Origin of the sequence: Neisseria sp. 20925_1_37, from assembly GCF_041433255.1 — a bacterium.
Taxonomy (GTDB): Bacteria; Pseudomonadota; Gammaproteobacteria; order Burkholderiales; family Neisseriaceae; genus Neisseria; species Neisseria flavescens_D.
Genome location: NZ_JAPWBC010000002.1, coordinates 1 through 115,343, shown reverse-complemented (window position 1 = coordinate 115,343; position 115,343 = coordinate 1). Strand labels below are relative to the sequence as shown.

The 115,343-nt window shown below is 48.6% G+C and carries 112 protein-coding genes, 5 tRNA genes and 1 pseudogene (1 of these 118 running past the window's edge); 40 read left to right on the top strand and 78 right to left on the bottom strand.

What is annotated here, in order from left to right; translation table 11 throughout:
• On the bottom strand, positions 1-590 hold the 5' portion of the coding sequence (locus O3661_RS02045; RefSeq protein ID WP_371492219.1) for a sulfate ABC transporter substrate-binding protein. 460 nt of this gene lie to the left of the window's left edge; 590 of the gene's 1,050 nt are visible here — the first part of the coding sequence; the start codon lies at positions 588-590; its stop codon lies beyond the left edge, outside the window.
• 386 nt (positions 591-976) lie between these two features.
• Between O3661_RS02045 and O3661_RS02040 the strand changes: the two genes are divergently transcribed.
• A complete protein-coding gene (locus tag O3661_RS02040) occupies positions 977-1,813 on the top strand; it encodes a DUF4198 domain-containing protein (protein WP_371492133.1) in 837 nt (278 codons plus the stop codon).
• 43 nt (positions 1,814-1,856) lie between these two features.
• On the opposite strand, the gene O3661_RS02035 is transcribed toward O3661_RS02040, so the two are convergent.
• From O3661_RS02035 to O3661_RS02005, 7 genes are all read right to left on the bottom strand, one after another.
• Entirely contained in the window at positions 1,857-2,708 is an 852-nt protein-coding gene (locus O3661_RS02035) for a DUF5672 family protein (protein WP_371492132.1), read from the bottom strand.
• 37 nt (positions 2,709-2,745) lie between these two features.
• A complete protein-coding gene (gene mutS, locus O3661_RS02030; RefSeq protein ID WP_371492131.1) occupies positions 2,746-5,346 on the bottom strand; it encodes a DNA mismatch repair protein MutS in 2,601 nt (866 codons plus the stop codon).
• Between the two features lie 97 nt (positions 5,347-5,443).
• Positions 5,444-6,394: a DUF4424 family protein gene (locus O3661_RS02025; protein WP_371492130.1), complete on the bottom strand. Its 951-nt coding sequence runs from the start codon at positions 6,392-6,394 to the stop codon at positions 5,444-5,446.
• A gap of 68 nt (positions 6,395-6,462) precedes the next feature.
• Positions 6,463-7,299, bottom strand: a complete 837-nt coding sequence (panC, locus tag O3661_RS02020) for a pantoate--beta-alanine ligase (protein ID WP_371492129.1) — start codon at positions 7,297-7,299, stop codon at positions 6,463-6,465.
• Between the two features lie 119 nt (positions 7,300-7,418).
• Positions 7,419-8,210 carry a 3-methyl-2-oxobutanoate hydroxymethyltransferase gene (panB, locus tag O3661_RS02015; RefSeq protein ID WP_049333454.1) on the bottom strand — a complete coding sequence of 264 codons (792 nt, stop codon included), beginning with the start codon at positions 8,208-8,210 and terminating at the stop codon, positions 7,419-7,421.
• A gap of 128 nt (positions 8,211-8,338) precedes the next feature.
• Positions 8,339-8,414: transfer RNA gene (locus O3661_RS02010), tRNA-Thr, on the bottom strand.
• Between the two features lie 36 nt (positions 8,415-8,450).
• A tRNA-Thr gene (locus O3661_RS02005) sits at positions 8,451-8,526 on the bottom strand.
• Between the two features lie 216 nt (positions 8,527-8,742).
• On the opposite strand from O3661_RS02005, the gene O3661_RS02000 reads away from it, so the two are divergent.
• Complete coding sequence (locus O3661_RS02000) at positions 8,743-9,537, top strand: polyamine aminopropyltransferase (RefSeq protein ID WP_371492128.1); 795 nt, start codon at positions 8,743-8,745, stop codon at positions 9,535-9,537.
• A 39-nt stretch (positions 9,538-9,576) separates the two neighbouring features.
• Positions 9,577-10,215: an alpha/beta hydrolase gene (locus O3661_RS01995; protein WP_371492127.1), complete on the top strand. Its 639-nt coding sequence runs from the start codon at positions 9,577-9,579 to the stop codon at positions 10,213-10,215.
• Positions 10,216-10,343: 128 nt separating this feature from the next.
• On the opposite strand, the gene O3661_RS01990 is transcribed toward O3661_RS01995, so the two are convergent.
• The 3 genes from O3661_RS01990 to folB form a co-directional block, all read right to left on the bottom strand.
• Complete coding sequence (locus tag O3661_RS01990; RefSeq protein WP_070646807.1) at positions 10,344-10,880, bottom strand: NUDIX hydrolase; 537 nt, start codon at positions 10,878-10,880, stop codon at positions 10,344-10,346.
• Positions 10,881-10,965: 85 nt separating this feature from the next.
• Complete coding sequence (locus O3661_RS01985; RefSeq protein ID WP_314513268.1) at positions 10,966-11,613, bottom strand: nuclease-related domain-containing protein; 648 nt, start codon at positions 11,611-11,613, stop codon at positions 10,966-10,968.
• A gap of 45 nt (positions 11,614-11,658) precedes the next feature.
• Entirely contained in the window at positions 11,659-12,009 is a 351-nt protein-coding gene (folB, locus tag O3661_RS01980) for a dihydroneopterin aldolase (RefSeq protein ID WP_371492126.1), read from the bottom strand.
• 57 nt (positions 12,010-12,066) lie between these two features.
• On the opposite strand from folB, the gene plsY reads away from it, so the two are divergent.
• Positions 12,067-12,678: a glycerol-3-phosphate 1-O-acyltransferase PlsY gene (plsY, locus tag O3661_RS01975; protein WP_070459903.1), complete on the top strand. Its 612-nt coding sequence runs from the start codon at positions 12,067-12,069 to the stop codon at positions 12,676-12,678.
• A 79-nt stretch (positions 12,679-12,757) separates the two neighbouring features.
• Here the strand turns inward: plsY and greB are convergent, their stop codons facing one another.
• The 12 genes from greB to O3661_RS01915 all read right to left on the bottom strand — a co-directional run bounded on the left by greB (position 12,758) and on the right by O3661_RS01915 (position 21,988).
• A complete protein-coding gene (gene greB / locus O3661_RS01970) occupies positions 12,758-13,249 on the bottom strand; it encodes a transcription elongation factor GreB (RefSeq protein ID WP_371492125.1) in 492 nt (163 codons plus the stop codon).
• A gap of 74 nt (positions 13,250-13,323) precedes the next feature.
• A complete protein-coding gene (purF, locus tag O3661_RS01965) occupies positions 13,324-14,868 on the bottom strand; it encodes an amidophosphoribosyltransferase (RefSeq protein WP_371492124.1) in 1,545 nt (514 codons plus the stop codon).
• Positions 14,869-15,020: 152 nt separating this feature from the next.
• A complete protein-coding gene (locus O3661_RS01960; protein ID WP_371492123.1) occupies positions 15,021-15,554 on the bottom strand; it encodes a CvpA family protein in 534 nt (177 codons plus the stop codon).
• Positions 15,547-16,692, bottom strand: coding sequence for a cell division protein FtsN (gene ftsN, locus O3661_RS01955; RefSeq protein WP_371492122.1), 1,146 nt, complete (start codon positions 16,690-16,692; stop codon positions 15,547-15,549). Before ftsN ends, O3661_RS01960 begins: the two co-directional genes overlap by 8 nt.
• Positions 16,693-16,705: 13 nt before the next feature.
• Positions 16,706-17,989 carry a bifunctional tetrahydrofolate synthase/dihydrofolate synthase gene (folC, locus tag O3661_RS01950; RefSeq protein WP_371492121.1) on the bottom strand — a complete coding sequence of 428 codons (1,284 nt, stop codon included), beginning with the start codon at positions 17,987-17,989 and terminating at the stop codon, positions 16,706-16,708.
• 38 nt (positions 17,990-18,027) lie between these two features.
• On the bottom strand, positions 18,028-18,480 hold the full coding sequence (locus O3661_RS01945; protein ID WP_371492120.1) for a protein YgfX: 453 nt from the start codon (positions 18,478-18,480) through the stop codon (positions 18,028-18,030).
• A gap of 4 nt (positions 18,481-18,484) precedes the next feature.
• Positions 18,485-18,844 carry a hypothetical protein gene (locus tag O3661_RS01940; RefSeq protein ID WP_003747228.1) on the bottom strand — a complete coding sequence of 120 codons (360 nt, stop codon included), beginning with the start codon at positions 18,842-18,844 and terminating at the stop codon, positions 18,485-18,487.
• Positions 18,845-18,907: 63 nt separating this feature from the next.
• Positions 18,908-19,636, bottom strand: coding sequence for an amino acid ABC transporter ATP-binding protein (locus O3661_RS01935; protein WP_003747231.1), 729 nt, complete (start codon positions 19,634-19,636; stop codon positions 18,908-18,910).
• Entirely contained in the window at positions 19,636-19,959 is a 324-nt protein-coding gene (locus O3661_RS01930) for a hypothetical protein (RefSeq protein WP_371492119.1), read from the bottom strand. Before O3661_RS01930 ends, O3661_RS01935 begins: the two co-directional genes overlap by 1 nt.
• A 7-nt stretch (positions 19,960-19,966) precedes the next feature.
• The gene (rsmA, locus tag O3661_RS01925) at positions 19,967-20,746 is read right to left on the bottom strand and encodes a 16S rRNA (adenine(1518)-N(6)/adenine(1519)-N(6))-dimethyltransferase RsmA (RefSeq protein WP_371492118.1); all 780 of its coding nucleotides are present in this window, start codon (positions 20,744-20,746) and stop codon (positions 19,967-19,969) included.
• A gap of 88 nt (positions 20,747-20,834) precedes the next feature.
• Positions 20,835-21,434, bottom strand: coding sequence for a nucleoside triphosphate pyrophosphatase (locus O3661_RS01920; protein WP_371492117.1), 600 nt, complete (start codon positions 21,432-21,434; stop codon positions 20,835-20,837).
• Between the two features lie 14 nt (positions 21,435-21,448).
• Positions 21,449-21,988, bottom strand: coding sequence for a gamma carbonic anhydrase family protein (locus O3661_RS01915; RefSeq protein ID WP_254323060.1), 540 nt, complete (start codon positions 21,986-21,988; stop codon positions 21,449-21,451).
• Positions 21,989-22,226: 238 nt separating this feature from the next.
• Here O3661_RS01915 and O3661_RS01910 point away from each other — a divergent pair, with 238 nt between their 5' ends.
• Complete coding sequence (locus O3661_RS01910) at positions 22,227-23,105, top strand: DMT family transporter (protein WP_371492116.1); 879 nt, start codon at positions 22,227-22,229, stop codon at positions 23,103-23,105.
• A gap of 53 nt (positions 23,106-23,158) precedes the next feature.
• On the opposite strand, the gene lepB is transcribed toward O3661_RS01910, so the two are convergent.
• From lepB to O3661_RS01895, 3 genes are all read right to left on the bottom strand, one after another.
• Positions 23,159-24,178 (bottom strand): signal peptidase I, encoded by a 1,020-nt coding sequence (gene lepB / locus O3661_RS01905; RefSeq protein ID WP_371492115.1) that lies wholly within the window; start codon positions 24,176-24,178, stop codon positions 23,159-23,161.
• Entirely contained in the window at positions 24,178-25,971 is a 1,794-nt protein-coding gene (gene lepA, locus O3661_RS01900) for a translation elongation factor 4 (RefSeq protein WP_070504767.1), read from the bottom strand. Before lepA ends, lepB begins: the two co-directional genes overlap by 1 nt.
• Before the next feature lie 132 nt (positions 25,972-26,103).
• Positions 26,104-26,805 carry a 5'-methylthioadenosine/adenosylhomocysteine nucleosidase gene (locus tag O3661_RS01895; protein ID WP_371492114.1) on the bottom strand — a complete coding sequence of 234 codons (702 nt, stop codon included), beginning with the start codon at positions 26,803-26,805 and terminating at the stop codon, positions 26,104-26,106.
• Between the two features lie 204 nt (positions 26,806-27,009).
• On the opposite strand from O3661_RS01895, the gene O3661_RS01890 reads away from it, so the two are divergent.
• On the top strand, positions 27,010-28,140 hold the full coding sequence (locus O3661_RS01890) for a PilT/PilU family type 4a pilus ATPase (protein WP_004520139.1): 1,131 nt from the start codon (positions 27,010-27,012) through the stop codon (positions 28,138-28,140).
• Between the two features lie 79 nt (positions 28,141-28,219).
• On the opposite strand, the gene O3661_RS01885 is transcribed toward O3661_RS01890, so the two are convergent.
• From O3661_RS01885 to O3661_RS01865, 5 genes are all read right to left on the bottom strand, one after another.
• Positions 28,220-29,626 (bottom strand): dihydrolipoyl dehydrogenase, encoded by a 1,407-nt coding sequence (locus tag O3661_RS01885; protein ID WP_371492113.1) that lies wholly within the window; start codon positions 29,624-29,626, stop codon positions 28,220-28,222.
• Between the two features lie 252 nt (positions 29,627-29,878).
• Positions 29,879-30,616 carry a redoxin family protein gene (locus O3661_RS01880; RefSeq protein ID WP_371492112.1) on the bottom strand — a complete coding sequence of 246 codons (738 nt, stop codon included), beginning with the start codon at positions 30,614-30,616 and terminating at the stop codon, positions 29,879-29,881.
• A gap of 188 nt (positions 30,617-30,804) precedes the next feature.
• Entirely contained in the window at positions 30,805-31,590 is a 786-nt protein-coding gene (locus tag O3661_RS01875) for a 1-acylglycerol-3-phosphate O-acyltransferase (protein WP_371492111.1), read from the bottom strand.
• A 64-nt stretch (positions 31,591-31,654) separates the two neighbouring features.
• Positions 31,655-32,482, bottom strand: coding sequence for a DNA-formamidopyrimidine glycosylase (gene mutM / locus O3661_RS01870; protein WP_371492110.1), 828 nt, complete (start codon positions 32,480-32,482; stop codon positions 31,655-31,657).
• Positions 32,483-32,526: 44 nt separating this feature from the next.
• Positions 32,527-33,186, bottom strand: a complete 660-nt coding sequence (locus O3661_RS01865; protein ID WP_371492109.1) for a class I SAM-dependent methyltransferase — start codon at positions 33,184-33,186, stop codon at positions 32,527-32,529.
• 156 nt (positions 33,187-33,342) lie between these two features.
• On the opposite strand from O3661_RS01865, the gene O3661_RS01860 reads away from it, so the two are divergent.
• Complete coding sequence (locus O3661_RS01860) at positions 33,343-35,451, top strand: LysM peptidoglycan-binding domain-containing protein (protein WP_371492108.1); 2,109 nt, start codon at positions 33,343-33,345, stop codon at positions 35,449-35,451.
• Positions 35,452-35,687: 236 nt separating this feature from the next.
• On the opposite strand, the gene O3661_RS01855 is transcribed toward O3661_RS01860, so the two are convergent.
• From O3661_RS01855 to gatC, 6 genes are all read right to left on the bottom strand, one after another.
• The gene (locus O3661_RS01855; protein WP_371492107.1) at positions 35,688-36,692 is read right to left on the bottom strand and encodes an FAD-binding oxidoreductase; all 1,005 of its coding nucleotides are present in this window, start codon (positions 36,690-36,692) and stop codon (positions 35,688-35,690) included.
• 79 nt (positions 36,693-36,771) lie between these two features.
• Positions 36,772-38,202, bottom strand: a complete 1,431-nt coding sequence (gene gatB, locus O3661_RS01850; RefSeq protein ID WP_371492106.1) for an Asp-tRNA(Asn)/Glu-tRNA(Gln) amidotransferase subunit GatB — start codon at positions 38,200-38,202, stop codon at positions 36,772-36,774.
• Positions 38,203-38,302: 100 nt separating this feature from the next.
• Positions 38,303-38,923 (bottom strand): trimeric intracellular cation channel family protein, encoded by a 621-nt coding sequence (locus O3661_RS01845; RefSeq protein ID WP_128581776.1) that lies wholly within the window; start codon positions 38,921-38,923, stop codon positions 38,303-38,305.
• Between the two features lie 28 nt (positions 38,924-38,951).
• Positions 38,952-39,827, bottom strand: coding sequence for a VirK/YbjX family protein (locus tag O3661_RS01840; protein WP_371492105.1), 876 nt, complete (start codon positions 39,825-39,827; stop codon positions 38,952-38,954).
• Positions 39,828-39,842: 15 nt separating this feature from the next.
• Complete coding sequence (gene gatA / locus O3661_RS01835) at positions 39,843-41,291, bottom strand: Asp-tRNA(Asn)/Glu-tRNA(Gln) amidotransferase subunit GatA (RefSeq protein WP_371492104.1); 1,449 nt, start codon at positions 41,289-41,291, stop codon at positions 39,843-39,845.
• A gap of 150 nt (positions 41,292-41,441) precedes the next feature.
• Positions 41,442-41,732: an Asp-tRNA(Asn)/Glu-tRNA(Gln) amidotransferase subunit GatC gene (gene gatC, locus O3661_RS01830; RefSeq protein ID WP_003685110.1), complete on the bottom strand. Its 291-nt coding sequence runs from the start codon at positions 41,730-41,732 to the stop codon at positions 41,442-41,444.
• Positions 41,733-41,956: 224 nt separating this feature from the next.
• On the opposite strand from gatC, the gene O3661_RS01825 reads away from it, so the two are divergent.
• From O3661_RS01825 to O3661_RS01795, 7 genes are all read left to right on the top strand, one after another.
• Entirely contained in the window at positions 41,957-42,994 is a 1,038-nt protein-coding gene (locus tag O3661_RS01825; RefSeq protein ID WP_039862245.1) for a rod shape-determining protein, read from the top strand.
• A gap of 11 nt (positions 42,995-43,005) precedes the next feature.
• Complete coding sequence (gene mreC / locus O3661_RS01820; RefSeq protein WP_371492103.1) at positions 43,006-43,848, top strand: rod shape-determining protein MreC; 843 nt, start codon at positions 43,006-43,008, stop codon at positions 43,846-43,848.
• Positions 43,849-43,852: 4 nt separating this feature from the next.
• Positions 43,853-44,353: a rod shape-determining protein MreD gene (gene mreD, locus O3661_RS01815; RefSeq protein ID WP_371492102.1), complete on the top strand. Its 501-nt coding sequence runs from the start codon at positions 43,853-43,855 to the stop codon at positions 44,351-44,353.
• 4 nt (positions 44,354-44,357) lie between these two features.
• Entirely contained in the window at positions 44,358-46,406 is a 2,049-nt protein-coding gene (gene mrdA / locus O3661_RS01810; protein ID WP_371492101.1) for a penicillin-binding protein 2, read from the top strand.
• Positions 46,399-47,550, top strand: a complete 1,152-nt coding sequence (gene rodA / locus O3661_RS01805) for a rod shape-determining protein RodA (protein ID WP_371492100.1) — start codon at positions 46,399-46,401, stop codon at positions 47,548-47,550. The genes mrdA and rodA overlap by 8 nt, the downstream gene beginning before the upstream one ends.
• Position 47,551: 1 nt before the next feature.
• Positions 47,552-48,211: a MarC family protein gene (locus O3661_RS01800; RefSeq protein ID WP_063068826.1), complete on the top strand. Its 660-nt coding sequence runs from the start codon at positions 47,552-47,554 to the stop codon at positions 48,209-48,211.
• 79 nt (positions 48,212-48,290) lie between these two features.
• Positions 48,291-49,634, top strand: coding sequence for an aldehyde dehydrogenase family protein (locus tag O3661_RS01795; RefSeq protein WP_371492099.1), 1,344 nt, complete (start codon positions 48,291-48,293; stop codon positions 49,632-49,634).
• 301 nt (positions 49,635-49,935) lie between these two features.
• On the opposite strand, the gene O3661_RS01790 is transcribed toward O3661_RS01795, so the two are convergent.
• From O3661_RS01790 to mltG, 3 genes are all read right to left on the bottom strand, one after another.
• Positions 49,936-51,216 (bottom strand): malic enzyme-like NAD(P)-binding protein, encoded by a 1,281-nt coding sequence (locus O3661_RS01790; RefSeq protein ID WP_004520118.1) that lies wholly within the window; start codon positions 51,214-51,216, stop codon positions 49,936-49,938.
• Positions 51,217-51,479: 263 nt separating this feature from the next.
• Positions 51,480-52,106, bottom strand: a complete 627-nt coding sequence (tmk, locus tag O3661_RS01785; protein ID WP_371492098.1) for a dTMP kinase — start codon at positions 52,104-52,106, stop codon at positions 51,480-51,482.
• 67 nt (positions 52,107-52,173) lie between these two features.
• Positions 52,174-53,169 carry an endolytic transglycosylase MltG gene (gene mltG / locus O3661_RS01780; protein ID WP_049336479.1) on the bottom strand — a complete coding sequence of 332 codons (996 nt, stop codon included), beginning with the start codon at positions 53,167-53,169 and terminating at the stop codon, positions 52,174-52,176.
• A gap of 115 nt (positions 53,170-53,284) precedes the next feature.
• On the opposite strand from mltG, the gene ampD reads away from it, so the two are divergent.
• From ampD to galU, 4 genes are all read left to right on the top strand, one after another.
• The gene (ampD, locus tag O3661_RS01775; RefSeq protein WP_371492097.1) at positions 53,285-53,851 is read left to right on the top strand and encodes a 1,6-anhydro-N-acetylmuramyl-L-alanine amidase AmpD; all 567 of its coding nucleotides are present in this window, start codon (positions 53,285-53,287) and stop codon (positions 53,849-53,851) included.
• Positions 53,852-54,026: 175 nt separating this feature from the next.
• A complete protein-coding gene (locus O3661_RS01770; protein ID WP_371492096.1) occupies positions 54,027-55,295 on the top strand; it encodes a cell division protein ZipA C-terminal FtsZ-binding domain-containing protein in 1,269 nt (422 codons plus the stop codon).
• A 141-nt stretch (positions 55,296-55,436) separates the two neighbouring features.
• Positions 55,437-57,917: an NAD-dependent DNA ligase LigA gene (gene ligA, locus O3661_RS01765; RefSeq protein WP_371492095.1), complete on the top strand. Its 2,481-nt coding sequence runs from the start codon at positions 55,437-55,439 to the stop codon at positions 57,915-57,917.
• Positions 57,918-58,044: 127 nt separating this feature from the next.
• On the top strand, positions 58,045-58,908 hold the full coding sequence (gene galU / locus O3661_RS01760) for a UTP--glucose-1-phosphate uridylyltransferase GalU (RefSeq protein WP_150537882.1): 864 nt from the start codon (positions 58,045-58,047) through the stop codon (positions 58,906-58,908).
• A gap of 54 nt (positions 58,909-58,962) precedes the next feature.
• Here the strand turns inward: galU and O3661_RS01755 are convergent, their stop codons facing one another.
• Positions 58,963-60,459 carry a TrkH family potassium uptake protein gene (locus O3661_RS01755; protein ID WP_371492094.1) on the bottom strand — a complete coding sequence of 499 codons (1,497 nt, stop codon included), beginning with the start codon at positions 60,457-60,459 and terminating at the stop codon, positions 58,963-58,965.
• Positions 60,460-60,630: 171 nt separating this feature from the next.
• Here O3661_RS01755 and O3661_RS01750 point away from each other — a divergent pair, with 171 nt between their 5' ends.
• From O3661_RS01750 to O3661_RS01740, 3 genes are all read left to right on the top strand, one after another.
• Positions 60,631-60,906 (top strand): type B 50S ribosomal protein L31, encoded by a 276-nt coding sequence (locus O3661_RS01750; protein ID WP_371492093.1) that lies wholly within the window; start codon positions 60,631-60,633, stop codon positions 60,904-60,906.
• The gene (gene ykgO, locus O3661_RS01745; RefSeq protein WP_003685279.1) at positions 60,906-61,031 is read left to right on the top strand and encodes a type B 50S ribosomal protein L36; all 126 of its coding nucleotides are present in this window, start codon (positions 60,906-60,908) and stop codon (positions 61,029-61,031) included. The genes O3661_RS01750 and ykgO overlap by 1 nt, the downstream gene beginning before the upstream one ends.
• A 240-nt stretch (positions 61,032-61,271) precedes the next feature.
• Positions 61,272-61,664, top strand: a complete 393-nt coding sequence (locus O3661_RS01740; protein ID WP_049348337.1) for an MliC family protein — start codon at positions 61,272-61,274, stop codon at positions 61,662-61,664.
• A 374-nt stretch (positions 61,665-62,038) separates the two neighbouring features.
• Here O3661_RS01740 and ileS read toward each other — a convergent pair whose 3' ends face one another.
• The 3 genes from ileS to O3661_RS01725 all read right to left on the bottom strand — a co-directional run bounded on the left by ileS (position 62,039) and on the right by O3661_RS01725 (position 66,408).
• Positions 62,039-64,831: an isoleucine--tRNA ligase gene (ileS, locus tag O3661_RS01735; protein WP_371492092.1), complete on the bottom strand. Its 2,793-nt coding sequence runs from the start codon at positions 64,829-64,831 to the stop codon at positions 62,039-62,041.
• A gap of 137 nt (positions 64,832-64,968) precedes the next feature.
• Positions 64,969-65,895: a bifunctional riboflavin kinase/FAD synthetase gene (ribF, locus tag O3661_RS01730; RefSeq protein ID WP_371492091.1), complete on the bottom strand. Its 927-nt coding sequence runs from the start codon at positions 65,893-65,895 to the stop codon at positions 64,969-64,971.
• A gap of 123 nt (positions 65,896-66,018) precedes the next feature.
• A complete protein-coding gene (locus tag O3661_RS01725) occupies positions 66,019-66,408 on the bottom strand; it encodes a hypothetical protein (protein ID WP_070590784.1) in 390 nt (129 codons plus the stop codon).
• 160 nt (positions 66,409-66,568) lie between these two features.
• Here O3661_RS01725 and O3661_RS01720 point away from each other — a divergent pair, with 160 nt between their 5' ends.
• The 4 genes from O3661_RS01720 to dapC all read left to right on the top strand — a co-directional run bounded on the left by O3661_RS01720 (position 66,569) and on the right by dapC (position 71,161).
• Positions 66,569-67,444 carry a YoaK family protein gene (locus tag O3661_RS01720; protein WP_371492090.1) on the top strand — a complete coding sequence of 292 codons (876 nt, stop codon included), beginning with the start codon at positions 66,569-66,571 and terminating at the stop codon, positions 67,442-67,444.
• Positions 67,445-67,658: 214 nt separating this feature from the next.
• Complete coding sequence (locus tag O3661_RS01715; RefSeq protein ID WP_049328625.1) at positions 67,659-68,339, top strand: OmpA family protein; 681 nt, start codon at positions 67,659-67,661, stop codon at positions 68,337-68,339.
• A gap of 340 nt (positions 68,340-68,679) precedes the next feature.
• A complete protein-coding gene (locus O3661_RS01710; protein ID WP_004520097.1) occupies positions 68,680-69,852 on the top strand; it encodes a nitronate monooxygenase family protein in 1,173 nt (390 codons plus the stop codon).
• Positions 69,853-69,973: 121 nt separating this feature from the next.
• Positions 69,974-71,161, top strand: a complete 1,188-nt coding sequence (dapC, locus tag O3661_RS01705; protein ID WP_371492089.1) for a succinyldiaminopimelate transaminase — start codon at positions 69,974-69,976, stop codon at positions 71,159-71,161.
• Positions 71,162-71,224: 63 nt separating this feature from the next.
• On the opposite strand, the gene O3661_RS01700 is transcribed toward dapC, so the two are convergent.
• From O3661_RS01700 to O3661_RS01670, 7 genes are all read right to left on the bottom strand, one after another.
• On the bottom strand, positions 71,225-71,395 hold the full coding sequence (locus O3661_RS01700) for a rubredoxin (RefSeq protein ID WP_063068841.1): 171 nt from the start codon (positions 71,393-71,395) through the stop codon (positions 71,225-71,227).
• An 84-nt stretch (positions 71,396-71,479) separates the two neighbouring features.
• Complete coding sequence (locus O3661_RS01695) at positions 71,480-72,571, bottom strand: acyl-CoA dehydrogenase family protein (RefSeq protein WP_371492088.1); 1,092 nt, start codon at positions 72,569-72,571, stop codon at positions 71,480-71,482.
• An 80-nt stretch (positions 72,572-72,651) separates the two neighbouring features.
• Positions 72,652-73,200: a carboxymuconolactone decarboxylase family protein gene (locus tag O3661_RS01690; RefSeq protein ID WP_063068843.1), complete on the bottom strand. Its 549-nt coding sequence runs from the start codon at positions 73,198-73,200 to the stop codon at positions 72,652-72,654.
• 149 nt (positions 73,201-73,349) lie between these two features.
• Entirely contained in the window at positions 73,350-73,772 is a 423-nt protein-coding gene (locus O3661_RS01685) for a YidB family protein (protein WP_003747321.1), read from the bottom strand.
• Positions 73,773-73,935: 163 nt separating this feature from the next.
• Complete coding sequence (gene ruvX, locus O3661_RS01680) at positions 73,936-74,391, bottom strand: Holliday junction resolvase RuvX (protein WP_371492087.1); 456 nt, start codon at positions 74,389-74,391, stop codon at positions 73,936-73,938.
• A complete protein-coding gene (locus O3661_RS01675) occupies positions 74,384-74,932 on the bottom strand; it encodes a YqgE/AlgH family protein (protein ID WP_049322876.1) in 549 nt (182 codons plus the stop codon). Before O3661_RS01675 ends, ruvX begins: the two co-directional genes overlap by 8 nt.
• Before the next feature lie 30 nt (positions 74,933-74,962).
• Positions 74,963-75,508: a CreA family protein gene (locus tag O3661_RS01670; RefSeq protein ID WP_049328632.1), complete on the bottom strand. Its 546-nt coding sequence runs from the start codon at positions 75,506-75,508 to the stop codon at positions 74,963-74,965.
• Positions 75,509-75,681: 173 nt separating this feature from the next.
• Here O3661_RS01670 and O3661_RS01665 point away from each other — a divergent pair, with 173 nt between their 5' ends.
• Together O3661_RS01665 and O3661_RS01660 are read left to right on the top strand one after the other, a co-directional pair.
• Complete coding sequence (locus O3661_RS01665; protein ID WP_371492086.1) at positions 75,682-77,562, top strand: peptidoglycan DD-metalloendopeptidase family protein; 1,881 nt, start codon at positions 75,682-75,684, stop codon at positions 77,560-77,562.
• A gap of 215 nt (positions 77,563-77,777) precedes the next feature.
• The gene (locus tag O3661_RS01660; RefSeq protein WP_049331415.1) at positions 77,778-79,250 is read left to right on the top strand and encodes a S41 family peptidase; all 1,473 of its coding nucleotides are present in this window, start codon (positions 77,778-77,780) and stop codon (positions 79,248-79,250) included.
• 69 nt (positions 79,251-79,319) lie between these two features.
• Here O3661_RS01660 and O3661_RS01655 read toward each other — a convergent pair whose 3' ends face one another.
• From O3661_RS01655 to O3661_RS01640, 4 genes are read right to left on the bottom strand one after another with little or no spacing between them, the layout of a single operon-like run.
• Complete coding sequence (locus tag O3661_RS01655; RefSeq protein WP_049332404.1) at positions 79,320-81,209, bottom strand: Z1 domain-containing protein; 1,890 nt, start codon at positions 81,207-81,209, stop codon at positions 79,320-79,322.
• Complete coding sequence (locus O3661_RS01650) at positions 81,210-82,247, bottom strand: restriction endonuclease PLD domain-containing protein (RefSeq protein WP_049332406.1); 1,038 nt, start codon at positions 82,245-82,247, stop codon at positions 81,210-81,212. It abuts the gene before it with no gap.
• Positions 82,244-83,368, bottom strand: a complete 1,125-nt coding sequence (locus O3661_RS01645) for a DNA cytosine methyltransferase (RefSeq protein ID WP_049332408.1) — start codon at positions 83,366-83,368, stop codon at positions 82,244-82,246. The genes O3661_RS01650 and O3661_RS01645 overlap by 4 nt, the downstream gene beginning before the upstream one ends.
• Positions 83,369-83,416: 48 nt before the next feature.
• A complete protein-coding gene (locus tag O3661_RS01640; protein WP_371492085.1) occupies positions 83,417-83,674 on the bottom strand; it encodes a hypothetical protein in 258 nt (85 codons plus the stop codon).
• Between the two features lie 80 nt (positions 83,675-83,754).
• On the opposite strand from O3661_RS01640, the gene radA reads away from it, so the two are divergent.
• Positions 83,755-85,131 carry a DNA repair protein RadA gene (gene radA / locus O3661_RS01635; RefSeq protein ID WP_371492084.1) on the top strand — a complete coding sequence of 459 codons (1,377 nt, stop codon included), beginning with the start codon at positions 83,755-83,757 and terminating at the stop codon, positions 85,129-85,131.
• Positions 85,132-85,281: 150 nt separating this feature from the next.
• Positions 85,282-86,088 (top strand): DUF4198 domain-containing protein, encoded by an 807-nt coding sequence (locus tag O3661_RS01630; protein ID WP_371492083.1) that lies wholly within the window; start codon positions 85,282-85,284, stop codon positions 86,086-86,088.
• A gap of 55 nt (positions 86,089-86,143) precedes the next feature.
• Here the strand turns inward: O3661_RS01630 and O3661_RS01625 are convergent, their stop codons facing one another.
• Together O3661_RS01625 and O3661_RS01620 are read right to left on the bottom strand one after the other, a co-directional pair.
• Positions 86,144-86,704, bottom strand: a complete 561-nt coding sequence (locus O3661_RS01625) for a pseudouridine synthase (protein WP_049332414.1) — start codon at positions 86,702-86,704, stop codon at positions 86,144-86,146.
• A gap of 80 nt (positions 86,705-86,784) precedes the next feature.
• Positions 86,785-86,877 (bottom strand) — tRNA-Ser (locus tag O3661_RS01620).
• A 238-nt stretch (positions 86,878-87,115) separates the two neighbouring features.
• Here O3661_RS01620 and O3661_RS01615 point away from each other — a divergent pair.
• From O3661_RS01615 to O3661_RS01590, 6 genes and pseudogenes are all read left to right on the top strand, one after another.
• Entirely contained in the window at positions 87,116-87,238 is a 123-nt protein-coding gene (locus tag O3661_RS01615) for a hypothetical protein (RefSeq protein WP_371492225.1), read from the top strand.
• A 52-nt stretch (positions 87,239-87,290) separates the two neighbouring features.
• Positions 87,291-87,908, top strand: coding sequence for a 4'-phosphopantetheinyl transferase superfamily protein (locus O3661_RS01610; protein ID WP_371492082.1), 618 nt, complete (start codon positions 87,291-87,293; stop codon positions 87,906-87,908).
• 93 nt (positions 87,909-88,001) lie between these two features.
• Complete coding sequence (locus O3661_RS01605) at positions 88,002-90,320, top strand: MMPL family transporter (protein WP_371492081.1); 2,319 nt, start codon at positions 88,002-88,004, stop codon at positions 90,318-90,320.
• Between the two features lie 22 nt (positions 90,321-90,342).
• Positions 90,343-90,552 (top strand): annotated as a pseudogene (locus O3661_RS01600) (beta-ketoacyl-[acyl-carrier-protein] synthase II); the annotation flags it as partial.
• Between the two features lie 172 nt (positions 90,553-90,724).
• On the top strand, positions 90,725-92,947 hold the full coding sequence (locus tag O3661_RS01595; protein WP_371492080.1) for an NADP-dependent isocitrate dehydrogenase: 2,223 nt from the start codon (positions 90,725-90,727) through the stop codon (positions 92,945-92,947).
• A gap of 58 nt (positions 92,948-93,005) precedes the next feature.
• Entirely contained in the window at positions 93,006-93,599 is a 594-nt protein-coding gene (locus O3661_RS01590; RefSeq protein WP_004520070.1) for an outer membrane lipoprotein carrier protein LolA, read from the top strand.
• A gap of 55 nt (positions 93,600-93,654) precedes the next feature.
• Here the strand turns inward: O3661_RS01590 and ylqF are convergent, their stop codons facing one another.
• From ylqF to O3661_RS01505, 17 genes are all read right to left on the bottom strand, one after another.
• The gene (ylqF, locus tag O3661_RS01585; protein ID WP_250580477.1) at positions 93,655-94,596 is read right to left on the bottom strand and encodes a ribosome biogenesis GTPase YlqF; all 942 of its coding nucleotides are present in this window, start codon (positions 94,594-94,596) and stop codon (positions 93,655-93,657) included.
• 93 nt (positions 94,597-94,689) lie between these two features.
• Positions 94,690-94,926 (bottom strand): lipoprotein, encoded by a 237-nt coding sequence (locus tag O3661_RS01580; RefSeq protein ID WP_003684875.1) that lies wholly within the window; start codon positions 94,924-94,926, stop codon positions 94,690-94,692.
• Positions 94,927-94,960: 34 nt separating this feature from the next.
• Positions 94,961-95,815, bottom strand: coding sequence for an RNase adapter RapZ (gene rapZ / locus O3661_RS01575; protein WP_101755048.1), 855 nt, complete (start codon positions 95,813-95,815; stop codon positions 94,961-94,963).
• On the bottom strand, positions 95,796-96,758 hold the full coding sequence (hprK, locus tag O3661_RS01570) for an HPr(Ser) kinase/phosphatase (protein WP_004520066.1): 963 nt from the start codon (positions 96,756-96,758) through the stop codon (positions 95,796-95,798). Before hprK ends, rapZ begins: the two co-directional genes overlap by 20 nt.
• Before the next feature lie 3 nt (positions 96,759-96,761).
• Positions 96,762-97,211: a PTS IIA-like nitrogen regulatory protein PtsN gene (gene ptsN, locus O3661_RS01565; protein WP_039862228.1), complete on the bottom strand. Its 450-nt coding sequence runs from the start codon at positions 97,209-97,211 to the stop codon at positions 96,762-96,764.
• Positions 97,212-97,480: 269 nt separating this feature from the next.
• The gene (ubiA, locus tag O3661_RS01560; protein ID WP_371492218.1) at positions 97,481-98,347 is read right to left on the bottom strand and encodes a 4-hydroxybenzoate octaprenyltransferase; all 867 of its coding nucleotides are present in this window, start codon (positions 98,345-98,347) and stop codon (positions 97,481-97,483) included.
• 227 nt (positions 98,348-98,574) lie between these two features.
• The gene (locus O3661_RS01555; RefSeq protein ID WP_371492079.1) at positions 98,575-99,069 is read right to left on the bottom strand and encodes a chorismate--pyruvate lyase; all 495 of its coding nucleotides are present in this window, start codon (positions 99,067-99,069) and stop codon (positions 98,575-98,577) included.
• A complete protein-coding gene (gene bioD, locus O3661_RS01550) occupies positions 99,059-99,715 on the bottom strand; it encodes a dethiobiotin synthase (RefSeq protein ID WP_371492078.1) in 657 nt (218 codons plus the stop codon). The genes O3661_RS01555 and bioD overlap by 11 nt, the downstream gene beginning before the upstream one ends.
• Positions 99,712-101,001, bottom strand: a complete 1,290-nt coding sequence (gene bioA / locus O3661_RS01545; RefSeq protein ID WP_371492077.1) for an adenosylmethionine--8-amino-7-oxononanoate transaminase — start codon at positions 100,999-101,001, stop codon at positions 99,712-99,714. Before bioA ends, bioD begins: the two co-directional genes overlap by 4 nt.
• Positions 101,002-101,053: 52 nt before the next feature.
• Positions 101,054-101,959 (bottom strand): DMT family transporter, encoded by a 906-nt coding sequence (locus O3661_RS01540; protein WP_371492076.1) that lies wholly within the window; start codon positions 101,957-101,959, stop codon positions 101,054-101,056.
• Between the two features lie 193 nt (positions 101,960-102,152).
• Positions 102,153-103,355 carry a tryptophan synthase subunit beta gene (gene trpB / locus O3661_RS01535; RefSeq protein ID WP_049322854.1) on the bottom strand — a complete coding sequence of 401 codons (1,203 nt, stop codon included), beginning with the start codon at positions 103,353-103,355 and terminating at the stop codon, positions 102,153-102,155.
• A 112-nt stretch (positions 103,356-103,467) separates the two neighbouring features.
• Positions 103,468-103,878, bottom strand: coding sequence for a hypothetical protein (locus O3661_RS01530; RefSeq protein WP_371492075.1), 411 nt, complete (start codon positions 103,876-103,878; stop codon positions 103,468-103,470).
• 4 nt (positions 103,879-103,882) lie between these two features.
• Positions 103,883-104,485: a DNA glycosylase gene (locus O3661_RS01525; RefSeq protein WP_371492074.1), complete on the bottom strand. Its 603-nt coding sequence runs from the start codon at positions 104,483-104,485 to the stop codon at positions 103,883-103,885.
• A gap of 36 nt (positions 104,486-104,521) precedes the next feature.
• Positions 104,522-105,142, bottom strand: coding sequence for a phosphoribosylanthranilate isomerase (locus O3661_RS01520; protein WP_371492073.1), 621 nt, complete (start codon positions 105,140-105,142; stop codon positions 104,522-104,524).
• A gap of 304 nt (positions 105,143-105,446) precedes the next feature.
• Positions 105,447-107,672 (bottom strand): DNA internalization-related competence protein ComEC/Rec2, encoded by a 2,226-nt coding sequence (locus O3661_RS01515; protein ID WP_371492072.1) that lies wholly within the window; start codon positions 107,670-107,672, stop codon positions 105,447-105,449.
• Between the two features lie 169 nt (positions 107,673-107,841).
• Positions 107,842-107,916, bottom strand: a tRNA-Glu gene (locus O3661_RS01510).
• A gap of 12 nt (positions 107,917-107,928) precedes the next feature.
• Positions 107,929-108,005 (bottom strand) — tRNA-Arg (locus tag O3661_RS01505).
• A 115-nt stretch (positions 108,006-108,120) separates the two neighbouring features.
• On the opposite strand from O3661_RS01505, the gene O3661_RS01500 reads away from it, so the two are divergent.
• On the top strand, positions 108,121-109,512 hold the full coding sequence (locus O3661_RS01500; protein ID WP_371492071.1) for an exonuclease domain-containing protein: 1,392 nt from the start codon (positions 108,121-108,123) through the stop codon (positions 109,510-109,512).
• Positions 109,513-109,710: 198 nt separating this feature from the next.
• The gene (locus tag O3661_RS01495) at positions 109,711-110,502 is read left to right on the top strand and encodes a Cof-type HAD-IIB family hydrolase (protein WP_371492070.1); all 792 of its coding nucleotides are present in this window, start codon (positions 109,711-109,713) and stop codon (positions 110,500-110,502) included.
• Positions 110,503-110,569: 67 nt separating this feature from the next.
• Here O3661_RS01495 and O3661_RS01490 read toward each other — a convergent pair whose 3' ends face one another.
• The 4 genes from O3661_RS01490 to O3661_RS01475 all read right to left on the bottom strand — a co-directional run bounded on the left by O3661_RS01490 (position 110,570) and on the right by O3661_RS01475 (position 113,661).
• Positions 110,570-110,776 (bottom strand): DUF2788 domain-containing protein, encoded by a 207-nt coding sequence (locus O3661_RS01490; protein WP_003747401.1) that lies wholly within the window; start codon positions 110,774-110,776, stop codon positions 110,570-110,572.
• 89 nt (positions 110,777-110,865) lie between these two features.
• Positions 110,866-112,035: an O-succinylhomoserine sulfhydrylase gene (gene metZ / locus O3661_RS01485; RefSeq protein ID WP_371492069.1), complete on the bottom strand. Its 1,170-nt coding sequence runs from the start codon at positions 112,033-112,035 to the stop codon at positions 110,866-110,868.
• A gap of 143 nt (positions 112,036-112,178) precedes the next feature.
• Entirely contained in the window at positions 112,179-112,739 is a 561-nt protein-coding gene (locus tag O3661_RS01480) for a DUF3465 domain-containing protein (protein ID WP_371492068.1), read from the bottom strand.
• Positions 112,740-112,860: 121 nt separating this feature from the next.
• Positions 112,861-113,661: a hypothetical protein gene (locus O3661_RS01475; protein WP_371492067.1), complete on the bottom strand. Its 801-nt coding sequence runs from the start codon at positions 113,659-113,661 to the stop codon at positions 112,861-112,863.
• Between the two features lie 162 nt (positions 113,662-113,823).
• Between O3661_RS01475 and O3661_RS01470 the strand changes: the two genes are divergently transcribed.
• The 3 genes from O3661_RS01470 to O3661_RS01460 all read left to right on the top strand — a co-directional run bounded on the left by O3661_RS01470 (position 113,824) and on the right by O3661_RS01460 (position 115,323).
• Positions 113,824-114,075 carry a hypothetical protein gene (locus O3661_RS01470; RefSeq protein ID WP_003680526.1) on the top strand — a complete coding sequence of 84 codons (252 nt, stop codon included), beginning with the start codon at positions 113,824-113,826 and terminating at the stop codon, positions 114,073-114,075.
• A gap of 76 nt (positions 114,076-114,151) precedes the next feature.
• Complete coding sequence (locus O3661_RS01465; RefSeq protein ID WP_371492066.1) at positions 114,152-114,955, top strand: transporter substrate-binding domain-containing protein; 804 nt, start codon at positions 114,152-114,154, stop codon at positions 114,953-114,955.
• Positions 114,956-115,083: 128 nt separating this feature from the next.
• Positions 115,084-115,323: a DUF333 domain-containing protein gene (locus O3661_RS01460; RefSeq protein ID WP_070588140.1), complete on the top strand. Its 240-nt coding sequence runs from the start codon at positions 115,084-115,086 to the stop codon at positions 115,321-115,323.
• Positions 115,324-115,343 lie beyond the last annotated feature (20 nt).

Genomic DNA, 115,343 nt, shown 5'->3' with positions numbered 1-115,343 from the left:
ACAAAATCTTTGGTTTTGCCCTCATCTCCGTTATTGACTTTCAAACCATAACCGTACGCGCCCAAAAAGGCGTAACGGCCGTTGCCGGTGGTTTTCGGGTTGGCCAAAACGATTTGCACACCGTCTTTGGCCAAATCGCCCCAGTCTTGGATGTGTTTCGGATTACCTTTGCGTACCAAGAAAACGACGTTGCTGGTATAAGGCACTGCATTGTCCGGCAGGCGCGTGTTCCAATCGGCTTTGACCAAACCTTTTTTCACCAAAAGCTCGATATCGGAAGTCTGGTTCATGGTCACCACATCTGCAGCCAAACCATTGGCGACAGCCAAAGCCTGCTTGCTGGAGCCGCCGTGCGACTGTTGGACCTCAACCGACTGTCCGCCGTTTTTTGCGGAAAACTCTTTGACAAATAAAGGATTGTATTCTTTATAAAAATCGCGGGCGACATCGTAGGAGACATTCAGCAATTTGACTTCGCCCCCCTTACCTCCGGCAGCTTGAGAAGCATTATCGGCGGATTGTTCGGCTTTTGGCGAGCACGCGCTCAAAGCCAGCGCGGCGGTCAAAGCGGCAAAAGAAAGCGTACGGATATTCATGGTCGGCTCCTGTTGAAAATATGGGAGCACTTTATCGGGATTGGATGCAAACTGGAAATAATGTTTGCTTTCGCGTTTATCAGTTTTGGTTATATACAATCCGGGCTGAAGTCGGGAAAAAATGCCCACTCAGATAAACATCACAATAAATTGTATATAAATTAATTAGATAAAGATTAAAGCCACTATTTATACAGGATAAACATACGTTGCAAACTGCATTACCCAATACGTCAGGCCGTCTGAAACCCAATATAAATAATCATTTATAATTAAAAAAATATAATCCTTATTATTTACAAAAAATGCAAATAAGAGTAATGTTTCTACTCGCCAAAATACAAGGCCTTTCATTCAACAAAAAATGGAGTGTAGAAACTATGAAACAATGGATGCTTTTAGGATTGCTGGGATTGGGCGCAGTGGCGCAGGCGCACGATGTTTGGGTGGCCGCACCGACACATCAGCCTGCCGGCCAAATCCTGCATGCGGATTTGGGTTACAGCCATGACTTCCCCAATGTCGAAAAAATCGCCGACGACCGCGTGCATATTTTCAAACCGCTGCAATTGACCGGCAGCTCAAAGAAAACTGTTGATTTGGTGAATAAGGGCGAAAACTATCAATACATTTCCAAAGCCGCCCTGCCCGCAGGCTCCTACTGGGTCAGCGCGACCTACCAACCGACTTTCTGGTCGAAAAACCAAGACGGCTGGAAACAGCAAACCTTAAAACAGCTGGCCGGCGCAACCTATTGCGAACAATCGCAAATGTTCGGCAAGAGTTTCGTTCACGTGGGCAACGGCGCAGTCGATGAAGCGGTATTGACCCGCCCTATCGGCCAAGAGCTGGAACTGGTTCCGCTGAAAAATCCGAACGAAGTCAAAGCCGGCGGTATTTTGCCGGTCAAAGTCCTGTACAAAGGCGAGCCTTTGGTTAAAGCTACCGTTACCGCCAGCTCGGACACTTTGGCCGAAATGGACTTGGAATCGACCCATGACCACCGCGAGCCTCAAGGCTTCTCCGGCAAAACCGATAAAAACGGCGTGGTCAATGTGATTACGCTGATTGACGGCTTGTGGAAAATCAAAGTGGTGAACGAGACCGATTACAGCGATAAAAGCGTATGCCAACAAGACAAAGCTTACGCAACGCTGATTGTGCCTGTCGGTACCAAACGCGCGGCTGCACGCCATGCCCACCATCATCAACATTAACAGCCATTAAAAAAGGCCGTCTGAACTTTCAGACGGCCTTACTTTATTCCCATTCATAACCCAAATTTCTAAAAAAACGGGAGTATGTTTCCAATTTATCCTCATTCAATTGGGCAAACCGGACACGGTTGCAGCCGGTCAAGACCACATTGCCCATCCAGTGCGCCCCGAAGACGCGCTCTAAAGGGACATTCCTCATTTGATTGATAAAAGGTACTTCTGAAGAGAATTGCGTGGCAATATCCGGAGGCGCGAATTTCAAACCCAAGTCCTGCAATCTATAACGGTGTTGCGCCGTCAAAAACATATCTTCGTGGTGCAGCCGTATCAGCCATTCCATATCGGCAATTTTTTCGTCTTTCGGCGGCAAAGGCGGTCGGATTTCTACATTTAAGCCCAGTTGTCGCGGCATGGCTAAAAGCCGTCTGCTGCGCAGGCTGAAACCACCGTTCTGCGGCTCGTCCAAATTCGGAGAAGTCTGAATCAGATGTTGTTTGGCCAAATATTGGTCGGTTCCCTTCAGGAAAAACTGCCCATCTGCTTCGGTTTCCAACAAAATCGGCAAAGGTGAGCCGATATAATCATATTCCCGATAGGCATCCTGCCAGTTTTGACCGTTCAACACCCAGCCGTCATTTTGAACAATCAAACAATAATCAGTATCGATGTAATACATCAGTTGGTACAAAACAAACAGATTGTATTCGAGATAACCGAATGGCCGGCAAGGCTGATGTCGGATATTTTCCGGCAAACCTTGAGGACAGCTCGGGCTGATCAGCAATCCACGGCTGCCGGGCAATTCGGCACAGCTGCGGATAATGGCATACATCGTGCCCTCGGTATAAGAATCTGCGCCGGTAATACCAACCACGGTAATGTCACTAAAACTCATTATATGTTTCTCCTGTTTCAGACGGCCCTTGCATTATTTACGACGCCTTGTTGCAGATATCTTTCAAACGATACAAGGCATCCAAGGCTTCGCGCGGCGTGAGGTTGTCGGGCTGAATTTGCGCCAACGCTTCAGCCAATTCATTGGTCTGCAAATTATCAACAGGTTCAATTTCTTGTGTTTTCCCTTCCTCATCTGCCCCATTTTCAGACGGCATGGCGCTGAAAATATCCAACTGCGGACGGTTGGCGGCGGCTTGGTTTTCCAAATCGTTTAAATGCTTTTGAGCCGCCTTCAAAGCGCGGTTGGGCAGGCCGGCGAGTTTGGCAACGGCGATACCGTAGCTTTTGCTGGCGGGGCCGGGTTCGATGTGGTGGAGGAAGACGATGTCCTGTCCTTGCTCAAGCGCGGAGAGGTGCATGTTGACTGCGGTTGCGTGGGCTTCGGGCAGCTTGGTCAACTCGAAATAGTGAGTAGCAAAGAGACTGAAGGATTTGTTCTTTTGCAGCAGGTGTTCGGCAATAGCTTGTGCAAGGGCGAGGCCATCAAAAGTCGAAGTGCCGCGACCGACTTCGTCCATAAGGACGAGGGATTGCTCGGTGGCGTGGTGGAGGATGTAGGCGGTTTCGCTCATTTCGACCATGAAAGTGGAGCGGTTGGAAGCTAAGTCGTCCGATGCGCCGATACGGGTGAATATTTGGTCGATGGGGCCGATTTGGGCTGAATCGGCAGGTACGAAGCTGCCGGTGTGTGCCATGAGAACGATGTGGGCAACTTGGCGCATGTAGGTGGATTTGCCGCCCATATTGGGGCCGGTCAGGAGCGTGAGGCGGTGTTTGTGGTCGAGGCGGGTGTGGTTGGCGGTAAAGTGGCGCACTTGTTGCTCGACGACAGGATGGCGGCCGTTTTCGATATGGATGATGGGGTAGTCGGCGAACTCAGGACAAACGAAACCGCGTTCGGCGGCAATGGCGGCAAACGTAGAAAGTACGTCGAGGGCGGCGGTGGCTTTGGCGGCTTTTTGAAGCTGGGGAAGGGTCGTCTGAATGTCTTTGAGGAGGGCTTCAAACAGGCGTTTTTCCAATGCCAATGCTTGCTCTTGTGCGGTCAGGACTTTGTCTTCGAAGGTTTTGAGCTCGGGAGTGATGAAGCGTTCGGCGTTTTTCAGGGTCTGGCGGCGTTGGTAGTCGGCGGGGGCTTGTTCGGCTTGGACTTTGGATAGCTCGATGTAGAAGCCGTGGACGCGGTTGAACTCGACTTTGAGGGTGGAGAGGCCGGTGCGTTCGCGTTCGCGCGCTTCGAGGTCGAGCAGGAATTCGTCGCCGTGGTTTTGGATGTGGCGCAACTCGTCGAGTTCTGCGCAATAGCCTTGGTTGATGACGCCGCCGTCTTTGAGCCAGACGGCGGGTTCGGGCATTACGGCGGCTTTGAGGGTTTCGGCAACGGGCAGTGTTTCGGGGAAAACGGCTTTGAGGGTTTCTAAGAGACTGCTGCCCTCAGCGGACAGTTCGATTTCATTCAGGGCAAACAGGCTGTCGCGCAGGGCGGCGAGGTCGCGCGGGCGGGCGTTGCCGACGGCGATGCGGGCGGCGATGCGTTCGATGTCCGCGATGTTTTTCAGACGGCCTTGCAGGGTTTCGTATTGCGAACCCAACGCGGCAACGGCTTCTTGGCGGGCGCGGATGTGGGCGCGGCTGCGTAAGGGGTGGTGCAGCCAGAGTGCCAAGAGGCGGCTGCCCATGTGGGTGGCGCAGCCGTCGAGTATGGAAAACAGGGTCGGCGATTTTTTGCCGGAGAGGGTTTGCGTAATTTCGAGATTGCGACGCGTGGCGGCGTCCATGCCGATATATTGGCTGTCGGTTTCGAGCAAAATGCCGTCTAAGTGTTGCGGCATCAGGTTTTGCGTCAGGCGGATGTAGTTCAGCAGCGCGCCCGCCGCGCCGACGGCGGCTTCGTGTTCCTTGCCGTCCAAACCGAAGCCGTGCAGGTCTTGGCAGCCGAAGTATTCGGTCAACAATTTCGCGCCCGCATCGGCGGCAAACTGCCATGAGTTCAGGCGCGTGATGTTGGCAGAAGTTGCATGAAAACCGTCAGGCAGGCTTTTGCCTTCGGGCAACAGGATTTCCGCCGCCTGCAAACGCGCCAGCTCGTCGGCGAGTTTGTCCGCCGTCGTCAGCTTGGTTTTGAATTCGCCGCTTTGCAAAGAAGCCCACGCTATGGCAACGTTTTTCTTGTCTGCGTTCACCGCCACAATGCGGTTGGTTTCCTTGTCTTCCAAAAACGCCGCGTCGGTCAGCGTGCCGGGCGTCACAATGCGCACGACTTTGCGTTCTACCGGCCCTTTACTTGCGCCGACTTCGCCCACCTGCTCGCACACCGCCACGCTTTTGCCCATCTTAACCAGTCGCGCAAGATACTGCTCCGCCGCATGAAACGGCACACCCGCCATCTTAATCGGCACGCCGTCCATCTGCCCGCGCGTGGTCAGGGTAATGTCCAACAGCTTTGCCGCCTCCACTGCGTCATCCAAAAACAACTCGTAAAAATCGCCCATGCGGTAAAACACCAGCTTGTCGGCGTGTTGCGATTTGATGGCGAGATACTGCTGCATCATCGGGGAAACGGTGGGTTTGGACATGGAAAAACCTTAGAAACACAAAAGCGTTATTGTAACAAAAGGCCGTCTGAAAACCTAAATAAGCTTTCAGACGACCTTTTATATATACCGAATAAGATTAGTCATAAACGAAAATAATGTCTAAGTCTTTCTTCGGCAGGAAATTTTCTTTGACTGCTTGGAAGCGGTTCGGCCCTACTTTGCGCAAGGATTTGTCCCAGCAGAGTGACAACACAGTATTGGGCTCGCGGTCTATGGTCAAAGTGAATTTACCGATAGGTTTTGCCCAGTTGGCACCTGTGGTCAGGACATAGCCCAAATGGTGATAGACCTTCGTAGCTTCTTTCACATTTTTAAAGCCTTTAAGGAAGTTTTCATCCATACAGTACTCATCTATGAATGCTTTGCTGTCTTTGGCTTTGAGCGAAGGCAGGAAGCTGCCGCCAACCAACGGGGTGTATTGGTGTTTGATTTCGGTTACAGCGTTGGCTTTAAAGGTTTGCTTCCAGCTGTAAATAATCTGCGCCGACCAATACGTCCAGCCCATCATGTTCAATTCGCTGGCTGGAAGCAAGGATTTGATTTTAGGCGAGCTGCAAGTACGAATTTTCTTATTGAGCTTTTCGATATCTTTGTTTTGCGTCCAAGGGTGCATCAACTCCTGATCGCTCAAACCGCATTTTTTCAAGTCGGCGGTTACATCCACCAACGTTCCGTTACTACGTTCGAAATAGGCACGGACGTGGGCTTGCGGGCGGACAGGTTTGCCGTCGGCGTAAATGCGGAAGCTGTTAACCAAGCCCTTGGTGTCGGCAAAGTCGGAAACTGTGGCCGCAGGAACGATGGGCAAAGGAAAAAGAACAGTTTCAGTAATGTCTTGTGAGGAGGTGTTTTTAAACTTGTAATGTACGCGGATTTGCTTTTCGCTGATGTGCAAATCTTCGCTCTGCATATCGATATGCGGATTTTTCAGATATTTGATGCCGCTTGTACTGACCGTACCCATACTGTCATTGGCATGAGCGGCTCCAGCCAGCAGAAAAAGCAAGATTAAAGCTTTTTGTTTCATGATTTAACCCCTTTGAAACAGGCCGTCTGAAAAACAGGTTTCAGACGGCCTTTAACAGCAGCTTGGTTTTAAGCCAAAGCTACTTCCAAATTATCAATCAGGCGCGTGGTACCCAAACGGGCCGCGGCAAGCACCACCAATTCTTTATCGCCGACATGAGCCACTGCCAAGCTGTGTGCATGGCGGATTTCAACGTAATCAACCACCCAGCCGGCATCGGTCAAACGGCGGATACATTCAGCCTCAAGCTGGGCGTAATTAAGATTGCCGTTGTTCAGGGCGGCGGCAATATTTTGCAACTCTTGATAGAGGCGGGGCGCTTCTGCACGCTCTGCTTCGCTCAAATATTGGTTGCGGCTGGAAAGTGCCAAGCCGTCTGAAGCGCGACCGGTGTCGACGGGGACGATTCCGATATTGAAGTTCAAGTCTTCGACAAAGCCTTTAATAATCGCCAGCTGCTGATAGTCTTTTTTGCCGAAACAGGCAGTATCGGGTTGAACAATGTTGAACAACTTGGTCACAACGGTCGCAACGCCGCGGAAATGTCCCGGACGGAATTTGCCGCACAATTCGTTTTGCAGGTGCGGAGGCTCGACATTGAAACGCTGTTCCACATTCGGATACAGCTCTTTTTCATCAGGCGCAAACACGACGGCAACGCCCTCGCCTGTCAATTTGTCGGCATCTTGTTGCAAAGTGCGCGGATATTTGTCGAAATCTTCGCCTTGTCCGAATTGCAGGCGGTTGACAAAAATACTGACTACAACGTTATCGGCACGTTTTTTTGCTTCGCGCACCAGCGCAAGATGGCCCTCGTGCAGATTGCCCATGGTCGGTACAAATGCCACTTTTCCGGCAGTTTTGCGCCACTCGCGCAATTCTTTAATCGTATGAATGATTTGCATGGTTTGAAAAATCCTTTATCTTTTCCGCCGTTTTATCAACGGAAATCACGCGCCGATTATACGCTTTTATTCATTAAAAAGGCCGTCTGAAATAAGTTTCAGACGGCCTGGTTTTTATTTTATCCGGCAAACGTATGTTCGACAGATGGGAACGTTTTTGCTTTGACTTCGTCCACATAGGCTTTGACCGCAGCCTGAACGCTGTCTTTACCCTGCATAAAGTTTTTCACGAATTTGGCGGTTTTACCTGGGAAAATGCCGAGCATATCGTGCATCACCAAAACCTGGCCGTCGCAATCCACGCCTGCGCCAATACCGATGGTCGGGCAAGAAACTGTCTCGGTTACTTTTTTCGCCAACTCTGCAGGAACGCATTCCATCAATACGATTGCCGCACCTGCCGCATCATGCGCTTTAGCGTCGTTGAGCAACGCTTCCGCCTTGTCACCGCGGCCTTGAACTTTATAGCCGCCGAATGCAAACACGGATTGCGGGGTCAGGCCGATGTGGGCGCAAACAGGAATACCGCGCATTTGCAGAAATTCAGTGGTCTCCGCCATCCAGACACCGCCTTCGAGCTTGACCATATGCGCGCCGGCCGCCATCAACTCTGCCGCCGCCGCAAATGCCTGCTCTTTGCTCTGCTGATACGCGCCAAATGGCAAGTCGCTGACAATCATGGCATTTTTAGTACCGCGAGCCACGCATTCAGTGTGGTAGCACATATCCTGCAAGCTCACCGGCAAAGTGGACTGACGACCTTGCACCGCCATACCCAAAGAATCGCCGACCAGCAATACATCTACGCCGGCATTGTCCATCAGAGCGGCAAAGCTGGATTCATAAGCGGTCAGCATGGCGATTTTCTCGCCCTCTGCTTTCATTTTTTGCAAAGTGTTTACGGTAATCATGGTGTTTTGTGTGTTCCGCCCGACGGGCAGCCCTTTGTTGTAATGGAAACGCGGTATTATAAGGTCTGCTTTTAAAATATCAAAGCATAAGCAAAAAGCCCGACTGCTTTCACAATCGGGCTTTTAATTGGTGCCGGCACCAAGAGTCGAACTCGGGACCCCCTGATTACAAGTCAGGTGCTCTACCAACTGAGCTATACCGGCTTACTGAAATGCCTTGCGGCACCATCAGTCTTTAACTGGTGCCGGCACCAAGAGTCGAACTCGGGACCCCCTGATTACAAGTCAGGTGCTCTACCAACTGAGCTATACCGGCAAGGAAGTCGGCATTATGCCGATAAGTTCCTATCTTGGCAAGCATTTTAAAACAAAGTTACTCACGAAATTATAAAAACCAATGATTTTAAAGAAAATTAAATACACGCCTTATCTTTCCATCCAACACACTCAAAGGCCGTCTGAAAACCGCCCCAGCGCAAAACATCATTGTTTCTGTTAAAATAACGCCTTTTATATCTTTCCATCTGCACCCATGCCACCCCGCCATCCTTACCGCCGCCTGCGCCCAGCCAAATCCCATCTGCCCGAAGTCGGCATTTCCGAAGAAGGCAATATCCGTTCCCTGCACTTGGGCAGCGACACCATTCAAAGCTCTATGAATGTCGATCATCCGTCCGAGCTGGTGTTGTCGTACAGCCGCGCCATGATGGGTTGGCTGCTGTTTGCAGAAACCCCGCCCAAACACATCACCCAAATCGGCTTGGGCGGCGGCTCGTTTGCCCGTTGGATAGACAGCTATCTGCCCCATACCAAGCAAACCGCCATTGACATCAATCCGCAAGTCATCGCCGTGGCGCGCAGCCTGTTTGAATTGCCGCACGAAGGTGAAAATTTTGAAATTATCGAGGCAGATGGCGCGGAATATATTAAAGTGTTCCGCCACAATACCGATGTGATTTTGGTAGATGGTTTTGACGGCGAACAGATTATCGATGCTTTGGTGGAAGAACCCTTCTTCCAAGACTGCCGCAATGCTCTCTCCCCCGACGGCGTATTTGTTACCAACTGGTGGAGCGGCGATCAGCGTTATCAACGCTTTGTCGAACGCCTGCTCAACGTCTTTGACGGCCGCGTGCTCGAGCTGCCTGCTGAGAACCACGGCAACGTAGCGGTCATGGCATTCCAAAGCAGCCCTAAAGAACAAAATCTCGACAACCTGAAAAAACGCGCCGAAAAATTAAGCGAAAAATACGGCTTGGACTTCAAACGGATGCTTGCTGATTTGAAAGCCAACAATCAAAACAACGGCAAGAATTTTTATCTGTAAACCGTTTTAGGCCGTCTGAAAATAAACAAGGACACACTTATGCTCAAACCCGACATCATTCAAATCCCCGGCCCGGCCGGTTTGCTGGAAACCATCTACCTGCCAAGCACACAAGAGTCCGCCCGCGGCGTCGCCGTCATCAACCACCCCAATCCCCTGCAAGGCGGCACCAATACCAACAAAGTCATCCAAACCGCCGCCAAAGCCCTCAGCCAACTCGGTTTTCATTGCTACCTGCCCAATTTGCGCGGCGTAGGCAATAGCGAAGGCGAACACGATTACGGCCGCGGCGAAACGCAAGACTGTATTGCCGTTATCGACTACGCCCGCGCACAACATCCAGACGCACCGCAATTCGCCCTGGCTGGCTTCTCATTCGGTGGCTACGTTTCCACCTTTGCCGCCCAAGAACGCACGCCTGATTTGCTGTTGCTGATGGGCGCCGCCGTCCATCACTACACCGACCGCCCGGAACCATCCGACGTTCCCGATGTCGCCAAAACATTGATGATTCATGGCGCTGAAGACGAAGTCGTCGAAATCAACAAAGCCCTGACATGGGCCGAACCACAAGGCCTGCCTGTTATCACCATTGCTGGTTCGTCCCATTTCTTCCACGGCAAACTCATCGTTTTGCGCGATACAATCACACGGTTTGCACCGGCTTTATTAGGCTAAAATCCGGCTACAAAATAAAACAAGGCCGTCTGAAAGCTTTTTCAGACGGCCTTGTTTGTATAAAACCTTATTATCTAAATATCAGGCTCAAGTATTAAAAAACCATCAAGGATTGTCTGCTTAACATATCAATTCTGAGTCAACCAATACTGCAAACCAATCAAAGTCTTACCATCTTTGATTTCATCGTTTGCCAACGCATTGCGCACCTCTTCCTTGCTCATCAGGACGGTTTCTGTAATTTCATCCTCATCGTTGCTTAACTCGCTGCCCAAACGCACGCCTTGCGCTTGGTAGAGATACATTTTTTCATCACAAAAACCGACTGCAGTATAAAAGGAGTACAGCAGTTTGACGCTGTCGGCGACATATGGCGTTTCTTCCGCCAACTCACGCAAAGCGCATTCGGCAGGATCTTCATCCGCCACATCCAATTTTCCCGCCGGCAATTCCAACGTCGCCTGATCGGCGGCATAACGCCATTGGCGAACCAAAACAACTTTTCCATCTTCCGTTTCAGCCAATACACACGCAGCACCCGGATGACGGATCACAACCCGTTGGCTTTCATTGCCGTTGGGCAGGCGAACCCGATCGCGGCTGATGGTAACAAAAGAACCTTCGTAGATTGGCTCGCTGCTTAATTTAGTTTCTTTCAAATCCATTTTTTACCTCATTTCCAAATTATTAAATATTAAAGGCCGTCTGAAATTTTACAGAAATAAACTCAGAGGATGACTTTTCTAATAGTTACCGCTGATGTCGTTGTTGCAAACGCTCCGTATGTGTTCGCAGCTTTTCACTATTTGCTTGGTAGTCACTTGAAGACAATACAGCAACTATTGCCTCTACCTCATGAGGAAGCAATAAGGCCGTCTGAAAATTCTTAATATAAGCCGCCGCCTGCCTAATACGGCAAACATTGGGTGGCATTTTCGATTTCAACTCACAATCACCTAAGAAAACTACCATTGAATGAAACTTCTCCTCAGGAAATTGCAATAGTTCTGACAATGCTTTGATATGAGCATAATTCTGACGCAACGGGTTTTGAAAATAATGTTTCTGTTTATAGATAATTTGCGTCCATTTAGATTGCTTTTCACTACCAAAAATCCAACCTGTGTAATTTTTAGTTTCTATCACAAATATCCCAAAGATTGAGACATAAATATGATCAATTTGTGTCGTACCATCTCGAGATGGAATAATTAAATCGTGAAACTCAAAATAAGTTTTCTCATCTAAATTTTTTCCAATTGCAGAACGAACTGCTATTTCCCCCAGGCTTCCCTTTATTTTAGGATTTTTCAGCAGTGCTTTTAATAAAAGCAAAGGAATAATGATCAGAAAAATCCAAAATATACCTGACATACTTCCCAATATTTGTTCAATCATGACGTTTTCTTTTTTATTTAAAACTAAAATTTATATATTTATGGTTTATTCCAGAGCGCGTTCAATTTCAATACCGACCTGCGCCACATCTGGCAAGATACCCGGTTTCACAATGCGGACGCGCACTTTGGCCGCACCAAAATCATTTAAAATCAATTGGGCGATATGTTCCGCCAAAGTTTCCAGCAGTAAAAAATCCTGTTCGGCAAGGCTGCGGCGCACAACTTCGCATACTTCGCCATAATGAATGGTGTCGCTGATATCGTCGCTCGTGCCGGTACGCTCGGGAACACTGATTTCCAAATCCAAAATCAAAGTCTGTTTACGCTCGCGTTCCCAATCATATACGCCGATTAAAGTATCGGCCTTCATGCCGTACAAAAAGATTTTATCCATTTGCCTGTCCGTTTTTTTGATAGAATAACCGTTCCCATTTTAAGTAAAGCACCCAAAATGTTCAATGTACTCGCCATTATTGCCGCCTATCTTATCGGCTCCCTGTCTTTTGCCGTCATCGTATCAAAATATTACGGCATGGACGATCCGCGCACTTATGGCTCCGGCAACCCCGGTGCCACCAACGTCTTGCGCAGCGGTAAGAAAAAAGCGGCCGCACTGACCCTGCTCGGCGATGCAGTAAAAGGCTTGGTTGCCGTCATCTTGGCACGCTGTCTGCAAGATGCTTTAAATTTGTCTGATGCAACGATAGCACTGGTTGCCATCGCCGCATTGGTCGGTCATATGTGGCCAATATTTTTCAATTTTAAAGGTGGCAAAGGCGTAGCCACCGCATTAGGCGTCTTGCTCGCCCTCTCCCCCGCAACCGCCCTACTCTGCACCTTGATTTGGCTGGTCATGGCATTCGGTTTCAAAGTATCCTCCCTCGCCGCACTGGTCGCCACCGTCTGCGCACCCATCTTCGCCTTTTTCATGATGCCACATGCCTCTTGGGCATGGGCAACCGTATTCATTGCCGCATTGGTGCTGTACCGCCATAAAAGCAATATTCAAAACCTGATTCAAGGCAAAGAAAGCAAAATCGGGGATAAAGCCGGAAAATCTTAAAAGCGTAGATACATTCAAATAAAAGGCCGTCTGAAAGTATATTTTTCAGACGGCCTTAATAGTTTTTACTCACTCATAATCAGTCAATCTTAATATATTCCACCGACAGAATCTCTATAACCTCACGTCCTTCCGGTGTATCCAAGACAACTTCATCCCCTTCACGTGCTTTTATCAGGCTGCGTGCCAAAGGGGAAATCCATGAGATTTTGTTTTTAGAGGTATCAATTTCATCTACACCGACGATTTTGACGGTTTGTTCACGACCGTCTCCGCGCAATAAACCAACGGTGGCGCTGAAAAAAATCTGGTCCGTGGCTTCGCGCGCTTCTGGATCGACGACGACGGCGGCTTCCAAGCGTTTGGTTAGGAAGCGGATACGGCGGTCGATTTCGCGCATACGGCGTTTGCCGTAAAGATAGTCGCCATTTTCGCTGCGGTCTCCATTGCTTGCCGCCCAGTTAACGATTTGGACGATTTCCGGGCGTTCTTTGTTGACCAGGTGATAAAGTTCGTCTTTCAATGCCTGCCAGCCGGTAGGCGTGATGTAATTTTTGGTTTCGGTACTCATGATGTGTTTAAAACATAATTAAAGGCCGTCTGAACGTTAATTTTCAGACGGCCTTTATTGTAAGTCAATTTACTTTATTCTTCATCATCGCTATCGCTGATACTAATGCTGTGTTCCATTTTGCTTGGATGTACTTTCAAGCCGCCGCAACCTGATTTTTCGGCGGAGAGGCGGTTTAGGTATGCTTCGTCGATATCGCCGGTTTGATAAACACCGTTGAAGCATGAAGAATCAAAGGATTCGATTTTTGGATTGAGCGCTTTGACTACTGCCTCCAAGTCTTCTAAGTTTTGGAAGACGATACCGTCCGCGCCAATTTCGGCTGCGATTTCTGCCGCGCTGCGGCCGTTTGCAATCAGTTCTTCACGAGTCGGCATATCGATGCCGTACACATTCGGATAGCGCACTTCTGGAGCGGCAGAAGCGATATAGACTTTGCGTGCACCTGCCGCGCGTACCATTTCGACGATTTCACGGCTGGTCGTACCGCGTACGATGGAATCATCCACCAATAAAACGCTTTTGCCGTTAAACTCGGTTTCCATCGGGCTGAGTTTTTGGCGTACTGATTTTTTGCGTGTTGCTTGGCCGGGCATAATAAAGGTGCGGCCAATGTAGCGGTTTTTAATCAGACCTTCGCGGTAAGGTTTTTCGAGATGAACAGCAAGCTCCATCGAGCTGGGTCGGCTGGTATCAGGAATCGGCATCACGACATCGATATCATCGACAGGCAGCTCGCGTTTGATTTTTTCTGCCAAAGATACGCCCATATCCATACGGGACTGATAAACGGAAACGCCATCGATGACGGAGTCTGGGCGGGCAAAATAAACATATTCAAAAAGACAAGGGCTTAATTTGGCTTTATCGCTGCATTGACGGGAAATAATCGTGCCGTCAAAACCAATAAATACGGCTTCGCCCGGCTGGATATCGCGTTCCAAATCATAGGCAAGTGCATTAAAGGCAACGGATTCGGAGGCAACAGCATAAGATTTTTTGCCGGATTCGTCAATTTGCGAACCCAAAACCAACGGACGGATACCGAAAGGATCTCGGAAAGCCAGCATGCCGTATCCTGCAATCATGGCTACGACACCGTATGCGCCACGCACCAAGCGGTGTACTTCGGAAACGGCGTTGAAAATATTGTCGATGGTGAGTTGATAAGGGGCTGTACTTTTAGAGACTTCGCGGCGCAATTCATGCGCGAATACATTGAGTAATACTTCGGAATCGGAGCTGGTATTAACGTGGCGCAGGTGTTTGTTGCATACGTTTTCATACAGCTCTTCAGTATTGGTCAGATTACCATTGTGTGCCAAAACAATGCCGAATGGGGAGCTGACATAAAACGGCTGGGCTTCTGCGCTGCTGCCCGCATTGCCTGCAGTCGGATAGCGGACATGTGCAATGCCTGCATTACCGACCAAGTCGCGCATATTACGGGTACGGAACACTTCGCGCACCATGCCTTTTCCCTTGTGCATATGAAATATATTGCCTTCGGCGGTAACAATACCTGCTGCGTCCTGTCCACGGTGTTGCAACATCTGCAAACCATCATACAACATCTGATTGACCGGCTCATGACTAACCAAACCTAATACACCACACATATCGTGCTTCTCCGAGTTTGAAGATTAAATGGGTAAGCCGTCATTATAAAATAATTTAGATGAGTTTGCTCAGATTGTTGACAATATGATGTTAAATTTACGCAAATAAAAACGGATTCAGACGACCCATAGGCCGTCTGAATCCGTCAAACTCAATCATCCAATTCTTCTACTTCAACTGCTTTACCCGAAAGATGCGGCATTGCGGTATCTTTCCCTGGCAGATAAGGCATCGCAGCATCGGCAAGTGATTCAAAATATGGAATTGTGTGTGACCTTTGCCACTCTTCCGTTTTCGGCAAATCAGTGTGTGAAAAAACCATCACTGCCAGTGTCACCAAAATCACACCTTTCACTGCACCAAATACGCCGCCGAGCAAACGATTGATGCTTCCTAAACCAACGGCAGACATCAAACTGCTCAACAGCGATCGTGCCAGTTTCTGCAACAGCCATGCCAGAAAAAACACAGCGGCAAAACCCATCGTAACCGCCAAGGAATGCGGCTCAACCGATTTAAAGACCACATCGGCAAACGGCACGGCGAGCGTTCTGGCTGCAATAAACGATACCACCCAGGCCACCATCGCCCCTGCTTCGGCAATAATACCCCGTGTCAACGAGATAATGATGCAGATGACGATGACGGCGGCAGCCAACAAATCGGCAACAGGCAGATTACTCACTGGTCACCTGACCGGCAATGCCATGTACACGCAATTTGTTCAAATCGCGCTCTGCATCGCGTGCATTTTTATAACTGGCTGATTTCACGCGATACACCTTACCTTTATCGGTCATCACTTCAGTAATGGTCGAATCGATGCCTGCCGCTTTCATTTTACGTTGCAGGCTTTGTGCGCGTTCTTTTTCAGCATAACCTGCCTGAATAGCTGCCTTTTTCGCAGGCTTGGCTTCTGCTGTTTCTTTTTCAGCTTTAGGCTTGGCTTTTTCAGACGGCTTCTCGGCAGTTTTTACCTTATCGGCTTTTTCTGCTTTGGCCGTTTCTGGTTTAGCTTTTTCATTTTTTGGTTTTTCAACTTTGGCTTCTGCTTTCTTGGCAGGTTCGGCCTTGTCTTTTACGCTGTCTTTGCTGTTTTTGGCAGATTTACGCTCGGCAATGGCTTTCTCTGCTTTTTCCAATTGTGCCAATTTATTGCGTTCGGCAGCGGCTTCACGCTCTGCTTTTTCAGCACGCGCTTGAAGTACGCGTTTTTTAGCTGCCAATGCGTTTTCTTTCTCGGCAGTTTCCTGTTGGGCTTGTGTTTTACGGGCAGCAGCACGTTGTTCAGCCTGACGTTGGCGGCGTTCTTCGGCTCGGCGTTCGGCAGCTTCGCGTTTGGCAGCCTCGGCTCGTTGAATACGTTCGGACTCTTCCAAGCCTTTAATATTGCCGTCATCCAAAGTATCGTTGATCAAAACCAACGGCTCGCCAACATCTTCGGGAGCAGATTCACGGTTTGGCTTCAATACTTCAACCGGCGCATTGTCTTCTTCGTCGCCTGCATTTTGCGGTTTATTTGGTGCTTCGGCATCCGCATGACGGGCTGCCTCTTCAGCCATCGCAACATCCTCTTTATTCGGCTCTAGGACAACAGCCTTGCTGGGCTCATCCGCCGTTTTGACTTGAGTCTGACCGACAGGCGCTTCTTTAAACGGTGAATTTTTATCGTCGCCGGAAGTCAGCGCCAGACCGAACAGCATACCCGATGCCACTACCAAGCCGGAGGCCAAGACCAAGCGACGGCGGTTGCGACGTTTGAGTTGTTCGTAACCGTCTAAATCGTATCCGTTTGGAGTTTCTTTTTGTTTATTGTCGGACATGATAATTTCCTCGTTAGTGTTCTTTCAAAACAGCCATTACATCGGCAACAGTATGGAATGAGCCGAAAACAACGATTCTATCATTTTCGGTTGCTTTAGCCAAAGCAGCGCGGTAGGCAGCAGCGACAGTTTCAAAAACATTTACATTGTCGATGCCGTGTTCAGTCAGTTTGGCCTGCAAAGCCTCTATCGTCATGCCGCGCGGTACATCTAAAGGCGCGATGTTCCACTCGTCAAACTGATCTTTAACGATTTCCAGCACGCCATCAATATCTTTGTCGGACAACATACTGAATACAGCAGTACGTTTTTGGGCAAAGGCAAGGTTAATCAGACTGCGGCGCAAAGCACGGGCTGCGTGCGGATTGTGGCCGACATCCAAAACCACCAGCGGACGGCCGGGCAAAACTTGAAAACGTCCAGGATTCTCAACCAACAGCAAACCGCGTTTAATCGCGCCGATATCAACCGGCAATTGTTCGTTCAAACATTCCAACACAGTCAATGCACATGCGGCATTAGACAACTGATAGGCACCGCGCAAAGCAGGAAACGGCAAGGAATTGCGGTTACGGCTTTGGCCGTCTGAAGATTGCGGATGGAAGCGGTAGTTCCACTGTACGCTTTCCATTGACGCAAAATCAAAATCTCGCTGAACCATCAACAGTTTTGCGCCAATTTCTTCTGCGTGTTTGACCAATGATTCAGGCGCAGGATTCTGACCGCATACGGCAGGTTTGCCGCTACGGAACACTCCGGCTTTTTCAAAACCGACCTGCTCGACAGTATCGCCCAAAAATGCCTGATGGTCCAAATCCACGCTGGTAACAACCGAGCAGTCGCCATCGAATACGTTCACAGCATCCAATCGTCCGCCCAAACCAACTTCCAAAATCATTACGTCCACATTTTCACGCATGAAAATATCGACGGCCGCCAAAGCATTAAACTCAAAATACGTCAGCGAAATTTCGCCGCGCGCCGCTTCGATACGCTCAAATGAGGAAACAATCAATTCATCTGAAACCGGCTGAGTGTTGATGGCGATTCGTTCGTTGTAACGCAGAAGATGAGGACTGGTCAGCGTACCGACTTTAAAACCGGCTTCTTTATAAATATGCGACAAATAAGCGCATACAGAGCCTTTGCCATTGGTACCCGCTACCACGACGACAGGGCATTGCGGCACCAAATTCATGCGTTTTTTCACTTCTCCCACGCGTTCCAAGCCCATATCGATAAGGCCGGAACTATGGGCAGTCTCCAAATGAGAAAGCCAGTCTTGTAATGTTTTCATTGTATTTATCGCTTCAAAAGGCCGTCTGAAACAGCCGTTTAATCCATATCTGCCGCAAGTTCTGCTTTGTCTTCTTTTTCACGGCACCAGCGCGCCCACACTTTCAGACGGCGGTATGCATCACGGTCGGCCATATCGGGCAAGATGCAGTGTTTGACTATTTTTCCGTCAACATTCCATTGCAAAAACAAAGCATAAACCGTCAACATACTGCTGTCTTGCAAAACCGCGCTTCTACCCTCTTCTTCGCCATTCAAGTAAACCGTCGCACGGTATTGGCGGTCGATGATAATTTTTCTGACCGCATTTTGAGTCTGAAAATTAACGCTGCGCCAAGCATAGGCAAAACTGCCGGCCAACGCCGCCAAACCCAGCCACATCATCCAGCCGTAAAACTCGGCAAGGCATAAGGCCAACGCCGAAAGGTGTAAGAAGACAATCAGAATTTTCAAAGAACGCGAAGGCTTTAAGGCCGTCTGAAAACTTCTCACGGCTTTACATCATATTGTCGAAAACAGGCGTAATGTTCAATTCCGCCTCTTCCATATCCAAAACCATATCGTGGATTTCGGTATCGAAAAATTCCCAAAAAGCCTTCAAGCTCATGTCTTGCGGCCATTTGCTTTTATCGATATCCCAGCCTGCCAATTCAGCTTCAAAAATCTGCTGGTAGCGTTCGTCAAAATAAGAAATGACGGACTCGGGTTCGTCAAATTGCGGCACAAGGAATACAGAACAGTTGGTGCGCAGTTGCTCGACAGTTAGGTCGGGCATATTTTCATCGGCGGATTTCAGCCATTCCAAAAAACGGGCAGTCGGCTTCAGCACAACAGCAGTACGGTCAACAAAATACATTATTTTCAACTTTCAAAATCATTCAAACCGATCATGCCGTCTGAAATTTCAGACGGCCCGAGTTTAATGTGTCATCACCTGTTGCAGGAATTGTTTGGCACGCTCATGTTTCGGATTGGTAAAAAATTCTTCCGGCGTTTCGTCTTCCAAAATCTGGCCTTTATCGACAAAAATCACACGGTCGGCGACTTCGCGCGCAAAACCCATTTCATGGGTTACACACATCATGGTCATGCCGCTTTCCGCCAAGTCTTTCATCACTTTCAATACTTCGCCGACCATTTCAGGGTCAAGCGCGGAAGTCGGCTCGTCAAACAACATCACGCGCGGCTCCATCGCCAAACCGCGTGCAATCGCGACACGCTGCTGTTGACCGCCGGAAAGCTGACCGGGCAGCGCGTCTTTTTTATGCGCCAAGCCGACGCGTTCCAAAAGCTCCATCGCTTTCTTTTCTGCTTCTTCACGGCTTTGGTTTTTCACTTTCATCGGAGAAAGAATAATATTTTCCAAGACAGTCAAATGCGGATACAGATTGAACCCTTGGAACACAAAGCCCACTTCTTCGCGCACTTTGTTCAAATCAGTTTTCGGATCAGCAACATTGATGCCGTCCACCCAAATCTCGCCGCTTTCAATGCGCTCGAGTTGGTTTACCGTACGAATCAGCGTCGATTTGCCACTGCCTGAAGGACCGCATACAACGACCACTTCGCCTTGTTTGACTTCCAGATTCACGCCGTTGATAACGTGCAAATCTTTAAAATGTTTGTGTACATTTTTGAATTTAATCATTATTTCTTTCCAAACTGCCAAAATTTTCGGGGCTTGAGTTGCGTTTGCTGCTGCCAAAGCAAAGGAATGACAGTTTCCAGCCAAAAGCGGCAACTGACTATGCCGCCGGAGATTCCGCCTTGATTGTACCGATTGACTTTAAATTGCTCTTCCCTATCGAGACGATGTCCAGTCAATACCCAAACTGCGCCGATAATTGCCGCTTCAAAACGGTGCCGCTCAGGCGGCATGTCTTTATTGGAAAAATACTGCGCCAACTCGCGCCACAAATATGAATCACCCAGAAACCCCCATTGAATAGGAGGTTGCTTAAAAATTTCCATCACTGTTTCAGACGGCCTTTTGAACCAGATAATTGCTCAATTCCACATATTTCTCAGCGGCAATATGTTCTGCCCTATCCTGCGGATTAATGCCGACTGCCTGCAAATCATCATCGCCGGCAAGTTCCTTCAAATTATTGCGTATGGTTTTGCGGCGTTGATGGAAAGCCAGTTTCACCAGTTTGGCAAAATGTTCAAAATCTTCCGCTTTACCGATGCGATATTTCACCGGAATCATGCGCACGACGGCCGAATCTACTTTCGGCGCAGGATCAAAGGATTCAGGCGGTACTTCAATCAACATTTCCATATCGAAGAAATATTGCAGCATTACGCCCAGACGGCCATAGTCGTTGGTTTTCGGCTGCGCCACCATGCGTTCGACCACTTCTTTCTGTAGCATAAAGTGCATATCAATCACATCGTCTGCCACTTCGCTCAATCGGAACAAAAGTGGCGTGGAAATATTGTACGGCAGGTTGCCGACAATTTTTTTCTTGCCTTCAATGCTGTTGAAATCAAACTGCAATACATCGCCTTCGTGTATCACCAATTTATCTGCGAACGGTAAGGTTTTCAGACGGCGTACGATGTCGCGGTCGATTTCGCAGACATGCAGGCAGTTGAGTTTTTTCGCCAAAGGCTCGGTAATGGCTGCCAAGCCCGGGCCGATTTCAATCACGATATCATCGGGCTGCGGTCTGACCGCGTTGACAATATTGCTAATAATCCGTGTATCCTGCAAAAAATTCTGCCCGAAGCGTTTCCGGGCCTTATGTTCTTTCATATCTTTCTTCAAGCAAGCTGTTTAAGGCAGTATTGTAACTGAAACAGGCGTTTTTGTCGGCACGCTTTCAGACGGCATTTGCCTAATTTTAAGCAAACGGCGGCGCTTCCAAACCCAAAGATTTCAGTAGTTGCGCGGTCTCATAAACCGGCAAACCCATCACGCCCGTAAAACTGCCCTGCAAATGCTCGACAAATACACCACCCAAGCCCTGAATCCCATACGCACCGGCTTTATCCATCGGCTCGCCGCTGGCAACATAGGCTGCGACTTCCTCAGCCGTCAACGTCTTAAAGCGCACTTCGCTCGTCTGCACCACATCATGGCGCACGCCTTGCCAGTAAACGCATACAGCCGTCAGCACTTTATGCGCCCGTCCGGACAAGCGTTCCAGCATATCGACCGCATCCACCTCGGACTCCGGTTTACCCAAAATAGCCGCACCATCCGCCACCGTCGTATCCGCCGTCAATACAGCAAACTCAGGCTCTTGATCATGAGCAGCAAACCATTGCGCCACCGCCGCCTGATTTTTCTCGCAGGCCATACGGCGCACATACTCTACCGCAGCTTCGCCTTCTTTTGGGGTTTCATCAATATCCGCTGGGAGGCGGTGTACCGTGAAACCCAAATTCTCCAAAATCTCACGACGGCGCGGACTGCCCGAAGCCAGATAAATTGCGTTCATTGTATTGGTTTTCCTTATTTTGAAATTTTATGCTGTCCGGACAGGCGAACATAATGCGCAGAGGAATACGTCAAAAATGCCTTTTCCTCATCCGTCAGCGGACGCACTTGTCTCACAGGCGAACCGACGTATAAAAAACCGCTTTCCAAACGCTTGCGCGGCGGCACCAAACTGCCCGCGCCTATCATCACATCATCTTCGACAACCGTATCGTCCAAAATAATTGAACCCATGCCCACCAAAACACGATTTCCAATTCGGCAGCCATGCAGCATGACCTTATGCCCAATCGTCACATCATCGCCGATAATCAGGGGCGAACCGTCAGGCTTCGCCGCATTCTTATGCGACACATGCAAAACGCTGCCATCCTGCACATTGCTGCGCTTACCGATAGAGATACTGTTCACATCGCCGCGCAATACAGCATAAGGCCAAATCGATACATCTTCCGCCAGCGACACTTCGCCAATCACTACCGAAGTCTCATCTACAAAACAAGACTCATCAACCGACGGCACATAATCCAAAAACGCACGAATAGGGTTTGCCATTTCCAATAATCCTTTTCTCAAAACCAAAACTGATCAGGCCGTCTGAAAACACGGCGTAAAACGATTTTATACTACAACAATACGAAATCAAGCCAGAAAATCATCAAACGGCCGTCTGAAACAGTTTTCAGACGGCCTTTCATCATAAACCCTTTATCTTGGCTTACCACTATTTATCATTAACGCCTCATCTGTCTTTTATGGAATAATCGTCTTCATTTAATTCTTGGAGAAGCCGATGAACACACGTTCAGGAAATTATGCAGCGCCCCTGCTAGTCGTCGGCTGCGTCGTCTTCGGCTTGGGCAGTTTGATCGTCAAATTTGTCGATGTCGGCTCTTACGCCATCGCATTCTGGCGCTTGCTGATCGCCGCCCCTATATTCTTCCTGCTCGGGCGTTTTTTCAGACAAAAAATGCCCACGAAAAGAAAAACAGTTGGCTACGCAGTCTTATCCGGCGTTTTCCTCGCATTCGACCTCGCTCTGTGGCATGAAAGCATTCACGCCGTAGGCCCCGGCATTTCCACCTTGCTCAACAGCCTGCAGATTTTCTTTTTAGCCGCCATCGGCTTCTTCTTTTATTCGGAACGTCTAAGCGCCCTGCAAATTTTAAGTTTGATATTGGCTACCATAGGCGTAGCCTTAATCGGCAGCCCAGAATTCGGTCATAACAACAATGCCGCATGGGGATTTGTCAGCGGCGTAGTGTCCGGTGCTATGCTGGCCCTGTCTATGGTTTTCGTACGCAAAACCCATGAACAGGAAAAAGTCGGTTTGTTTCCACTGATGATGATTTTAAGCTTTGGCGGCGCAATGGCGCTGGTCATCCCATCTCTGCTATTCGATGCCGCCCATCTTTACCCCAAAACTTTAAACGATGTGATTCTAGTCTCCATCTACGGCATCGTTATGCAATGCTTTGCTTGGGCATTGATTGCTTACACCATCCCGCTTTTATCCTTGTCACTGACCGGCCTACTACTGCTCTCCGAACCAGTTGCCGCCATGTTGATCGATTATTTCTGGCTAGATAAACCGATTAACGCCGTCCAATGGAGCGGCGCTACTTTGACTTTATTGGCGATTTATTTAGGTTCGTTAAAAGACAAAAAATAGATACCAAAAAGGCCGTCTGAAAAATTTCAGACGGCCTTTTCATCTGTTATTGCTTATTTAATACTGGTACCGATACGGCTGAGTTCGCCAAAGTTCATCCAAACAAAGAAGGCTTTACCGACAATCAACTTGTCATCGACAAATCCCCAGTAACGAGAATCGGCGCTGTTGTCGCGGTTGTCGCCCATCGCGAAATAACGGCCTTCGGGAACTTTACAGATAAAACCATTGCCGTCTTCTGCGTATTCGCAATTTTCCAAACCGCTTGTTTCAAGCGAGTAATTGCTTTCAGGCATTACTTCGGAAGTATATTTGTTCAATACAGCAATGGATACGGAAGGCTGACCGGCCTCTTTGACAACGTCAAAGTTTTTGCCGTTTAAGGCCGTCTGAAAACGCTCAAGCGTATGAATCATAGACGGATCGGTATCATCTGCGTATTGATAATTACCGTTGGGTTTTTCGGGAATAATTTCACCGTTAACAGTCAAAACCTTATCACGGTATTCCACAACGTCGCCCGGAATACCAACGATACGTTTGATGTAATTCATCTCTGGCTGAAGCGGATAATTGAACACCACGACATCGCCTCGGGCAATGTTGCCGACTGGGATAACGACCTTATTCAAAATCGGCAGGCGGATACCGTAAGAGAATTTGTTCACCAAGATAAAATCGCCTTTGACCAAGCCTGGACGCATGGAACTGGACGGAATTTGGAACGGCTCAGCAATAAAGCTGCGCAATACAAAGATAACCAAGATGATGGGAAAAAAGCCGCCCATGTAGTCGGTAAAATGTGCATTGTCTTCGCCGGTTTCACTTTTTTTCAGACGGCCTTTATGGATTGCCCAAACAATACCGGTGAACACGACAAACACCAGCAATACGGCGGTAAAGCTCATAAATTCGGACAAAATACCAAATACGCCGACCATGCACAGGAGATAACTCCATTGCAGGCCGGAGCTCCATTCGCCGTTTTCCTGACGCTCTTTGCTGCTTTTGAAGTTGAGAACCAAGCCGGCCAGCAGTACAACGATTGCGCCTAAAGTCAGATTTATACTCATTATTTATCACTCACTTGCAGAATCGCCAAGAATGCGCTTTGCGGGATTTCCACATTGCCCACTTGTTTCATGCGGCGCTTACCTGCTTTTTGTTTTTCAAGAAGTTTTTTCTTACGCGTAATATCGCCGCCGTAACATTTCGCCAAAACGTTTTTACGCAGTGCTTTGACGTTTTCACGGGCGATAATCTGGCTGCCGATGGCGGCTTGGACGGCGATGTCGAACATTTGGCGCGGAATCAGTTCGCGCATTTTCGATGCCAGCTCGCGACCGCGGTGAACGGCGCTTTGACGGTGCACAATCAGGCTCAATGCATCGACTTTTTCGCCGTTGACCATAATGTCGAGCTTAATCAAATCAGACGGTTGAAACTCTTTGAAATGGTAGTCCAACGAAGCATAACCGCGTGAAGTCGATTTAAGCTTGTCAAAGAAATCCATTACGACTTCGTTCATCGGCAAATCATAAGTCAGCATGACTTGGCGGCCCATGTATTGCATATTGACCTGAACGCCGCGCTTTTGGTTACACAAAGTCATAACATTACCGACATATTCCTGCGGCACAAGAATGGTCGCAGTGATAATCGGCTCAAGAATGGTTTCGATGGTGCTGATTTCAGGCAGTTTGGACGGGTTTTCAACTTCGATTTTCTCGCCGTTTTTCAACACGACTTCATAAACCACTGTTGGCGCAGTGGTAATCAAGTCCATGTCGAACTCGCGCTCCAAACGTTCCTGAACGATTTCCAAGTGTAACAGGCCCAAGAAGCCGCAACGGAAGCCGAAGCCCAATGCTTGTGAAACCTCAGGCTCAAATTTCAACGAAGCATCGTTAAGCTGCAATTTTTCCAAAGCATCGCGCAAAGCTTCGTAATCATGGCTTTCCACAGGATAGAGGCCTGCAAATACTTGGCTTTGTACTTCTTGGAAGCCGGGCAGCGGCTCAGAGGCAGGGTTGGCAACCAAAGTAACCGTATCGCCGACCTTCGCCTGACCCAATTCTTTTACGCCGGTAATCAAAAAGCCCACTTCGCCGGCTTTGAGTTCTTGTTTTTGAACCGATTTCGGCGTGAATACACCCAGCTGCTCAACCTGCGTTTCCGCCTTAGTGCTCATAAAGCGCACTTTGTCTTTCAGCTTGATGGTGCCGTTTTTCACACGAATCAGCATAACCACGCCGACATAGTTGTCAAACCATGAATCGACAATAACCGCTTGCAACGGTGCATTTTCATCGCCGGTCGGCGCAGGGATTTTGGCAACGATTTCTTCCAAAACGTCTTCCACACCAATGCCGCTTTTGGCAGAACACTGTACCGCACCAACGGCATCAATGCCGATGATATCTTCAATTTCCTGCTCCACGCGCTCGGGTTCTGCAGCAGGCAAGTCGATTTTGTTCAAAACAGGCACAACCTCCACGCCCAAATCAATCGCGGTATAGCAGTTAGCCACGGTTTGCGCTTCTACACCTTGAGACGCATCGACCACCAAAAGCGCGCCTTCGCAGGCAGACAGCGAACGGGAGACTTCGTAAGAAAAGTCGACGTGTCCCGGAGTATCAATCAGGTTGAGCTGATACACCTGCCCGTCGCGTGCTTTATAGTTGAGCGCGGCGGTTTGCGCTTTAATGGTAATGCCGCGCTCTTTTTCGATGTCCATGGAGTCGAGCACCTGCGTACTCATTTCGCGCAAATCCAAACCGCCGCAGTATTGGATAAAACGGTCGGCAAGCGTCGATTTGCCGTGGTCGATGTGGGCAATAATGGAGAAATTCCGTATGTTTTTCATATTGTTATTAAGATAAATGCAATTAAAGGCTGAAAGGCCGTCTGAAAAAACAGGGATTCGGTTTTCAGACGGCCTTAGAATAAGGTTGAATCGTTCCGTATTCTAACGGAAATTCAACGCTTTTGCATGATTTTATAGCGATTTGACAATCTCGGTCACCATCTTCGCCGAGCTGACGGCCGCCGTTTTCAAAAACTCTTCAAAGCTGATGTCCGCTTTCTCATCTGCCGAATCGGAGACGGCGCGAATAATCACAAACGGCACTTCCAACTGGTGACAAGTCTGCGCAATCGCCGCGGCTTCCATTTCCACTGCTTTTACGTCAGGAAAATGGCTGCGGATTTCCGCGACACCTTCGCTGCTGTGTACAAAACGGTCGCCACTAACAATCAAGCCTTGAGTTACAGCCGCACCCTCAAACACTTGCGCCGCCTTTTCTGCTTGACGAATCAGGTTTTCATCCGATGCGAACACAGCAGGAAGTTGCGGCACTTGCCCCCAAACATAACCAAAAGCCGTTACGTCAACATCATGATGCGCCACAGTTTCGCCGATGACCACATCACCAACCTTCAGACCCTTGCCCAAACCACCTGCACTGCCGGTATTGATGACGCAATCTGGTGCAAACTGATGAATGACCCAAGAAGTCGAAACCGCCGCATTGACCTTACCGATACCGCTCAAAACCAATACCATGCGTTTTCTGGCCAATTCGCCTTCATATGCCGAGAATTTACCGAAGGACACATGCTTGACATTGGCCATACTTTCACGCAAAAGCTCGATTTCCTGTTCCATTGCGCCGACCACGGCAATTGTTTGTACTGACATCTCGTTACCTTTCCATTCACTAATCGAGCAACATTATAACAGCAGAATTTAAAATCACAGGGATACTGAAAAATCTGCTATATTCCCAACACGACACTCAATTTAAAACAGATTGCCGCTCTAGCGGGCAAAACAGCAAATAATGATTGCTTCTGTTATAATTATTCTCAATAAAATAACTCTATTTTAAATATCTAAATTCTTATGTTTGACGAAAATACTCCGGGCGCAAAAGAAGAATTGTTCGCTTGGCTACGCCATATGAACAAATACAAAGGCTCCGACCTTTTCATTACCACCAATTTCCCGCCTGCCATGAAAGTGGATGGCAAAATCACACGACTGAGCGATGAGCCGCTGAGTGCTGAAAAATGTATGGAAATCGCTTTTTCGATTATGTCTTCCAAACAAATCGAAGAATTTTCTTCCACCAACGAATGCAACTTCGCCATCAGCTTGCCCGATACCAGCCGCTTCCGTGTCAATGCAATGGTTCAACGCGGCGCAACTGCATTAGTGTTCCGCTCCATTACCAGCAATATCCCTAAATTTGAAACGCTCAATCTGCCCCCGATTCTAAAAGACATCGCCCTCAGAAAACGCGGTCTGGTTATTTTTGTCGGCGGTACAGGTTCGGGCAAGTCCACTTCCCTCGCCTCCCTTATCGACTATCGAAACGAAAACAGCTTCGACCATATTATTACCATCGAAGACCCGATTGAGTTTATTCACCAACACAAAAACTGCATCATTACCCAACGCGAAATCGGTGTAGATACCGAAAATTGGCCGATTGCATTGAAAAATACCCTGCGCCAAGCGCCAGATGTCATTCTGATTGGTGAAATCCGAGACCGCGAGACCATGGACTACGCCATTTCCTTCGCGGAAACCGGCCATTTGTGTATGGCGACACTGCACGCCAACAGTACCAACCAAGCGCTGGACCGCATCATCAACTTCTTCCCCGAAGAGCGCCGTAACCAGTTGCTAACCGATTTATCGCTCAACCTACAAGCCTTTATTTCGCAACGCCTGATTCCCCGTGAAGGCGGACGGGGACGCGTAGCGGCTGTCGAGGTTTTGCTCAATTCGCCCATTATTGCCGACTTGATTCGAAAAGGCGAAGTCCATAACATCAAAGAAATGATGAAAAAATCAACTGGCATGGGCATGATTACTTTTGACCAAGCCTTATATGATTTGTATGAAAACGGCGATATCAGCTATCAAGACGCTATTAAAAATGCCGACTCCGCCCACGATTTGCGCCTAGACATTCAATTACGAAGCCGTCGCGCACAAAATGCCGGCCCGGATTTAGAATTGATTTAAAAGTAAAAGCTTCAAAGTATAATAAAGGCCGTCTGAAACCTCACTACGAGTTTCAGACGGCCTTTATTCCATCAAATAATCAAGCCTGTTTCAATTTTGCATCAGCATCACGCAATGCAGTACGCAGACCTTCCTCGATAACCGGATGGTAGAACGGCATATCCAGCATTTGCGGAATCGTCATCTTCATTTGATGCGCCCAAGCCATCAAGTGTGCCAAATGTTCGGCAGCAGGGCCGACAACTTCCGCACCAATGAAACGGCCGGTCGCTTTCTCAGCATACAAACGCATGTGACCTTTGTTTACCAACATAACGCGGCTGCGGCCTTGGTTTCGGAAGGAAACTTCGCCGATTACAAACTCGTCAGGTTGATATTTCGCTGCAACTTGCGCGTATTTCAAACCGATAGTGGCAATTTGAGGACTGGTAAATACCACGCCGATTACGCTGCGGCGCAAACCGCCCTCAATATTCGGGAAAATAGCGGCATTGTGGCCGGCAATTTTGCCTTGGTCGGAAGCTTCGTGCAGCAGAGGCAATTGATTAGACGCATCGCCTGCAATGAAGATGTGCGGAATGCTGGTTTGCATGGTCAGCGGATCAGCAACAGGCACGCCACGCGCATCTTTCTCGATAGTCAGGTTTTCCAAACCGATATTGTCCACATTCGGACGGCGACCGGCGGCAGCTAAAACATATTCGGCATGGAATACACCTTTTTCGCCATCTTGTTCCCAATGAACTTCAACATTGCCTTCTGCGTCCAATTTGACTTCGGTTTTGGCATCCAAATGCAAAGTCAACTCTTCACCAAAAACAGTTTTGGCTTCTTCAGCGACAACAGGGTCGGAAATACCGCCAATCGCGCCTGCTACGCCAAAAATTTCAACTTTCACGCCCAAACGGTGCAAAGCCTGACCCAACTCTAAGCCGATTACGCCAGGGCCGAATACGGCCACACTCTTAGGCAGGGTATCCCAAGAGAAAACATCATCATTAACAATCAAGCGATCGCCCAAAACTTCCCACTGAGGGAAAATCACAGGGCGCGAACCGGTAGCAATCACAAAACTTTTTGCAGTGATTTGAGTGTGGTCATCGATTTGGACGGTGTGTTCGTCAACAAATTTTGCCGTACCCATAATGCGCTTGTCGGCAGGCCACTCTTCTACATCGCTGACTACAAAACCGACAAAACGGTCGCGTTCGGACTTCACGCGGTGCATGACTTCTTCGCCGTTTACCGTTACGCTGTCTTTATCCAAATGCACGCCAAACGGATCGGTATGCAGAGCATGATGGCGCGCTTCCGCAGCCGCAATCAGCAATTTGGACGGCATACAGCCGACACGCGCACAAGTTGTTCCGAATACATTGTTTTCAATCAGGTAAACATTGTCTGTATGAAGTCGGGCATTGCGAAATGCACCCATACCGGCTGTACCGCCACCCAGTACTACCACATCTGCTTGAAGTTTTTTCATATTTTATCCTTACTGTCTATATCCAAACCGATATTGCCATCAGGTTATCCGTTTTCAGACGGCCTAAACTTCATAAACTATCAAAATTTAAAAATCAATAGCCAATATCTAAATATCGATTTAAAACAATAATCTCAAATTCTACTTGTAAATATAGAGTTATTCAGAACGCCGATTTGCAAACGTCGTCTGAATAACTCTATATTTGGTCTTTCAGACGGCCTTTTCAAGCCGTCTCAAGCATACAGGCAATTAGTTTTTAGCCAAGTAAGCTTCCAAGTCTTCGCTGCCGCCGATATATTTGCCGCCGATGAATACTTGAGGAGCAGTCATCTTGCCGGTAATAGCGCGTACGGAAGTAACAGTTGCATCTTTGCCCAATACGATTTCTTCATAAGACAAGCCTTTGTCTTGCAGCGTTTTTTTAGCTTTAGCACAGAACTGGCAGCCAGGTTTAGTGAAGATGGCAACAGACTCTTGAGCTTTCCAGTCAGGAGCAATGTATTTCAACATAGTGTCAGCGTCAGACACTTTGAAAGGATCGCCTGGTTCTTCGGGTTCGATAAACATTTTTTCAATCACGCCGTCGTTAACCAGCATGGAGTAACGCCAAGAGCGTTTGCCGAAGCCCAAGTCTTCTTTGCCAACCAACATGCCCATGCCTTCAGTGAATTCAGCGTTACCATCAGGAATCATGTAGATGTTGTCAGCTTCTTCTTCAGCAGCCCAAGCGTTCATTACGAAAGTGTCGTTTACAGATACGCAGTAGATTGCGTCAACACCGTTTTCTTTGAACGCGCCAAACAATTCGTTGTAGCGTGGCAGGTGAGAAGAAGAGCAAGTTGGAGTAAATGCGCCAGGCAGAGAGAACACGACTACTTTTTTGCCTTTGAACAAATCATCAGTAGAAACATCTTTCCAAGTGTCACCAACGCGAGTGCGGAATACTACGGAAGGTACTTTTTGACCGGTACGATCTTGCAAAGCCATTTTTAAGCTCCTTAAAAATTCGGGGTTGAGAAATGAATCAATGCTTGCATTTTAATGCAGGCCTATCGATTTGTATAATTTATAGTTCAAATAATATTAATTACATCAAACTATCAATTCAATTAAATCGAAAACAGCTGTTCTTCTAAATGAAGGCCATCTGAAATAAAACAAGTACCTGACTGAAATTATTTTTTAGGTAAGGGCTGAACAGGCGAATCCGAAGCCACAATTTCGCCGATGGCTGTTTCTGCAATATCCTTCAAAGCATAGCGGTCTTTATCCGGCATGTCTGTCGGTTTGTATTGAGGCGAGAAATCCAAACGGATACGGATTTTCTTCATAGAAACAATACGCCACAAAGACTGAAACAGGTTTACCTCCGCATAGGATGGCAAATCCGTCCGTTGTCCTTCGTCATCATAATAACGTAAGGTTACCGCCTGAATCGGCGCTTTCGCATCAATAGCCGATTGAAACAGGGCTGCTTTAAACGGCAAAATACCCAAGCCGGAAGAAGTGCGCGCTTCAGGGAAGAAGCTGACATTCTGCCCTGCTTTCAATGCCGCACAAATCGCCTGATTAATCGGCTCGATATCTCGGCGGGAATTGCGGTTGATAAACACCGTGCCGGCATTTTTACCCATTTTTCCCAAAACCGGCCAACCGCTGATTTCCTGCTTGGCAATAAAACTGCTCGGATAAACGGCGCTCATGGCAAAAATATCCAACCAAGACACATGGTTGGCCACTACCAATGTACCGCTCACATTTCCTTGAGGCGGTACCCCGATTTCCAATTCAATATCCAAAGCATCCAATGCGCCTTTTCCCAAAACAACCACCGCATGATTGCGTTCCTCTGCATTATTGCCATCGATGGCACGCAAATTCCGACCGGTTCGGAACAACCAAGCCGCCAAACGGCAAAGCCTGCCCAGTCGTTTAAAAAAAGGAGCTTTTTGTTTAGACATAAAATTTCTTCTGTATGGTATTCATTATTTTCAGACGGCCTCTGACATTTAAGGCCGTCTGAAACTATTTCTGGCAATTTGGACAATAAAATGTTCCACGCTGCCCCAAAGTTTCTTTAAAAATCAACCCGCCACACTGAACGCAAGGCTCGTTATGACGGCCATAGACCGTATATTCCTGCTGGAAATAGCCGCTTTTTCCATCGCTATTAACGAAGTCTCGCAGCGTACTGCCGCCGGTTTCAATTGCCCTCAGCAGAACCGCTTTAATGGTTTTCACCAATAATGCGCATTCTTTCTTGCTCAGCTTATTCGCCGGACGCAATGGCGAAATACCCGCCTTAAACAGACTTTCATTCGCATAAATATTGCCAACACCAACCACCACCGCATTATCCATCAGCGCTAATTTGACTGCACGCTTTTGGGTTTTCAATTTCTGATACAGGTAATTTGCATCAAAATCGTCCGAGAGCGGCTCCGGCCCCAGTTTTTCCAACAGCGGATGATGCTCGGCAATACCCTCATACCACAATACCGCACCAAATTTACGCGGATCGTGATAACGCAATACGGTGCCGTCATCAAATACAAAATCTAAATGATCATGCTTATCCGGCGTGGCGATGCGCTCATCATCGGCGGTAAAAATCCGCAAACTTCCGGACATACCCAAATGAATAAGTAAAATACCCGTTTCAAAAGTAATAATCAAATACTTCGCACGTCGGTTGCATGCCAAAACTTTGCGGCCGGCCAAAATTTGCGCTAAGTTTGGATGAATAGGCCATCTCAATTTAAACTGGCGAATAATGACTTTTTCTATCTTTTTGCCATCAATATGCGGCGCGATTCCGCGTAAAGTCGTTTCTACCTCAGGTAATTCAGGCATCGTTCTTCTCCAAATTCATCATTAATATACAGGCCGTCTGAAAACTATTCGGCCAAACGTGCCGTACTTAAAGCAACCGTATTGCCATCAAATGCAGATTCCAATTCAGGCAAAGGATGGACACCAATCAAATGTTTCGTTAACACCATCCCATAAACCGCTGCACACTGCGGCCACCACCTATCCCCTGCCTTTTCCATAAACCGCCAAAACTTCAAAGCAGAAGGCGAATTCACAGCAGGCAGATAATCCATAAACTGCCCATATTCTATTTCAAAACCAATATCCGCAATTTTTCGTTTCAACTCAGCCAGAGCCAAGCATTGAGATTTTAAAGGCAGCTTTTCCCCATCAAACCACGAGCTCAATCCCCACAAAGATTTAGGGTTGAACCCCGTCAAAATCAACCTGCCTTCAGGTTTTAATATCCTAAACGCCTCTTGCAACACCAAATCTGCAGATGAAATTTCCAAAAGATGAGGCATCAATAACACATCCACGGAATGCGTTTCAAATGCCAACATTTCAGCATCCATCCGCACATCGCGCGGCACCACAATCATATTTTCAGACGGCCTCTGCCATACAGCGCCTAATTGAACCGCCACTTGGCCATTCAAATGTTGCAAATGCCGTCTGAAAAAATCCGCCTCTTTTTGAGCAAGATATTGTCCCATTGGCGTTTGCATAAAAAAAGTTTCCATTAAATGCTCCCCTATGCATCCCGACTTGTGTGACAGAATTTTAACACCACGGCCACATCACACAAGCAAATTCCCTGCTCGACTTGACGTTTAAATGCTGAAACGATACTATCAAAAAGACGAAATTTTATTATATATTTGATAACTTTATTTACTATGGCAAAACTAAAAACCATCGCTCTGACCGTTTCAAGCCTGTCGGCGGTTTCCGCCACAGCCTACGCACAAAACGCTACACCCAACCAAGTCGGCATGGCCATGATGCGCCTCAACTCCGCCCTGCTCGACCAAGCCAAAGCACAAACCTTCGGCTCCGGCAGCTTATGGGCATCGTTGCGTAAAGACTTCCGCATCAACGAAGTCAACACAGAACTGGTTCGCCGCCACGAAAACAAATTTGCTGCAAACAGCGCATATTTCGACCGCACCATTTCCCGCAGCAAACCTTATATGTACCATATTGCCAATGAAGTTAAAAAACGCAATATGCCCGCCGAAATCGCTTTGCTGCCTTTCATTGAAAGCGCATTCGTAACCAAAGCCAAATCACACGTCGGTGCATCCGGCCTGTGGCAATTTATGCCGGCTACCGGCCGCCACTTCGGCTTGGAAAAAACGCCTTTGTATGACGGCCGCCACGATATTTACGCCGCTACCGATGCCGCATTGAACTACCTGCAATACCTGCACGGTATGTTCGGCGACTGGTCTTTGGCGCTTGCCGCTTACAACTGGGGCGAAGGTAATGTCGGACGTGCTGTCAACCGCGCCCGCGCGCAAGGTTTGGAACCGACATACGAAAATCTGCGTATGCCGAACGAAACACGTAATTACGTTCCCAAACTTTTGGCCGTCCGCAATATCGTTGCCAATCCGCAAACCTTCGGCATGAATATCAGCGAAATCAGCAACCAGCCGTATTTCAAATCTATCAGCATCGACAAACCTATTGATAACAGCACAATCGCTCGCTTTGCAAACATCAGCGAAAGCGAATTGTTGGCACTCAACCCGGGTTTCAATGCGCCTGTATTCATCCCTAAAAACAACCGTCGTCTGTTGTTGCCGGTTGCTGCGGTTTCCACATTTGAAAAGAACTACCGCAATGCTAACCCGGATACTCTGATGTCTTGGGATATTTATACTTCTTTGGGCAACAAAAAACTGAATGCCATTGCCAACGATACCGGCATGAGCGTAGCCGAACTCAAACGCCTCAACGGCCTGAGCGGTAACGCCGTTTCTGAAGGCCGCAGCATTTTGGTGGCTAAAAATTCAGCAAGCCAAAGCCAGGACATCATTAATTTTATCGATAAAGACAATACACCGGATACTTACCAATCCAATATGCCGGCCATGTCTCCGATTATTGCTTCCAACGCAGTAGAACCGGTTAAAGTCGCTCAAAATACCGTGACCAATATTGTTGCACCTGTTGTTCCACAATCCAGCAAACCGGTTGACTTTATTGCACGCAGCAAAGCTGAAAACGTTACTTCAGTAGCGGTAACAGAAACTAAAGCCCAACCTCAAGTTGCAAATGCGGAAGTGGCCGCCCCAGTTACAGCCATGACCCATGCGACTACTGAGACCGTTACTAAAAATGTTGCAGAAGCGCCCAAATCAGCCATCCCTGCAGACTTGACCGCTCCAACTGTTGCCGCAAACGATGTAGCCCCTACTCCAGCAGTTGAATCTGTTGCCGCTGCGCCGGCGCAAGAAGAGCATGACGACCTGATGGCATTGGTACAAAACCGACCGACAGAGGAATCTTCAGCGACTGTTGCCGAGGCCACACCGGAGAACAAACAAGTCCAAACTGTTGTTACCGCCGAAAGTGCACGCACGGCACGCATCGCAGCCAATATGGCTAAACAACAACACCGTATCAATGCACGCCTTGCCCGTGTAAGCGGTCAGCAAAACACACAAACTGTAGCACTTGAAGCAGGTACCCACCGTGTGGCAGATGGCGATACATTGTTTAACATCTCCAAACGCTATAACCTGAGCGTAGCCGATTTGATTATTGCCAACAACATCAAAGGCAACAATATCAAAAAAGGCCAAATCCTCCGTGTTACAGCCGCTCCGGCAAAAGTCCGCAGCAACCCGGTTCAAAACGTTTCCTACACTGTACGCAAAGGCGATACCCTGAACACCATCGCCAGCCGTTTCAATGTTGATATTAACGATATCCGCCGTTGGAACCGCAATACCCGTACTGTATCTCCCGGTCAACGTTTGAAACTGATTGGTAGCTAATATTAGCTTTAAAACAAAGGCCGTCTGAAAGATTCAGACGGCCTTTTTCTTGATGATAAATAATCAAGTTAATGTTTAATAACAAATAGAATAGCCTTCTCTTTAAGATAAAAATATTTTTTGAAAATTACTGTATAAAAAAGAGTGTGTAAAAACACACTCTTTCTCAAACGGATTATCATTAGACTCTACTTTTAATACCTGTATTTAAACATATAAATTCTGTATAAACATCATTATGCCGGTGAAAAAGCATCACAGAAAAAGGCATCTTCCGGTAAAGCGCATTTTTGAGTCAGTAAACCATGTGCACTTTCAGTCATCTCTGGTGATCCGCAAGCATAAACCTCATATTGGCTCAAATCAGGATAATTTTGTGCAGCAACATCTTGCACATAGCCATTCTCCCCTTTCCACTCGGAATCAGGCTTAGAAAGAACCGGCGAAAATTTCGCATTTTTCAGACGGCCTATTACTACTTCTGCTTCTTCCAATGCATACAGATCCGCCTGTTGACGTGCTCCCCAGTAAAAATGAACCTGACGCTCGCTATTCTGACGAATCAAATCAAGCAAAATACTGCGAATAGGGGCATAACCTGTACCCGTTGCCAACAAAATCATCGGTTTATTGCTGTCTTGTTGCAAAGTGAATGCACCCAATGGCCCTTTGACACGGACAATGCCTTTTTCTTTGATTTTAGGCTCTGCACCAAAAATCATTTCTGAGCATACGCCGTTTTCACGGTTGCGGATATGCAATTCCAAAATGCCTTCTTGATCAGGCGAATTGGCGATTGAATAGCTGCGGCTGATATTACCGGGAAGCAGCAAATCAATATATTGTCCGGCATAAAATGCAAATGGCGGCGCTTTAGGCAAAGCCAGTTTGAGCAAAGCAACATCGTGTTTGATTTCAATGTTTTCAATACGTGCCGGCAATGTGCGTACCGGCAAAGCATTTTGATTAAAACCCGGCACATTAATTTTTAGGTCACTCTTCGCAGTGGTACAGCACAATAATACTTTACCCTGCGCTTTTTCTTCTTCACTGATGGCTTTATCAATATGCTTGCCCATTTCAAATTCGCCACTCATCAACTCGGCCTTACACTGCCCGCAAGCACCGCTTTTGCAAGAATGAGGCAAATTTAAATTCTGACGGGTTGCGGCAGCAAGAACAGTTTCGTCCTCATTCGCCGTAAATGTAGTTTGATCTGGTAAGGTAATGGTATGTGTCATGGTATTTAGAATAAATTTATTATCAAAAACAAAGGCCGTCTGAAAATGAAACCTGTTTTCAGACGGCCTGTCCTATCTATCAAGCCAATTTGGCTTTAATCAACTCTTGAACCTGAGCCGGATTGGCCTTGCCTTTACTTGCTTTCATCACTTGGCCGACAATCGCATTTAAGGCTTTTTCATTACCGGAACGGAATTGCTCAATGGCTTTCGCATTGTTTGCCAACACTTCATCCACCATCGCTTCAATTGCGCCAGTGTCGGTAATTTGTTGCAAGCCATGTTTTTCGATGATTTCGGCAATACCTGCTTCAGGCTCGACCCACATTGCTTCAAAAGCTTTTTTCGCCAATTTGCTGCTTAATGTTCCATCTGCAACTTTAGCAACCAACTCGGCAAGGCGTGGAGCTGTAATCGGGCTTTCAGCCAATTCCAAACCTTCTTTGTTCAAGATAGCGGCAAGCTCGCCGTTCATCCAGTTCGCCGTCAATTTACCTTGGCCGCAGGCTTTGGCCGCTTCTTCAAAATAGGCAGCTTGGGCGCGGCTGGCAGTCAACAGACGCGCATCATAGTCAGACACGCCGTAATCGGCAACAAAACGCGCCGCCATTTCATGCGGCAATTCAGGCATTTGCTCTTTAGCTTTCTGCAATTGGCCGTCTGAAATAATGACCGGCAGCAAATCCGGATCTGGGAAATAGCGGTAATCGTGCGCATCTTCTTTCAAACGCATCACACGGGTTTCGCCTTTTTCAGGGTCAAACAACATGGTTGCCTGCTGTACTTTACCGCCGTCTTCCAAAATTTCGATTTGCGCTTCCACTTCATAATTGATGGCTTGCTCCAAGAAGCGGAAAGAGTTGAGGTTTTTAATTTCACGACGTGTACCGAACTCGGCCTGGCCTTTTGGACGTACAGAAACGTTGGCATCAACACGGAACGAACCTTCCGCCATATTACCGTCACAAATATCCAGCCAAGTTACCAAACCGTGCAACGCTTTAGCGTATGCCACGGCTTCGGCTGCGGAACGCATTTCAGGCTCGGAGACAACTTCCAACAAAGGCGTACCGGCACGGTTCAAGTCAATACCGGTGGCACCGTTTAAACCCTCGTGCACGGATTTACCCGCATCTTCTTCCATGTGCGCACGGGTAACATTGATGGTTTTAACCTCATCGCCCACTACGATTTCCAGTTTGCCGTGTTCAACAATCGGCAAATCCAACTGGCTGATTTGATAGCCTTTTGGCAAATCAGGATAAAAATAGTTTTTACGGTCGAATACGTTTTTCTGATTGATTTTCGCATCCAAAGCCAAACCGAGTTTGATGGCTTTTTCGACGACTTCGCGATTCATTACCGGCAATACGCCCGGCAACGCACACTCAACCACGCTGGCGTGGGCATTAGGCTCGGCACCAAATGCAGTGGATGCGCCGCTGAAGATTTTGGATTGGGTGTTGAGTTGGACGTGGATTTCCAGTCCGATTACGGTTTCCCAAGTCATAAGGGTCTTTCTGTCGAAAAAAAGTTAATCGATTAAATGAGTGATTCGTTTTTCAGACGGCCTGAATAAAAAACCATAACAGGCCGTCTGTAAGATAAGTTTATTTCCTGCGGCGTTGGAAACCGGGCAATTGCCAATGGAAACGGTATGCAGTCAGGCGAAACAACAATCCGCCGGCAAAGAGCAGGTTTAACGTAAAGATATTAATCCAGCCCAAATGCCCGAACAGATAAATCAGTCCGCCAATCAAAATAGCCACGCTGCCGTAAAGGTCGGTGCGCAAAATCATCGGCACATCATTGACCAAAATATCGCGTGCAATACCCCCGCCAACGGCAGTCACGAAAGCCAAAGAAATAACGCCAAACAGATTGAGCTGCAAAGCCATACCGATTTGTGCACCGGTAATACTGAACGCTGCCAAACCGATGGCATCAGCAATGATAAAAGCAGCGGCCAAATAGGTGCTGCGATAACGTTGCACCCTTATCAACCATGCGATGGCAAGCGTAGCAAACACAACAATCAACGCATCGGTTTGCAAAAACACTTGCGGAATCCGGCCGACCAAACCATCGCGTATCATGCCGCCGCCGACAGCCGTCAGTAACGCAGTAATGACGACACCGAGTACATCCAATCGCTTGTTGTAGCCGACCAAATAGCCGGAAATGGCAAACGCGGCTGTCCCAATGATTTGAATGAAGTCGGTTGTATTCATATATATGTTTTATTCATCAGATGATAGTTTATTTTATAGGCGCTAAAGCATTTCTTATTTGCTCTTCTATTTCATCTAACATCTGATAACGCTTACGATACATAGACCGTTTTTTGCTTTCAATTTCCTCAAAATTTTTACGTACCGGCTCTTTTGGAAGATGCCATAATCCATCAATACCTTTTTGAGCACCATGCTCCTGCCAAAATTGGTCATAGTTCATTTTGACACGTTTCTTCAAGCGCCAACGTAGCTTAACTTGCCTATCTTGTGTGATACCAATCACACCTTCCAGCTTTAATGTAATAGCAAAATATTGCAATGCATGTACCATCAATTGCTGAGGACGCAATCCATGTAACTTCTTAGTTAAACCCCGTACGGTATCTTTTGCTTCTTCTCCTGCTGGTCCCTGAAGGGAGGCTGCAAGCAGCATATTATTTACAAAGGCGAATGTTGTCATATACAGACGTCTTCCATTGCTTTCTCGTAAAGAAAGAGACCACATTCCTTCATCAACGCAATTGTCATTTCGGCTAAGCCAAATCTCAAGGCCGTCTGAAGGTTTTGCCAAAACAATATGAAAGGAACGGGTTTTCATACCCATTACTCTTTCTTTTCCAAACAGCTTTTCTGCAGCCTCAAAATCTGACTGCATAATTTTTAACCTATCTTGACCACTAAATTTCTTATCAACAAACTCATGTATCAAAGGATAAGCATCTTGGGGCATTTGACTAAAAAAACCTTGGCATATTTCTGAAGCATTTACAAACTGCTCAAATGCCTTAATTTCTTTACGATACCACAATGTCCGTAATGTAAATTTTAAATGTTGCGTTTTAAATTTTGGCGCATTCTGATAAACAGTTTTAAATCCTGGAAAAGAAAACTTTTCAGGCATATAGGCTCCCTACCCTTATTCCGGCGCTTTAGTGTGCCAATCGCTATTCAGTTGAACTTGATGTGCGGCACCCAAAATTTTGGCTTCGGAGAAATAGTTGCCGACAAATTGAACACCAATCGGCAGACCGTTTGCGCTGAAACCGGCAGGCAGAGTCAGTGCAGGCAAACCGGCAAGGTTTACGGCGATGGTGTAAATATCGGACAAGTACATTTGCACAGGATCGTGGATGTCGCTGCCAAGTTTTGGCGCGGCAGTCGGCGCAGTCGGCGCCAAAATGAAATCACATTGACCAAAGGCCGTCTGAAAATCATTGGCAACCAGACGACGCAGTTTTTGCGCTTTCAGATAATAAGCATCGTAGTAACCATGACTCAATACATAAGTACCGATCATGATACGGCGTTTGACCTCGCTACCGAAACCTTCGGCACGGGTGTTGCTGTACATTTCTTCCAAATCGCCGAATTGCGCTGCACGATGACCATAACGTACGCCGTCGAAGCGGGATAAGTTGGTACTTGCTTCCGCAGAGGCGAGAACGTAATAAGCGGGAATCGACAATGATGTTTGCGGCAGGGAAACTTCAACAGTCTCCGCGCCTTGAGCTTTGAGCAAATCAATAACGCTTTGCAAGGCCGTCTGAACATCGGCATCCGCGCCTTCTCCGAAATATTCTTTAGGCAAACCGATTTTCAAACCTTTGAGCGGCTTGTCCAAATCACGGGTGTAATCTTCTTTGTCGCGTTCCAAACTGGTGGAATCACGCTCGTCAAAGCTGGCCATGGCGTTCAACAAAATCGCGCAGTCTTCGGCCGTTTGCGCCATAGGGCCGGCTTGGTCGAAGCTGGAAGCATAGGCAACCATACCGAAGCGTGAAACCGTACCGTAAGTCGGCTTAATGCCGGTAATGCCGCAATGCGATGCAGGCTGACGGATAGAACCGCCGGTATCCGAACCCAAGGCAGCCGGTGCCAAACGCGCCGCAATTACAGCAGCCGAACCGCCTGATGAACCGCCGGGAACATGTTCAAGATTCCACGGGTTTTTGGTTGCGCCGTAGAATGAAGTCTCATTGGTCGAACCCATGGCAAATTCGTCCATATTGGTACGGCCAAGAGTAACCATGCCGGCATCCAACAAGTTTTGCACCACAGTAGCAGTATAAGGAGAAACAAAGTTATCCAACATTTTGGAGCTGCATGCACTGCGCCAACCTGTTTGGCAGAAAATATCTTTGTAAGCAACCGGCACACCGGTCAAAGCCGTTGCATTGCCGGCTGCGATACGCGCATCGGCTGCTTTAGCTTCAGCAAGGGTCTTATCTTGATCGATGGTAACGTAGCCGTTGATGGCAGGGTTTTTCGCAGCAATAGCGGCCAAATATTCGGTCGCCAATTCGACTGCGGAAATTTGTTTGGATTGCAGCAGGCTGCTGGCTTGTTTGAGCGTGTAAGCGGTCATTGTGCCGTACTTTCTATAAAACAGTTTTTGCTTTCAAAACAGATATTGAAAACATCCGTTTAAATCAATAAATCAGGCCGTCTGAACAGAATATCCTTTCAGACGGCCTTGCAATAGGAGTTTGCCGATAAGCAAAGGCCGTCTGAAACCTTATTCTTCAATCACTTGAGGAACGATATACAGGCGGTTGCGTACTTCTGGGGCAACAGCCTGATATTCGGCAGCGTGATCGGTTTCAGTCACTTTATCTTCGCGCAGGCGTAAAGCGGCTTCGTGCGGATGCGCCATGGGTTCGATGCCGTCGGTATTGACGCTTTGCATGTTTTCAACCATGGCGAAAATGTCGTTCAACTCGGCAAGCGTTTTGTTTTTTTCTTCGTCCGTTAAAGTGAGGCGCGAGAGTTTTGCGATTTTTTCCACATCATTTAAGCTTAAAGCCATAAAAAATCCTTGTCTGATAGCAATGCCTCTTAGGTTTGGAGTATCATTGCATTTCGTCTTCTATGAAGCGAAGAATTATAACCGAAAACCAAACAGGTTGGCATGGTGTTTTGATTCAGACGGCCTTCTAAAGGCGCATTTATTCGTCTAAAACCGTGTACCTGTTTTTCTTATTTTAAATAATGCTAAACACATCCGGGCTGGGCCGGAATTTCAGGAATCCTATGTTTCGTCTTTTATCTCGTTTCCTCTCCAATGATATTGCCATCGACTTGGGCACGGCTAACACGCTGATTTTCGTACGCGGCAAAGGGATTGTTTTGGATGAGCCGTCCATGGTTGCGATTCAATCCGGCGCAGGCAATAAAAGTAAAATTATGGCGGTGGGCACGGAAGCCAAAAAAATGCAGGGCCGTGCGCCGCGCAATATTGAAATCGTCCGCCCGATGAGGGACGGTGTAATTGCTGATTTTGTGATTACCGAGCGTATGCTGGGTATGTTGATTAAAAAAGCCACCGAAGGACGGTCTTTGGTTCCGCCTCGTGTGGTTATCTGTGTTCCGGGCGGCTCTACCCAAGTGGAACGTAAAGCAATTTTGGATTCGGCGTTTGCTGCCGGCGCGGCAAGCGTGCATTTGATTGAAGAACCGATGGCAGCCGCTTTGGGCGCAGGCTTGCCGATTGAAGATGCGGCAGGTTCGATGATTGTCGATATTGGCGGCGGTACGACCGAAATCGGTATTCTTTCACTGGGCGGCATGGCCTATTCTGCTTCCGTCCGCGCAGCCGGCGATGAATTTGATAAAAGCATCATCCATTACCTGCGCCGCCATCGCGGTGTCTTGATTGGCGAAGCTACCGCAGAAGAATTGAAGAAACAAATCGGCTCTGCATCGGGCTTTGAAACCGAAACAGCCATGCGTATTAAAGGCCGCGATCTGGCCGAAGGTACGCCTAAATCCTTGGCGGTTACGTCAAATGAAATCCGTGAAGCATTGAGTGAAACGGTAAATCAAATCATCCGCGCCGTTCGTCTGGCTTTGGAACAGGCTCCGCCTGAATTAGCCGGCGACATTGCCGACCGCGGTATTATGCTGACAGGCGGTGGCGCACTTCTGCACGGTATCGATACCGTCTTGGCCGATGCAACCGGTCTGCCTGTCGGCATCGCCGACCAGCCTCTGAACTGCGTCGCCTATGGTGCCGGTAAGGCTTTGGACTATATCGGCAAATGGGATACCGTGTTTACGGAAAACCCATAAGGTAGATGGTTATGGAACGCTCTTCTTTGCGCTTTGACGAGGCAAAAGGCCCTAAGCTGTTGCCTCGTTTTGTCGTTTATGTCGCCCTGGCTGCCGGCCTGATGGTAGCCGATTATCACTTTTCATTGATGCAGCCTGTGCGTGCGGCAGTAATGCCCATGCTCTATCCTGCTCAATGGCTGGCCAATCAACCCGTTCAACTTTATCAATATTTTGCCGACCTCTCCCAGTCCAAATCCGAGCTTTTGGAACAAAACCGCCGGCTTTTGGAAGAAAATGGCCGTCTGAAAATCGATTTGCAGCGGGATAAAGTCAATACCGATGAATTGCGCGAATTGAAAAAACTGTACGGTTTGCAACAAAAAGGCATTCACAACGTTATCGGCGCGGAAGTCATTTCCAATGGCAAAGATCCGCTTTCCGAAAGACTGATTATCGGCAAAGGCAGTCAAGACGGCTTGAAAGTTGGTGATGCGGTCATCGATCAAAGCGGTTTGATCGGCCTGTTGACACAAGTCCACACACAAAGCGCGGAAATTGAACTGATCTCAAGCGGACAAAACATTGTCCCCGTAGCCGTCAGCCGCACCGGTGAACGCAATTTGGCATACGGTAATGGCAGCAGTTTGGATTTACGCTATTTTCCAACCGGTTCAGACTTGAAACCCGGCGATGTTCTGCTGACTTCTGGCTTGGATGGTACTTATCCGGCGGGGATTCCCGTTGCAACCGTCAGCAAGGTTGTCCGTGCATCGGGAACGCCTTATTACGATACACAACTGACGCCTTTGGCCGCTTTACGCAGCAGCCGTTTTGTCTTGGTACTTTCTTCCGCCCCTTCTTCACCACGCTGATTTCATGAACGATTTTGACGATTCTTACCGTGCAGTACCGCTGCACATCATGGCGGCCAGTCTCATTGTGATGATGATACTGGACTTTATGCCGTTTTCCTTTGACGGATTCTTTTGGCTGCCTGAAATGACGGCACTGATGCTGCTGTATTGGACATTGCACCAACCGCAACGCGCAGGCATGGGACTGGCTTTTGCCATCGGCCTGATTGTCGATGCTGCAACCGCTGCGACTTTGGGCTTGCACGCCCTGTCTTACGTTGTGATGACTTATTTCATCTTAAACCGCCGCCGCCAAATCATGCTTTACGGCCACATTATGCAATTGGCCGCTGTCTTGGCTGCACTGCTTCTCAATCAGGCCGTCTTAACTGTTGCCCGTTTGTTCCTTAATCATCAGGTCATCACTTTGCAAGGCTTTGTTGCCCCATTTGTCGGCGCACTGCTTTGGCCGATACTCAGCCAGCTGATGCTGGTCGTGACCCGTATTTACCGCGCACACTGAAAAGATGAAACCGACTCTTCCACGCCGTCTTTCCGGTGGTCAACATACCAAAAAACCTTCCGCTCAGGCAGCACAAGCCGATGCTTTGTTGCGCCTGCTCGTTGCCTTTATCCTGATTGTCATCTTCTTTTCCATCTTACTGGCGCGGTTCTTCTACCTGCAAGTGACTCAACACAACGAGTTTTCCGGTCAAGCGTCAAGCAACCGTATCACCCTGATTCCAACGCCGCCCGTACGTGGCGAAATCATCGATATCAACGGCGTTCCTTTGGCCAAAAACTATCCTGTCTTTTCACTCGAAGTTATTCCCAGCCGCATTGAAGGCAAGATGGAAGATGTCATTGAAGCATTGAAAAAATACGTCGATATCACGCCGACAGATTTAAAACGCTTCAAAAAATACCGCGAAAGCTATAGAAAATTTGAAAATATCCCACTCAAACTCAGACTGACCGATGAAGAGGCTGCACGCTTGTCTGTGCATCTGCGCGAATTCAAAGGCGTAGAAGTCAACTCACGCACATTCCGCGAATATCCTTACGGCAAACTGACTTCCCATTTCTTAGGCTACATCGGCCGTATTAGCGATAAAGACAAAGAAATGCTGGAAGAAGAAGGCCTGACCGCCCTCTATCGCGGCAGTACGCATATCGGTAAATCCGGCTTGGAAAAATATTACGAACACCAGCTTCATGGCGTTCCAGGCTATCAGGAAGTCGAAAAAGACGCTTACGGCAACATTGTCCGCGTATTGAAAAATGTCCCGTCCAAAATGGGGCAAACCTTGCGCCTAGGCATGGATATCCGTATGCAGCAGGAAGCCGACCGCATTTTAGGCGACCGCCGTGGCGCATTGGTGGCCATCAATCCGCAAGACGGTACTGTTTTGGCTTTTGTTTCCAAACCTTCCTTCGATCCCAACCTCTTTATTGACGGCATCGACAGCGACACTTGGAAAATGCTGAATGACGATTGGAAAAAGCCTTTGATCAACCGCGTTACCCAAGGCCTTTATCCGCCGGGTTCTACATTCAAACCCTTTATGGGCATGGCTTTGTTGGAAAGCGGCAAAATCACTCAAAACACCATTGTCCCCGCTCCCGGCGCATGGAGCATACCCGGCAGCCGCCATATTTTCCGCGACTCTGTCCGCAGCGGCCACGGCTCGGCCAACTTGAGCAAAGCCATTCAAGTATCTTCAGATACCTTCTTCTACCGCTTGGGTTACGAAATGGGTATCGATAAAGCCTCTCCGTATCTGGCTCAATTCGGTTTCGGCCAAAAAACCGGCATTGACCTGCCCAGCGAATACACAGGCGTTTTGCCTAGCCGCGAATGGAAAGCCAAACGTTTTGCCAAATCTTCCGATCCTACCGCGAAAGAATGGCGCGCCGGCGAAATGGTTTCCGTCAGTATCGGCCAAGGCTACAACGCCTACACACCTTTGCAAATGGCACATGCGACAGCATCTCTGGCCAATAACGGTGTCGTCCATCAGCCGCATTTGGTCAAAGAAATATTGGATTTCGGCGCGCGCAAAATTACCCGTATCAACCCCAATCCTGAGCGTCAAATTCCGTTCAAAGCCGACAACTTCGAATACGTCAAACGCGCAATGGAAAAGGTATTGAAACCGGGTGGTACGGCGCACCGTATCGGTGGCGGACTCTCCTATACGATGGGCGGTAAAACCGGTACGGCCCAAGTCGTACAAATCAAACAGGGCGGCCGCTACAATGCCGCAGCCCTGCGCGAACAACACCGCGACCACGCATGGTTTATCTCGTTTGCGCCATTGGAAAAACCTGAAATTGCCATTGCCGTTATTTTGGAAAACGGCGGTTGGGGTGCGTATGCCGCGCCATTGGCCCGTGAAATGACTGATTTTTATATGCTTCACGTCAAGCCGCAACAGTTTTCAGACGGCCTTGAATCAGATTCAGCCAAAACTGAAACAACGGACAAGCATCAGCCTATTACCAGCATTTTCCAATCCGCCTACGGACTGACTCCGACAAGCCCTGCCTCACAGCAGGAGGTTCATCATGAATAACACATCAGTGTGGAAAAATTTCAAATCCACCATTGCGGCCCCGATTGACCCTTGGCTGTTTTTTGCCATGCTCACCATCTACATCATGAGCCTGTTTTTGCTCTATTCCGCAGATGGGCAAGAGTTCGGCCAATTGGAAAACAAAACCATCCATACCGTTTTGGGCTTTGCCCTGTTATGGATTATCGCCGTATTCAAGCCGCAAACGGCTGCCAAAGTTGCCCTGCCTGTTTACATTGTCGGCGTATTACTGTTGATTGGCGTCGAAGTCGCCGGCGTTACCGTCAACGGCTCGACCCGTTGGCTGAGCCTCGGCTTTACCCGTATCCAACCTTCCGAAATCATGAAAATCGGTATTCCCATGACTGTCGCGTGGTATTTCCAACGCTATGAAGGCCGTCTGAAATGGATACATTATATTGTCGCCCTTGTGCTGATTCTTGTTCCTGTCGCCCTGATTTTGAAACAGCCCGACCTCGGTACGGCCGCGCTGATTATGGCTTCGGGTATTTTTGTCATCTTTTTTGCCGGATTGCCTTGGAAGGCTATTTTTGCTGCTATTATTGCCTTTGTGGCCGCTTTGCCGCTCTTGTGGAATTACGGCATGCACGACTATCAGAAAACCCGCGTCCTCACCCTGCTCGACCCAACCAAAGACCCGTTGGGCGCAGGCTACCACATCATCCAATCCATGATTGCCATTGGCTCGGGCGGCGTATGGGGTAAGGGCTGGCTCAACGGCACGCAAACCCATTTGGACTATATTCCCGAATCAACGACTGACTTTATTTTCGCAGTATTCGGCGAAGAATTCGGCCTGATCGGCAATATCCTTTTACTGCTGGTTTACCTCATCATTCTGGCACGCGGATTGTGGATTGCCGCGCAAGCTCAATCCCTTTACAGCCGTACTCTGGCAGGCGCGTTGACCATGACCTTTTTCTGCTATGCCTTTGTAAACATGGGCATGGTCAGCGGTATTTTGCCCGTTGTCGGCGTCCCCCTCCCCTTGGTCAGCTACGGCGGTACGGCTACGCTTTCCATCATGGTGGTGCTCGCCCTGTTGATGGGTATTGCCAACGAACACAAAAACCTCCGCCGTCGTAATATGGATAATGATGAACTAACTGAAAGCGAGAAATGATATGGAACTGGGTGTAGAAATCGGCAAGCTGCTTGTAGCATTTCTCGTGCTGATTAATCCTTTCAGCGCGCTCTCGATTTATCTTGACCTGACGCAAGACCACAGCACCAAAGAAAAACGCAGAATTGCGCGTACTGCCGCACTAGCCGTTTTCATCGTGATTGTCGTCTTTGCGCTGGGCGGCGGTATCTTGTTGAAAGTACTCGGTATCAGCGTGGGCTCTTTCCAAGTCGGCGGCGGTATTCTGGTTTTGCTGATTGCCATATCCTTAATGAACGGCAACGATAATCCTGCCAAACCCCAAATTGATCCCCATTCAGAAGAACATCAAAGTGCGCAACAAGTCCGCCGCAATGAAAAAGCCATTGCCGTCGTACCCATTGCCATTCCGATTACCATCGGCCCCGGCGGTATCTCTACCGTCATCATTTACTCCTCTGCCGCCAAAAATTACAGCGATATTGCCCTAATTATCATCTCCGGCTTTCTGGTCAGCCTGATTTGCTATCTCATCCTGATCGTTGCCGGACGCATCAGCAAACGCTTGGGCACGACCGGCCTGACCATCCTCAACCGCATTATGGGCATGATGCTTGCCGCCATTTCCGTAGAGATTATTGTTGCCGGCTTAAAATCTATTTTTCCCCAACTGGTCGCTTGAAGTACAATCATCACAATAAAAGGCCGTCTGAAACATTTTCAGACGGCCTCATAAAAACATAAAAACAAAGGAGCCAACCATGTTTCACAGCACCCATGTCTTTACCGGTGAAACCATTTGCCGCCGACCAGCACAAAGCTACACTGAATTTACCGACGAATTAAACCGCCTCCAAACCCTTCAGCAAACCTTCGCACAATCAAGCATTATCGAGCGCACCACCCTCTTACAGCAATTTGCCGACAGCCTCACCCAAAACCAGGAACGCCTTGCCGAAATGGTTTGCGAAGAAGTCGGCCGTTGCCTGCACGAATGCCGTGCCGAAATCAGCAAATCCATCGAGCTTATCCGCTACTACGTCCGCCTTGCCCCTGAACTACTTGCCCATAAAACCATCGCCACCCAAGCCAGCCTCAGCCAAGTCCGCTTCGAGCCTTTGGGCGTTGTTTTGGCAGTCATGCCGTGGAACTATCCTGTTTGGCAGATTTTACGATTTGCCATCCCTGCCCTGTGCGCCGGCAATGCCTGCGCGGTCAAACCTGCGCCCAGTGTCGCTCGCGTCAGCGAAACCCTATTCAGTCTTGTCCCCAAAGGTTTACCACTTATCGGCGCATGGTTAAGTCATGAAGACACGCTTAAAGCTATTGAAGATACCGATGCCATGGCATTTACCGGTTCAACCCATACCGGCCGCCTGCTGGCCGCACATGCAGGCAGACATCTGAAAAAAACCGTCCTTGAACTGGGCGGCAGCAATCCGTTTATCATCCTGCCCGACGCCGATCTGCAACGCGCAGCCATCGATGCCTGCTATTCGCGCTTTCGCGATGCCGGACAATCCTGCAATGCCGCCAAACGCATCATTGTTACCCAAGATATTGCCGAACAGTTTATCCCGCTCTTCCTTGCCGAGTGCGCCAAACTGCAAACCGGCAATCCAAAAGATCCGAACACCACCCTTGCCCCGCTTCACCGCCAAGACCTGCGTCAAACCGTACACGAGCAGGTTCAAGATGCGGTTGCACATGGCGCGCAATGTTTGAGTGGCGGCTATATCCCTGATGGAGAAAGCTGGTTTTACCCTGCCACGGTATTGGATCAAGTCAACCCAAACTGCCGCGTTTGGCACGAAGAAGTCTTTAGCCCAGTTGCCATGATCTTACGCGCCGACAATCCGGATCATGCCGTCGCACTTGCCAACGACACACCTTTCGGCCTCGGTGCCTGTATCTACACAGCCGACACGGCAAATGCATGGAAATACGCCGAAAAAATCCAAGCAGGCTCTGTCTTTATCAACCGCCACACCAGCAGCGACCTGCGCCTTCCCTTTGGCGGAGTCAAAGCTTCAGGCTATGGACGCGAGCTATCAGAATTCGGGCTGTACGAGTTCGTCAACGTCAAAACCTATTGGCAAAAATGAACCGTTTCATTAACTTAGGGCCGTCTGAAAACCAGTTTTCAGACGGCCTGATGTTGTTTAAAAAGCTGGCAAAAATATTGTATTTAATCCCATACAAATTCTGCAAAATCAAAATACTTCAAAAATAAGAAACCTATCTTAGAAAGCAATCCATATGCCCACGTCTCCGTTGAATCAGCAGCTTATCGTGTTTTTCATTCCAATTACTGCATTAAGCTATTTCTAAAATACCCAATAAACAAAAATACCGTCTGAAATACAACTTTCAGACGGCATTTTCAATCAAATACTACTTACCGGATTACAATTTCAAACCGGCCAGTTTAGCAGCATACGCATCCAAATCAGCGATTGGACGGGTAGCCACGCCGCTTTCCATTGCTGCTTTAGCAGTAGCTGTAGCAACGCGAGGCAACAGGCGGGAATCGAATGGGGTAGGAATCAGGTATTCCGCACCGAATTCAAATTTCTTACCGTAAGCGGCAACCACTTCTTCAGTTACCTCTTCCATCGCCAAATCAGCCAAAGCATACACGCAGGCGCGTTTCATTTCTTCGTTGATGGTGGTCGCGCCGACATCCAATGCACCACGGAAGATGAATGGGAAGCACAATACGTTGTTTACTTGGTTCGGGAAGTCTGAGCGGCCGGTACCGATGACCACATCCGGACGGGTTTCTTTTGCCAATGGAGGCAGAATTTCCGGATTTGGGTTTGCCATAGCGAACACGATTGGTTTTTCGTTCATGGTGTTCAGCATTTCAGGCGTCAGCAGATTTGCGCCGGACAGACCCAAGAAGATGTCTTTACCTTTAACGGCATCGGCCAATACGCGTTGTCCGTTATCTTCAATGGCGTAGAACTGTTTGGACTCGTCCATACGGTCTTTGTCTTCGCGGGTTTTGTAAATCACGCCTTTGGAGTCGCAAACGGTCACGTTTTCGCGTTTCAAACCCAAATCCAACAATTGGTTCAAGCAGGCAATCGCTGCGGCACCTGCGCCGGAGCACACCAAAGTTGCTTCTTCGATTTTGCGGCCGGTATAACGCAAAGCGTTCAGTACAGCGGCAGCAGTAATGATGGCGGTACCGTGTTGGTCGTCGTGGAATACAGGGATTTTGCAACGTTTGCGCAATTCGCGTTCGATGTAGAAGCACTCAGGCGCTTTGATGTCTTCGAGGTTGATACCGCCGAAAGTCGGTTCCAAAGAAGCAATGATGTCTACCAATTTTTGAGGGTCTTTTTCATCGATTTCGATGTCGAATACATCAACACCGGCGAATTTTTTGAACAATACGCCTTTGCCTTCCATTACAGGTTTACCGGCCAATGCACCGATGTTGCCCAAACCCAACACTGCTGTACCGTTGGAAATCACGGCAACCAAATTGCCTTTGGCAGTGTATTTGTAGGCAGTTTGCGGATCGGCATGGATTTCCATACAAGGAGCGGCTACGCCCGGAGAGTACGCCAACGCCAAATCTTTAGACGTGGCCAGAGATTTGGTTGGGGTAACGGAGATTTTGCCCGGCACGGGGAATTCGTGGAACTGCAGGGCGGCTTCTTTTAATGAATTTTCCATTTATCGATCCTGTTTGCGAGAGAGATTTTACAGCGAACAAGTCTGAAACAGGCTGCTTCAGACGTTTAAAATTTCTAAAGTCGGGTTGTTAACAGACCGGCTTTGTAAGGGACCGTAATTTTATCATGTTCTTTTGGTGGCGCATACCGATATTTATTACATTTGTTTTGATATTTCGTTTTATTTGGTTTTATGTCTAAAAACTTCTGTAATAATATTTCTTCGCCACACTACCCTTCTTTCAGACGGCATTTTATTTAAACTTAAACATTCAATCCAAAATGACTGTCTAGCGCGGTTTCAATCTGATTTTTTACCGCATCCAGACTTTGGCTGCTGTCGATGACGGCATAGCGTTCCGGCTGTTCGTTAGCACGTTGCAGATATACTTCGCGTACCCGATTGAAAAACTCGGCTTCTTCTTGTTCAAAGCGGTCTTTCTCACGCGTTTGGTTGATGCGTGCCATTGACACTTCCAAAGGCACATCCAACAGCAAAGTTAAATCTGGGCAGAAATCGCCCTGCACCCAATGCTCAAGCGTGGCAATATCTTGTAAGGGAACGCCTCGTCCACCGCCTTGATAGGCAAACGTTGCATCGGTAAAGCGGTCGGAAACGACATGCGTGCCGTTTTTCAGGGCGGGCACAATGACCGTTTCCAAGTGTTGCTGTCTGGCTGCAAACATCAGCAGGGTTTCGGTACGCAGGCTGACTTGGGTGGCAGGGTTGAGCAGGATTTCACGCAATGCTTCTCCGGCCGGAGTGCCTCCCGGTTCTCGCGTAAACAATACAGGCAGTTTGTGTTTTTCAAACCATGCTTTCATTACGGCGAGGTTGGTGGATTTGCCTGCACCGTCTATGCCGTCAAGGGTAATAAATCTAGGTTTCATATGGATATCGTCAATTTAAAGGCCGTCTGAAACAGGGATTATAAATGTTTCAGACGGCCTATTCGGTTTATTTCTTCAAAATATATTTGCGTACGGCAGCGTTATGTTCAGAAAGATTGTGGCTGAACTCACTCAGGCCCGTACCATCCATTTTTGAGACGAAATACAGATATTTTTCATCAGACGGATGACCCGCTGCTTCAAGCGCGGCCTTGCCGGGAAGCGCAATCGGCGTTGGTGTCAAACCGCTGCGTGTGTAGGTATTGTAAGGCGTATCTCGTTGCAGGTCGGCTTTGCGGATTCTGCCCTTATACGCATCGCCCATGCCATAGATGACAGTCGGGTCGGTTTGCAGGCGCATGCCGATATTCAGGCGGTTGACGAATACGGCGGCCACATGGGCACGGTCGTCTTCGTGCGCGGTTTCTTTTTCAATCAGACTCGCCATAATCAGCATTTCGTACGGATTTTTATAAGGCAGGCCGCTTTGACGGTCGTCCCATGCTTCTTGCAGGTTTTCCCGCATTTTACGGTAGGCGATTTTGTAAATTTGAAGATCGCTGCCGCCGGCATCAATTTCGTAACTATCCGGAAAAAACTGTCCTTCGGGATTGCTGCTCAAGGCGTCGGGTGCTACTTCGGCCATCAGTTTTTCATCGCTCCAACCGCGCGTATCGTGAGCAATGTCGGCAGTGTTGTCGATAATACGGCGCATTTGGGCAAAACGCGCGCCTTCCAAAATTTGCACGCTGACCGAATCAGGGCGGCCTTTTTTAATGCGTTTTAAAATGTCCCAAGCCGATACTTTGGCAGACAGGCGGTAAGAGCCGGCATTGAGTTGGTTGTGAACACCCATCACATATGCGGCGGCTACCAGCACATAACGGTTATAAACGATGCCGTCTTGAGCCAGTTTGCGGCTGACGGAAGAGATACCTTGATTCTTAGCAACGGTAATACGGTATGGCTTGCCGTTGTTTTTCGGAACAAACAACAATGCGGCAACCACGGCGGCAAATGCCGTCAAAAATACGGCCAGCCATTTCAACAATTTTTTCAACATGGTAGGATTCTTGGTTTGTGAACGTGTCGGGCGACAGTATAACCGAAAACAAGCGCACTAAGCCTGCCACCTTCCCCAACGTATGTTTTCCTACCCCGAAAGGCCGTCTGAAACCATGAATTCCCCTTCAAAAAACACTTGGCAAAACGGCCGTTGGCTGAATGCACGCCAAACTCATTCGCCCAATTTCAGCCCGCGCGAACCGGATGAAGACATCTCATTGGTTGTCCTCCACAATATTTCCCTCCCTCCTTTTGAGTACAACACAGGGGCAGTGGAAAAGTTGTTTACCAACCAAATCAACCCTGACGAGCATTCTTTTTTCAGCATCATCCACACCTTGCGTGTCTCCAGTCATTTTTTCATCAGCCGTAAAGGCGAAACCGTCCAATTCGTTTCCTGCGACGACATGGCCTATCATGCCGGCGTATCGTCGTTTCAAGGCAGAGAAAAATGCAATGCCTTTTCAATCGGTATTGAATTGGAAGGCTGCGATTTCGAGCCTTTTACCGAAGCACAATACACCAGCCTGCAAGCCTTGCTGACCGCCATTTCCGAACATTACCCGATTCAGGCCGTTACCGCTCATCAGGACATCGCGCCGGACAGGAAAACCGATCCCGGACATTTCTTCGATTGGCCTCGCCTTCAAAAAGCAGGTTTCCCCATCCGGCGCGGATAACTTTCAGACGGCCTGAAATGATTGGCAGACATAATGCTGTCACAACCGTTTATTTTCGTTATAATTCAGCTATTCATTCGGACGCATAAAGTCCGGCTCCAACGAACTTCCCATGCAGCAAGATTCCGCACCCTGAAAAAGACGGAATGCTGCCTTTTTAAAAAGTGATTACTCCATGATTTTCATCGTCTTAGCCCTCGCCGCTCTTTTGGCGGTCATCGGTTACAACATGTACCAGGAAAACCAATACCGCAAACAAGTGCGCGAACAATTCGGCCATTCCGATAAGGATGCACTTTTGACCAGTAAAACCAAACATGTCCGCGATAGCAAAGAAACCGGCGGTCAAGGTTTGTTTATCAAGAAAAACAAAAAAACCGAAGAGGCTTTGCGCAACCTGCAAGAGCAAGATGAAATCTACGCGGCAAAAGCCAAACTGGCTCACCCTGCCCAACTTAAAACCGATGTCGAGCTGACTGTGGAAGACGACTTCTCCGCAGAAGAAAAAGTCCAACACACCGTTATCGGCTTGAACAACGAAATTACCGTAAGCCCAGCCGAAGCCGCTTCTGCTCCGGTTGAAACCACAGCCGAGCCTGTGACACAAGTACCATTGATCAGCCTGGACGAATTGTCTCAAGTCGAGTTGCCTTGGTTTGACCCGCGCTTCGACTACATGGCCTACATCTCCCTGAAACAAGCCCAAGAATTGCACGCCCTGCCGCGCCTTTCCGGCACTCACCGCTTCCAAATAATCGGTTGCACCATGGACGACCATTTCCGTGTTGCAGAGCCGATTCCGGGCGTTTACTACCAAGGCTTCGTTATGGGTCTGCAAGCTGTCAGCCGTAACGGTTTGGCAGCGCGTGAAGGGCTGCAACACTTCGACCAACAGGTTGATGCTTTTGCCCAACTGATGGACGGCAAAGTTTTGCATACCGACTTGGATGCTTTCACCGAAGTCGCGCAAGCCCTCGACCAATTCTGTGCGCGTGTTGACCAAACCATCGCCATTCACTTGGTTTCCCATTCCAATATCAGCGGCGTAGAATTGCGTGCCGCCGTGGAAGATACAGGCTTCAAACTGGGCGAAGACGGCGCGTTCCATTTCGGCGACAACAATAATCCTCAATTGTTCTCCATCCATACTTTGGACAACAAACCGTTTACCAATCCTCTGTTGGACAACCAAGCCTACCGCGGTTTCAGCATGCTGTTGGATATTCCGCATGTTCCTGCCGGTGAAAAAACTTTCGACAAATTTATGGACTTGGCAGTCAAACTCTCCGGCCAACTCAGCTTGGATTTGGTTAACGACCAAATGGAAGAAGTTTCCACCCAATGGCTCAAAGACGTACGCAACTACGTTTTGGCCCGTCAGGAAGAAATGCTTAAAGTCGGCATCAAACCCGGCAGCAAACAAGCCCTGCGCCTGTTCTCTTAAACTTCCCCAATCAAAAAGCGGATATGCAATGACGGCATATCCGCTTTTTTTCAGGTAAAATCCCTTCATCTTCAATATTCATCGATTTTCAGACGGCCTCTCTATCATCAGGCCGTCTGAAAACTCTATTCCGATTACACAATGAATCCGACTGAACAACGTATCAAATACCTGACCGACCTCCTCAACCGCTACGCCTACGAATACTACACCCTAGACGCGCCCAGCGTACCCGATGCCGAATACGACAAATTGTTCCGCGAGCTTGAAGCATTGGAGTTAAATCACCCTGAGTTGAAATTGCCCGACAGCCCAACCCAGCGCGCAGGCACAGAACCACTAACTGCTTTTGCTGAAGTACACCACGAAGTGCCGATGCTGTCACTGACTAATGCCTTCTCTCCAAGAAATGAAAATGGTGTGTTCGACCATTCAGAAATGTATGCTTTCGATGAACGTGTCCGTAACAGTTTGAATGGTGAAAAACCGCAATACGTCATCGAACCCAAATTCGACGGTCTGGCCATCAGCCTGCTGTACCGCGACGGCGTATTGACTCAAGCGGCAACCCGTGGCGACGGCACCACAGGCGAAGACGTTACCCAGAACGTCAAAACCGTCGCCAACATCCCCCTTCGCCTACACGGCGACAATATCCCAAAACTCATCGAAGTTCGTGGTGAAATATTGATGTTAAAAGCTGATTTCATAACACTCAATCAACACCAAACCGAAAACCACCAAAAAACCTTTGCCAACCCCCGCAACGCCGCAGCAGGTAGTCTGCGCCAGCTTGACTCCCGCATTACAGCTAAACGTAAATTAACCTTTTTCCCATACAGCATTGCACAACAACAAGGTGGGAAAGAATTTACAACACATACTGAGGAGATAGACTATCTAACGACATTGGGATTTGGGCATAAAAAATTAAAAAATATTCTTAAATTAAATAAATTTAAAGATATAAATGACGTACTTAAACGTTATGAAAAAATGTACGAAGAAGAACGCCCCTCCCTGCCCTACGAAATCGACGGTATGGTCGTCAAAGTCAACAGCTTGGCGCAACAGCGCGAACTCGGCTTCATCTCCCGTGCACCGCGCTGGGCCATTGCCCACAAATTTCCTGCCGAAGAAGCATTGACCATTGTCGAAGCCATTGATGTACAAATCGGGCGTACCGGCGCAGTAACTCCGGTTGCCCGCCTGCAACCTGTATTCGTCGGCGGCGTTACCGTCACCAACGCCACCCTGCACAATCAAGACGAAGTATCGCGCAAAGACGTACGCGTTGGCGATACCGTCGTCGTGCGCCGCGCCGGAGATGTGATTCCTGAGGTAGTGCGCGTGATTTTTGAACGCCGTCCAATGCAGGAGACCAACATTGCTGTTTCAGACGGCCTGCAAGACGATTTGTTTGCCGAAACACCTTCTGAAACCCGATCCGAACCTCTTCACAAACCCTACCGCCTGCCCACCCATTGCCCTATCTGCCGCAGCGAAATCGAACGTGAAGAAGGCGAAGCGGTTGCCCGATGCAGCGGCGGTATGCTTTGTCAAGCACAACGTGCGCAAGGTTTAATCCACTTTGCCTCACGCAAGGCCATGGACATTGACGGACTTGGACAAAAACAAATCGAGCAGCTGGTAGCGCAAGATTTGGTTCGTCATTTCGCCGACCTCTACCGCCTCAATATTCCAACCCTGCAAAAAATGAAGGAAACAGTGGATAAGGCATCGTCTAATGAGGAAGAACCATCAAACAGTGAGATTGAAAACTTTGAAGGCGAGACCGGCAATACTCTGCTTGCCAAAAACAATAAAAAACAGCCGACCAAATGGGCGGAAAACATCCTCGCAGGCATAGAAGCCAGCAAAACGCCTGAACTTGCGCGCTTCCTTTTTGCCCTCGGCATCCGTCACGTCGGCGAACGTACCGCTAAAACACTGGCGCAGGCATTCGGTACGCTCGACCATATCCGCCATGCACCCGAACCCATCCTCGCCTGCCTGCCCGATATCGGCACGGTGGTTGCCCGCTCCATCGCTCACTTTTTTGCCCAAGAAGCGCAGCAGGCGATGATAGACGAGCTGCTGGCTGTAGGTGTTGCCCCTCAAAGCCAGGCTGTCACCATCCCGCCGCTGCGCCATGCCGAGCCGCAACGCTGGATTGCCCGCCTGCCCAATTTTAAAATCAGCGAAACCAAAGCACTGGCCTTGTGGGAGCTTGCCGGACAAAGCATAGAAGGTTTGCAAACCGACAAAGCGTTGCCTGCCGATTGGCAAATATGGCGCAGTAAACCGCAAAACGCAGCCCTGCTTGAAAATATGAAAACTTTCGTTCAAACGCTGTCTAATCTTCAAGATGAAACTATTTCAGACGGCATTAATGAGGACATAGCAGGTAAAACCTTTGTATTAACAGGGACTTTACCCACACTAAAACGCGACCAAGCCCAAGTCATGATTGAGGCTGCAGGTGGTAAAGTTTCCGGCAGCGTATCCAAAAAAACCGACTACGTTGTCGCCGGAGAAGCTGCAGGCAGTAAATTGGAAAAAGCCCAAGCTTTGGGCGTGGCCGTATTAACCGAAGAAGAATTACTGTCGTTGCTGGGATAAGACAGTATCTATGACCAATTCTCCTTTTCAAACCGCCTGATACTTTATCATGTGGTATTATTGTTACATACGACTACATCTTTACACTTTTTGGGGTATAAACCCACAGTTAAAATAGGATAATAATATGAAACCCATTAAAAAATGCGTCTTTCCCGTTGCTGGTATGGGTACCCGTTTCTTGCCTGCGACCAAAGCCAGCCCCAAAGAAATGCTGCCTATCGTGGACAAACCTCTGATTCAATATGCAGTTGAAGAAGCGGTTGAAGCCGGCTGTACCGAAATGGTGTTCATCACCGGCCGTAACAAACGCAGTATCGAAGACCACTTCGACAAAGCATACGAGTTGGAAACCGAATTGGAATTGCGTCAAAAAGACAAACTGTTGGCGCACGTTCGCGATATCCTGCCTTCCAACATTACCTGCATGTACATCCGTCAAACTGAAGCATTGGGTTTGGGTCATGCCGTATTGTGCGCACAAGCTGCCGTTGGTAACGAGCCTTTCGCCGTTATTTTGGCAGACGATTTGATTGATGCGCCTAAAGGTGCATTGAAACAGATGGTTGATGTGTACAACCAAAGCGGTAACAGTGTTTTGGGCGTTGAAACCGTTGATCCTTCTCAAACAGGCTCTTACGGTATCGTTGAAGTTGAAAAGCTGAAAAGCTATCAACGTGTAGTCAATATTGTTGAAAAACCCAAACCGGAAGAAGCACCTTCCAACCTCGCCGTTGTCGGCCGCTACATCCTGACTCCGCGTATTTTTGACTTGTTGACCAACCTTCCCCGCGGTGCCGGCGGTGAAATCCAACTGACAGACGGTATCGCCCGCCTGCTTGATCATGAGTTTGTGTTAGCTCATGCATTTGATGGCAAACGCTACGACTGCGGCAGCAAATTGGGTTACCTTGAAGCAACCGTGGCTTACGGTTTGAAACACCCTGAAACTGGCGAACAATTCAAAGAATTGCTCAAACAATACGCTTAAGCCCAGCCATTATAAAAAGGCCGTCTGAAATTTCAGACGGCCTTTTTCTCACACTTATTTCTTCCAATATGCCGGAGTAAACAAAATTAAAACGGTAAAAATCTCCAAACGTCCCAACAACATCACAGCCGTACACAGCCACTTCTGCACATCACTCAGCGCGGCATAATTATGCGACGGACCGACAGCACCCAATCCCGGCCCTGCATTGGTAATACAAGCAATGACTGCCGTAAAGGCGGATAAAAAGTCCAAACCTGCCGCCATCAGTAAAAAGCTGAATACAATGACCGTCATAAAGTAAATAAAGATAAACGACATGACGGTCAGCGCCATGCGATCCGGAATGGAGCGATTGTTGACCTTTACCGTACGCACCGCACGCGGGTGCAGCAAAATCAACATTTCGCGCAAGCTGAATTTGAACAACACCAAAGCACGCACGTTTTTAATACCGCCACCCATAGAGCCTGAGCTTGCCAACACGTTCGACAGGAAAAACATCCACAACGACGCAATCAGCGGCCATTGTGCAAAGTCGGCATTGGAGAAACCGCTGGCCAATCCGATGGACACAAAGTTGAAGCTGACAAAGCGCAAAGCTTCGCCAAGGCTTTGATAAACGTCCTGCTGCCATAAATACAATGCCGAAATCAAAATACTGCCCGACAAAACCAGCAGCATGGTGCGGCATTCTTCATCTTTCCAATACACCAGCAAGGAGCGGTTGCCCAGCGCAGTAAAGTGGCTGGCGAAATTGATACCGCCCCAGACAGTAAAAAACATCAACGTCCATTCGACTGCTACAGAATTAAAATAGGCAACGCTGTCATCATGTGTCGAAAAACCGCCTAAGGCCACTGCCGACATCGCATGGCACAAGGCATCAAACCAACCCATACCGGCAATATGCAAGGATACAAAGGCGGCAGCAGTTGTCAGCGCATAGGCAAACCACAGCCGTTTAGCCACTTGCGAAATGCGGGGAGCCATCTTGCTTTCCTTATCCATACCCGGAATTTCCGCTTTGAAGAGCTGCGTCCCCCCCACGCCCAACATCGGCAAAATCGCCACAGCCAGCACGATAATACCCATACCGCCAAGCCAGTTGAGCATGTGCCGCCAAAAATTTACCGACGGATCCAGCGTATCCAAGCCGGAAATCACTGTTGCCCCCGTTGTCGTCAGCCCCGACATCGCCTCAAAAAATGCATCGGTGAAACTCATGGACGGCATATAAAAATAAATCGGCATCGCCGCCACGACAGCAAAAGCCAGCCACAGCATCAATACCAGGGTAAATCCGTCACGTGGCCGCAATTCACGGTTGAAACGCAGCGTCAGCACCCAAGTTACACACGACACCAGCAATACGGTCAAAGCCGTATAGGCAAACACGAGAAACGCGCTGTCGTGATAAAAATACGACATCAGTGTCGGCACGGCCAACAGTAATGAAAACAACAGCCCCAGCTTGGACAATACATGGACAATCGGCATCACCTTGCTTACCGCACCGCCCAATCTGAAACCCTTATGCAGATACATCATATTCCTATCATCAGAAAACAATATGTTTCAGACGGCCTCATAAAAAAGGCCGCCTGAAACCGCATATTTTATCAAAATGCCACAATCCCGTGATAAAGAAAAACAAAAAACACTTGCCTGCTCTTTTTCTAGGAGTATAATGTTATACCATAACATTTACTGGAGAAAGAAATGAAACCTAATATCCACCCGGACAACTATCGTACCGTCCTGTTTTACGACAGCGGCGCAGACCAAGGATGGCTCATCCGTTCATGTGCCAATACCCACGGCAAAACCATGGTTTGGAAAGACGGCATAGAGTATCCCCTCTTTTCGCTTGATACTTCTTCCGCGTCCCACCCCGTATACACAGGCAAACAACGTAATGTCAATGTCGAAGGTCGCGCCAGCAAGTTCAACCAACGTTACCAATCCATGATGTCTTCTTTCAGAAAGGATAAATGATGCAAGTCCTCTCATCCCTGAAAACTGCAAAAAAACGACACCGCGACTGCCAAATTGTCCGCCGAAAAGGCAAAGTGTACGTCATTTGTAAGAGCAATCCCCGTTTTAAAGCACGCCAGCGTTAAGCTGTCGCCTCCTTATTTCAATGTAACTCTCTGAATCTTCCGCACTTTCGTTTACCTCTAGCGCAAGTGCGGCTTTTTTTCAAACGGCATTAATCATTTATATCAAAACTACAAAAAATCCTGCCATACTCCCGGAAACAGGAAGAAAAGTAAATAATGGTTATCCCTATTGTGAAGCCATAAAGATATTTATAACATGCCGCTACATTCTTCCTTCAACACTGACCATAGGAGTCAAAAATGAAAGTAAAAGCCCTGCTCGCAATTGCCGCCGCCATGAGTCTCGCTGCCTGTGCCGCACCCGAAGCCCATCAACATGACCATGGTCACCGTCACGAGCACAATCATGACCACGGCCGTGCACACGATCATGATGCCCGTGTTCAATCATTCAGCTGCGAAAACGGTCTGTCTGTACAAGTCCGCAACCTGAGCACCGATCAAGTTGAATTACGCCTTGACGACAAAGTTGCCACCCTGTCTTCTGCCGTTGCAGGTTCAGGCGAACGCTATGTTGCCAACCAAGGCCTGTTCGGCAAAGGCGCTGAATGGCATCAAAAAGGCAGCGAAGCATTCTTCGGCTTCACTGACCCATACGGCAACAAAGTAGAAACTTCTTGCTCTGCACGCTAATTTCTACTTAGCAATAGAATAGCTAAAGGCCGTCTGAAAACTTGTTTCAGACGGCCTTTTATATTGGAAAAAACGAAAGAGAAATATAGTTTCCGTTCAATGAGAAAATGTAAATATGAGGCTATTTGAAGGTTTAAAATACATCCATACCCCACGGATAAGTAAGATCCTTTGAAAAGTGCTTTCTACGAGAATATATTTCTCAATATACGTCAAATCCACTATACCTATACTGACTATCTCTATTTATCAAAACTACAAATCCCAATTACCCTTCAAAATCTATTCGCTATACGAAACAGATTCAATAAACAAAGGCCGTCTGAAAACCTATTACCAAAGTTTTCAGACGGCCTTTATCTTAGACCAAACCATTAAGCGTAATGTCTGTCTTCGCCTTTACCGTCAACGTTGTCTGCACAACGTTTACAGATGGTTTCATGGCCTGCAATTGCGCCTACATCGTGGGTGTAGTGCCAGCAGCGTTCGCATTTTTCACCATCGCTGGCTTTAGCGGTTACAGCAAGTTCATTACCTACTTTCACTTCTGCTTTAGACACCAGCAAAGCAAAGCGTAATTCTTCGCCCAAAGTGTTCAGATAGTCGGCAATTTCTTCCGGAGCCGTAATTTCGGTTTCGGCTTGCAATGAAGAACCGACGGTTTTATCCGTACGCAAAGGCTCGATGGCAGCAGTTACCGCTTCGCGTGCTTCGCGGATTGCCGTCCATTTTTTCACCAATTCAGCTTCGGCTTTTTCATTGATAGATGGGAATTCATGCCATGTGTGGAAGAGGACGCTGTCTTCTTCTCCACCACCGATGATGTCCCATGCTTCCTCTCCGGTAAAGCACAAAATCGGCGCAATCAGCAGAACCAAACTGCGTGTGATGTGATACAGGGCAGTTTGCGCACTGCGGCGTGCATGGCTGTCTGCTTTGGTGGTGTAGAGGCGGTCTTTCAGGATATCGAGGTAGAACGCGCCCAAGTCTTCAGAGCAGAAAGAAACAATGTCTTTTACGGCAAAGTGAAAGGCGTAGCGAGGATAGAAGTCGCCTGCCAGACGCTCTTGCAGCTGACGTGCCAATACCACGGCGTAGCGGTCAATTTCCACCATGTCTGCCTGTTGCACGGCATCTTCAATAGGATTGAAGTCGCTGAGGTTGGCAAACAGGAAGCTCAAGGTGTTGCGGATACGGCGGTAGCTTTCAGTTACGCGTTTGAGGATTTCTTTGGAAATCGCCAATTCGCCGCTGTAATCGGTGGATGCCGCCCACAGACGCAAGATGTCTGCGCCAAATTCATTGTAAACTTCTTGCGGTGCGACGACGTTACCGATGGATTTCGACATTTTACGGCCGTTTTGGTCAACCACGAAACCATGGGTCAGCAGCTGTTTGTACGGTGCACGACCCATTGATGAGGCGCAACCAGTCAGCATGGACGATTGGAACCAGCCGCGGTGTTGGTCGCTGCCTTCGAGGTACAAGTCAGCCGGCCATTCCAATTCTTCGCGTTGTTTCAAGACAGAATAATGGGTCGAGCCGGAGTCGAACCATACGTCCATGGTATCGGAAAGTTTGTCGTAATTTTCGCAATCTTCCGCACTCAAGAGTTTGCTCTTATCAAGAGAGAACCATGCTTCGATGCCTTTTTCTTCGATGCGTTGTGCTACTTTCTCCAAAAGCTCGGCGGAGTTCGGATGCAACTCGCCCGTTTCTTTGTGGACGAAGAAAGTCATCGGTGTGCCCCAATAGCGTTGGCGTGAAACCACCCAGTCAGGACGGCCTTCAATCATGGCTTCCAAACGCGCACGACCCCATGATGGGAAGAATTCGGTGTCATCAACGGCTTTGATGGCTTTGTCGCGCAGGGTTTTACCATCTGCACCTGCTTTGTCCATACCGACAAACCATTGGCCTGTCGCACGGTAAATCAACGGCGTTTTGTGGCGCCAGCAGTGTGCGTAGCTGTGTTCGATTTTGCTGCTTGCCAAAAGGTTGCCGGTTTCTTCCAGCCATTGCAGGATAACGGGATTCGCTTCCCAAACGCGCATACCAGTAACGCGCGGTGTTTCGCTGATGTATTTGCCTTCGGCGTTGACAGGGTTGTAAAGCTCGATGCCGTATTTATTGCAGACAGCGTAGTCTTCCAGACCATGCGCAGGCGCAGTATGCACCAAACCGGTACCGGCATCGGTGGTCACATGGTCGCCGTTGAGCATGGGAATATCGCGTTCGAGGAACGGATGATTCATGTGCAGGTTTTCCAGCTTGTCGCCTGTGGTTTCTGCCAATACTTTCAGGTCGTCTGAAGCGAAGCCGTAGCGTTTGAGCGCATCTTCTGCCAAATCTTTGGCCAACACCAATTTGCCTTTAGGCGTATCAATCAGTTGATACACCACGTCTGCACCAGCTGAAACAGCTTGGCTCGCAGGCAAAGTCCAAGGCGTGGTTGTCCAAATAACGGCAAACGCTTTGCCTTCGATACTTGCCAAACCGAATGCGGCGGCAAGCGCGGCAGTGTCTTTAAACGGATAGGCAACGTCAATCGCAGGCGATACTTTGTCTTTATATTCCACTTCGGCTTCAGCCAAGGAAGAGCCGCAGTCCAAGCAGAATTGAACCGGTTTCGCGCCGCGGTAGAGATAGCCGGATTTGTAGATTTCGCCGAGCATACGCACGGTATCGGCTTCGGTTTTGAAATCCATGGTCAGGTAAGGATTGTCCCAGTCGCCCAACACACCCAAGCGGATAAAGTCTTTTTTCTGACGGGCAATCTGTTCGGCGGCGTATTCGCGGCACAATTCGCGGAAACGGGCTTTAGGCATGTCTTTGCCGTGCAGTTTTTCTACCATCACTTCGATGGGCAAACCGTGGCAGTCCCAACCCGGTACATAAGGTGCGTCAAAACCGGCTTGGGTTTTGCTGCGGATAATGATGTCTTTGAGAATTTTATTGACGGCATGACCGATGTGGATGTCGCCGTTGGCATACGGAGGACCGTCATGCAGAATGAATTTCGGACGGCCTTTGGCGATTTCGCGCAGTTTTTGGTAGCGTTTTTGCTCGTACCAGCTTTTCAGCCATGCAGGCTCGCGCTTGGCAAGATTGCCGCGCATTGGAAACGGGCTCTCGAGCAGGTTTACGGTTTTACTGTAATCGGTCATTTTCTAATCTCTATTGTTGCGGTATTTCGGTTTCAGACGGCCTGATTGCTCATTTTGAAAAGAACAGGCCGTCTGAAAGAATCAAAGGACTTATTGTAGCCCAATTGTCTTGATTTTATAAGCGTATAGAAGCGTTTCTATGGTTTCCAAACCTTTGCATCTTCCATATCTTGCAAAATTTGGGTTTTCAATGCTTCGATACTTTCAAATTTTTTCTCGTCACGCAGTTTGTGCAGGAAACGGACGAAGATACGCTGGCCGTACAAATCGCCGTTGAAATCGAACAGATGGACTTCCAGCTTTTGCGAGCGGTTGTTGCTGACAGTGGGGTTAAAACCAAAGCTGGCAACGCCTCGGCGCGAGCCGAATGTGCCGTCTGCTTCAACGACAAATACGCCGCTTAAAGCATAATGATACGGAGGAAGCTGGACATTGGCGGTAGGCGCGTTGATGGTGCGACCGAGTTTTTGCCCGTGTTTGACCTTTCCGCTTAAAACGTAATCATGGCCCAACAATCTTTTAGCGTATTCCAACTTGCCGTCTGAAAGGGCTTGGCGGACGGCGGTACTGCTGGTACGGATGTCTTCAACGATAACGGACGGCGTGCGCTCGGTTTGCATATCGGGCTGTTGTGCCAAGAGTTCAAAACAGCCTTCACGGCCGGCACCGAAACGGAAATCGTCGCCGATCAACAAATAACGCGTGTTGAGCGTTTGGCGCAAGAACTGGTCGATAAACGCTTGCGCGCTCATATCGGAGAAAGCTTGGTTAAAACGTAAGACCCAAACGGCATCTACACAGCCGGTTTCACGCAAAAGGCGCAATTTGGTACGCAGCGGGCTGATGCGGTAAGGTAGCTTTTTCCCGGCTTTGCGCGCAAAAAATTCTTTGGGCTGGGGCTCAAAAACAACAACGACAACAGGCAGACCGCGCTGGTCTGCCTCTCGTTTGAGTTTTTGTAGAATGTGTTTGTGCCCGAGGTGTACGCCGTCAAAGTTGCCGATGGTTACGGCGGCTCCTTGCGGAAATTTGGGCGCGTGTCGCTGTCCAAGCCAGATGTTCATGGGTGGTGGGTATTGTGTTTGAATAGGCGGCTATTGTAAACGTTATTGCCGTTTCAATAAACCTTAGGCCGTCTGAAACCAATAAATATATGCTTTCAGACGGCCCTAAAGTTTGTTAATACCTTACCACCACCAAGGATAACGGCCAAACGGATAGCCCCAATCATCGTAATAGCGATAGTAGCGGGCTTCGCGCAGCTGTTCTTGGGAAATATAGTTTTGCCATGCCATTTTGTAGCAGGCTTGGAACATCGGATCGGAAACTTTGTCGATATATTTGAGTCGGAAGGCTTTTTGCTCCGCAGTTACAGCACCGGGTTTGCCTTCTTCGTCAAATTTGCGGCGGATCAGCGCGGCAGTTTCCTGATCGCATTGGCCGGCAAGATGTACTTGAAGATCCTGCTCATAGCGTTTCTGCGCTTGGGCGCGTGCGGCTTTTTGCTCGGGCGTGGTGGCGCAGGCGGCCAGCAATGCAACGGCGCCAAACAATAAGGTCAGACGGAGAGGATTCATCGGATGTTTCCTTATGTTTATATCTTTCTATTAATGTACGCCCTCATCTTGCAATGAGCAAGTGTAGCAACTTAGGAACACTTTATATTATTTGTTCTTGGCAGCAGGCAGTTGCATATAAAATACACCCAATATAAATGCTCGCTCCTACCCTCAATCAATGAACGACGACAAACGGCCCCACTCTTACCGACCGCGCCACCATAGGCAACACACGCCGCCATTTTGGCAGGCGGATCGCCCGTATCTGCACGAACACAATATTTCCGATGCCCGTTTCAGACGGCTGGGCTACATCATGGCCTTTCTTGCCGGCGCGATTAATGCCGGCGGCTTCTTCGCGTTCTCACGTTATACATCCCACGTTACCGGCTCAATGTCGCTGTTGGCAGATGTTTTGTATCTTCAAGAGTGGAGTGTGGCCATTATTGCCACAATCAGCGTGTTATGTTTTGTTGCCGGAGCCGCGCATTCGGGCTGGGTAATTTTGTGGACGCAGCAAATGCGTTTCCGTGGCAGCTTTGGATTTTCCATGTGGCTGGAAGCAGTTTATCTGTTGATATTCGGTTGGTTCGGTATTGCCGCGATGGAATGGGATTTTGGCGGCTCTGATTTTATTATGCCGTCTTTGGCATTGTTTTTATTGTGTTTTATCATGGGTATGCACAATACGGTTATCACGCTTCTTTCCGGTGGTGCCATCCGCTCCACCCACATGACCGGTACGGCGACCGACTTGGGCATTGAAATTTCACGCGCGCTTTATTACTCCAAACAGCATCATCCGCGCCTGCCGCACGTCCGCGTCAACAAACCGAAAATGTGGCTTTTAAGCGGCTTGATGCTGTCGTTTTTGCTGGGCGGCGTGGTTGGCGTATGGGGTTATCATTTGGTCGGCCATCATTTCGCCCTGCCCGTTTCCGCCGTTTTGTTCATATTGGGTGCAGGCTCGGTGGGATACGATGTCAAAGTCAGATTGAAATGGGCATTTGTCAGCTGGTATCGCCGCAAGCATAAAAAACGGAAGAAACTGTAAAAAACTTTGCTTGTTATTTCGCGGCAAAATGACCAAACTGTCGGAGAAATGCAGAAATGCTTCAGAATTATGTTAACTGGCAAATATTTTCGTAATATCGGGTTAAACCCGTTCTTTTGCGTTTCGGATATTCGGTATCATTAATTCGTAACGACCCACGCGGTTTTTATTCATTTCAGACGGCCCGAGCCGTCATCTAAAAAGAGGATACGACATGAAATTCTTGAAACCACTGACCGTTATTGCTACTGCAATTCCTTTGGCACTCACCGGCTGTGTGACCGATCCTGCTACCGGTCAACAATCCGCCAGCAAAACCGCTATGTACGGTTTGGGCGGTGCGGCTGTTTGCGGCATCGTTGGTGCGCTAACCCACGGCGGTAAAGGCGCGCGTAACTCCGCATTGGCTTGTGGTGCAGTAGGTGCCGGTATCGGCGGTTACATGGACTACCAAGAGAAAAAACTGCGTCAAAGCTTGGCCAATACCAACATCGAAGTTGAACGTCAAGGCAACCAAATCAAACTGGTTATGCCTGAAAACGTAACCTTCGCTACCGGCAGCGCTGCCCTGAGCGGCCATGCTCAAAGCGCCTTGTCTGCTGCCGCGCAAACTTTGGTTCAATATCCTGATACGACTTTGACCATCAACGGCCACACCGACAACACCGGTAACGACGCCATCAACGAGCCATTGTCTCGCAACCGCGCCGAATCTGTCGCTACCTTCCTGCAATCCCGTGGCGTAAGCAGCACCCGTTTGAGCACTTTCGGTTACGGCTCCCGTCAACCAATCGCCTCCAACGCTACTGTTGAAGGCCGCGCACAAAACCGCCGCGTTGAAATCTTGATCAACCCTGATCAACGCGCCATTGATGCTGCTAAAAAACAAATGTAATCTGACATCCGTCTGATTCCCATACTTAAGGCCGTCTGAAATTTTAGACGGCCTTTTTCTTTGTAGATTTTGTTTGCAATTTCGCCTCCTTAATCCAACCCATCATAAAATTTATTCCTTTATTAACAATACTTTTCAATTTTTTCTTTAAAAAAACTGTATTAATACTCTAATTTTTACACTAACTTAGAGTATAATTCCTAAAATTTTAAAAACACGCCCCATGCCGTCTGAAAAACGGCGGCGAAAAACACACTTATTTATATACACATCAGTCCGTTATCCAATCCATTTCATAGGATTTCAGACGGCACCATCCAGAATCTATGAAGGAGCATCCATGCAAAACAACTTTGACCCATTGATTATCCGTGGCAAATCACTGATTCCCGTTGTACAAGGCGGTATGGGTGTAGGCGTTTCCGCATCAAAACTCTCCAGCGCAGTTGCGCGCGAAAACGGTGTGGGTACCATCGCCAGCGTCGATTTGCGCCACTTGCACGAAGATTTGCTGGCCGAATCAAAAATCGATTCCAGCGAAGAAAAATACACCCGCCTGAACTGCATCGCGCTTGACCGTGAAATCAAAAAAGCCAAAGCCGATTCAGAAGGCAAAGGCATGATTGCCGTCAACGTCATGAAAGCCGTAAAAGACCATGCCGCCTACGTCCGTCAGGCCTGTGAATCCGGCGCAGACGCGATTGTGATGGGTGCAGGTTTGCCTTTGGATCTGCCTGAAATGGCCGAGGGCTACCACAAAGATGTCGCCCTTTTCCCTATTTTGTCAGAGTCACGCGGTATCAATATCGTTTTGAAACGTTGGATGAAAAAAGGCATCTTGCCCGATGCCATCGTTATCGAACACCCAGCCCACGCAGCCGGCCACTTGGGTGCGGCAACCGTTGACGGCGTGAACGATGCCAAATTCGAGTTCAAACGCGTTATTGAGGAAACGTTTGAAGTATTCAAAAACTTGGGCTTGGAAAGCGAAAAAATCCCGTTGGTACTCGCCGGCGGCATGGCAAACTTTGAAAAAGTCAAAACAGCCTTGAAAAACTGGGGCGCGTCCGCCGTTCAAATCGGTACCGCGTTTGCCGTGACCGAAGAAGGCGATGCCCACATCAACTTCAAGAAAACGCTGGCCGGTGCGGAAACCGAAAAAGTGGTTGAATTCATGTCTGTTGCCGGTTTGCCTGCACGCGGCGTGCGCACCAAATTCCTCGACAACTACATCAAACGCGAGGCCAAATTGCAAGCCAATGCCAAAAACGATCCGCGCCGTTGCACACAAGGCCTGAACTGCCTGACCAGCTGCGGTTTGCGTGACGGTTTGGCCAAAGCCGGTCAATTCTGTATCGACATCCAACTTTCCGCGGCATTCCGCGGTGAAGTCGATAAAGGCCTGTTTTTCCGTGGTAAAGACCCGCTGCCGTTTGGCAACGCCATCCGTACGGTTCAAGAAACCATTCATTATCTCTTGAACGGTTCCCTGCCTGTCGTCCCTGCCAAATAAACGCATCAATATTCAAAAGGCCGTCTGAAAAACATTTAAACCCTGTTTTCAGACGGCCTTTTTGTCCCAATCCATCTAAAAAATGCTAAGATTATTGCCTTAATTTATCGGCAGAAACATCATGAACCCATTATTGAACCACCTCAAACCCTATCCTTTCGCCCGCCTGCGTGAAGCCATGCAAGGCATTGATGCACCCGAAGGCGTAACGCCCATTCATCTGCAAATCGGCGAGCCGAAACACCCAACGCCCAAAGTCATTACCGATGCGCTGACCGCCTCCCTGCACGAACTGGAAAAATATCCGCTGACCGCAGGCCTGCCCGAACTGCGCCAAGCCTGTGTCGAATGGGTGGCCCGCCGTTATGATGGTTTGAGCCTCAATCCCGACAATGAAATCCTGCCGGTATTGGGCAGCCGGGAAGCTTTGTTCTCTTTTATCCAAACCGTTTTAAATCCGGCTTCAGACGGCCCCAAACCGGTCGTTATCAGCCCCAATCCTTTCTATCAAATTTACGAAGGCGCGACTATTTTGGGCGGAGGCGAAATCCATTTTGCCAACTGTCCTGCGCCCAGCTTCAATCCCGATTGGAGCAGCCTGCCCGAAGACGTATGGCAGCGCACCAAAGTCCTGATCGTCTGCTCGCCAAACAACCCGAGCGGCAGCGTCCTGCAATTAGAAGACTGGAAAGAAATTTTTGATTTTCAAGACAAATACGGCTTCGTTATCGCCTCTGACGAATGCTATTCCGAAATCTATTTTGACGGCAACAAACCAATCGGCGGCCTGCAGGCTGCGGCGCAATTAGGACGCGGCACGCGCAACATTATTATGTTTACCAGCCTGTCCAAACGCTCCAACGTCCCCGGTTTGCGTTCCGGCTTTGTCGCAGGCGATGCCGAGTTGCTCAAAAACTTCCTGCTCTACCGCACCTACCACGGCAGCGCGATGAGCATTCCCGTCCAACGCGCCAGCATTGCCGCTTGGAATGATGAAGAACACGTCATTGACAACCGCCGCCTCTACCAAGAAAAATTCGACCGCGTCATCCCTATTTTGCAACAGGCATTCGATGTCAAACTGCCTGACGCGTCGTTCTACATTTGGCTGAAAGTTCCCGATGGCGATGACTTGGCATTTACGCGCAACCTGTGGCAGAAAGCCGCTATCCAAGTGTTGCCCGGCCGCTTCCTCGCCCGCAATACCGAACAAGGCAATCCGGGCGAAGGCTACGTCCGCATCGCTTTGGTTGCCGATGTGGAAAGCTGCGTCAAAGCGGCTGAAACCATTGTTTCGCTCTACCGCTGACGATTAGGCAAACAAAGGCCGTCTGAAATTTCAGACGGCCTTTTTATTAAATAATCGGGTAATTTATATGGTGAAGTCCAGAAGGTAGAAATCTTCTTTGCCTACGCCGCACTCAGGGCATTTCCAGTCATCAGGAATATCTTCAAACTTAGTTCCGGCAGGCAGGCCGTGCTCGGGGTCGCCGAGGTCTTCGTCGTAAATCCAGCCGCAAGGGCCGCACATATATTGAGCCATTTTGTGTTCCTTCTATTTTAAAAGGCCGTCTGAAACCGTATTTTCAGACGGCCTTTCGTGTGTTTTATTGTTGATATTTTGAATTTATTGCGCTGCTTCCAAAGCGGCGATTTCTTTGCGTAGGTGTTTGATGGCCGGTGTTACGATGGCGACAAACATGGCCTCGCGGACGCGGCGTTGCGCCGGACTGCGCATCAGATAACCTTTCGCGCCTGCATGCAATGCGGCAGATTGAGTGGCGTTCAATGCCAACACAGCAGCCGCTTCACGCAGTTTTAAGGTTGCCAGCGTATCAGGTTTATTGTTCCAGGCATCATCGGCAAGACGTTCGGCTTCCGCCCATGCGCCGTCCAACGCGGCTTTCAAATCATCGTAGCTGTGGTCGAGGTAAGCGTTCACTTCCGCGTTCACTACATTGGCCATGCGGATAATGCCGAGCGCACCGTCAATCACACCGGCGCCAATACCCATTTGCAGCAGAATGAAACCGGCTTTAATGGTCGGGATATAAGACTGGAACTGCTCAGGCGTAGCAATCACATCTTCATCCGGAATAAACACGTCTTTAAAATTCAGGCTGTAAGTGCGCGTGCCTTCCAAACCGCAGAACTCAGGGCAATCTTGCAAGGTAACGCCTTCCCATTGACCGCCGGTGATAAACATCACATAGCTGTCACCGATTTGGGCGGTATTTGCCCAAATGTGGTCTTCGCCGATATTGGATACCCAAGGTAAAGCGCCGTTGATTTTGTAGCCGCCTTCGACACGTTCGGCTTGCAGGTTGTGTTTTTCGATACCGGCAAGGTGTTTGACGGTATTGGACATGCCCGTACCGGCCAAAACTTTGCCCTGCAGAATATCGGCCAAATATTTGTCTTTAACCGCTTGGTTGGGGGATTGATGCAGATACCACGCGCAAGCTGCCTGACACCATGCGCTGAACGAAGTCGCGCCGCACTCTTTACCGATTTCGCGCAATACGGCAATTTGCGTTGACAAACCCAAACCGTTACCGCCTTCTTCAACCGTACCGGTCGCGGCAAAACCGCCGATTTTGCCCAATTCCAGCATAAATTCTTTTGGGTACAGGCCTTTGCGGTCGATGTCGTCCACCAATGGTTTTAATTTGCTTTTAACGAGTTCGGCAACATTGTTCAGTAAAGCTTCGCGTGTCATTTTTTTTCCTCTGGATATTTTGGCGATATTGAGTTCTTTTAAGAAAGGCCGTCTGAATTTTCAGACGGCCTTTGATAGGATTAGGCAAATGCCTGCAATTCAGGGTTGATTTCAGTTTTGGCAAGGTTGTTGACGTAGTTGCACAAAGTTGCCAAAGCAACGCCCATGACGACTTCAACGGCTTGCTGTTGGTTGTAACCGGCATCAAAGAATGCTTTCAACTCGTCGTCGGATACCGCGCCTTTTTTCGCCATAACGGCTTGGGTGAATGTCGCCAAAGCACTCAGTTTGGCATCGTCAAACTCACCTGCAGCTAACGCGCGCGCAGCTTTGATGGATTGTTCGGAAAGCAGTTTTTTCAAGGTAGCCAGTTTGGTGTGGCCGGCAACGCAGAAGCCGCATTCATTGGTGCGCGCGGCAATGATTTGAATAACTTCGACTTCGCCGGCAGTCAGGCTGTTGGCACCATTCATTTTGCCGACTTCTTGATAAAACGCCAAAGCCTCCGGCGCATTGGCCAAAACGCCGATCAGGTTAGGAATAAAGCCGTTGTTTTTCAATACGGCTTCAATGCGTGGTTTAGCAGCTTCGGGAGCGGTTTCAACTGTGTGTATGGTCAAGCGGGACATGTGTATAACCTTCTTATTTGGTGAAATGAAGTGCCCATCATAAGCCATCCGTCTCCATCAGAAAAAGACTTATTGGTTATTTGCCGCGAACCAAAAGTTATAAGGCCGTCGGAACGGATTCAGACGGCCTTATCAAATGATTCAACTCATTATTTTATAAAGTTTTTCAGCAGCATAGAAGCGATGTCGTCCAAGCCGAAGCCATCCGCATCTTGAGCCGTGCCGTTAGGCGTGGCTTTATCGACCAAGTCAGGCAACACTTTTGCCAACAAATCGCCTGCTTGGCCGGCATCCACGCCGAATTTTTGCGCGATTTGGTTCACGGTATCGCTGCCCAAAGCATTTTGCAGGTCGCTGCCGGACACAGGCAGGTTGCTGGATTGGTTGGAAACCCAGCTGCTCAGGGCATCGCCCAAACCGCCTTGTTGCAGTTGGTTGATCAGGTTGCCCACGCCGCCTTGCTGTTTCACCAAATCCATCGCCATATCGGTCAGAGAACCTTGTGCGCCGTTTTCGCTGTTGCCACCCAACATTTGGGTAGCTGCATTCAAAAGATTGTCCATGAGTGCCATGACTTTTTCCTTGTGTTTGTGTCTAAAAAAAGAAAACGGAGTGTAGCAAAATTTGTGCTGAAAAAATCAGGCTTAACCAAACTAAACTTCTTTTATCCCAAAGCCGTAACAAAACAAAGGCCGTCTGAAACCCAGTTTCAGACGGCCTTTATAATGAATAATGCTATTCTTCGCGGCCATTGAAATACTCGGCCGCGCCACCTTCAAAAAACCCTTGCAAAATCGCCTGCGCCGCTACTTGGTCAAGCACGGATTTTTGTTTTCGGCCAAATACTTGGGCTTCTGCAAGCAGGCTTTCGGCGTATAGGGAAGACATCCTTTCGTCCACCCAATAAACCGGCAACTTAAAACGTCCGTGCAAACGGCGGCCAAATTTGCGGCTCAAACGGGTCAGCTCATGCTCCGTCCCGTCGGTATGCGTCGGCAGTCCGACCACAAAATACTTGGGTTGCCATTCTTTGACTAGCTTGGCAATGGCCTCAAATTTCTCATCATTGCTGTTGCCAGTTATCGTCGCCAGCGGATGGGTCATACCCAACTCGGCATCGCCCTGCGCCACGCCGATACGCGCCTCGCCGAAATCAAAAGCCAAAACCGTGCCTTTTGGTGCATCAGGCATGACCGACTCCTGAAACCAAGGCGTTCGGATTGACGCCCAATTTTTCAAAAGCGGCGGCATAACGAAGTTCATAAGGCACATCAAAAAGAATATGCTCGTCCGCAGGGACGGTCAGCCAAACATTTTCTGCCAGCTCGCGCTCCAACTGCCCTTTGCCCCATTTGGAATAACCAATACTGATCAAAGCCTTATCCACCGCACCCTCTTTAGACAGGTTTTCAATCACATCGCGTGAAGAAGTCAGCGCCACGTTATCGGTTACCACCATGCTGTTTTGCCAGCGGCCGATCGGCGTATGCACGACATAGCCGCGCTCAATCTGAACCGGCCCGCCCATCATCACGTTTTCATGTTGCAGGCGCAACGGGATATTGCGGTCGGCGGCGGCGAAAATCATGTCCATGGTAATCGGCGAAGGTTTGTTGATGATGATGCCCAGCGCACCTTCTTCATCGTGTTCGCACACATAAATGACCGTATCCGTAAAAAACGGATCGTCCATATGAGGCATGGCAATCAGGAAATGGTTGGCTAAATTCATATTCTTCTTAATATCTATAAGCTGATTTTATTATTTTTGTCCGTCGGCAACCGGCGCATCCACCACGCATGCACCATAAACCGCGCCGCCTGCCGGTACCGGCGTATCGGTTTTCGCATGGGCAAAACACGATACCGCGCTCAAAGAGTTTTTCGGCGAGCCTTGAACGATTTTATCGCTGTACACCAAATAAGCGAAAGACTTACGTTTCGGGTCGTAGTAGCGGATAATCTGCTGGCTCTTAAATGCTATGCTGGCACTGCGTTTGAACACTTGTCGCGGTTTCAAAACTGCAGCCTCGTTATAACGGATGACTTCTGCACTTTGTACGCAGGAAACCGATGCGTCGCTGGCATCTTCTTCCAGATTGACCGTTTCTTTCAAACCGCCTTTTTTTGCGTACGAAATATAACAAGCAACCCCCTGCACATCAGGATCGTCAAAACCTTCCACTTCAATACGGTCGTTTTTACCCAACATATGAAACACCGTACTGGCGCGTCCGATTTTGTCGGTATTGTCACCGCAAGCCGCCAAAACCATGGCGCCCAACACTACTAATAAATATTTTTTCATAATATCCTGTCGATGCAGACTGTCAGTTTCCAGGCAGACTAAACCCCGTCCGCCCACTCTATCGTTACTATATAAGACCGTTCGTCCATATTGCAACCCGATATTATTTTCAGACGGCCTGACAGACAGTATAATCCGTCCTATTGTTCCTACTTTGATAGCAAGATCGAACCATGCGTTACAAACCCCTCATTCTCGCCCTGTTGCTCAGTTTCTCCCTGCCAACCTATGCTGCCAAAGACGCGCCGAAAGAAAAAGCGGCCACTGTCAAAAAGGCTGCGCCCGTAAAAAAAGAGAAAGAAGCCGCCAAGGCAGATGTAAAAAAAGAAACCTCAAAAAAACAAGCGGTAAAAGAAAAAGAGGAAGACAAAAAAGCGGTTAAAGCCAAAGCTGCCAAAGAGAAGGAAACCGCCGACAAAAACGAACGCGCTTCAGCCAAAAACAAAACGGCTAAAGTCGCCGAAGCCGCTGCCGACAATAAAAAGTCCAGCCGCAAAGCCGAAGAGCCTAAAGAAACGGCAAAAGACAAAAAAGCCGCAGCCGCAAAATCCGGCAAGGCCAAAGAACAAGACAAGAAACCTGTTGAAGATAAAAAAGACAGCAAAGCCAAAGAACCCGTAAAAAAAGCAGACCCTAAGGAAACCAAAGCCAAAGAGCCTGCTAAAAAAGTGGCCGAGGATAAAAAAGACGGCAAAAAAACCAAAGAGCCCGGAAAAAAAGCAGCCGAAGACAAAGAACCTGCAAAAAAAGCTGTTGACGACAAAAAAGACACAAAAGCCAAAGAGCAAAACAAAAAAGCCGAGCCTAAAGTTGAGCCTAAAGTCGCTTCTTCAGCCGACAACGATTTCAAAGCAGCCGTAACTGCCGCAGCCAACGACATGGAAACCAAGAAATCCTTTGCCAAACGCAACGAGGGTTTCATTATCCATGTCAATGCCACGCTCAAACAGCTGCAACAAACACGCAACAACCTCTCCGGCATCAACCGCAAACAACGCGACGCATGGGAAAAATTCCAAAAACTCAATGCTGATGCCAACCAGTTGAAAGCCGAAGTTTCCAACACGCGCGCCCAAATTTCGCGTTTTGTGTCCGGCAACTATAAAAACAGCCAGCCCAACGCGGTTGCCCTCTTCCTGAAAAACGCCGATGCCGGTCAAAAAACCCGCTTCCTGCGTTACACGCGTTATATCAACAACGCCAACGACCAAGTCATGAGAGACTTGGAAAAACAACAGAAAGAGCTGGCGGCGCAAGAGCAAAAAATCAACAATGAATTGGCTTACCTGAAGAAACTGCAAGCCAATATTCAAGCTTCATTGCGTCAACAAGGCGTAACCAATACCGCCGAACAAGCCGAAAGCCGCCGTCAAAACGCGCAAATGGCCAAAGAAGCGCAAAAGAAAATCAACCACAGAGAAAACGAGCAACGCCTCAACAATCTCTTGAAAGATTTGGAAAAACGCAAAGCCGATCAACGCAAAGCCGAAGCCGAAGCGCGTAAAAAAGCCGCCGAAGCCCGTTTGGCCGCCGCTGAAAAAGCCCGCAAAGAGCAGGCTGCCGCCCAGCAAAAAGCCGAAGCCGAACGCGCCGCCATGTCCACGCTAACTGACGAAGACATGAAACTGCAAGCCCCGAACACCCAAGGCTTTACCGTCAGCAACGCCAACAGCTTCAGCCGTATGCAAGGCCGTCTGAAAAAACCGGTCAACGGCACACTGGCAGGCCTGTTCGGTCAAGACCGCGGCGATGGCGAAGTTTGGAAAGGCGTGTTCTACAATACTGTTCCTGCTCCGGTCAGCAGCATTGCCTCAGGCACGGTTACTTTTGCCGGCGAGCTTGAAGGCTACGGCAAAGTGGTCGTCCTCGACCACGGCGACGGCTATGTCAGCATTTACTCCGGCCTGAACGAAATCGACATCGCCCAAAACTACGCCGTCAATGCCGGCAGCAAGATTGGTACCAGCGGTACTTTGCCGTCGGGCGAAACCGGCCTTTACCTTGAAGTCCGCTACAACGGACAAGTCATGAATCCGCTTTCATGGATTAACTGATATTTTAGACGGCCTGAGTGAATTTTCCCCTTCAGGCCGTCTGAATTTTCATCATAAACTACAATAAAACACGATTTTCACGCCTGTTCAGCACATTAAACAACAAACTTTTACCTTAAACTTATTGTTCCAAGCGTTTAAATCACATAAAGTCAACGGGTTCAGAGAAAACAAAAACCACTTTGCTTACCGTACACAAAAAGAAAGTCAAACGAATGTCAACAAAATCCACTTTGAAAAAAGTTGCAATCTACACTCTCGGCGCATTTAGCGGCATCGCCCTCAGTCTGAGTGTACAAAGTTTTGCCGCCGAAAAAGACAAAAAAGACAACGAGGCCCTGCCCGTGCAAACCATTCGCACCATGGCAGAAGTGTACGGCCAAATCAAAGCCAACTATTACCAAGACAAACCCGACGCCGAGCTCTTTGAAGGCGCAATGAAAGGCATGGTATCCGATCTCGATCCGCATTCCGAGTATATGGATAAAAAAGGCTATGCCGAAATGAAAGAATCCACCAGCGGCGAATTCGGCGGTCTGGGCATGGAAATCGGACAAGAAGACGGCTTCGTCAAAGTCGTTGCCCCGATTGAAGACACTCCGGCAGAACGCGCCGGTGTGAAAAGCGGCGACTTCATCGTCAAAATCGACAATACCTCTACACGCGGCCTGACCGTCAGCGAAGCCGTCAAAAAAATGCGCGGCAAACCGGGTACCAAAATTACCCTGACCCTTTCACGCAAAAATGCCGACAAACCCATCGTCGTCAACCTGACCCGCGCCATCATCAAAGTCAAAAGCGTGCGCCACCATCTGCTTGAAAAAGACTACGGCTACATCCGCGTCTCCCAATTCCAAGAGCGCACTGTTGCCGCGCTCAACGAAGCCGCACAAGCCCTCGTCAAAGAAAACAAAGGCCCGCTCAAAGGCATCATCCTCGACTTGCGCGATGACCCGGGCGGCCTGCTCAACGGTGCAGTCGGCGTATCCGCAGCCTTCCTTCAACCTGACGTAACCGTTGTCAGCACCAAAGGCCGCAACAAAAAAGAAGGCATGGTTCTCAAAGCAACTGCTGAAGACTACATCACCACCAGCGGCAAAGACCCGTTGGCCGGATTGCCTGCCGAGCTGAAAACCATTCCTATGACCGTCCTGATTAACGCAGGCTCGGCCTCCGCTTCCGAAATCGTTGCCGGTGCATTGCAAGACCACAAACGCGCCGTCGTCGTCGGCACACAAAGTTTCGGCAAAGGCTCAGTACAAACCCTGATTCCGCTTTCCGGCGGCAGCGCAGTCAAACTGACCACCGCCCTTTACTACACGCCAAACGACCGCTCGATTCAAGCACAAGGCATTGTTCCTGACGTTGAAGTCAAAGATAAAGACCGCGCCTTTGAAAGCCGCGAAGCCGATTTGGTCGGCCATATCGGCAATCCGTTGGGCGGCCAAGACGTCAACAGCAGCACTGAAACGCCTGCCAACTCAGAAACCAAAGCCGATAAAGATAAGTCTAAAAAAGACAAAGACGAAGATATCTCCAGCCGCCGCATTCCCAATCCGGCCAAAGACGATCAGCTCCGCAAAGCCTTGGACTTAGTGAAAAATCCAGCCGAATGGCAAAAATCTTTGGGCTTGGCAGCGAAAAAACCTGCACCGAAAAAAGATGCGGATAAAGACAGTAAGAAATAAACCTGTTATTTCTCAATAAAAAAGGTCGTCTGAAAACGATATGATTGTTTTCAGACGACCTTTTCTATGTTATTTCACTCCCCAATACACCAGTCCCTTATATGGCAACTTAATGTTAGGCAACCAAAAATCTTCTCCCTGCCAACCTTTGTCTTTATTTCCTACTACTTGATAAAGTGTAAGGAATAAATCATTGGGATATTTTTCTCCTAATTTACGGTCGTCTTCCGAAAGCATTGTGCCAGTTGCTCGAGAAAGTTTACGTCCTGTTTTGATCAAAACGTAAGTTTTAAAACTTGGACGTTGTGCCTTTAATGCTTCTACACCAGCAATAAATTTTTCCTTATTCCAGTCATCTGGGACATAATGACCCAATTTATCTAGAACCAAGAATAAATCTTCTATATCTATTTGATATAAATCAGATTGAATTTCATCTTTCAAAATAGAAGGCAAAATCTTGTTAATCTCCGACAAATTATCCTCGTTTGGGTGAAGTGGAAAATAATTCACACCACCCACAATTTGATTGATACTGTCGAATTTCAATACATTTTTTCGAGTCGGATTGATATTTTTCGGATAAATAACCTGAATATTGCCGTCTGAATTTTTTGCCTGCTCAATAATCAGATTATTTGCTTGATTGAGTTGTACAAAGAAGTAATAGACATCAAACGGAATATAAAGCCGTAATAATGATTTATCACGGTCATATCCAAAAATACGCGAATGTTGCCAGAAAGTATCTGCATTCGGTTTTTTAGCAGTGCGACTATAATAAACCGTTTGTAGTTTTGGAATAGTTAAGCCTCGTCCAATCACATTCCCACCAATAATAATGTTAAAGCCTCTTTCTAAATCAAAATCTGATTCTGTCTGCGAGTTAACGACGAGAGTATAAATTTGCTTATTTTCTAAAAGTTCTGTTAGTTTTTCATAAATTTCCTCAAAATGATGAATATCAGGCTTAGTCTTTTGTAAATCCAAATAGTCTTCTTTAAAGCTGTCTGCAAGATTCTCCCCGCTATTAATCGCTTGTACCAAATCATTCAAAAAGGCTTGGATTTTTTGAGAGAAGGCTTGATGGTCTTGGATTTTATAACTTGGATGTAAAGCAAAATTACAATTGGTTTTACCGCATAAAGCAAACTCTGCACAAGTAAGCAGAAAACTGTGCAATGCCTGTTTTACCCCTTCGGCAATTTCACCACTCGCATCTTTCATATCGTCCAATTCACTGTCAATGAAGCGAACGATATAGCTTGGAGGATCAGAGAAGACAAAGTTGCCACCGATGTATTTTTCACCAGCTTCAAAGAAATGGATAAATTCAGGTTGCCAATCAGATTCTTCATGTTGCAATAAAAGCGATTGAGGCGTGGCGGTCAACTGAATAAATAAGCTTTGACAACAGGAATTCTTAATGTCATTTAGCAGTTTATTGATAGTACTGACATCTTTATCCGGCTTATCAGCATTAGTATTTAGGCTGGCTGCATCGGCTTCATCGTCCACAATAACCAAAGGATAGCCTTTCAGGCTACTTTGACTGGCAAACAAATTACGCCAACGTTTCAATACACGGGCATTCTTTTTAATCACAACCAAGATGGGATTATTTGCCTTCATTACCTGCATAAAACTTCGGTCATCATTTTCAGACAACACAATAAAATTTTTCAGATTAGCTTCGGCACGCTTGACTGTTTGTTCCTGTAAATCTACGCTGTCAGTAGTAAGATACAAAAAAACTTTGTGGTCGCCATCATCAGCCAACGCACTTAATACACCCAAAACCTGTGCCGTTTTGCCACTTTGAACATTGCCCAGCAATAAAACATTTTGAGCAATTTTCGGTTCGGTTTGTGATAATTTCCCCATAAAACCATCAACGGTATTTTTAACAGAATCAGCTAATTCAGGCGGGGTCAATTGATTCAAGTAGGTTTGCAACATTTAGTTTTTCCCCTTAAATGAGAGCAGCCAAACATCAGGATTGTCGGTTGAACGGAACTCAAAATGATCGTTACCGTATTGACGTAAGGTTTCATGCGTAATCTTCTCGTTATTTTGCAGACAACCACGATTTTCCAAACGACCTTTAATCCATTTGCCAAGTGTTTTCAAATCATTTTCTGAGCGGAAATTTTTGGAATAATCTCCCGATGTCTTACATTGAAATTGCCAACCATCATCAGTAATAACTGTAAAAGACTTCAGAATCGGATAACCTTCTTGTGAAGTGATGTCTTTGGATACAATCAACTCTACTTCATACCAGGGTCGTGGTTTGACAAACCCCCGTTTATCTCGTCGACCTTCTCCAAAAAATACATTCAAATTACTTTTTTCTTCGGTTTTAGCTGGAATTGAGAAATGATATTCTGACTTTTGGGCAAATAGTTGCCGAATCTTTTCTGGTACAATTTTTTGTACCCCCAAACAATTTTCTAAATGACTGTTATGTTCAATAAATGTACTCGGCCTCTCAACTTCTTGGATATTTTTGCCTAGCTTATGAATGGTATTTTGAATATCTGCCTGCAACATCTGTGCAACCTTACCGTCCAAATGTAACATAGTTTCATAAGTACGTTCTGTACTATCCCAAAAACACGTTAAGTTAGCAGAACCAATTAACCCATTGATCTGTCGATAATTTTTAAAGGAATACATTTTTCCGTGAAATTTCACAAAAGGAGAAACATAGACAGCTCCTCTTTTCTCATGTTGCAAAAAATCATTTAGTTTACATAAGCTGTCATATTGCAAATGGCTAAAACCTTCCAAATAATGCATTCCAACCAATAAATCTATTTTTTGAATGTGATCGTTTAGCTCCAAAATTTTATGTAGCTCAACCACTGCGTCATTAGATACATAACCTGTTACCATCAAAACTTCATCCGCTGATTTAAATAAATCCATCCAAACTGCATTAAGCGATTTTTCAGTAATTTTGGCATTGGCGATATTGGAAAAAACTGTATTCATTGTTTTCCCCCTCGAATTTTGCTTAGTCGGTCATGAAATAAAACATCCTTCTCTGCTTTCAATTTCTTATGTAAATCTACTTTTTTATAGTTGCCTGAAAAAATTGGTAAGATAGCCTTTGCTAGCTCAACTACACCTTGAGGAGGAACAGCATTACCAATCTGGCGACGTACTTCAGTTGTTGATCCGACAAACTCAAAATCATCAGGAAAACTTTGAAGCCTTGCTCGTTCTCTATTAGTAAAAGCACGCGGTTCAGGGAAGTGATAGCCCCAAGTACCACCGCCACCTGCTGCAATAATTGTTTTTGATGGCTCGTTCCGATGCATACGACGATAAACGTGGCTAATCATACCTTTCACATATAAAGGATGATCTTTAGGAATATCAGTAAAATTTCCACCTTCAGGAATTAATTCCAACATACGGCGTGTTTTATCACTAATTTTTAGTAATTCATTATTACTAACATTTTGTGGAATATTAGATATTGCTTGACCAGCAGTTACATATGGTTTTAAGCCATTTTCGCCAGTTTCATTGTGCGTCGGTTTTGGATGATGAAAATCAAATCCTGTATCTAAACGTACTCCGACAATCAGAACACGTTCACGAAATTGAGGTACGCCAAATTCAGCAAAGTTATACAGCTTCGCCTGAACGTAATAACCGCAATTTTCAAAGTCGGTAATAATTTGCTGGATGGCTTTTTTCTTGTTGGCAGTCAACAAACCTTTCACATTCTCAGCAACAAAAACTTTCGGTTTTTTTGCATTTACAAAACGTAAAAAGCTTTTATAAAGATTGCCGCGCTCACCCTCTAAACCCGGCTGTTTCCAAATCATGGAAAAATCTTGACAAGGGAACCCGCCTAAAATGATGTCGCAATCGGGAATAGTTGGATCATTCGGATCAATTTGTTCAATATCACCTTCTACGATGACATCTCCGATATTTTTACGGAAACTTTCGCAAGCCCAATGGGAAAAATCGTTCGCCCAAACAGTTTCATAACCAGCTTGGTGAAAACCCAAATCTAAACCTCCACATCCTGAAAATAGAGATAGAATTCTGGGTTTATTGTCAGATGAATTAAAATTTGCGATTTGTTTAGATGGCATAGGATTTCACTCCTATGCATAGATTTGATAAAAACCCTTGAAGGGATTTTAATAGAGAACTAGGCAAGGCAAGGCAAGGCAAGGCAAGGCAAGGCAAGGCAAGGCAAGGCAAGGCAAGGCAAGGCAAGGCAAGGCAAGGCAAGGCAAGGCAAGGCAAGGCAAGGCAAGCTTACCATCGTTATTTTGAAATAAAATCATTTTTCTAAAACTTCCATGTAAATTTTTCCTATTATGCCGCAAAAAAACAGCAAATGCCGCTGCATTAAACAAGTGATGAATACTTGAAATTATAAATAAAGTATTCATAATCCCAAGGTCGTCTGAAAACGATATGATTGTTTTCAGACGACCTTTTCACACATCAAATATTCCACAGGGAAAACACTATGGCAAAAGCCCCCAAAACCATCTACCAATGCTCCGAATGCGGTGGCACTTCCCCGAAATGGCAGGGCAAATGCCCGCATTGCGGCGAGTGGAACACACTTCAGGAAAGCCTTGCCGCGCCTGAGCCGAAGAATGCCCGCTTCCAATCTTGGGCGGCGGATACCTCGACCGTCCAATCCCTATCCGCCGTTACCGCCACAGAAGTGCCGCGCAATCCGACCGGCATGGGAGAACTTGACCGCGTATTGGGCGGCGGTTTGGTAGACGGCGCAGTCATCCTGCTCGGTGGCGACCCCGGCATCGGCAAATCCACGCTGCTGTTGCAAACCATCGCCAAAATGGCACAAAGCCGCAAAGTGCTGTACGTTTCCGGCGAGGAATCCGCCCAACAGGTTGCCCTGCGCGCGCAACGTTTGGAGCTGCCTACCGAAGGCGTAAACCTGCTTGCCGAAATCCGAATGGAAGCCATTCAGACGGCCTTGAAACAGCATCAGCCCGAAGTCGTGGTCATCGACTCCATCCAAACCATGTATTCCGATCAAATCACTTCCGCCCCCGGCTCCGTGTCGCAGGTGCGCGAATGTGCCGCCCAACTGACGCGCATGGCGAAACAGATGGGCATCGCCATGATATTGGTCGGACACGTTACCAAAGACGGCGCGATTGCCGGCCCGCGCGTGCTGGAACACATGGTCGATACCGTGCTGTATTTTGAGGGCGACCAACACTCCAACTACCGCATGATACGCGCCATCAAAAACCGCTTCGGTGCGGCAAACGAATTGGGCGTATTCGCCATGACCGAAAACGGTTTAAAAGGCGTATCCAACCCGTCCGCCATCTTCCTTGCCAGCTACCGCGACGACACGCCCGGCTCGTGCGTTTTGGTCACACAGGAAGGCAGCCGCCCGCTTTTAGTCGAAATTCAGGCATTGGTCGATGACGCACACGGCTTCACCCCCAAACGCCTCACCGTCGGCCTCGAACAAAACCGCCTCTCCATGCTGCTTGCCGTCTTCAACCGCCACGGCGGCATTGCCTGCTTCGACCAAGACGTGTTCCTCAACGCCGTCGGAGGCGTCAAAATCGGCGAACCCGCCGCCGACCTTGCCGTCATCCTCGCTATGCTCTCCAGCTTCCGCAACCGACCCATGCCTGAAAAAACCGTGGTTTTCGGCGAAATCGGCTTAAGTGGCGAAGTCCGCCCTGTTGCACGCGGGCAAGAGCGGCTCAAAGAAGCGGAAAAACTCGGCTTCAAACGCGCCATCGTCCCCAAAGCCAATATGCCGCGCAATGCCAAAGAGTTTCCGAACCTGAAAATCTACGGCGTCAGCAGTTTGCAGGAAGCGATTGATGTTTGTCGTGACGGGGACTAAACCGTTTCGATAATCCGCCTAAAAAACAATCATCTAAAAGGCCGTCTGAAAGTTTTCAGACGGCCTCTCTTTAAATTTAAATAATTTTGTTATATTATAACGAACGACTTTATTCTATCTTTTCTACACATCGAAAATCGGAGAGAAATCATGAAAAAAACCGCTTTGCTTATCGCATCTGCCTTCCTGTTCAGCACTGCCGCACACGCCCATCGCGTTTGGGTTGAAACCGCCCACACACATGGCGGCGAATACCTTGAAGCCGAATTGGGCTATGGCGAATTCCCGGAGCTCGAGCCCATCGCCAAAGACCGCCTGCACATTTTCAGCAAACCCATGCAACTGGTGACTGAAAAAGGCAAAGAAAACATGATTCAAAAAGGCACATACAATTACCAATACCGCAGCAAACTGCCGGTCAAAGACGGCAGCTACTTGGTAACCGCCGAATACCAACCGACTTTCTGGTCTAAAAACAGCGCGGGTTGGAAACAGGCAAACATCAAAGAAATGCCTGATGCAAGCTATTGCGAACAAACCCGAATGTTCGGTAAAAACATCGTCAATGTCGGCCACGAAAGCGCAGATACCGCCATCATCACCAAACAAGTCGGCCAACATTTGGAAATCGTACCTTTGGACAACCCTGCCAACGTCCACGTCGGCGAACGCTTCAAAGTCCGCGTCCTCTTCAATGGCGAGCCGCTGCCTAACGCCACCGTTACCGCCACATTTGACGGCTTCGACACCAGCGACCGCAGCAAAACCCATAAAACCGAAGCCCAAGCTTTCTCCGATACCACCGATGACAAAGGCGAAGTCAGCATCATTCCATTGCGCCAAGGTTTCTGGAAGGCCAGCGTAGAACACAAAGCCGATTTCCCTGATCAAAGCGTGTGCCAAAAACAGGCGAACTACACCACAATGACCTTCCAAATCGGTCATTCACATCATTAATTTTTCCATAACAAAAGGCCGTCTGAATATTTCAGACGGCCTTTATTCATTCTATTTAAGGACGATGCGGCGCAAACTGCCATTGTCCCAATTCCAAATTCAAATCAAACAGATTCAGACGGCCTATCGCCACACGAACCAAGCGTAAACACGGAAAGCCTGCTTTCGCCGTCATCCTTCGCACTTGGCGGTTTTTCCCTTCCGAAATTTTGATTTCCACCCAAAAATCAGGCACGGACTTACGCACGCGAATCGGCGGCACGCGTGGCCATAAAACATCCGCTTCGCCTTCTTCCAATACCCTGACCTCGGCCGGACGGGTGACAAAATCGCCCAAATCTACGCCACGGCGCAACAAATCCAATTTGGCTTCATCAGGAGAACCCTCCACCTGCGCCCAATAAGTTTTAACCTGCTTAAATTTCGGGTCAGCAATCTGCGCCTGCAAACGGCCATTATTAGTCAACAGCAGCAAACCCTCGCTGTCCGTATCCAAACGGCCGGCTGGATAAAATCCCGGTTTCTCGACAAAATCCTTAAGGCATTGATGTTTTTCATGTGCAGAAAACTGGCAAATCACGCCATAAGGCTTGTTTAGAATAATCAAATCGTTCATTTCACACTTTCAGACGGCCTTAGATTTCAAGCAATTCCGGATAATAAAAAAGACACCGTATAAACGGTGTCTTTCATATTTGGCGGAGTAAGAGGGATTCGAACCCTCGATGCAGGTTGACCCCACATGCTTCCTTAGCAGGGAAGTGCCTTCAGCCTCTCAGCCATTACTCCTAAGGAAGACCGCAATATACGCTTTCTGCCCTCCTTCGTCAAGCATTACCGCCTCAAACTTTCTTAACGCCATGAAATCATTTAAATAAAAATATAATATTTTTTGCATCATCCTATTTTTATACTTCTTTCATATATGTTAAAATGATTCTGTTTTCTGTAAACCTTTTTTCACTCTTACTTACAAAGAAGTCCGTATATTACACTTTCACTTTGGTTGCTGTATCAGCCTTGATGCTTGCCGTTTGCTCACAATCCGGTAACTCCCAAACTTAACAAAGTGACCAAAGGCGGTAACGAGTACGAATGCCACATCGCTACATTCAACAGCCGTGTGGTTTTGAAAGGCAGCTTCCACTAAGCAATGTCAAAAATGCCGGACTTCAATATGAAGTTTGGCATTTTTCTATTTTATGGATACGACACCCCTTCACTGCCTGCTGGCAGATCCGTCTTTTGCCGCCTGCTACGACCATGCGTCTCTAAACGCAGCCGATTCCCAACGTTTGGCTGCCACGCCGCAACTAGCGCAGCGTCAAGACTGGCAAGTCAGCCGAGCATTAAAACAGCAAACCGATTTACCGACTGTATCGCTGAGCCACAGCAAAGGCTTTGCCGCTTTATTGTGTACGCCTCAGCCCTTAACAGCCGGTGTCGATATCGAATTTATCCGACCGCGCGATTTTAAAGCGCTGTCGGCTTTGGTCTGCTCGCAGGAAGAACAAGACTATTTGGAAACGGCAAACTGGCCGTCTGAAACGTTTTACCGATTGTGGTGTTTCAAGGAAGCCTTGATTAAAGCGGCGAATTTGGATTTTCCGTCAGACATGAAATCGGTCGGCTATGTTTTCGATTTAGGTCAACCCGTCGGTTTACGCACAGGAAAGCAAACCGATTGGCACGGCACAAGCGCGATTTTGGCGAATACGATGGCACTTGCCTGCGTTTGGAAGGGAAAAGCCGTCGCCCTGCAATGGCAGTTTTTCGGCTCACTCAAGCTCAATGACTTAACCGACCGGCAAACTATCTAACAACTGACAAAATAATAATAATCTGATTTAATTTACTGCACTTTTACTTATTCCACACACCAACAGCAGCATTTGCAAAAGGCCGTCTGAACGATGAATCTTCGCCTCCTAAACCGCCTCTATACTGCCCTTATCCTGTTTCTTACCCTGTTTTTGGTTTATGCCTTTGCTTCACAAACGCGTATCCAAACCGATTTGACCGCGTTGTTGCCAAGCGAGCAGCAACCCGATGCCTTACTGACGGCCGCGGATAAAGCCGCAGAAGCGCAGCTCAATTCGCAAGTTATTTTGCTTGCCGGCAGTACCGATGCCGAAACCGCTTTTCAGACGGCCTCACAAATTGCCGACGCATGGCGCAAAAGCGGCATATTTGAACAAGTCGACAGCAGTATGACGCCGAATTTGGACAAAGTGCGGGCGGATATGCAGAAGCTGAGCTTGGCGGTTTTGCCGCAAGACGAAATCCGCCTGCTGTTTGAGCAGCCGCAAACCTATTTTCAAGCGCGTGCAGAAGCCGCAGCCAATCCGTTTGCCGCCCCCTCGCCTTTGTCTTTAGAACAAGACTGGCTGGGCTTCGGACGCTTTGTTGCCGACAAAGCCAATCCGCAAAGCCGTTTGCAGTGGGACATGAACAACGGCATGCTGTTTGCCGAAGACAAAGGCAAAACTTGGGTATTTTTGCGCGGACGGCTCGCCGGTGGCGATCAATTTTCCGGCAACGATGCCCTCTTGCCGCTGATGGCGCAAAGCCGTCAAATCGCTTCGGAAAACGGCGCGGAAACCTTAAGCGCAGGTGGCGCATTGTTCGCCGCCGTATCCAAAGCAGCCGCAGAAAAAGAAAGTCGGCTGATGAGCATGGTCGGGCTTGGGCTGACCTTTGCACTGCTGTTGTGGGTCTTCCGCAGCGGCCGAGTATTTTTGCTGTCCTTGCCGCTGGCAGCCGGTATGTTGACCGGATTGGCGGTTGCGTTATTAACCTTCGGCGAAGTGCATATCCTGACCATCGTCATCGGCACCAGCTTGGTGGGTATGTTGGTGGATTTCCCGTTGCACTGGCTTGCTCCGTCGGTATTCGGGCCGTCTGAAAAGACCGTTTGGCAGGCTGAATCAGCAATGAAACATGTCTTGCCGAGCTTTGCCGTCAGCCTGACGATTACCGTCTTGGGCTACGCGCTGCTGTGGTTCACTCCTTTGCCTGTACTGCGCCAAACCTCGGTATTTTCAGGCTTTGCCTTATTTGGCGCGTTTGGTGCCACCGTTTTATGGCTGCCGCCGCTGTTTCGCCGCTACCGAGCCAAAACCGTACCTTTTGCCGCATTAACCGAAAAGCTCTATTCCTTGTCAGGCCGTCTGAAAAACCGCCTGCACAAACGCGGCTGGTTAATCGTGGGCGGAATTTTGCTGGCAGTCGGACTGTGGCGCAGCGACTGGCGTGACGACATCCGTCAATGGGTTAATATGCCGACCGCGATGTTGACCGAAGTACAACAAATCGGCCAGTTGAGCGGCACGGATTTTGGCGGCAAATATTTGGTGGCCGAAGCACAAAGCGAAGACGCCCTGTTGAAGAAAACCGCCGAACTCGGCCGCGCCCTGCAGCCCTTAATCGCGCAAGGCAAACTTTCCGGCATCCAATCGCCCGACCAATTCATCCTGCCGACAACGGAGCAGCAAAAACTGCAAAACCGCCTGCGCGAATTGACCAAGTTGCCTGATAGCTGGAAACCGCTCACAGAAATCGGTATTCCGCGCAAAACCGTACGCGATGCCATGCTGCAAGCTGCTGATACGCAACCATTGTCGCTTTCAGACGGCCTGAATACCGATTTGGCAGAGGCTTGGCGTTCCTTATATTTGGGCGAAGTGGAACCAGGCCGTTTTGCTGCCGTCGTGCGTTTGAACGGCATGACCGATGAAGCCGCCGTACGCGCCGTGGCGCAACACGTCTCCGGCGTACATTGGGCTGACAAACGCGCCCACTTAAACGAGCTTTTCCACCACACGCGCAATCAGGCCGCATGGTTGAAACTGGCTTCCTATGCGTTGGCATGGTTACTCTTGTGGAAAATGTTTGGTTTCAAACGCGGCAGCAAAATCCTTGCCGTGCCGCTGGCCGCCGCCATCTGCACCGTTGCCGTACTCGGTTTGACTGGCATTCCCGTCAGCCTGTTTGCCATGTTCGGCCTGCTTTTAGTGTCCGCCATCGGCGTGGACTATGCCTTCTATGCCGCCACCGCACACCACAGCGCGCCGGCAAAATTAGGCGGTATGCTGCTTGCTGCTGCGACAACAGCCATTTCCTTTGCCCTGCTCGCCATCAGCAGCACGCCCGCCGTTGCCGCGTTCGGCATGACAGTTACCATCGGTGTGGCATTCAATATTTGGCTGGCAGGCACATTGTTGAAAAATTAGACACAAGATGAAGACGATTGAAATTGAAGCCGCGTTTGCCTGGTTGATGGTCAACCGCCAATACAATCCGGAAGGCAAACTGCCGCCGCAACAATGGGACAACGTACCCGATTCCGAGCTGCCCAACATCGCTTTGACCGACGAAAACAGCCGCTGGCCGTCTGAAAAACGCATTGCCGCCAGCTCGTCATTTGCCTTCGGTGGCAGCAATGCTGTTTTGATTATCGGATAAGTCCTTATATTTAGGCCGTCTTTTCAGACGGCCTTTTTCTTTTCCGCAACTTAAAAAACAATAACATCAAAACAACAACCAAATCCGCCGAAATATGCCATAATAGGCTTAGCACGTTTCATCTCGCGATGTGCCCGAAAAGAAAAACTTAACCTACATAGAGAATAATCCCATGACTAAATCCACCATTATCTATACCTACACCGACGAAGCTCCTGCATTGGCCACTCAATCCCTGTTGCCAATCGTGCAGGCGTTTACCCGCCACGCCAATATTGATGTCAAAACCAGCGACATTTCTCTCTCCGGCCGTATTTTGGCGGCGTTTCCAGAATACCTGACCGAAGCGCAGCGCGTACCTGATGCGCTTGCCGAATTGGGCGAACTGGTAAAACAACCCGATGCAAACGTGATCAAACTGCCGAACATCAGCGCATCCGTACCTCAACTGACGGCCGCGATTAAAGAATTGCAGTCTAAAGGCTTTGCCGTTCCCGACTATCCTGCCGACCCTCAAACCGATGAAGAAAAAGCCGTACGCGAACGCTACGACCGCATCAAAGGCAGCGCGGTAAACCCTGTCCTACGTGAAGGCAACTCCGACCGTCGCGCGCCTAAAGCAGTGAAAAACTTTGCGAAAAAACATCCGCACAGCATGGGCGCATGGACCAAAGATTCCAAAACCCACGTTGCTACCATGCAAAGCGGCGACTTTTTCCATAACGAACAATCCGTTACCGTACCTGAAGCGACTTCCGTATCCATCGTGTTCACCGACAAACAAGGCAACAAAAAAGAGCTGCGTGAGCCTGTTTCCCTGAAAGCCGGCGAAATCATCGACGCGACCGTAATGAGCAAAAAAGCCCTGCTCGCCTTCCTTGCCGAACAAGTGAAAGACGCAAAAGCAAAAGGCGTATTGTTCTCGCTGCACATGAAAGCCACCATGATGAAAGTGTCCGACCCGATTATCTTCGGACACGCCGTCAAAGTATTCTTCGCACCTGTATTTGAAAAATTCGGCGACAAACTGGCTGCCGCAGGCGTCAACGTCAACAACGGCTTTGGCAACCTGCTTGCCAATTTGGACAAACTGGATGCGGACACCCGCGCCGCCGTTGAAGCTGAAATCGCTGCCGTTTACGCCGCCAACCCTGATTTGGCCATGGTTGATTCCGACAAAGGCATCACCAACCTGCACGTTCCTAGCGATGTCATCGTCGATGCTTCTATGCCTGCGATGATTCGTAACTCCGGCCGTATGTGGGATAAAGACGGCAAAGCGCAAGACACCAAAGCCGTCATTCCGGACAGCAGCTACGCCGGCGTTTACCAAGCAACCATCGACTTCTGCCGCGAACACGGCGCATTTGACCCGACAACCATGGGTACCGTTCCTAACGTCGGTCTGATGGCGCAAGCAGCCGAAGAATACGGTTCACACAACAAAACCTTCGAAATCGAAGCTGACGGTCAAGTCCAAGTCATCGATGCAGCAGGTAATGTCCTGATGCAACACGACGTTGAAGCCGGCGACATCTGGCGTATGTGCCAAACCAAAGACGCTCCGGTTAAAGACTGGGTACAACTCGCTGTTAACCGCGCCCGTCTGAGCAACACGCCAGCCGTATTCTGGCTCGACGAAAACCGTCCGCACGACAAGAGCCTGCTCGCCAAGGTTAAAGCTTACCTTGCCGAACTGGATACCAACGGCCTCGACATCCGCGTCCTCGCTCCTGAAGAAGCCGCTAAATTCAGCTTGGGCCGTCTGAAAAACGGCGAAGACACCATCTCCGTAACCGGTAACGTCCTGCGCGACTACCTGACCGACTTGTTCCCAATTTTGGAACTGGGTACCAGCGCGAAAATGCTATCTATCGTTCCATTGATGAATGGCGGCGGTATGTTTGAAACCGGCGCGGGTGGTTCTGCACCGAAACACGTCCAACAATTCCTCGAAGAAAACCACTTGCGTTGGGACTCTTTGGGCGAATTCCTCGCACTCGCCGTATCGTTTGAACATCTGGCGCAAAAAACCGGCAACGCCAAAGCCCAAGTTCTCGCCGACACTTTGGATGCAGCCACCGAAAAACTGCTGTTGAACGACAAATCGCCTAAACGCAAAGCAGGTGAACTCGACAACCGCGGCAGCCATTTCTACCTCACCCTCTACTGGGCGCAAGAATTGGCGGCGCAAGACAAAGATGCCGAACTGAAAGCCGCATTTGCGCCATTGACAGCCGCTTTGACTGCCGACGAAGCCAAAATCGTTGAAGAACTCTCTGCCGTACAAGGCAAAGCGGTCGACATCGGCGGCTACTACGCAGCCAATCCTGAAAAAGCTGCACAAGCGATGCGTCCAAGCGCAACCTTTAATCAGGCCTTGTCAGCCTTATAATTAAAGCAATAAAAGGCCGTCTGAACTTTCAGACGGCCTCAAACCTTATGGAAGCACAATGAAAAAAACCATTCTTTCTCTTACTCTCCTCATCAGCGCTCCGGCTTTGTGGGCATTTTCCCCTGCAGAATTGGCACAAACCTTGCAAAAACCGCAAAACGTGCAAGGCAATTTTGTCCAACAACGCCAACTCAAATCCCTCAGCAAACCCATGACCACCAGCGGCAGCTTTACCCTTGTCCCACAAAAAGGCCTGCTCTGGAAAATGCAAAAACCATTTGAAACCACCCTGCGCGTGCGTTCAGACGGCATCATGCAATGGAACGGCAGTCAATGGGTCAACCCAAATGCCAGCAAACTCAACGGCCAAAGCCGCCAAATCAAACTCTTCCTCGACCTTTTGGGCGGCAATACCCAAGGTTTGGAAAAACAATTTGATTTGAAATTAAACGGCAACGAGAAAAAATGGACGTTGACCCTGACTCCGAAAACCGCCATTACCCGCCAAATCTTCAACCGTATCGAAATCAACGGCGATACGCTGGTGCGTAAAATCGAATTGGACGAAAAGCAAGGCGACAAAACCATCATGCAGTTCAACCAAATCCAAACCGATAAAGCTCTGGATAGCTTCAGCCGTACCGCCCTCTAAATTGTCTATTACAACAAAAGGCCGTCTGAAAATAGATTTCAGACGGCCTTTTATATTAATCGGCTGAAGGCTGCTGCCCTTTTCTTTCCGCCTTTCTGGCTTCGCGAATGGCTTTAAGTTCGGCCTCTTTCTGTCTGGCTTTTTTCAGCCAAGTTTCCCATTGGTTTGGCGTTTCCAGCGTGATTCTGCCGATTTTTCCTTCACGGAAATCAGTCAGGATATTTTCAGCGACCTTTTGATAGTTAACCCGTCCGCCGCTCAAAACCGCACCACGTTTTTTGGCAATCCACTCAAGCCAAGAAGTATCGTCCCAATGACTGCTTGGATCTTTGTCGGCTTGATAGCGCTCTTGCAAAAGGGCCAGATAATGGCGGCGGAGGTAATCCAAAAGCTCAAGTGCCACTTCTTCTTCATCCAGCGCGTTGCGTCCAACTGCACCGCCAGCTGCAAGGTTGTAACCACCTTCTTCAACGATAATTTTGGGCCACAACATACCCGGGGTATCGTAAAGCCAGAAATCGTCGGCAAGGAAAAGGCGCTGTTCGGCTTTGGTAATACCGGGTTCGTTGCCGGTTTTGGCAGATTTTTTGCCGATCATGCCGTTAATCAAGGTGGATTTGCCGACGTTGGGGATACCGCAAATCAGGACACGCAACGGCTTCTCAATACCTTGGCGATGCGGAATCATGGCGCGGCAAGCTTGGGTAATTTTGCCATGAGCGCCGGTTTCGGAAGAATCAAGCGCAATGGCGCGGGTATCTTGGCGGCTGTTGTAGTGTTCGAGCCAAACTTTGGTACGTTCGGGATCGGCAAGATCTTGCTTGTTTAAGATTTTGAGTTTGGGCTTGCCTTTGGACAACTGGGCAAGCAAGGGATTTTCGCTGGAAGCAGGCATACGCGCGTCCAACATCTCAATCACCATATCAACGCTTTTAATGCGTTCGGCAATGGCTTTTTTTGCCTTGTTCATGTGGCCGGGAAACCATTGGATAGCCATGTCTTTTTATTCTTTCTATTCGTATCTAAGGCCGCCTGAAAAATTATTGTTTTTCAGACGGCCTCGGTATTTGGATAATCGGTCAATCAGGATTTAGAGATTGCCATGCTCGTAGCTGTAATAACCTGCTTCATCCATACATTGCTCAAACGTCTTGGATGTATTGCCACGTTTGGTTCCATTTTGAACTTGTGATTTGCAGGTATTGATTTGGCGGGAAACTTCAGCTTCGCTCGCGCCGGTGCGGTGCCAACGGTAAGCAGTGACAGGCTCTGTCGCGCAGGCGGTCAAGATAAGCAGGGATAATGCGGTCAGACTGATTTTTTTCATGGTTTCTTCCTTTGAGGCCGTCTGAAACGGCAAGTTAGCGTCCTGCCAAGCTTTGAGCCTGACGATGGCGGACAAGGAGTTCGTAACGGCCTTTGAGGCGTTCGGCCAGTTTTTCCACAACATAAACGGAGCGGTGCTGACCGCCGGTACAACCGATGGCAATCGTTACATAACTGCGGCTCTCTTGTTGTAGGCGCGGCAACCAGCGGCTAATAAAATGGTCGATGTCATCAACCATTTCTTGAGCCAACGGCTGCTGGCCCAAATAATCTTGAATAGGCTTATCCATACCGGTAAAGGGACGCAATTCCGGATCGTAATACGGATTGGGCAGGCTGCGCATATCAAACATAAAGTCGGCATTGTTGGGAACGCCGTATTTGAAACCAAAGGATTCAAGAATGACCAGCAAACCGACACGTTCAATATTGAGCCATTGTTGCACAGCATAACGCAGCTGCTGAGCGTTCATTTTGGACGTATCGATGCAATATGCGATGTCTCTAAGCGGGAAGAGCCATTCGCGTTCTTTTTGCAGGCTTTCCAACAAAGTCAGATTATGGCCGGACAAAGGGTGTCCGCGGCGGGTTTCTGAGAAGCGGCGAACCAACACACCCTCTTCCGCTTCAATAAAGAGGACTTCGACTTGATGCCCTTCATGACGCAAATATTGGATTTGCTCTTGCGCTTCCTGAATATTGATACCGGAACGGATGTCAACGCTGACACCGAGTTTGGTTTCATCGGCACGTTCGATATGGAGCGAGACCAACGACGGAAGCATTTCCAAAGGAAGGTTATCGACACAGTAATAGCCCAAATCTTCAAGCTGCTTGAGGGCTACGGATTTTCCTGAGCCGGATAAGCCGCTAATCAGGACGATTTTCATGATTTTGTTCGTTTTCTTTGAGTTGTGTTTGATGGCGTTCGAGGAATTCTTTGGTGCTGTCTTTACCGCGCAACTGAAGGATGTAATTGCGCACTGCAGCTTCAACCAATACTGCTAAGTTTCGACCGATTGCAACAGGCAGGGTAACGGAACGGATGCTGACGTTGAGGATAGATTCTGTTTCGGTACGGATGCTCAATCGATCGAGTTGTTTCATGTATCCGTCGTCGGCCGGAACCAAATTGATAATCAGCTGGAGGATTTTTTTCGGACGGATGGAGGTTTCGCCAAAAATATGGCGGATATTGAGTATGCCCAAGCCGCGTACTTCGAGGAAATCACGCAGCATAGGAGGACAACGGCCTTCCAGCATTTCCGGGCCGGTACGGAAGAGTTCGACCGCATCATCGGCAATCAGGCTGTGGCCGCGCGAAATCAGCTCCAATGCCAATTCGCTCTTACCCAATCCGGATTGTCCAGTAATGAGTACGCCCACTTCAAATACATCCAAAAATACACCGTGCTTGATGGTGGAAGTAGCCAATGTACGTTGCAGATAAATCCGCAAAACGTCCATCAGGTGCGGACTTTCCTGTTTGGAAGTCAGCAGAGGGATACTGTTGGTATGGCAATAATCGCGCAATTTGGGCGAAACTGGCAAACCGTTGGCGACGATGACCAAAGACATGGGGATGTCGAAAAGCTCGCCGAAATCGTAGTTGAGTTCGCCCGATTCCAGACGGCGTAAATATTCGGCTTCGGCTACACCGACAACTTGAATTTGGTTGGGATGGATAAAGTTTAAGTGGCCGACCAAGGCCAAGACGGGTTTATCGGCTTCGACACCGATACGGTTGTCCGCGCCGGAATTGCCGGCAGCCCAAGCGAGTTCGAGTTTGTGCTGATTGTCGGAAAACAGGCGGCGGACGGATATGCTGGGCATGAATTACTCTTCAGTCAGGAGTGTGCGTACTTCTTCGGCAGAAGTCGCGGCCATCAATGCTTCACGGATGGCTTTTTGAGAGAATCTGCCGGCCAGTTTGGACAAGACTTCCAAATGTTCGCCGGTAGCGTTTTCAGGCACAAGCAGGATAAAAATCAGGGAAACGGGTTTGCCGTCGGGCGCATCAAAGGCGACCGGCTCTTTGGTACGGATAAACGCACCGGTGGCTTTTTTCACGCATGCGTGACGGCCGTGAGGAATCGCCACCCCCTGCCCCAAACCGGTCGAACCGAGTTTTTCACGGGCAAACAGGCAGTCGAACACGTTGGTATTCGGTAATTCTGCTTCATTCTCCAGCAGCTGTGCAGCCTCTTCAAACAGACGCTTTTTGCTGCTGACTTCCAAATCCAAAACGATATGGGACAAAGGTAAAATTTCGCCGATCAGGCTCATGTGTATCTCTTTTAAATGTCGCAAAACAATGGGATTGTACCGATTGTCGGTGCAAATCTCAATCCTGAAGGCGTAATTTACACTCTCCCTGCTAACATTTTCCATGTTGTTTTTGATATTTTTTAACGAGTTAAAAATAAGCCAACTGTTTGATTATATTGAATTTAAAGTAAAAATTCTATCGCTGGTAAAACCATGATTAAAATAAAAAGGGGTATGTCCGGCATACCCCTTTTCCTTTTCTTTTCAGACGGCCTCAATCTAGTTTTTTAAAACAGTTTGGAAACCAAAAACAACCAAAAATAATGGCAGACCAATCCGCAAAACCACGCCAAGCCGATGCGGTTGTTGGCCAAAAACGTTTGAAAACACAACTGGCGGTCGCGCGTACGGATGGCGGCATACTGCTGATACTGCCAATACGCGGTTATCGGCAATACCAGCCAATAAGGCCAAGTTGCGCCGATTTTAATACCCAGCACTACCATCAATACGGTAAACCAAAAATGGCAAAGCATAGAGGCAGTAATGTCGTGATGGCCAAATGTGATTGCCGAAGTTTTAATGCCGATTTTCAAATCGTCTTCTTTGTCCGCCATGGCATAAATCGTGTCGTAAGCCAGCGTCCATAAGGCATTGGCGGTAAACATCAGCCATGCTTCGGGAGGCACTCGACCTTGCACGGCGGCAAAGGCCATGGGAATGCCGAACGAAAATGCCAGTCCTAAATAAAACTGCGGCAACGGGAAAAAGCGTTTGGTAAAGGGATATGTGACGGCCAGAAACAAGGCCGGAAGGCTCATCAGCCAAGTAAAGCGGTTGAGCGGCACCAGACACAAGGCCGCCATCAGGCACAGCATGACGGTCAAAAGCAGCGCTTCGGTTTTGGAAACCAAACCTTTGGCAAACGGGCGGTTTTTGGTGCGCTCTACTGCGCCGTCAAAATTGCGGTCGGCAAAGTCATTCACGACGCAACCTGCGCTGCGCATTAAAAACGTGCCTGCGGTAAAAGCAATAAAAATATCCGCATCGGGAACGCCTTTAGACGCAATCCATAATGCCCAATAAGTCGGCCACAGCAAAAGTAGTGTGCCAATGGGTTTGTCGATGCGCATCAGTTTGGCGTATATCACCATCCGTCCGACAGCGTAACGCGGTAAAAATTGTAGGAAAAAGCGCCGTATGTTCATTGGTGTAATGTGTCGTTGTATATGTATTGATGCTGAAGGAAAGGCATTTTAGAGCCTTAGCTCTTATTATAATTTATTGCCGTCTGAAATCAAACAGATCTTAACAATTTAATTTATTGTATTATAACAGAATTATGACAAACATCGGTAATTGGTTTTATTTTCAGACGGCCTTAGCGGTATAAATCTATTAATTTCAATAAGAAATATTCTGTTAATTCCAATGTTTCGCCGTTCCAATCGAAATAGGAACGGCGCGCGGTAACAGGCCGTCTGAAAGATGGACGGTCGGAATCTTCAAAACGAAGAAACTCAAAATCCGAACGCTTCAACGGCAATGTACCGTCAAACAGGCGCTCGCCCAAAGGCTGCGTTCCGCAATCCAATAATTCTGTCCATAGACGGCTATCCGGCCGGCACGCGCTTCTGGCTTGTATCACTGTTTCGCCGTCCAGTTTGAGCCAAACATCGCGCACAAAGATTTCGTCTCCGTTTTCCGCTCCCTTCGTCAAACCAAAATACACCGGATCGACTGAAAAATCCTTACCAGAAGCGCGCAAAGCGGCAGTTAGCGAAGAAACGGTCAGCAGATGTTCGGCCTTAGACGGCAAGAGGCTTAAGGCTTCGGCATGTGGACAAAGCGTGCCACGCGGTATATCAAGCTCCATCTGACACCTCTGTCTTGGCCAACTCTTGCCATTTGGCTTCGGGAAACTCATCTTTCAGACGGCCTTTAAGATATTCCAAGGTATCGCCGGCAACGGTTTCATCTTTGCTGTCGTGAATATGGTTGAAAATCAGGCTGTGCAAGCTGATGCCGTATTGTTTGAGCGCGACGAAGCTGAGCAGGGTATGGTTGATACTGCCGAGCCGTCCGCTGGTAACGAGGATGACGGGATAAGCCTGTTGCTGAATATAATCAATGGTCAACAAATCTTCCGTCAGCGGCACCATCAATCCGCCCGCGCCTTCGACCAAGACGATTTCGTATTGCGCCGCCAATTCTTGCGTGGCGGTACGGATTTTGCCCAAATCCAAAGCCCTGCCGTCCAGTCGGGCGGCGAGATGGGGCGAGGCCGGATAGCTGAAGATTTCGGGCATGGTCAGCCCTTGTTTGTCGGCTTCTTGCATGGGTATGCCCATGATTTTGCGGTGGACGGCGATGTCGTCGGCGATGTCGCGGCAACCAGTTTGCACAGGCTTTTGCGTGATCACGCTTTTACCCTGCTGCAACAATTGTTTTGCCAACACGCCGGTGGCGACGGTTTTGCCGATGTCCGTATCAATGCCGCTGACGAAGTAAACGCCTTTCATTTGCTGTGTTCCTTCAAGATTTGTACGGTTTTGTCGACAAGTTCGGTCAAGAGGCCGTCTGAAATAATATACGGCGGCATTAAATACACCAGTCTTCCGAATGGGCGCACCCAAATGCCCTGCGCCACGCAATCCGCTTGAAAACGCGCCATATCCACGCCTTTTTCCAGCTCAATCACCCCGATAGCACCCAAAACGCGAACATCTTTCACACCGCGAATGTCCCATGCAGCTTTCAGACGGCCTGTTAAGATGCTTTCAATGCGGCAGATATTTGCCTGCCAATCTTGGGACAAAAGCAGTTTGACCGAAGCGCAGGCAACGGCACACGCCAGCGGGTTCGCCATAAATGTCGGGCCGTGCATAAACACGCCCGCTTCGCCGCGCGAAATCGTTTCGGTGACTTTTTGCGAAGTGATTGCCGTCGCCAGCGTCATATAGCCGCCGCTCAAGCCTTTGCCGATACACATAATATCCGGCACGACCTCCGCGTGTTCGCAGGCAAACATCTTGCCCGTGCGCCCGAATCCTGTGGCGATTTCATCAAAAATCAATACGATATCAAATTCGTCGCACAAATCGCGCAATCCGCGAAGATACTGCGGATGATAAAAATACATGCCGCCTGCGCCCTGCACGACCGGTTCCAAAATAAAGGCGGCAATATCCGCATAATGCGCTTCAAACAAGGCGCGGACAGGCTGCAAATCCGCCTCGTCCCATTCATCGTCGAAACGGCTTTTCGGATTATCGACAAAATAACGCTGCGGCAGAGCGCTGCCGAAAATATGGTGCATCCCCGTTTCCGGATCGCAGACAGACATCGCATTCCAAGTATCGCCGTGATACCCGCGCCGTACCGTCGCAATATTCTGCTTCGCCGTCAAACCCCGCGCCTGCTGGTATTGAACCGCCATCTTCAGCGCAACTTCCACCGAAACTGAACCTGAATCCGCATAAAAAATACGGTCCAGCCCCTGCGGCAAAATCCCGACCAATAATTTGCCAAGTTCTACCGCAGGCTCGTGCGTCAAACCGCCGAACATCACATGCGACATTTGCTTAATCTGCGCCTCAACCGCTTGATTCAGAATGGGATGATTGTAGCCGTGTATCGCACACCACCAAGACGACATCCCATCAATCAGCCGCGTACCATCCGCCAATTCGATGTGCACGCCCTCCGCACGGCGCACCGGATAAACAGGCAACGGGTCGGTCATAGATGTATAGGGATGGAGCAGATGGGCGCGGTCGAAATCGAGCAGGGAGGAATGTTCAGACATGTTTAAAACAATGGTTTGATCAGTTTCATTATTATATAACATATTTACCTTTTCAGACGGCACGTCTTCCGTACTGCATCAACGCCAATCCGCCCACTGCCGCCAAACAGCCGGCAACCAAGGAAATATGCAATGCCTCGCCCAAAAACCAAGCGGAACACAAAATACCGAATACCGGCACCAAAGTAATGTACGCCGCCGCGCTGCCTGCGCCCAAAGTCTTCACGCCTTCAAAATACCATGCATAGCTCAAGACCGTTGCCCCAACAGACAACCCAATCAAAGCAAACCAGCCCCTGCCGTCCATTTCGGCAAGCATACCAAACGGCAGCCCGTCTGAAATCAGCGCAGGCGGCAACAGCATCAATGCACCCAGCCAAGCGGTGGCCACGGTGACCGTCAGCGCATCAATCCCCTGCAACACCGCCCTGCCTATCATCGTATAAGTGACCAAGCAACAAAGGCTGCAAAACACCAGCACTTCACCCCACCCTACGCCGCCGCCCGACAAAAATGCCGCAATCTCGCCATGCGTGACCGCCCATATCGAGCCTGCCACTGCCAACAACATACCCGACACAATCTTGCCGTTGAGCTTCTCGCCAAACAACAAAGCCGCAAAAAACATCGTCAATACAGGATTGAACGTGACCAACACCGTCGCCCTTGAAGCAGGAATCCGCTGCAAACCCAGCATAGACAACACAGTAAAACCAAATACCCCGAATGCCGCCGCCAGTGCCAATCCAAGCCATTGTTTGCGCGACAAAACTGCCAAAGTACGCAATCGATACCGTGCAAACAGCCAGCCCAAAAGCAAGATAGCCGCCGTCAAAAAGCGCAGCATACCGCCCGTTAAAGGCGGCAGCGCCTGTCCCAGCATCCGCCCCATCGGCCAAGATGCGCCCCAAAACGCCGCCATGCCCAATAGTTTTAGATGGATTGCTAAATGTTTCATGGTGATGGATAACTTGAATAATCGGTTTAGAAAGCGTACAAGCTCGGTTTGGAAGGATAAATTTCCTTAGCCGCCGATACTTAATAGAGTTTGCGCGGATAAAATACTACGCTAATCATTACGGAAACAAAGGCCGTCTGAAAGACTGAAATCCAGCTTTTTCAGACGGCCTTTACTGCTCAATCAATAAGGCTTACAACTCAATGCCTTTGAGTTTCGCCACGGTATTAATGTCTTTATCGCCGCGGCCGGAGAGGTTGACCAAAATCACTTGGTCTTTGCTCATTTTCGGCGCGTTTTTCACCGCCCAAGCAACGGCATGGCTGGATTCCAGCGCAGGAATAATGCCCTCAAAACGGCAGAGCAAATCAAAGGCTTCGAGTGCTTCGTCATCTTTGGCAACAGTGTATTCCACACGGTTGATGTCGTTCAAATGGCTGTGTTCCGGGCCGATGCCTGGGTAATCCAAGCCTGCGGAAACAGAGTGCGTACCCAAGACTTGACCGTTTTCGTCCTGCATCAAATAGCTGCGGAAACCGTGCAAAACACCGATAGGGGCTTTGCTGGTAATCGGTGCAGCGTGGTCAGGCGTATCCACGCCCAAACCGCCGGCTTCTACGCCGACCAAACGTACGTTTTCTTCTTCGATATAGGGATGGAACAAACCGATGGCATTCGAGCCGCCGCCCACGCAGGCAACGGCAACATCAGGTTGGCGGCCGATGGCTTCCAACATTTGTTCTTTGGCTTCATTGCCGATCACGCATTGAAAGTCGCGTACCATTTCTGGATACGGCGCCGGGCCTGCGGCGGTGCCGATGATATAGAACGTGTCGTCCACGCGGGCCACCCATTCGCGCATGGCTTCGTTCATCGCGTCCTTCAAAGTACGGCTGCCGCTGTCGACACTGACGACATTCGCGCCAAGCAGCTTCATACGGAACACGTTGGGCATTTGACGCTGGATGTCGTCCGCCCCCATGTACACATCGCAAGTCATGCCGAAGCGTGCGGCGACGGTAGCAGAAGCCACGCCGTGCTGACCTGCGCCGGTCTCGGCAATCACGCGTTTTTTGCCCATGCGGCGGGCGAGCAATGCCTGACCGATGGTGTTGTTGACTTTGTGTGCGCCGGTGTGGTTCAAATCTTCACGCTTCAGCCAGATTTGCGCGCCGCCCAAATGCTCGGACAATCGCGCGGCATGGTAAACAGGGCTGGGACGGCCGACATAGTGTTTCAAATCATGGCGGAACTCTTCCCAAAATGAAGGATCTTCTTTCGCTGCTTTATAGGCTTCTGCCAATTCTTGCAAAGCAGGAATCAGAGTTTCGGAAACGTACAGGCCGCCGTGTTCGCCGAAAAAGCCGTTCTCGTCGGGAGCGTGATAATTTTTCATGGGATTTTTCCTTGTTCGTTTTATGGTTTCAGACGGCCTGATTCAGTAAAAGGCCGTCTGAAAGTAAAAATTGTCAGCAATTATAGCCGTTTTCCATTCATCTTGTCGGCAACTAATTGAATAATAATGTCAGCAGACAAAATAGGAACAACAGCGTACAGCTCGATGTTGCAATCAATGCCGTACCCAACGGCGGCGCGATATGTTTTTCTTCGTTTTTGTTTCTCAGACATAGTTTCAATGCCAACATCCCCAGCCACAGTGCCAGCAACCAACAACCCAAAAAGTTAAGCACAAGCAAAGCAATAATCAACTCATTGGTATTTATAGTGCTTACGTTCAAAAATATCCAATTAAGGCCGTTAACAGACATAATGACTGCAGATATTTGTATCACATACAAAAGCGTTCCGCCCAACAATACCTTGATATGCCATTTTTTGGCCTTCAGCCACACTGAGACGACATTAAAAAGCCACCACAAAGCCATAAACGTCATTAAAGAAATTTCATAACGGTCCATCACCCTACTCCTGAAAAACAGTCAATCCAGCCATTTCAAAAAAAGCCCGATATGCCGCCGCTTTTTTCGCCAAACTCAAAGGATAGGCACGCGAAGTCGAAGGCAGACGCGTCAGGGTCAACTCACGTCCAACATAGTGAAACGGCACTGTTTCGCCGGTCTTCGGTATTTTCATGCCGCTGCCCTGAATCTCCAACAAAACTTCGGTTGCCTTACCGCCGGTAGTGCAAAGATGGCGGCACTCGGGCATTTGCGCCAATACTGCCGCCAAATCGACGGTTTCTATCACTTTTAAAAACTTATCCGAAGCATTGCCATGTTCGCGTATTGCCTTCAACACGGTCGGACAGGATGCAATCCCCTTTTCACTCAAAAACGCTTTGATTTTATCGGCATCAAACGCCTTTTCGCCCTGCTTTTGAAAATGCGCCGCATCACCGAAAAACACCAGTCCATACACGCGCCACATATCGTTTTGAAAATTCGGATAATGAAACTGCATCGCGTGTTTTTCTTCTTTAGGCGGAAACGTCCCCATCATCATGACCGTTGCCTGCGGCGGCAACAAGGCTGCGAAAGGGTGAGACTCGACGATTGGCTCTTGCATATCTGTATTCCGGTTGTTTTTCATTCAAACAAAATTTCAGACGGCCTTTACTGCCTGAATAAACGCCGCCATTTTCTCCCTGCTCTTAATCCCGCCGGAGATTTCCACGCCGCCGGACACATCCACCGCCGTCGCGCCGCTGATTTTTACCGCTTCGGCAACGTTTTCCGCAGTCAATCCGCCGGCAAGTATCCACGGTTTGCCGATATTGCCGTGCAACATGGTCCAGTCGAAACTTTGTCCCGTACCGCCGTATTCAGTCGGATGATAGGCATCAAACAGCAAGGCGCGTGCATTCGGAAATTTGGCACAGGCCGTCTGAATATCGGCAGCGGACTGTACGCGCACGGCCTTCAAATACGGGCGGTCAAACCGACGGCAAAAATCATCGTCTTCATCGCCGTGAAACTGAATCACATCTATCGGCACCTGACGCAAAATCTCGCGGATGGTTTGCTCGTTTTCATTCACAAACAAGGCCACCACCGATACAAACGGCGGCAGATTTTTCACAACCGCCTGCGCCTGCTCAATACTCACTGCCCGTTTACTCTTGGCGTAAAACACCAACCCGATGGCATCTGCGCCCAATTCGGCCGCGGCCAGCGCGTCTTCAGGTCGGGTAATACCGCAAATTTTGGTGCGTATGGTGTTCATGGAGATGGCCTTTTTAAACAGATGGGTCGGATATTATATAAGTTTAAGGCCGTCTGAACATGAAATATCAGGTTCAGACGACCTTAAACTTTAAAACAACCATCAGCCGATAATTACTAATAACTTTGTAATTATTACCCTATCTTTAAACTGCCCATTTTTTCATCATAATTAATTTATTCTTTATTATCAAATATCAAACCAAACTATCCACAGTTGGATTCACACAAAATTTGGATAATACCCACCAATAAAAAATATTAAGGCCGTCTGAAAAAGTCTTTCAGACGGCCTTTTAGCCTTTTTACTCAAACGGTTTCTTCTGCCAATAAAACTTATCCTTTTTCAGACGGCCTTGAAATATATCGCCCTGTCCCAAAGCAAACACCAACGCGCCTGACAAATCCGTTCTCAACAAAGTAATGCCGTGCGCGCGGACACGATTTTGTACGGCAACGGTCGGATGTTTGTAGGCATTGGCATAGCCACTGGATGCTACGGCATATTGCGGCGAAACCGTATGCAGAAAGCTGCCCGACGAAGCCGTGCTGCTGCCGTGATGTCCCAATACCAACACTTGGCTATACAGCGCATGGCCGTATTTTTCAATCAAACCGGCCTCGCCCTTCACACCCAAATCGCCGGTTATCAACAAGGCTTTGCCGTTTGCCACGACACGCAATACGCAGCTTTGGTCGTTATCTTCCTTGCCTGCATTTTCAGACGGCCTGAGCAACTCGAAATCTACGCCGTCCCATTGCCATTTGTCTTCTTGGCAAAACTCTGCATTCGGATAAAACTCAGGTTGTCCGGCAAGCAATTTATCAGCACCGACAGCCGCCACACTTTGAAAACCGCCGTCATGGTCAATATCATGGTGCGACAAAATCAGGCTGTCCAAACGGCGCACGCCCATCGCGTTCAAACTCGGCACAATACCTGTTTGCGCCACTTGCTCCGTTCCTGTATCAAACAAAAGATTGCGGTTGCGCGTTTGTATCAACACCGACAAACCTTGTCCTGCATCCATCACCGTAACCCTTGCCACCCCCTCCTCCAGCTTGGCAGGACGGTAAAACACAAAACCCAATAAAACCAAACATGCCCAAGGTTTCAAGCCCATTCCTTTAGGCAGCAATAACAGTAAAGCCGCCATCATCGCCAACACGAGCAAAGGCATGGGCGCCGCTGCGACGGCAAATTCAGGCGATACCGTAGCCAGCCATACCAAACCGCGTAAAGTATATTCCGCCAAAAATGCCGCTACCAACTGGATAGGTTCAAACGGGAAAACCGAACCCAGCAAAGCCAACGGCGTCAATACCCAAGAAAACCAAGGAATAGCCAGCGCATTAACCAACGGACTGAGCAAAGGTAACGAAGCAAACAAATAGCCCAGCAATACCACCGACAACACCGTTGCCGCCCATTGCCCCCGTACAGCCAAACGCCAACCCAACTCTTTCAGACGGCCTGATGAAGCCCAAATCAAAGCAGCAACCAAACCGAATGACAACCATGTTCCCACGCCCAATACAGCCAACGGGTCCAACAACAAAACAACGGCCAAAGCCTGCCACCACGCCATCCAGCCCGAGCCGCCACTGCCGCGCCACCATGCCCACGCAAACGCAGCCAACATCAACACACTGCGTTGCGTCGGTACGGAAAAACCGGCCAAAAGCGCATAAAACAAAGCCCCGGCAACACCGCCAGCCAATATCCACACACGCGGTTGCGCCGGAATCCACGGCAAATAACGAAAAATTCGCTTGATTAGCCAGGCAAACAATACAGCCACCATCGTCACATGCAAGCCCGAAATACTGACCAAGTGCGTCAGTCCCAAAGGCCGGAATGCCTGCCACAAAGGCGGCCGCAACGCCGATTGCTCGCCAATACTCAAAGCACGCATCAGCCCTATGCCGTCTGAAAACTCAGGATATTTGTCCGCCGTTCTCTGCCAACTTCGGCTTACCGCATCACGCATATCAGCCAAACCGAAACCACCGCCTTGCCGCACGAGTTTCCTGTCGCGCCCCAAAGTACCCATGCCATCGATACCATTGGCCAAAGCCCATGTTTCACGGTTCAAACCGCGCATATTCACTTCACCGATTACCGGCCTTACCCGCGCCGATACAGACCACTGACTGCCCACCATCCAATCGCGCCGCTGATAATCCGACAACATCAAATCAAAAGCCTGCCCACGCTCATCCCAAGCCCTTGCCGCAAACTGCACGCGCCGACCATCATCACGCGGCATATCCGCCACCTCAACCGTCAAAACTTTAGCCGCAGCCTCCCCCACAGGCCATTGACCGGCCAACACCAGCCCGATCCGCCACACCCCAAACGCCATGCCCACACAGACGGCCAACACCAACCAAGCCACAGCAAATCTTCGACACAACGCAAGCATACCAATGATTACAGACAACCAAACCCACCATGGCGGCACAACCGGCAAAGCAAACGAAAGCACTACACCCACCACCCAAGCAGGCAACACAAACCGCCACGCCATGAACGTTTTCCCTTAAATTATGATTATTAGATATGTAATAATAAATGCTTTTAGTAGATTATGACAAATGCTAATCAGCGTTAGCAGATAAAAAGAGAGGTTCAAATCATTTCAAAATTGATAGACGCAAAAAAGCGCAATCCGAAACAGATTGCGCTTTTTTATAAACTGGCACGCCCACGGGGAATCGAACCCCGGTTACCGCCGTGAAAGGGCGATGTCCTAACCGCTAGACGATGGGCGCGGAGATTTTCTGTGGCGCACCCGGAGCGATTCGAACGCCCGACCCTCTGGTTCGTAGCCAGATACTCTATCCAACTGAGCTACGGGTGCATCAAGAAAGATTTGAATTATAAAGAGAGGGCTATTTACTGTCAAGCGTTTTATTTGGAAAACTTGCAGACAGCGTGTAAAATGCGCATTTGCTATTGAATTTACAGAGAATAAAATGTCAGATTTCGCACGCTGGCCGCTCTTATCCGAAGCATTTTCCCGTTTGGGACGGCCTGTGGTCGTGGTGGATTTGGAGACGACCGGTGGAAATTTCTATCAAGACAGGATAACGGAAGTAGCCCTTGTTCGTTTTGATCAAGGACGCGCCACACATTACGAGCAATTGGTCAATCCTTGCCGCAGCATTCCCGAATTTGTTGCCAGGCTGACCGGTATTCATGATGAAACAGTGAAAAACGCGCCTGTCTTTGCCGATATTGCAGCCGATTTGTTGCCGCTATTGCAAGGTGCAGTGGTTGTTGCGCACAACAGCCGCTTTGACTATACCTTCCTGCGCCACGAGTTTGCCCGTATCCATACTGACTTTGCTGCACCCTCGCTCTGTACGGTTCAATTGTCGCGCCGCCTGTATCCTGAGTTTTACAAACACAGCCTCGACAGCATTATCGAACGCACCGGCATTCAGACGGCCAACCGCCACCGCGCCATGACCGATGTTGCCGCATTGTGTGATTATCTCGAATTAAGTCTGGCAGAAAAAAATCATCAGCAATGGGACGAACACGTCCGTGCATTGATGAATCCGAAAATGTTGCCCACTTGGCTGCCTGATTCGCTTGCCCAACAGCTCTATGCCCTGCCCGATAGTTACGGCGTATTGGTTTGGTTTGACCGTTTCGGCAAAGCCCAAGCTATTGAAGCACACGAACGCGCATACAGTGAAACCGCCACCCTGCTGCACAGCAAAAAACTGCCGCCGCACATCAAAGCAGCAGCCTCCATCCGTTTTATTCCGGCAGTCGGTCAGCTCCATACATTATGGCTCAAAGCCCAGACCATGCAGGAATACCAACTGATGCCGTCTGAAAAGTCCACATCGTTTTCTACCGTCCGCTTTATCGCTGACGAACACGGCAGCCTTCAAGCACGCATTGTCTTATTAAACAGCGGCACCAGAAACTGGCGTCCATACGGTTTGTTTGCCCACAAAAAAGCAGCCAAACGCGCTTTGGCGCAATGGTCGCAAGAACACAGACTCTGCCCAGATTCGCTCAATATTTTGCCGACCGGCTACGCAAAGGGCGAACCCTGCCCTGTTGAGGCCGTCGGAAAATGCAACGGCGACTGCCGCCAACCCGAAGGCATCAAACATCAAAACCAACGCATTACCGAGCTTGCCCATCTACTCCCCATAACCGATTGGGGCAAAGCGCACGAAATTGAAATTACCGAAACCGATCCCCTGACCGGAAACAGCATTACCCTGCTCTGCGCCGGCGGCGCGTTGGCATTGCCTGACGGCAACTGGTATTTCGACAGCAGCCTGCCTCTCGTGATTAAAAACAAATTCAGGCAAGACAAAGAAAATATCCGTCTGATTGCTTAAAACAAGGCCGTCTGAAAACCAAATTTTCAGACGGCCTGATGTGGATAACTTTCCGCTTTATTCTCAAAACAAAAAACTGCCTAAATTTTAATCAGAAATTATTTTCATAATAGCAATCAAATACTAAACCAATTTATACACAAGCTGTTCACACAATTTTCAATGAAAGCTGTGTATACCCGGCCCAACGAGTAAACCATGAACAATCCTGAAATCATCTTCTTTGACATCGACGACACCCTCTACCGAAAATACACGGATACCTTACGTCCTTCGGTTGCCCAAGCCATGCGCGCATTGAAAGCCAAAGGCATTTTGACTGCGATTGCCACCGGCCGTCCGGAAGCCGCCTTTCCAAATAAAATCAAAGACTTGATTCAAGAATGCGGTATCGACATGCTCGTTACCATCAACGGCCAATATATTTCCTTTCGCGGCGAGCCCCTGCAAAGCTACCCCTTGGACATTGCCGACATCGAAACCGCCATCAACCTGCTTGAGCAACACAAAATAGACTACGCATTCGTCAACAACCAAGAAATTGCCGTTTCCTCCCATTCTCCGCGCGTTGTTGAAGGCTTATCGCATATCCTGCCCAACTTCGTGACCGACAAAGAATATTTCCGCAAACAGCCTGTTTATCAAATGTTGGTCTTCGTGGATAAGGAAGAAGAAAAAATCCTGCAACCGCTGACCCAGCAACACGGCTTCAAATCCGTCCGCTGGCATGAATATGCTGTGGACCTGCTGCGCAAAGAAGGTTCAAAAGCACGCGGCATCGCCCACGCAGTGGAAAAACTAGGCATTGATATAAGCAAAGTAATGGCATTCGGCGACAGCTTCAACGACTTGGAAATGCTGTCAACCGTCGGCTTTGGCGTTGCCATGGGCAATGGCGAAGAAGCTGCCAAAGCGGCCGCACAATTCGTCTGCCCAAGTGTCGATGAAGACGGCGTATTGCGCGGCTTGCAAGAATTGGGCGTAATTTAAAACATCAAATCAAAAGGCCGTCTGAACATTTTTTCAGACGGCCTTGTTCTATCTATAAACTTTCTGCTTACTTCGGCAATACCAAAAAGCTAATCAGCAACTCTTTAAATACGAATCCAAACACACCCAAGCCCAAAACCAAGAAGAGCATGGCGATGCCGAATTTGCCGGCTTTGGATTCTTTACCCAAGTTCCAAACGATAAAGCCCAAAAAGATAATCAGGCCGGTGAGGAGGATTTTCATTGCCCACGAGGCGAATTCTGCTTCAGACATTATTTTTTTCCTTTTATTCTTAAGATGTGTGTTTAATTGCTTTCAGACGGCCTATTAAAATTTAAGGCCGTCTGAAATTTGTTTTTAGATTATTTGTTCAATGCTTGTTGCAAATCATCAATCAAATCGTCGATGTGTTCCAAACCGACAGAGAGACGGATCAAGCCCGGGCGGATATTGGCGGCGAGTTTTTCTTCAGGCTGCATACGGCCGTGGGTCGTTGTCCACGGATGAGTGATGGTTGAGCGCACGTCGCCGAGGTTGGCAGTACGGGAGAAAAGCGCCACGCCGTCCACGACTTTCCATGCGGCTTCTTGGTCGGCAACTTCAAAGCCAATGACGATGCCGCCACCGTTTTGTTGCTTGCGGATAAGCTCTGCCTGCGGATGGTCGGGCAAACCGGTGTAGTACACGGCTTGGACTTGCGGCTGTTGTTGCAGCCATTGAGCGATTTTTAACGCATTGTCAAACTGTTTTTCCATACGGATACCGATGGTTTCGATGCCACTGAGCAATTCCCAAGCATTGAATGGCGACATCGCCAGCCCGCAAGAGTTGCAATATATGGCAACTTGCGTCATCAGCTCTTCCGAACCGGCCAACACGCCGCCCATCACGCGGCCGTGTCCGTCAATCGCTTTGGTTGCGGAAGACACGGAAATATCCGCACCGTGTTTCAAAGGCTGCGAACCTGCTGGCGACAAGAGGCTATTGTCCACCACCAAAAGCGCGCCGATGCTGTGCGCCAGTTCAGCCAGCGCTTCCAAATCGGCAACTTCGCCCAATGGGTTGGACGGAGTTTCCAAGAAAAACAGTTTGGTATTGGGCTTGATTGCCGCTTTCCATTCATCTACATCAACCGGCGATACATGGCTGACTTCGATGCCGAACTTGGTAACGATGTTGTTGATGAAACCGACGGTCGTGCCGAACAGGCTGCGGCTGGAAATAACATGATCACCGGCTTGCAAGAAGGTAAAAAACGCCGCCTGAATTGCGGACATACCGGTCGAAGTGGCTACCGCGCGCTCTGCGCCTTCCAATGCGGCAATGCGTTTTTCAAAAGCGGCAGTAGTCGGATTGGCTGTACGGGTATAGGTAAAGCCTTTAATTTTTTTGGAAAACAAATCTGCCGCATGTTGCGCGCTTTCCCACATAAAGCTGCTGGTCAAAAACAGCGCCTGATTGTGTTCGCGATATTCGGTCTGCTCTTTGCCGCCCCGGATGGCCAGCGTTTGCGGATGAAGTTTTTTGTTCATTTATTCTCCAATCTACTGTGTATTCCAATGGACGGAACAATATTTTCCGTCTGTTTAACTTGTTAACATTTTGCGCCGATTTCTACCATCTTTCAAGCCGAAGGCCGTGTTTCGTGCCGTCTGAAAAAACAGGAAAACCGTTTTTACTGATAAAGGCGGCCATCGTGTTTCAACCAGCCGTCAGTATGCCGACCTGACGGGTCATGGTGCGTCCAATGGATAACGCCGCCCTGCTCCGACCATTCGTATTCGCCGTAAAACGCTACTTTATCGCCTTTTTTCAAACCCTTAATCTTATCGGCAAGGTCGATATTGTGTGCCACCAAAAGCGTCTGGCCGCTGGAGAGCTTCAAGATAAAGCGTTGGTGGCGCGTGCCTTTGTTGTCATCCGGCAGGGTTTTCCATACCGTGCCCTCGCCCTCAACCTGAATATCGCTTTGTTCGTTTTCAAACGCCTGTTTCAAAACCGCTTCTGCCGATTGTTTACCCGAACCGGTTTGCTGTTGAGCCGTATCGGCGTTTTTTTCGCCCGCATTGTTTTGTTTTTGAACGGCTTCTATTTTCTGCTGATGCTGCGATTGTAGCGGCTGCTTGTTTTGCATTTTTTGATAGGCAAATACGGCAACCAAAGCAATTAGCAATACAATGATTTTGTTTTTATTCATAACAATCTCAAAAAAAATGCCCGATTCTGCATCGGGCATATCAACTATTTAGAAAGGATATTTATCACGAAAACGTGAGCCGCCATTATACACGCTTCGTAAAATTTTAAGGGAAATTTACGCCGAAGGCCGTCTGAAACTTTTCAGACGGCCCGGATACTCAACGGCGGTATTTCATTTCAACCTTCATATCGTCCAAAATACGTTTAACGTTGTGTTCCAATACATCTTCCACCAAGCCAGGTGCCTGCTCGTTCAGCATTTGCTGCAACTGATAAGTGAATAAGGCCATTTGTTTTTGCACGGCAATCCGAATCATGCCGTTGACCGCATCAGCCACATGGGGACGCAAACGCTTAATCAGACGCTCGGTCAAATCTTTTTCAGAAACGCAGAATACTTGCCGACGGCCAATTGCTTGAGGGTTCAATACATTGATATGGACATTGATGGCCGGTTCTTGTTCAAGGCCGTCTGAAACCGCCTCTTCAGCCGCTTCCGCATCATCATTTTCCGGTTTTTCAGTTTCTTCCACTTCAGGCGCATCAAAATCTACGGCACCTGATTTCGGATTTAGCCTGACGGTACGCGTTGATTCGATATGACGCTCTGAAGCCGCGGCCTGCAATGCCGATTGCGCGCTCAACCAGTTATCCTGCAAAACCACCATCGCATCGGTTTCCACTGCTTCGCCATCGTCTGCAAGGGCAGTATTGTGTTCCAACTGCCAGCGGTACAAATATTCTTCCAATACTTTTTCACGATTGTCCGCATCTAATTTATATTCTTTTTTAGACGCGGTTTTGGGCGCAACATCGACAGCGTCGTCCGATTTTTTGACCAATGGCGCATGAGTCGGCGCAGTATTGAATTGTCGTGCCTGACGCAATCTTTCCAGGCGTTTTTCCCAATTCAGGTCTTCTTCCTCGAGGGCTGTAGGGTCAAGACGGTTGTTTTCCATAATAATCTCGTTTTTTCATTTTTATTGTGAACCGCATTCAAACCTAAAATCACTTGAAATACGGCCGATGGTTGGACATATCCGGCAAGCCGGCGCAAGCGTCACATTTTAATATTAATTCACTATATAATCACTATTTTATTTAATACTCAAGGATACATCATGAGCAGCATCGAACAACGCCTCGAATATCTGGAAGAGGCCAACGACGCTTTGCGTATGCAAAACCACGTCCTCGCCACCGCGCTGAAAGGCCTTATCCGCTCCCTGCCCTCCGACATGGCCAACGATGCCGTAGAATCCATCCAGCTTGCCTTTGAAGACGCGTTGGCGGAATTGAGCTATGAAGACAGTCCGCACACCGACCTCTTCCATGACGTAACCTACGCATTTTTCCGAGAAAAAGACCACTGATTTCGGCTAGTTTGTTCACAAAATTATGCTAAACTAAGATTTTATCCGTTAACATTTTATTAAGAAAGCACATATCATGAACATGAAAAAATGGCTGGCCACTGCCCTCGCTTGTTCCGCCCTTGCCCTGACTGCCTGCGGCGGTCAAAGCAACAATGCCTCTGCTCCTGCCGATAAAGTGTACCGTGTCGGCTCTAATGCCGAGTTTGCCCCATTTGAATCTTTGGATTCTACCGGCAAAGTAGAAGGTTTTGACGTTGACTTAATGAACGCCATGGCTAAAGCCGGCAACTTCAAAGTCGAATTCAAACACCAGCCATGGGAAAGCCTCTTCCCTTCTTTGAACAACGGCGACGTGGACATCGTTATGTCCGGCGTAACCATCACTGACGACCGCAAACAAAGCATGCTCTTCAGCGATCCATACTTTGAAATTACCCAAGTTGTCCTCGTTCCAAAAGGTAAAAAAGTGGCTTCTTCCGAAGACCTGAAAAACATGGCCAAAGTCGGCGTGGTAACCGGCTACACCGGCGACTTCTCCGTTTCCAAACTCTTGGGCAACGACAATCCGAAAATCGCCCGCTTTGAAAGCGTTCCCCTGATTATCAAAGAATTGGAAAACGGCGGTTTGGATTCCGTCGTCAGCGACAGCGCAGTCATTGCCAACTATGTGAAAAACAACCCGACCAAAGGCTTGGATTTCATCTCCCTGCCTGACTTCACCATCGAAAACTACGGTATCGCTGCACGCAAAGGCGACGAAGCCACCATTAAAATGTTGAACGATGCACTGAAAAAAGTACGCGAAAGTGGCGAATACGACAAAATTTACGCCAAATACTTTGCTAAAGAAGGCGAAAAAACCGAAGCAGCCAAATAATCCGGTTTGACTTCTTAAACTCAAGGCCGTCTGAAAACTTTTCAGACGGCCTTTGTCTGGTTAACCTCATTTAACGCAAGCGTCCCCTATAATCCGCTTGTTTTTATCCTTCAAATGAAAGACACACCATGATCAAACCCATCATCCTCAGCCTCGCTGCCGCAACCGCTTTGGCCGCCTGCTCCGCTTCTGAAAAACAAGAATCTCCTAACCTCGGCGCAGCCAATCCGGCTTCCGAATTCTGCGTCAAACAAGGCGGCAAATCCGAAATCAAAAAAGACAAAGACGGTGGCGAATACGGCGTGTGTCACTTGCCTGACGGTACCGTTGTCGAAGAATGGGAATATTTCCGTCAACACAACAAATAATTGCTCAATCATAAAAAAGG

Bases quoted from the DNA above. Each gene is read 5' to 3' on its own strand.
- O3661_RS02040 (WP_371492133.1), top strand. From the start codon at position 977: ATGAAACAATGGATGCTTTTAGGATTGCTGGGATTGGGCGCAGTGGCG.
- O3661_RS02035 (WP_371492132.1), bottom strand. From the start codon at position 2,708: ATGAGTTTTAGTGACATTACCGTGGTTGGTATTACCGGCGCAGATTCT.
- mutS (WP_371492131.1), bottom strand. From the start codon at position 5,346: ATGTCCAAACCCACCGTTTCCCCGATGATGCAGCAGTATCTCGCCATC.
- O3661_RS02025 (WP_371492130.1), bottom strand. From the start codon at position 6,394: ATGAAACAAAAAGCTTTAATCTTGCTTTTTCTGCTGGCTGGAGCCGCT.
- panC (WP_371492129.1), bottom strand. From the start codon at position 7,299: ATGCAAATCATTCATACGATTAAAGAATTGCGCGAGTGGCGCAAAACT.
- panB (WP_049333454.1), bottom strand. From the start codon at position 8,210: ATGATTACCGTAAACACTTTGCAAAAAATGAAAGCAGAGGGCGAGAAA.
- O3661_RS02000 (WP_371492128.1), top strand. From the start codon at position 8,743: ATGCCACCCCGCCATCCTTACCGCCGCCTGCGCCCAGCCAAATCCCAT.
- O3661_RS01995 (WP_371492127.1), top strand. From the start codon at position 9,577: ATGCTCAAACCCGACATCATTCAAATCCCCGGCCCGGCCGGTTTGCTG.
- O3661_RS01990 (WP_070646807.1), bottom strand. From the start codon at position 10,880: ATGGATTTGAAAGAAACTAAATTAAGCAGCGAGCCAATCTACGAAGGT.
- O3661_RS01985 (WP_314513268.1), bottom strand. From the start codon at position 11,613: ATGATTGAACAAATATTGGGAAGTATGTCAGGTATATTTTGGATTTTT.
- folB (WP_371492126.1), bottom strand. From the start codon at position 12,009: ATGGATAAAATCTTTTTGTACGGCATGAAGGCCGATACTTTAATCGGC.
- plsY (WP_070459903.1), top strand. From the start codon at position 12,067: ATGTTCAATGTACTCGCCATTATTGCCGCCTATCTTATCGGCTCCCTG.
- greB (WP_371492125.1), bottom strand. From the start codon at position 13,249: ATGAGTACCGAAACCAAAAATTACATCACGCCTACCGGCTGGCAGGCA.
- purF (WP_371492124.1), bottom strand. From the start codon at position 14,868: ATGTGTGGTGTATTAGGTTTGGTTAGTCATGAGCCGGTCAATCAGATG.
- ftsN (WP_371492122.1), bottom strand. From the start codon at position 16,692: ATGTCCGACAATAAACAAAAAGAAACTCCAAACGGATACGATTTAGAC.
- folC (WP_371492121.1), bottom strand. From the start codon at position 17,989: ATGAAAACATTACAAGACTGGCTTTCTCATTTGGAGACTGCCCATAGT.
- O3661_RS01940 (WP_003747228.1), bottom strand. From the start codon at position 18,844: ATGTATTTTGTTGACCGTACTGCTGTTGTGCTGAAGCCGACTGCCCGT.
- O3661_RS01935 (WP_003747231.1), bottom strand. From the start codon at position 19,636: ATGATTAAATTCAAAAATGTACACAAACATTTTAAAGATTTGCACGTT.
- O3661_RS01930 (WP_371492119.1), bottom strand. From the start codon at position 19,959: ATGGAAATTTTTAAGCAACCTCCTATTCAATGGGGGTTTCTGGGTGAT.
- rsmA (WP_371492118.1), bottom strand. From the start codon at position 20,746: ATGAAAGAACATAAGGCCCGGAAACGCTTCGGGCAGAATTTTTTGCAG.
- O3661_RS01920 (WP_371492117.1), bottom strand. From the start codon at position 21,434: ATGAACGCAATTTATCTGGCTTCGGGCAGTCCGCGCCGTCGTGAGATT.
- O3661_RS01915 (WP_254323060.1), bottom strand. From the start codon at position 21,988: ATGGCAAACCCTATTCGTGCGTTTTTGGATTATGTGCCGTCGGTTGAT.
- O3661_RS01910 (WP_371492116.1), top strand. From the start codon at position 22,227: ATGAACACACGTTCAGGAAATTATGCAGCGCCCCTGCTAGTCGTCGGC.
- lepB (WP_371492115.1), bottom strand. From the start codon at position 24,178: ATGAGTATAAATCTGACTTTAGGCGCAATCGTTGTACTGCTGGCCGGC.
- lepA (WP_070504767.1), bottom strand. From the start codon at position 25,971: ATGAAAAACATACGGAATTTCTCCATTATTGCCCACATCGACCACGGC.
- O3661_RS01895 (WP_371492114.1), bottom strand. From the start codon at position 26,805: ATGTCAGTACAAACAATTGCCGTGGTCGGCGCAATGGAACAGGAAATC.
- O3661_RS01890 (WP_004520139.1), top strand. From the start codon at position 27,010: ATGTTTGACGAAAATACTCCGGGCGCAAAAGAAGAATTGTTCGCTTGG.
- O3661_RS01885 (WP_371492113.1), bottom strand. From the start codon at position 29,626: ATGAAAAAACTTCAAGCAGATGTGGTAGTACTGGGTGGCGGTACAGCC.
- O3661_RS01880 (WP_371492112.1), bottom strand. From the start codon at position 30,616: ATGGCTTTGCAAGATCGTACCGGTCAAAAAGTACCTTCCGTAGTATTC.
- O3661_RS01875 (WP_371492111.1), bottom strand. From the start codon at position 31,590: ATGTCTAAACAAAAAGCTCCTTTTTTTAAACGACTGGGCAGGCTTTGC.
- mutM (WP_371492110.1), bottom strand. From the start codon at position 32,482: ATGCCTGAATTACCTGAGGTAGAAACGACTTTACGCGGAATCGCGCCG.
- O3661_RS01865 (WP_371492109.1), bottom strand. From the start codon at position 33,186: ATGGAAACTTTTTTTATGCAAACGCCAATGGGACAATATCTTGCTCAA.
- O3661_RS01860 (WP_371492108.1), top strand. From the start codon at position 33,343: ATGGCAAAACTAAAAACCATCGCTCTGACCGTTTCAAGCCTGTCGGCG.
- O3661_RS01855 (WP_371492107.1), bottom strand. From the start codon at position 36,692: ATGACACATACCATTACCTTACCAGATCAAACTACATTTACGGCGAAT.
- gatB (WP_371492106.1), bottom strand. From the start codon at position 38,202: ATGACTTGGGAAACCGTAATCGGACTGGAAATCCACGTCCAACTCAAC.
- O3661_RS01845 (WP_128581776.1), bottom strand. From the start codon at position 38,923: ATGAATACAACCGACTTCATTCAAATCATTGGGACAGCCGCGTTTGCC.
- O3661_RS01840 (WP_371492105.1), bottom strand. From the start codon at position 39,827: ATGCCTGAAAAGTTTTCTTTTCCAGGATTTAAAACTGTTTATCAGAAT.
- gatA (WP_371492104.1), bottom strand. From the start codon at position 41,291: ATGACCGCTTACACGCTCAAACAAGCCAGCAGCCTGCTGCAATCCAAA.
- gatC (WP_003685110.1), bottom strand. From the start codon at position 41,732: ATGGCTTTAAGCTTAAATGATGTGGAAAAAATCGCAAAACTCTCGCGC.
- O3661_RS01825 (WP_039862245.1), top strand. From the start codon at position 41,957: ATGTTTCGTCTTTTATCTCGTTTCCTCTCCAATGATATTGCCATCGAC.
- mreC (WP_371492103.1), top strand. From the start codon at position 43,006: ATGGAACGCTCTTCTTTGCGCTTTGACGAGGCAAAAGGCCCTAAGCTG.
- mreD (WP_371492102.1), top strand. From the start codon at position 43,853: ATGAACGATTTTGACGATTCTTACCGTGCAGTACCGCTGCACATCATG.
- mrdA (WP_371492101.1), top strand. From the start codon at position 44,358: ATGAAACCGACTCTTCCACGCCGTCTTTCCGGTGGTCAACATACCAAA.
- rodA (WP_371492100.1), top strand. From the start codon at position 46,399: ATGAATAACACATCAGTGTGGAAAAATTTCAAATCCACCATTGCGGCC.
- O3661_RS01800 (WP_063068826.1), top strand. From the start codon at position 47,552: ATGGAACTGGGTGTAGAAATCGGCAAGCTGCTTGTAGCATTTCTCGTG.
- O3661_RS01795 (WP_371492099.1), top strand. From the start codon at position 48,291: ATGTTTCACAGCACCCATGTCTTTACCGGTGAAACCATTTGCCGCCGA.
- O3661_RS01790 (WP_004520118.1), bottom strand. From the start codon at position 51,216: ATGGAAAATTCATTAAAAGAAGCCGCCCTGCAGTTCCACGAATTCCCC.
- tmk (WP_371492098.1), bottom strand. From the start codon at position 52,106: ATGAAACCTAGATTTATTACCCTTGACGGCATAGACGGTGCAGGCAAA.
- mltG (WP_049336479.1), bottom strand. From the start codon at position 53,169: ATGTTGAAAAAATTGTTGAAATGGCTGGCCGTATTTTTGACGGCATTT.
- ampD (WP_371492097.1), top strand. From the start codon at position 53,285: ATGAATTCCCCTTCAAAAAACACTTGGCAAAACGGCCGTTGGCTGAAT.
- O3661_RS01770 (WP_371492096.1), top strand. From the start codon at position 54,027: ATGATTTTCATCGTCTTAGCCCTCGCCGCTCTTTTGGCGGTCATCGGT.
- ligA (WP_371492095.1), top strand. From the start codon at position 55,437: ATGAATCCGACTGAACAACGTATCAAATACCTGACCGACCTCCTCAAC.
- galU (WP_150537882.1), top strand. From the start codon at position 58,045: ATGAAACCCATTAAAAAATGCGTCTTTCCCGTTGCTGGTATGGGTACC.
- O3661_RS01755 (WP_371492094.1), bottom strand. From the start codon at position 60,459: ATGATGTATCTGCATAAGGGTTTCAGATTGGGCGGTGCGGTAAGCAAG.
- O3661_RS01750 (WP_371492093.1), top strand. From the start codon at position 60,631: ATGAAACCTAATATCCACCCGGACAACTATCGTACCGTCCTGTTTTAC.
- ykgO (WP_003685279.1), top strand. From the start codon at position 60,906: ATGCAAGTCCTCTCATCCCTGAAAACTGCAAAAAAACGACACCGCGAC.
- O3661_RS01740 (WP_049348337.1), top strand. From the start codon at position 61,272: ATGAAAGTAAAAGCCCTGCTCGCAATTGCCGCCGCCATGAGTCTCGCT.
- ileS (WP_371492092.1), bottom strand. From the start codon at position 64,831: ATGACCGATTACAGTAAAACCGTAAACCTGCTCGAGAGCCCGTTTCCA.
- ribF (WP_371492091.1), bottom strand. From the start codon at position 65,895: ATGAACATCTGGCTTGGACAGCGACACGCGCCCAAATTTCCGCAAGGA.
- O3661_RS01725 (WP_070590784.1), bottom strand. From the start codon at position 66,408: ATGAATCCTCTCCGTCTGACCTTATTGTTTGGCGCCGTTGCATTGCTG.
- O3661_RS01720 (WP_371492090.1), top strand. From the start codon at position 66,569: ATGAACGACGACAAACGGCCCCACTCTTACCGACCGCGCCACCATAGG.
- O3661_RS01715 (WP_049328625.1), top strand. From the start codon at position 67,659: ATGAAATTCTTGAAACCACTGACCGTTATTGCTACTGCAATTCCTTTG.
- O3661_RS01710 (WP_004520097.1), top strand. From the start codon at position 68,680: ATGCAAAACAACTTTGACCCATTGATTATCCGTGGCAAATCACTGATT.
- dapC (WP_371492089.1), top strand. From the start codon at position 69,974: ATGAACCCATTATTGAACCACCTCAAACCCTATCCTTTCGCCCGCCTG.
- O3661_RS01700 (WP_063068841.1), bottom strand. From the start codon at position 71,395: ATGGCTCAATATATGTGCGGCCCTTGCGGCTGGATTTACGACGAAGAC.
- O3661_RS01695 (WP_371492088.1), bottom strand. From the start codon at position 72,571: ATGACACGCGAAGCTTTACTGAACAATGTTGCCGAACTCGTTAAAAGC.
- O3661_RS01690 (WP_063068843.1), bottom strand. From the start codon at position 73,200: ATGTCCCGCTTGACCATACACACAGTTGAAACCGCTCCCGAAGCTGCT.
- O3661_RS01685 (WP_003747321.1), bottom strand. From the start codon at position 73,772: ATGGCACTCATGGACAATCTTTTGAATGCAGCTACCCAAATGTTGGGT.
- ruvX (WP_371492087.1), bottom strand. From the start codon at position 74,391: ATGCCTGATGCACCAAAAGGCACGGTTTTGGCTTTTGATTTCGGCGAG.
- O3661_RS01675 (WP_049322876.1), bottom strand. From the start codon at position 74,932: ATGAATTTAGCCAACCATTTCCTGATTGCCATGCCTCATATGGACGAT.
- O3661_RS01670 (WP_049328632.1), bottom strand. From the start codon at position 75,508: ATGAAAAAATATTTATTAGTAGTGTTGGGCGCCATGGTTTTGGCGGCT.
- O3661_RS01665 (WP_371492086.1), top strand. From the start codon at position 75,682: ATGCGTTACAAACCCCTCATTCTCGCCCTGTTGCTCAGTTTCTCCCTG.
- O3661_RS01660 (WP_049331415.1), top strand. From the start codon at position 77,778: ATGTCAACAAAATCCACTTTGAAAAAAGTTGCAATCTACACTCTCGGC.
- O3661_RS01655 (WP_049332404.1), bottom strand. From the start codon at position 81,209: ATGTTGCAAACCTACTTGAATCAATTGACCCCGCCTGAATTAGCTGAT.
- O3661_RS01650 (WP_049332406.1), bottom strand. From the start codon at position 82,247: ATGAATACAGTTTTTTCCAATATCGCCAATGCCAAAATTACTGAAAAA.
- O3661_RS01645 (WP_049332408.1), bottom strand. From the start codon at position 83,368: ATGCCATCTAAACAAATCGCAAATTTTAATTCATCTGACAATAAACCC.
- O3661_RS01640 (WP_371492085.1), bottom strand. From the start codon at position 83,674: ATGAATACTTTATTTATAATTTCAAGTATTCATCACTTGTTTAATGCA.
- radA (WP_371492084.1), top strand. From the start codon at position 83,755: ATGGCAAAAGCCCCCAAAACCATCTACCAATGCTCCGAATGCGGTGGC.
- O3661_RS01630 (WP_371492083.1), top strand. From the start codon at position 85,282: ATGAAAAAAACCGCTTTGCTTATCGCATCTGCCTTCCTGTTCAGCACT.
- O3661_RS01625 (WP_049332414.1), bottom strand. From the start codon at position 86,704: ATGAACGATTTGATTATTCTAAACAAGCCTTATGGCGTGATTTGCCAG.
- O3661_RS01610 (WP_371492082.1), top strand. From the start codon at position 87,291: ATGGATACGACACCCCTTCACTGCCTGCTGGCAGATCCGTCTTTTGCC.
- O3661_RS01605 (WP_371492081.1), top strand. From the start codon at position 88,002: ATGAATCTTCGCCTCCTAAACCGCCTCTATACTGCCCTTATCCTGTTT.
- O3661_RS01595 (WP_371492080.1), top strand. From the start codon at position 90,725: ATGACTAAATCCACCATTATCTATACCTACACCGACGAAGCTCCTGCA.
- O3661_RS01590 (WP_004520070.1), top strand. From the start codon at position 93,006: ATGAAAAAAACCATTCTTTCTCTTACTCTCCTCATCAGCGCTCCGGCT.
- ylqF (WP_250580477.1), bottom strand. From the start codon at position 94,596: ATGGCTATCCAATGGTTTCCCGGCCACATGAACAAGGCAAAAAAAGCC.
- O3661_RS01580 (WP_003684875.1), bottom strand. From the start codon at position 94,926: ATGAAAAAAATCAGTCTGACCGCATTATCCCTGCTTATCTTGACCGCC.
- rapZ (WP_101755048.1), bottom strand. From the start codon at position 95,815: ATGAAAATCGTCCTGATTAGCGGCTTATCCGGCTCAGGAAAATCCGTA.
- hprK (WP_004520066.1), bottom strand. From the start codon at position 96,758: ATGCCCAGCATATCCGTCCGCCGCCTGTTTTCCGACAATCAGCACAAA.
- ptsN (WP_039862228.1), bottom strand. From the start codon at position 97,211: ATGAGCCTGATCGGCGAAATTTTACCTTTGTCCCATATCGTTTTGGAT.
- ubiA (WP_371492218.1), bottom strand. From the start codon at position 98,347: ATGGTGATATACGCCAAACTGATGCGCATCGACAAACCCATTGGCACA.
- O3661_RS01555 (WP_371492079.1), bottom strand. From the start codon at position 99,069: ATGGAGCTTGATATACCGCGTGGCACGCTTTGTCCACATGCCGAAGCC.
- bioD (WP_371492078.1), bottom strand. From the start codon at position 99,715: ATGAAAGGCGTTTACTTCGTCAGCGGCATTGATACGGACATCGGCAAA.
- bioA (WP_371492077.1), bottom strand. From the start codon at position 101,001: ATGTCTGAACATTCCTCCCTGCTCGATTTCGACCGCGCCCATCTGCTC.
- O3661_RS01540 (WP_371492076.1), bottom strand. From the start codon at position 101,959: ATGAAACATTTAGCAATCCATCTAAAACTATTGGGCATGGCGGCGTTT.
- trpB (WP_049322854.1), bottom strand. From the start codon at position 103,355: ATGAAAAATTATCACGCTCCCGACGAGAACGGCTTTTTCGGCGAACAC.
- O3661_RS01530 (WP_371492075.1), bottom strand. From the start codon at position 103,878: ATGGACCGTTATGAAATTTCTTTAATGACGTTTATGGCTTTGTGGTGG.
- O3661_RS01525 (WP_371492074.1), bottom strand. From the start codon at position 104,485: ATGCAAGAGCCAATCGTCGAGTCTCACCCTTTCGCAGCCTTGTTGCCG.
- O3661_RS01520 (WP_371492073.1), bottom strand. From the start codon at position 105,142: ATGAACACCATACGCACCAAAATTTGCGGTATTACCCGACCTGAAGAC.
- O3661_RS01515 (WP_371492072.1), bottom strand. From the start codon at position 107,672: ATGGCGTGGCGGTTTGTGTTGCCTGCTTGGGTGGTGGGTGTAGTGCTT.
- O3661_RS01500 (WP_371492071.1), top strand. From the start codon at position 108,121: ATGTCAGATTTCGCACGCTGGCCGCTCTTATCCGAAGCATTTTCCCGT.
- O3661_RS01495 (WP_371492070.1), top strand. From the start codon at position 109,711: ATGAACAATCCTGAAATCATCTTCTTTGACATCGACGACACCCTCTAC.
- O3661_RS01490 (WP_003747401.1), bottom strand. From the start codon at position 110,776: ATGTCTGAAGCAGAATTCGCCTCGTGGGCAATGAAAATCCTCCTCACC.
- metZ (WP_371492069.1), bottom strand. From the start codon at position 112,035: ATGAACAAAAAACTTCATCCGCAAACGCTGGCCATCCGGGGCGGCAAA.
- O3661_RS01480 (WP_371492068.1), bottom strand. From the start codon at position 112,739: ATGCCCGATGCAGAATCGGGCATTTTTTTTGAGATTGTTATGAATAAA.
- O3661_RS01475 (WP_371492067.1), bottom strand. From the start codon at position 113,661: ATGGAAAACAACCGTCTTGACCCTACAGCCCTCGAGGAAGAAGACCTG.
- O3661_RS01470 (WP_003680526.1), top strand. From the start codon at position 113,824: ATGAGCAGCATCGAACAACGCCTCGAATATCTGGAAGAGGCCAACGAC.
- O3661_RS01465 (WP_371492066.1), top strand. From the start codon at position 114,152: ATGAACATGAAAAAATGGCTGGCCACTGCCCTCGCTTGTTCCGCCCTT.
- O3661_RS01460 (WP_070588140.1), top strand. From the start codon at position 115,084: ATGATCAAACCCATCATCCTCAGCCTCGCTGCCGCAACCGCTTTGGCC.